The sequence below is a fragment of the Flavobacterium sp. N2270 genome (genome assembly GCF_025947225.1).
In the GTDB taxonomy this organism is placed as follows: domain Bacteria; phylum Bacteroidota; class Bacteroidia; order Flavobacteriales; family Flavobacteriaceae; genus Flavobacterium.
The window spans coordinates 1268771-1384113 of record NZ_CP110005.1 but is presented as its reverse complement, the minus strand read 5'-3'; the positions used below and the strand labels follow the sequence as shown (position 1 = coordinate 1384113).

Here is a 115343-nt window from a genome sequence, read left to right as displayed (position 1 = left end):
AACTGCTGGTGACGAAGTGTTGATTTTAGACCCAAGTTACGACAGTTATGAACCTTCTGTTTTAGTCGCTGGCGGAAAACCTGTTCGAGTTTCATTAAATCATGATTATTCGCCCAATTTTAATACTATTGAAGATGCAATTACTTTAAAAACAAAGCTGATTGTAATTAATAATCCGCACAATCCAACTGGTAGAATTTGGACAGAAAGCGAAATTGAAAATTTAGAAGCCATTTTAGAAAAGTATCTGCAAATTTTAATTTTAAGCGATGAAGTGTACGAATATATTTCGTTTTCACATCCACATATTTCATTTAATACACGACCAAAATTAATAGAGCGAACAATTGTAGCTTCTTCTTTTGGAAAATCGTTACACGTTACAGGCTGGAAAGTAGGCTACTTAATTGCTCCTGAAAAACTAATGTATGAAATGAAAAAAGTGCACCAATTTTTAGTATTTAGCGTGAATAGTTTTTCACAAAATGCAATTGCCGAATATTTAGATGTAGTTGATTTTAGTGAAGTTGCTAAAATGTATAAAGCAAAACGCGATTTGTTCCAAAGTTTATTAAAAAACAGTCGCTTTGAATTAATGCCTTGCGATGGAACGTACTTTCAAGTAGTAAATTACAATAAAATTTCAAATGCAAACGATGTTGATTTTGCCAAAGAATTGATTACAAAACACGGAGTAGCTTCGATACCAATTTCGGTGTTTTATAACGATGCTACTGACAGACAAATGTTGCGTTTTTGTTTTGCAAAAACAGATGAAACCTTAATTGCTGCAGCAGAAAAATTAAATCAAATTTAATTGTTTTATTTAAGCTATCTTTACTTAAAACATAGAAATTATGGCAAAAAGTCAAGACGCAAAGAAAACGGCTAAAAAAGAACCTTTAAAAACTGCTAAAGAAAAAAAAGCAGAAAAACGAGATAAGAAAAATTCGCCAAAGCGAGATTAAATAAAAAAACACGAAATCTATTCGTGTTTTTTTATTACTAGGTTTGTCTTGTAATAGAAGAACGTCTTTTTTAGCCCCGATAGAAGCAAGCTACCGTGTAGCGCGAATAGCGGGACAATTGTTGTTTTACTTATACTTTTGTGCTCCTAAAAAAACTAAACCGTTTCAATTGCTTGAATGGCAGGTAGAAAATTGATTTGTTTTACATGCTCGAAAAAATCGATTTCAGTTTCGTGCGGTAAAAAGTCAGAAATAATTCTAATAATAAAATCTTGAGGTCTTTTTAAGAACATGAACGTGTAATCTTCCATGTTTACAACGGTTTTAATTTTTAAATTGGTTGTTCTCACAAATTTGTCAGAAGTCAATGAAGAAAGTACTGGCAAATTAAGTTTCGCTTCTGTTTCAATTGGTTTTCCGTTTTCAAACAAACCACCTTCATAACCATACAAAGAAGCCGTTGTAATTTCTATTGGATTTCCAAATCCTAAATTCTTCGGCAATTCTACTTCTTTACCCACTATTGCAGCAAAACCAAGCAACACTACACAATCAGAATCTGGTAAATGCATCATGGTTTTAGCCATGCTTTCACGGCCAATTCCAGAAGTAAAAACTTGGTAATTATGTTTAGAATTTGATATTTTATTTATGGCAATTAACGCTTTTTGGCGTTCAATTTCCATTGGTGTTATGATTATAATATTCATTTCAAACGATTTGTTACAAAAGTACAATTCATAATTAAAATAATACGAATTAATGAAGATGTTCAAAAAAATCATATTTTGTTTTGTTAATAAATAAGACTTGAATAAACCATAAATAATTGTATTTTTACCATTCGAAAATTTAAAAAATCAAATGGGTAAAATTATAGCAATTGCGAATCAAAAAGGTGGTGTAGGAAAGACTACAACTTCTGTGAATCTTGCGGCATCACTAGGTGTATTAGAAAAAAAAGTGCTCTTAATTGATGCAGACCCTCAAGCAAATGCTAGTTCAGGTCTTGGTATAGATGTTGAAAGTGTAGAAATAGGAAGTTACCAAGTTTTGGAGCATAGTAATACCCAAAAGAAGCGGTTATGACTTGTTCGGCACCTAATGTTGATGTTATTCCAGCTCATATTGATTTAGTAGCCATTGAAATTGAACTTGTAGATAAAGAAAATCGTGAGTACATGCTGAAAAAGGCATTAGAATCAATTAAAGACGATTATGATTATATCATTATAGATTGTGCTCCATCATTAGGCTTACTAACACTAAATGCGCTTACTGCCGCTGATAGTGTTGTTATTCCTATTCAGTGTGAATACTTTGCATTGGAAGGTTTAGGAAAACTTTTAAATACTATTAAAAGTGTTCAAAAAATTCACAATCCAGAATTAGACATTGAAGGTTTATTACTAACTATGTATGATTCTCGTTTAAGATTATCCAACCAAGTTGTTGAAGAAGTTCAAAAGCATTTTAATGACATGGTTTTTGATACAGTAATTCAAAGAAATATTAAGTTAAGCGAAGCTCCAAGTTTTGGAGAAAGTATTATTAATTATGACGCAACTAGCAAAGGTGCATCTAATTATTTGAGTTTAGCAGAAGAAATCATCAATAAAAACAAATAATTTTTATGGCAAAAGCGGTAAAAAAACAAGCATTAGGAAGAGGATTATCGGCTTTATTAAAAGACCCTTCAAACGATATTAAATCAGTTGAAGATAAAGACGCTGATAAAGTTGTAGGAAGTATTATAGAGCTTGAATTAGATTCAATTGAATTAAACCCTTTTCAACCACGAAGCAACTTCAATGAAGAAGCTTTACAAGAATTAGCCACTTCTATTAAAGAACTAGGTGTAATTCAACCTATAACAGTTAGAAAATTAGATTTTAATAAATACCAATTAATTTCTGGAGAACGTCGTTTGCGTGCTTCAAAATTATTAGGACTTGAAACAGTTCCTGCTTATATTCGTTTAGCAAACGACAATGAATCTTTAGTAATGGCTTTAGTTGAAAACATTCAACGTCATGATTTAGATCCTATTGAAGTTGCTATTTCTTACCAAAGATTAATTGAAGAAATTAATCTTACCCAAGAAGAGTTAAGCGAACGTGTAGGAAAAAAACGTTCTACAATTACCAATTACTTGCGTTTATTAAAACTTGATCCAATTATTCAAACCGGAATGCGAGATGGTTTCATTTCTATGGGACATGGTAGAGCTTTAATTAATATTGATGACCAAGATATACAAAGCGATATATACCATAAAGTTGTAACTGAAAACTTATCGGTTAGAGATACTGAGGCATTGGTTAAAAAATACCAAGAAAGCTTAAAACCAAAAGCAGCTAAAGCTACAATTAAAGGGGCTTTTGAATTGAAAGAAGAAGATAAAAAAACTTTTGCAAATTATTTTGGGACTAAAGTAGATGTTAATGTTGCGAGTAATGGAAAAGGAAAAATTACAATTCCATTTCATTCAGAAGAAGATTTTAATAGAATTTTAAAACTAATCAATAGTTAGTGAAAAAGTATATTTTATTTATTGTACTAAGTTTTTTTACTCTTAACAGTTATGCTCAAAATGAGCTTTCGTTAAAAGTAAAAGACACTACAACTGTGCCAACAAGTATAAATCCTTTATCTCCTGCAAAAGCAGGATTTTATTCGGCAATTTTACCCGGTTTGGGACAAGCTTACAATAAAAAATATTGGAAAATACCTGTTATTTATGTTGGACTAGGTGCTGGAATATATTTTTACACTTGGAACAACAAAAAATACCACGATTTTAGAAATGAATACAAAAGAAGATTAGATGGAACATCTGACCCTAATCATCCTATTTATGGTGGATTAGACGACAGTCGCTTAATTAGTGGACAAAAATTTCATCAGAAAAACAGAGACTTATCGGCATTAATAACTGCAGCTATTTATATTTTAAATATTGTTGATGCTAATGTTGACGCACATTTAATGCAGTTTAATGTTAATGATAATCTTTCTATAACTCCTGAATTTAATCAAAATGAAATTGATTACAGATATAATACAGGAGTAAAGCTGACTCTAAATTTTTAACATTTCATTAGCTAACATAAAATCAAAAAATATACTAATTATTTATGAAAATTGCACTTTTAGGTTACGGAAAAATGGGGAAAGTTATTGAACAAATAGCTTTAGAAAGAGGTCATACAATTGTTCTTAAAAAAACAAGTGCAGATAGTTTCGAAGGACTTGAAAATGCAGATGTTGCAATAGATTTTAGCGTTCCAACTACCGCGGTAAATCACATTTCAGAATGTTTAAATAGAAACATTCCTGTCATTTCTGGAACAACAGGTTGGCTTGAAGATTATGAAAAAATGGTTGATTTATGTAATCAGAAAAATGGAAGTTTTATTTATGGTTCAAACTTTAGTTTAGGAGTAAATATTTTCTTCGAATTAAACAGACAGTTAGCCAAAATGATGCAAAACTTGAAACAATATAATGTTTCTATGGAAGAAATTCATCATACTCAAAAATTAGATGCACCAAGCGGAACTGCAATTTCATTAGCAAATGACATTATAAAAAATTCAGATTATATCAATTGGTCTTTAACAAAAGATGAAACTAGTATATATATTGACGCCAAACGAATTGAAAATGTCCCTGGAACACACAGCGTTTTTTACGATTCAAAAGTCGATCAAATAGAAATTAAACACACCGCACATTCAAGAGAAGGGTTTGCACTAGGTTCTGTTATAGCTGCAGAATGGATTATAGGTAAAAAAGGAGTTTTCACTATGAAAGATGTTTTAGGCATCTAATCATAGTATTAATATAAAGCATAAAAAAATAGAACATGTCAATAACAGGTTGGTTACTATTAATAGTATTAGTTCAAGTAATTCATTTTGCTGGAACTTGGAAATTATATGAAAAAGCAGGTAGAAAATCTTGGGAAGCTGCTATACCGGTTTACAATGCAATCGTTTTAATGAAAATCATTAATCGCCCTACTTGGTATACCGTATTACTTTTCATTCCAATTATTAACTTAATAATGTTTCCCGTGATTTGGGTTGAAACACTTCGTAGTTTTGGAAAAAACAGTACTCTTGACACAATTCTTGGCGTACTTACTTTAGGTTTTTATGTAGCCTATGTAAACTACACTCAAGATGTAACTTACATTAACAATAGAAATTTAACGCCTGTAAACAAAGGAGCAGAAACCGTAAGCTCTTTACTTTTTGCAATTGTCGTAGCAACTTTTGTACATACTTATTTTATTCAGCCTTATACAATTCCTTCTTCTTCATTAGAAAAATCATTATTAATTGGAGATTTCTTATTTGTAAGTAAATTTCATTACGGAGCCAGAACACCGATGACAACTGTTGCTGCACCAATGGTTCATGATACATTACCGATTATCAATAAAACATCATATCTATATAATGACAATGATGAAACATCTTGGAAAAACAAATTGCAATTGCCTTATTTTAGATTTCCAGGCTTTCAAAAAATAGAACGCAATGATATTGTAGTTTTCAATTGGCCTGCTGATACATTATACAACATGTATAAACCAGCAGATAGAAGATATAGTAAACCAATTGACAAAAAAACAAACTATGTAAAAAGATGTACTGCAATTGCTGGTGACACTTTAAGCATTGTTGATGGAATTGTATTTATTAATGGAAAAGAATCTATTTTACCAGAAAGAGCAAGACCACAGTATTCATACAAAGTAGCTTTAGATGGAAAAACAGCTATAAATTTTGAATATTTATTAGACGAATTAAACATTACGGATGGCGCCTACCAAATTGCACCAGACACTATTATATTTAGTGCACTTCCATTTGACAATGCAGAACGTTTAAAAAACATTCCTGGGATAACTCTTGTGAAAAGAATAATTAACAAAGGTTCTGAAGATGGAATTTTCCCTGATTTTGGTGATGGAAAGCCTTCAACAACAAGAAATTGGAACAAAGATAACATGGGACCGATTTATATTCCTGAAGCTGGAAAAACAGTTGCTTTAACCAAAGAAAATTTACCTTTTTACAACAAAATTATAGGTGAATATGAAGGTAATGATTTAGTAGTTTCTGATAATGAAATTAAAATTAACGGTCAAGTAGCCAATTCATATACTTTTAAACAAGATTACTATTGGATGATGGGGGATAATCGTCATAATTCATTAGACGCACGTTATTTTGGCTTCACTCCTGCCGATCATATTGTAGGTAAACCTATTTTTATTTGGATGAGTTGGAATTCAAGTGGAAAAGGAATTATGAACAAAATAAGATGGGAACGTTTATTTACAACAGTAAGTGGAGAAGGGCAACCTCAATCTTACTTTAAATATTTCTTAGGGTTATTAGCTTTGTATTTTGTTGGAGAATATTTTTGGAAAAAGAAGAAGAAAAGTGTTTAGTCGTTAATTTGGTTATTTGTTAATCTGATAAAATTATAGTTTACAAACATGTATACGTATTCATTTGAAAAACTAGAAGTTTGGCAAGAATCTAAAGATTTCTGTGTATTAATTTACAAAATAACTTCAAGTTTTCCAGATGATGAAAAATTTGGACTAACATCACAATTAAGAAGAGCTACTGTTTCAATAAGCTCTAACATTGCTGAAGGATCTGCCAGAAGTACTTATAAGGACAAAGCGCATTTTACAACTATTGCTTTTAGTTCTGCAATAGAAGTATTAAATCAGTTAATTATCGCTTTTGAATTAAATTATATTTCTGAAGAAACTTATCAAAACTTAAGAGGAAAAATAGAAAGTGTAACGAACAAATTAAATGCTTTGAGAAAATTCCAACAATCTAAAATTTAATTTTTTACAGTATTTATATTAACAAATAACCAAAGCAACAAATCAACCATTTAAAAGAATGAACATTCTAATACATCCAACCTACTTTCCATCAATTAGCCATTATGTGGCAATGATGAAAGCGGAAACGATTACTTTTGAAGTGGAAGATAACTTTCAAAAACAAAGCAATCGCAATAGGATGTATATTTATAGTCCTAATGGCTTACAATTATTAAATATTCCTATTGTTAATTCTTCCGAAAAACATCAAAAATATAAAGATGTGAAAATAGACAACAGCACTGATTGGCAAAAGAATCATTCTAAATCATTAGAAGCTGCTTATAGAAATTCGCCCTTTTATGAAATTTTAGAATATGATTTTCAACCAATTTTTGAAAAAAAACACAGCTTTTTATTAGACCTAAATTTTCAAATTTTTGAAATAATAAATGAATGTTTAAGAGTTGAATTGCCTTTTTCTAAAACTACCGAATATTTTCATGAAACTAATCAATTTACAGATTTTAGAAATTTAGTAAACGGAAAAAAAGACACTTTTACAAACGATCGTTACACACAAGTTTTTGAGGAAAAAGAAGGATTTCTAACAAACTTAAGTATTTTAGATTTACTTTTTAATGAAGGAAGATGCGCTAAAGATTATTTGAAAAATCAACTTATTTAAGATTTTTAACATCTAAATTTAATCGTGTAAATACAGGGAAATGATCACTTAACTGAACCGTATTATCGGTTTTAAATTCTTTTACTTCAATTCCTTCTTCTACAAAAACATAATCAATTCGAGCGGGATAATATTTAAAATTATAAGAAGCACCAAAGCCCGAACCTGCTTTTTCAAAAGCATCTGCCATATTTCCTTTTATATTTCTATAAACGTAAGAAAAAGCGCTATTATTCATATCTCCACAAACAATTTTAGGGAAATGACATTCTTCATAGTGTTTTTGAATTAATTCCGATTGTAATTGTTGTTCTTTAAAAGCACTACTTATTCTTTTAAAAATAAATCTAGACTTATTTTCATCAATATTTTCATGAATATCTGTACTAATTTTAATAGATTGCAAATGCATGCTATAAACCCTTACTGTATCAATATTTTTAATTATATCTACATAAATAACATTATTACTTGAGTTTGGAAAATTAATTTCACCTTTATTAACAATCTCAAATTTAGAAAAAATAGCTTGTCCGTATTTGTTCTTACCTCCTTCAACTTTAATGTATTTATAACCAAAATTTCTAACTCTCACTTTATCATTTGGAGAATATTCTTGTAAACATAAAATATCTGGATTATAACTTTGAATAACTTCTGTAATTTGCTCAGGAACTTCTTTATTGGGTAACCATTCATATAAATTAAACAAACGTACATTAAAACTCATTAAGGTAAAATCTGTAGTTTCATCTTGAATATTAGTTTCTGAAAATTTATAAAATTTATTAATAAAAGTAAAACCAATTAAAAGCACAAAAGCTGAAAGAAATATTTTACGTTTTAACTGAAGCAACCATATAACGAAAAAAAGAAAGTTTAAAAAAAGAAAAAAAGGTAATGATAAAGTTAAAACGCTTAAAAAAGGAAATAGTTTAGGTGACAAAAAAGGTAGTATATAAGCAAGTAACGTTAACAAAGCTAATACTTTATTTAAGAAAAAGGCTATTTTACTTATCCACGATTCTTGTTGCATCATTTACCTGCTTTAAATAGAAATTCTTTTTCTTCTTTTGTTAAACTATCATAACCCGATTGTGAAATTCTATCCAAAATATCATCAATCTTTTTCTGGTCCATTGTCTTTTCTTTTTTTGTGAAAGATGTAGAACTTGGATTCGATTTATTTTTATGAACTTTTTTAAAAGTCGTTTTTTTCTTAGGTTTTAAACAATTTTCAAAAAATTCTTGGATCGAAGATATCAATTTAGAAACATCTGTACCAGAATTTAACATTTTAATATATAAAAAGCCAAATAAAGCTCCAGCTAAATGTGCTAAATGTCCTCCACTATTATCTAAAGGCAATTGAATTAAATCTAATAAAACAATCACAAAAGCAACTTGCCAAAGTTTTACAACTCCTATAAGCATTAATCTAATTTGCATAAAAGGTGCGTAAGTTGCAGTTGCAATTAACAAAGCCATTATGGCGCCACTTGCTCCAACTAATACAGAAGATTTTCCAATAAGTAAAAATGATACTAAGAAAACTATTCCAGAGAAAATTCCACCAAGAACATATAAACCAAATAATTGTTTTTGGGTAAAATACGTTTCAAACAATCGACCTGAAAAATGCAAAACCATCATGTTAAAAAGCAAATGCAAAAAACCTGCATGCAAAAACATATAACTAAACAATGTCCAAGGCGAAAAAATAAAATCATCAGAATTAGAATACAATGCTAACCAAGACGGAAAATTAAAATTACCAAATGAAAAATTATAGAAGAAAAGTAAAGACAATAAATAAAGTCCAATATTCCAAAATATTAGTTTTTGAACAATTCCTCCTGTTCTATATTGACTTTTTATATCTTCAATTATGCTCATTTTTTCAATAAATTAGTTCCAACGATTATTATTAAACTGATTTTTTTTCCAGTACCACATCATTAAAAATCCGCATAAAGCACCACCAAGATGTGCAAAATGTGCTACTCCAGTTCCACCACTTCCAAATAATGAATTTCCTTTTAAACCAAGAAATAAATCAATTGCTAAAATAACAGGAACAAAATATTTTGCTTTTACCGGAACAGGAATAAACATTAAAGCCAACTCAGCATTTGGAAACATAAAGGCAAAAGCAACTAATAATCCATAAATAGCTCCAGAAGCTCCAACTGCAGGCGCTAAGTAAGCACTAGCCATATTATCCATTGTAGTTTGCGAAATAATTTCAAGCCACTGTGTATTGTATTTTCCTTCGTTTAAAACTTGAAAAATTTCAGCTTGATTGATTCCGTTTTCTACCAAAATACCTAAACCATGATGAAATAAATAATAATTAACTCCTGTATGCAACAACATTGCACCCATTCCGCATGACAAATAGAAAAACAAGAATTTTTTACCTCCCCAAAATTGCTCTAAAGTACTTCCAAAAGAAACCAAAGCAAACATATTAAAGAAAATATGCATTAAACCACCATGCATAAACATGTGTGTTATAGGCTGCCAAATTCTAAATTTATCTCCTTCAAAATAATGCAAGGCCAATAGTTCCGATGAATTAGGAACTAAATAACTCCCTACAAAAAAAATAATATTAATGATTAGCAATTGCTTAACCATTTCAGTCATGTTCATCATAAAGCAAATTTTTTATCTAAATCTTCAACACTTAACGTGATGAATGTTGGTTTATTAAAAGGCGAAACACTTGCGTCTTTACACGCAAATAATCCGTTTACTAAATTTTCTTGTTCTTTTTCGGTTAAATATGCTCCATTTTTTACAGCAATACTTTTTGCCATTGATTTTGCAATTCCATCGTTTAATGAAAAGGAATTTTCCGGAATTTCTTCTTGTAAAGTAGTTATCAACTCTTCAATTACAATAGGGATTTCACTTTCTTGAACATTTACTGGTATTCCAGAAATTAAGACTTTATCCTTTTCTATAGAATCAAAAATAAAACCGGTATTTTCTAACGAAGGCTTTAATTCTAAAATAAACTGAACTTCATCATTTGAAAAATATAATTCTAATGGAAATAACAATTGCTGACTTGAAGCTTTATTTACGGTAATATTCGTTAAAAATTGCTCGTACAAAATGCGCTGATGTGCTCTACTTTGATTAATTACAAGCATTCCTGATTTTATTGAACTTACTATGTATTTTTTATGAATTTGATACGTTCTAGAAGGTGAATCTTCAATTTCTCTATCGTTAAACAAAGAACCTGTTATTTCATGATTTTCAAAAGAATGAGAATGAATCTCTTGTGTGTCATGTTTTAATCCAACGTATAAATTATCCCACTGAAGATCTTTTGTTTTTGATTTATAAGTTACACTTGACGAACTTGAATGCTCTTTTTTAGTTCCCTCACTCGATTCGAAAGGATTAAAAGTGGTATCGATTTGAATGGTTGGAAATTCTCCTTCTTTATTCTTATAATCGTATGGTGTATCTAAATTAGCATCTCTTTCAAAGTCTAAAACTGGCGCAACATTAAATTGGCCCAAACTATGTTTCACAGCCGAACGCAAAATAGCATATAAAGCATGTTCATCGTCAAACTTAATTTCAGTTTTCGTTGGATGAATATTAATATCTATAGTATTTGGCGGAACATTTAAATACAAAAAGTAACTTGGTTGATTTCCTTCACGCAATAAACCTTCATAAGCATTCATAATTGCATGATGTAAATATCCGCTTTTAATGAAACGATCATTAACAAAGAAAAATTGCTCTCCTCTACTCTTTTTTGCATGTTCTGGCTTACCTACAAAACCACCAATAGAAACAATCTCAGTATCTTCGGTAACAGGTACTAATTTTTCATTAGTCTTGCCTCCAAACACATTTACAATTCGCTGTCTGTAGTTTGAATTTGGCAAATTAAACGTTTCACTTCCGTTATGAATTAAGGTAAAATAGATTGAAGGATGTGCCAAAGCAACACGTTGAAATTCATCTACAATATGCCTAAATTCAACTGTATCTGATTTTAAGAAATTTCTACGAGCCGGAATATTAAAAAATAAATTTTTAACCGCAAAAGAAGTTCCTTTAGGCAACACAGCAACATCTTGAGAAACAAATTTACTTCCTTCAATGATAATATGCGTTCCTAATTCTTCTTGTTCTTGTTTGGTTTTTAACTCAACATGTGCAATAGCAGCAATGGAAGCCAAAGCTTCACCACGAAAACCTTTAGTATTTAAAGCAAATAAATCTTCTGCATTACGGATTTTCGATGTTGCATGTCTTTCAAAACACAAACGAGCATCGGTAACATTCATACCTGAACCATTATCAATAACTTGCACTAGTGTTTTACCAGCATCTTTAACAATTAATTTAATATCTGTTGCCTTTGCGTCTATAGCATTTTCAATTAATTCTTTAACTACAGAAGCAGGTCGCTGAACGACTTCCCCTGCTGCAATTTGATTGGCAACATGATCTGGTAATAGTTGAATTATACTTGACATTTATTGTTTTCTAAAAATAGATAAATCAAAATCGATGATGTACATAAAGAGCAAAAGCAATACTAAAACTATAATCATAATTCTAATATTAAAATTTCTATTTCCTCTGTGACGACTGTTTTGACGTGCTTCACTCCAATGTGCTCTCAAATCATTATAACTTACGGCGTCTCTATCTTTTTTAATAATAGAGTCAAAATCATAAGGATTGTCAATCACTTTTCCTTCATAGTGACGCGGAGTATAATTAAATTTTTTATTTTTTGGCAACTTCATTGAGCCACGACCGAATTTAAACATATCAATCTATTTTTTTCAAATTTAAGAATTTCTAATCTTTTTTATCTGAATTATTTGTTAACAAAAATCCCGCCAATAGCGGGATTTTAATTTTATAAGTAATAAAAAATTAAGCTTTTTTATTTAAATCTACCATTTTAATTGCGGCAATTGCAGCTTCAGTACCTTTATTTCCGTGTTTCCCACCACTTCTATCAATTGACTGTTGCATTGAATTATCGGTTAATAAACAAAAAATTGTAGGAACATCGTATTTCAAATTTAAATCTTTAACACCTTGAGTAACCCCTTCGCATACAAACTCAAAATGCATAGTTTCTCCTTTAATTACACATCCAATTGCAATGACGCAATCTACTTTTTGAGTTTCAATCATTCTCTTAGAACCATAAATCAACTCAAAACTTCCAGGAACATCCCAACGGATTATATTTTCTGACAAAGCACCACAATCTAACAATGCAGCTTTTGCTCCGTTGAATAAACCATTAGTTATCTCGTCATTCCATTCTGAAACAACAATCCCAAACCGAAAGTCTTTCGCGTTTGGGATTGTGTTTTTATCGTATTGTGATAAGTTTTTATTTTCTGTAGCCATATTATTCTGTCATCGCAATATAAGCGTCAATATTTAATCCTTCTTTTGAAGTTTCGTATTTTTCTTTAATTTGAGTAAACAATTTATTTGCTTCTTCTTTTTTATTTGCTATTAATGCTAATTGTGCAGCTTTAAATAAAAATCTTGGTGTAGTAAAATCATTTTCATTAGTTTCTGCAGCTTTTTTGTAATAAGAAATAGCGTCATCAACTTTATTCGTTTCAGAATAAGCGTCACCTAAACCACCTAATGCCAATGCATTTAACATCATATCTTTTGAAGAAAATTCTAATAAATACTTTTCAGCATTTTTAAAATCTTTAATATTCAAATAAGACATTCCTGCATAATAATTAGCTAAATTTCCTGCTTTTGTTCCAGAATATTGATCTGCAACACCTGTAAAACCAAGTTTTCCTTCACCGCCTTTTAATGCAAGATTAAATAATGAATCTGGATTTTCAGTATTAGATAAAGCTTGATTAAAATATTCTTGAGCTTGAAAAATTTCACTAAATGCTTTATCTTCTTTTGGTTGAGCAACAAATTTATCAAATAATAAATAACCAATTGTTACTAATGCAATTGCACCTACAACTCCTAATACTAATTTTTGATTTTTAGCAACCCAGTCTTCAGTTTTAGAAGCAGTTTCATCTAAAGTATTAAAAACTTCTTCAGTTGTACTTTCTCCTGAAGTTTCAATTACTTCTTCAAATTCATTTGCATTAGTATCTAATTCTTCTGGTTTTGAAGCTTTATAGCCTCTTTTGTTATATGTTGCCATTTATTTTAAATTTATTGAGGTGCAAAAATATAATTTTTATTGAAAATTAAAAGCCCTTTTTATGGTTATTTTTCTATTTTGCAACTACTTTTGCAATATTGCTACAAATAAAGGAAAATAAACTGTGTATTTAAAACAATTGTCATTATTAAATTATAAAAACATTTCAGATAAGTCTTTTGATTTTGATGAAAAGGTAAATTGTTTTGTAGGAAAAAATGGCAAAGGAAAAACTAATATTTTAGACGCTATTTTTCATTTATCTTATGGTAAAAGTTATTTTAATCCGCTTGCCGTTCAAAACATTAAACATGAGGAAGAGTTTTTTTTAATTGACGGAACCTTTTCTAAATATGACAAAGAAGAAAAAATTGCTTGTAGTTTAAAAAGAGGTCAGAAAAAAGTTTTAAAACGAAATAATAAAATTTACGATAAACTTTCAGATCATGTTGGTTTTATTCCTCTTGTAATCATTTCTCCTTCTGATACAAATTTAATTTCTGAAGGAAGCGATGTAAGACGTAAATTTATTGATAGTGTAATTTCTACTTTAGACAATTCATACCTTAATGAATTAATTCAATATAATAAATTAATTGCTCAACGAAATGCGTTACTAAAATATTTCGCATTAAATCAGTCTTTTGACATTGATACTTTAAGTATATATAATGAGCAAATTATTCCTATTGGGACTAATATTTTTGAAAAGAGAAAAGAATTCCTAGAAAGTTTTATTCCTATTTTTCAAAAGTATTACCAATTAATAACAGATAATGCCGAAAATGTACAATTAGTATATTCGAGTAATTTATTTGAAAACACTTTAGCTGAACTTTTATCAAATAACATCAATAAAGATAGAGCTTTACAATATACAAGTGTAGGGATCCATAAAGATGATTTATCTTTTGAAATTGACAACTTTCCTATTAAAAAATTTGGTTCGCAGGGACAACAAAAATCGTTTTTAATTGCCTTGAAATTAGCTCAATTTGACTTTATAAAACAACAAAGTGGCGTTTTACCTATTTTATTGTTTGATGATATTTTTGACAAACTAGACGAATCCAGAGTTCAAAAAATTGTAACAATGGTAAATGACGAAGTTTTTGGGCAAATATTTATTTCCGACACTCATGTTGAAAGAACTGAAGCTATAATTAAAAGCACACATCAATCTTACGCTATATTTCAGTTATAACTGAAATTATTCTTACTTTTACACTGATTTTTTTACACAACTTATGAATATTCAATCTGATTTTTCGTTAAAAACATATAATACCTTTGGAATTGAAGCTAAAGCTAAAGAATTTACTTCTGTACAAAACATTAAAGAACTTATTGACGTTTTAAAACTGAATAAAGATATTTTTGTTTTAGGCGGCGGAAGCAACATGTTACTTACACAGAACATTAACAAACTGGTTGTACATGTAGATTTAAAAGGAATTTCTATTGTTAAAGAAAGTGAAGATTATGTTTGGATAAAAGCAAATGCTGGAGAAAATTGGCATGAATTTATTTTATGGTGCATTGAGCATAATTATGGAGGAATTGAAAACTTATCACTTATTCCAGGAAATGTAGGAACTACTCCAATTCAAAATATTGGCGCTTATGGCGTTGAAATAAAAGATGTTTTTTCTTCGTGCGAAGCCATTTCTATAAACAACCAAAGTATTACAACTTTTGAAAAAGAAGATTGTAATTTTGGATACAGAGAAAGTGTTTTTAAAAACGAATTAAAAAATCAATACATTATAACAAGTGTTGTTTTTAAACTTACCAAAAAAAATCACAAAACCAATAGTTCTTATGGCGCTATTGAAGCTGAATTAGCACAAAACAATATTACAAATCCTTCTATAAAAGATATAAGTAATGCTGTAATTGCTATTAGAAAAAGTAAACTTCCAGATCCAAAAGTTTTAGGAAACAGTGGCAGTTTTTTTAAAAACCCAATTGTACCAATAGAAACATACAAAAAAGCAGTTCTTCAATATCCAGAAATGCCCCATTATGTTGTTTCTAACACAGAAGTAAAAGTCCCAGCAGGCTGGTTAATTGAACAAGCTGGATTTAAAGGTAAAAGATTTGGTGACGCAGGAATTCATGAAAAACAAGCATTAGTACTTGTTAATTATGGAAATGCAACTGGCCAAGAGATTGTTGAACTTTCAAAACACATTCAAAAAACTATTTTAGACAAGTATGGCATTGCTATTGAAGCAGAAGTTAATATTATTTAACCTTTTTTTGCACTTCTTTACTGTTTGTTTTGTAAATTTGCAGACTCTAAAAATTAAAAAATGAAACTTGTTTTATTAACTATCGGGTTACTTGCAATTGCATTTGCTGGAATTGCAATTAAAATATGGGCAAAAAAAGATGGGAAATTTTCTGGAACTTGTGCAAGCCAAAGTCCGTTTTTAAATAAAGATGGAGAAAACTGTAGTTTTTGTGGAAAAACTCCTGAACAAATGCAAGATTGCACTAACGATTCTGCAAAATAATTACCTTAAAAACATATGGTTTTAAATATACTTTTAGTAAGTTTTATAGTAATCATTTCTATACAAATAATTTACTATTTATTCATTTTTGGTAATTTTTCATTTGGGAAAATAAAGAACGGTAGTTCTCAAAGATTTCCTGTTTCAGTTATTGTTTGTGCTAAAAACGAAGCAGAAAACGTTAAAGCATATTTTCCACTTTTAATCAATCAAAATTACCCTGAATTTGAAATCGTTCTTATCGATGATGCTTCTAGTGACGAAACTTTAGATTTATTTGAAGAATATGAAAAACAATATTCTAATGTTAAGTTGGTTAAAGTTCAAAATAATGAAACCTTTTGGGGAAACAAAAAATATGCGCTAACACTTGGAATTAAAGTTGCAAAATACAAACATTTATTATTTATTGATGCTGATTGCAAACCTGCTTCAACTGAATGGATAAGTAATATGAGTATGAACTTCACTCCTAAAAAAACTATTGTTTTAGGTTATGGCGCATACAATAAAGTTAAAGGTTCATTTTTAAACAAAATCATCCGTTTTGAAACTTTAATGACTGCCGTACAGTATTTTTCTTGGGCTAAAATGGGAGCTCCATATATGGGAGTTGGTCGAAATTTGGCTTACAAAAGCGATGAATTTTACAAAGTAAATGGTTTTATAGATCATATGAAAATTCGCTCTGGAGATGATGATCTATTCATTAATCAAGCCAGTACAAAAGAAAATACAACTATATGTATTGAACCAAATAGTTTTACTTATTCTGATGCTAAAACAACTTTTAGCGATTGGTTTAATCAAAAAAGAAGACATATTTCAACCGCTAAATATTATAAAGCGTTTGATCAATTTCAATTGGGTTTGTTTTACTCTACGCAATTATTCACTTTAATTCTAGGAATACTTTTACTAGCATTCAATCATCAACTTATAATTGTTGCAGCATTACTAGGCTCTAGATATATTATAGCATGGATCTCTTTAGGCTTTAGCGCTTCTAAATTAAAAGAAAGGGATATTATGTATTTTTACCCTTTTATTGAAATAATACTTATATTCACACAATTGTATTTATTTATCTTAAACCTATTCTCAAAACCTAAGCATTGGAAATAACTTCAGAAATAATTCAAAAAAACATTGAAAAAGCTAAAAATGGCGACCAAGTTGCGTTTACTTTTTTATTAGATTTCTTTTGGAATGAAGTTTTTGGATACATGCTTAAGAGGACTGAAAATGAAGCCGATACTGATGATATTGTAATTGAAACTTTTGCAAAAGCATTTGATAAAATTGCAACCTATAATCCCGAATTTGGCTTTAACACTTGGTTAATTGCAATTGCGAAAAACGTTCACATTGACATGTTACGAAAAAAGAAAACCTCTTTATTTTTAGACATGAACAATAACGAGAACAATCAGGCTTATCAAATTATTGATGAAACTCCAAGTGCTGAAGACGACATTATTACAGAACAAAATCTTTCGCAATTATTAGGCTATATTAAAGAATTAAAACCCGCTTATCAAGAAGTAATTCAATTGCGTTATTTTCAGGAAATGAGCTACATTGATATTTCGGAAACTCTTGAAGAACCTTTAAATAATATTAAAGTAAAACTACTTAGAGCTAAGAAACTACTAGCTGAAATTATTTCTAAAAGAAATTAATTTTACTAGAAGTCATAAAGAATAGATAAAAACTTCTTAATTCCAACTTCTTAATTCCAACTTCTTGTTATCTTTGTGTTTTAAACCACATTTGAAAAAGATAAAATGGCAACAGAAAATGTTTTTCCACCTAGAGAACCAAAACCAAAATGGCTTCGTGTAAAATTACCAACCGGTAAAAAATATACTGAATTAAGAGGTTTAGTAGATAAATACAAGTTAAATACTATTTGCACATCTGGTAGTTGCCCTAATATGGGAGAGTGCTGGGGAGAAGGAACTGCTACATTTATGATTCTTGGAAATATTTGTACGCGTTCGTGTGGTTTTTGCGGTGTAAAAACTGGAAGACCAGAAACGGTTGACTGGGACGAACCCGAAAAAGTAGCGCGTTCTATTAAATTAATGGGAATTAAACACGCTGTTATTACAAGTGTTGATAGAGATGATTTAAAAGACATGGGATCAATCATTTGGGCTGAAACTGTAAAAGCCATCAGACGAATGAACCCAACCACAACTCTTGAAACTTTAATCCCTGACTTTCAAGGAAACACAAGAAATTTAGATCGAATTATTGAAGTTGCTCCAGAAGTAGTTTCTCATAATATGGAAACCGTAAAACGTTTAACTAGAGAAGTTAGAATTCAGGCTAAATATGAAAAAAGCTTAGAAGTTTTACGTTATTTAAAAGAACAAGGTATTAAAAGAACTAAATCGGGAATTATGCTTGGTTTAGGAGAAACTGAAGAAGAAGTAATACAAGTGCTTCATGATTTAGCAGATGCTAAAGTAGACATTGTAACCATTGGTCAATATTTACAACCTTCAAAAAAACATTTACCAGTTAAAGAATTTATTCGTCCTGAACAATTTGAGAAGTACGAAAAAATAGGAAAAGAACTTGGTTTTAGACATGTAGAAAGTGGCGCATTAGTTCGTTCTTCTTATCATGCAGAAAAACACATCCATTAAAAATGAGTAAAATAAGAATTGCTATTAACGGCTATGGAAGAATAGGTCGAAATTTATTTCGTTTATTGCTTAATCATCCTACCATTGAAGTAATAGCCATAAATGACATTGCTGACAACAAAACAATGAGTCATTTAACAAAATATGATAGTATTCACGGAGTTTTACCTTATGAAGTAGGTTTTACAAACTCATCTATTATTGTTGACAAAAAAGAATATTTATTTTTTCACGAAAAAGAAATTTCTAATTTAGATTGGAAAACATTAAATATTGACATTGTCATTGAAGCTACAGGAAAATTCAAAACATATGAATTAGCCAACCAACATATTACTGCGGGTGCTAAAAAAGTAATACTTTCCGCTCCTGCTGAAGACGAAACTATTAAAACAGTCGTTATGGGAATTAACGAAAGTATTTTAGACGGTTCTGAAGTTATTGTTTCCAATGCCAGTTGTACTACTAATAATGCAGCACCAATGATAAAAGTAATGCAATCATTGGGCGAAATACAGCAAGCTTACATTACAACTATTCATTCTTACACTACAGATCAAAGTTTACACGATCAACCACATAAAGATTTAAGAAGAGCTCGTGGAGCATCGCAATCTATTGTACCTACAACAACTGGAGCTGCAAAAGCAATAACTAAGATTTTTCCTGATTTAGATGGAAAAATTGGTGGTTGCGGAATTCGAGTTCCTGTACCAGATGGTTCTTTAACCGATATTACTTTCAATTTAAAAGAAAAAGTAACCATTGAAGAAATCAATAACGCATTTAAAAAAGCTTCTGAAACAGAATTATCAGGAATATTAGCTTATACAGAAGATCCAATAGTTTCAGTAGATATTATTGGAAACCCAAATTCTTGTTTATTTGATTCGCAATTAACAAGTGTAATTGATAATATGGTAAAAGTTGTAGGCTGGTATGATAATGAAATTGGTTATTCTTCGAGATTAATTGACTTAATTAGCTTTATCTCCAAAAAATAATTTTTATATTTATAAAAAATATTTCACTAAAGTTTTAAGCATTGCAAATTAAAAGATACTTATTCTCTCTTTTATTCTTAACTTCATTAAGTTATTCACAATCGCTATATAAAGAAACTACTAAAATAAATGATAGTGTAGATTACTTTTTAGAAGTCGCTGTTTTTAATAAAGATGATAAAAAATCATTTAATAAGGCAATTATTTATACTGAAAAAGCAATTGAATATGCTAAAGAAAACAATCTAAATGAAAAATTAGCAGATTGTTATTTAGTTCTTGGAAGTATTCATTTTGATTTAAACAAGATGGATAGTGCCATTGAAAACTTTATAAGAAGCATCAATTATTACAACAAAAAAGAAAAAAGCACCAACTTAGCTTTAGCCTATTATAATTTAGGTAATTGTTATTTAGAAAAAAACAAAACAGATCTTTCTGAAATTTACTTTAACAAATCTGCCCAACTTTACAATCAACTTAATTTTCCAGATGCAATTGATTTGATAAATCTTCAAAAAGGTATTATTCAAAAAAACAAACATAATTATTCTGAAGCAGAAATTATTTTTCAAAACATAATTACAGATGTTACAAATGAAGATTTTATTGATACTAAAGTAGAAGCTTTATTTCAATTAGGCCAAATTTATTTCATTAAAAAAAACAACGTTAGATCTATTCAATATTTTGAAAAATCGCTGAAAACAAATAAATCAGGAAATAAAAACATTCAATTAGAAATAAAAATACTTAAAGAACTAAGCAAACTATATCAATCAACACAGCAGTTTGAAAAATCAAATTTTTACTTAGAAAAATATGCTGAAATATTAGATTCTATAGGTAGTGATTTTAATAATTTAATTTCAGAAAACACATTCAATGAAATTAAATTTGACAAACAACTTCAAACTATTGAACAATTAGACAAGGAGAAAAAAAGCCAACAAAGAACCTTACGATTTTCAAAATTAATAAGTATATTGAGTATTGCCTTAATTTCAATTTTGTCTTTATTGAGTTTATCTTTATATAAAAATAATAAGATTAGAATAAGCACAAATAAGTTGTTAAAAACAAAAAACAAAGAGTTAATTGCTCAGAAAGAAAAAGTTGAACTAGCCTCAAAAGCACGTTCAAAATTTTTAGCAACAGTTAGTCATGAATTAAGAACACCTTTAAATGCAATTAATGGTATAACTTACTTATTACTACAAGAAAACCCTAAACCAAGTCAGCTTGAATATTTAAAATCGTTAGAGTTTTCAGGTAATTACTTATTAAATTTCATTAACGATATATTAGAAATTAATCGTTTAGAATCAAATAAAGTTTCTAATGAAAAAATAAATTTTAATATTGTTGAATTAGCCGAAAATATTAAAACATCGTTTAACGAATTTATTTCTGAAAACAATATTGATTTTCGCACCAACATTGACAGTTCAATTAACTACAACCTTATTGGTGATCAAACAAAATTATCTCAAGTATTAATTAACTTATTGAACAATGCTATTAAATTTAGTAAAAATGGTATTGTTTGGTTAACTATTAAAAAATCTTTTGAAACAAAAGATGAAGTAGTATTATTTTTTGAAATTAAAGATAACGGAATTGGAATTCCATTAGATAAACAAGATTCCATTTTTGATAGTTTCAGTCAAGGTTCTGTTGAAATAAATAGGACTTTTGGAGGAACAGGACTTGGGTTATCTATTGTAAAGAAAATTTTAGAAATAATGGGTTCTCAAATTACATTATCAAGTGATGGAAAATCTGGAAGTACATTTAGTTTCTCTATTAATTTTAAAAAATCAAATACAATTACTAACACCGATAACTCTGAACCAGTACTAGAAATTGATACTTCAAACAAAAAAATATTATTAGTAGAAGACAATAAAATCAATCAAATGATTACACAAAAAATGTTAGACCGTAAAAACATTGCTTGTGTAATTATTGATAATGGAGAAGATGCTATAGAACATATGAAAACTAATTCATATGATTTAATTTTAATGGATGTACATTTACCCGGAATAAACGGTACTGAAGCAACTGCCGAAATTAGAAAGTTTAATTCAACAATACCCATTATTGCTTTAACAGCAATTTCGTTAAACGAAAACAGAGAAATGTTACTTTCTTTTGGCATGAATGATGTAATAACAAAACCATTCTTACCAGAGAAATTCTATGAAATTGTAATTCAGTATTTAACTAATAAGTAAGAATAAATTCTTTAATTAGTTTTCTTACTATTGGTTCCGCTTTTTTTGCAGCTTCTAAAACTTCTTGATGATTTACTTCTTCAATATTTTCTTCATCTCCCATATCTGTAATAATAGAAACACCAATACAATCCATGTTCATGTGTTTTGCAACAATTACTTCTGGAACAGTAGACATTCCTACACAATCAGCACCAACAGCTTTAACCATTCTATATTCGGCTAAAGTTTCAAAAGTTGGCCCTTGTAAAGCCAAATAAACACCTTCCTTAAGGTCAATTTTATTTTCTTTAGCAATTGCTCTAACCTTAGCATTCATGCTTTTAGAATAAGGCTCACTCATATTCACAAAACGAGGCCCAAAACGAACATCATTACTTCCTCTTAGTGGATGTTCTGGCATCATATTTACGTGATCAGTTATTAACATGACATCGCCAACTTTAAAAGAAGGATTTACGCCACCTGAAGCATTTGAAACAACCAATTTATTAATCCCTAATTGTTTCATAACTCTTACCGGAAAAGTAACTTGCTTCATATCATAACCTTCATAATAATGAAAACGTCCTTGCATAGCCATCACTTTTTTATTTCCAATTGATCCAAAAAGCAAAGCTCCTTCGTGACCTTCAACTGTAGATATGGGAAAATTTGGAATGTCTTTATAAGCTAATTTATATTCGACTTCTATATCATTTACAAATCCGCCTAATCCAGAACCTAAAATTACGCCATAATCTGGTGTGCAATTAACTGTTTTTTGAATAAATTCAACTGTTTCTGCTACTTTTTCCCACATAATCTAAAATAATTTTATCTAAAACATCAGCCTCATTAAGAAATGCACTTTTAATAGGTAAATAGAAAAGTTGCTCTTTAGACAAACTTCCTTTTAATCGCATAAAGTCTTTTTCTGTTGTTATGATGGTTTTGTTATTTGCTAATTCTTTAATATTATCAATTTCTTTTTTAGTGAAATTATGATGATCTGAAAATTCTAAAACCAAATCATTCTCTTTTTTTAAATGACTTATAAAAGGAAATGGTTTTGCAATACCTGTAATAATTGTTTTCTCAGTTAGCTTTATCTCAGCTGTCTTAATTGGTTTAACTTCTGAATAAACTAATTCATCATACACAATTTTACTAAAAAAAACAGGAACATCAACATCTAACTTCTTCTTAATTTCACTCATTGCAAGTTCTGAAATATCTGAAGGACATTTAGTGACAATTATCATATTTGCTCTTTTTTTACCCGAACTTGGTTCTCGAAGGTTTCCAAAAGGTAAAATAAAATCGTCACAAAACAATTCTGAATAAGTCGTGAGTAAAATATAAAAGCCTGCTTTTACTTTTCGGTGTTGAAAAGCATCATCTAGCAAAATTATTTCTGGTTTATTTTCTAATTTTAAAAGCTGTGTAATTCCATTAATTCTGTTTGCATCAACAGCCACTTTTATTTTTGGAAATTTAGTAAAAAACTGAAAAGGCTCATCTCCTATTTCTTTAACCGTTGTAGAATTATTTGCTAAAACAAACCCATTCGTTTCTCTTTTATAACCACGACTTAAAGTCGCTACTTTAAAATTATCTTGTAATAAACGAATTAAATACTCAATTTGAGGCGTTTTTCCTGTTCCACCAACACTTAAATTACCTACAGCAATTATTGGCAAATCAAACGATTTACTTTTAAAAATTTGCTTATCATAAAAATAATTACGCATCCAAGTAACTATCCAATATACAAAAGCAACCGGAAAAAGTATTTTTCTTAAGAAATTCATAGTACGAAAGTAGCGATTTTTTATCTTTGAATAAAATAAAACCTTTTGGGTTAAATCAATTCGATATGAAATTACAAGAAATCATTTCCGTTTTAGAAGAACTTGCTCCGCTTGCTTATGCCGAAGACTTTGACAATGTAGGCTTATTAGTAGGTAACAGTAACGCAGATATTAACGGAATTCTTGTTTGTCATGATGCTTTAGAAAATGTAATTGACGAAGCTATAGCTAAAAATTGCAATTTAGTAGTTTGCTTCCACCCTATTTTATTTTCGGGGTTAAAGAAAATTACCGGAAAAAATTATGTTGAAAGAGCTATTATCAAAGCTATTAAAAATGACATTGCAATTTATGCACTTCATACTGCTTTAGACAACCATAAAAACGGAGTAAACAAGATATTTTGTGATGCACTTGGCTTAATAAATACGAAAACTTTAATTCCAAAAGAAAACTTTATTCGAAAACTAGTTACTTACACCATTCCAGAAAACGAAACTCATTTAAGAAATGCTCTTTTTGATGCTGGAGCAGGACAAGTTGGTAATTATGAAAACTGCAGTTTTAATTCGGAAGGAATTGGAACCTATTCTGGAGGCGAAGACAGTAATCCTGTAATAGGCTCAAGATTTGAATTTGTTCAAGCAAAAGAGATTAAAATAGAAGTTATTTTTGAAAAATATTTAGAAAACAAAATCTTAAAAGCATTATTTACTAATCACGAATATGAAGAAGTTGCTTATGAAATTTATGAAACCAAAAACAAGCATCAAAATATTGGATTAGGCATGATAGGCGAACTTGAAAATGCATTATCAGAAAATGAATTCTTATCGTTAGTAAAAACTAAAATGCAATGTGGAGGAATAAGACATAGTGCCTTATTAGATAAAAAAATCAAAAAAATAGCCGTTTTAGGCGGTTCGGGCAGCTACGCCATTAAAAACGCAATACAAGCTGGAGCTGATGCTTATTTAACTGCAGATTTAAAATACCACCAATTCTATGAAGCTGAAAATCAACTACTTTTAGCAGATATTGGTCATTTTGAAAGTGAAAGATATACAAAAAATTATATTTTAGATTATCTTAAAGAAAAAATCACTAATTTTGCAATCATTTTATCAGAAGAAAACACTAATCCTGTTCAATATTTTTAATATGGCAAAGACAAAAGAACTAAGCGTAGAAGATAAGTTAAGAGCACTTTATTCATTACAATTAATCGATTCTAAAATTGATGAAATTCGTAATGTAAGAGGTGAATTACCTTTAGAAGTAGATGATTTAGAAGATGAAGTAGCTGGCTTAACTATCCGTTTAGACAAACTTAAAGGAGATTTAGATATTATAGATACTCAAATTAAGGAAAAGAAAAATGCGATTGATGAGCATAAAGCTGCTATCAAAAAATATTTAGAACAACAAAAAAATGTTCGTAACAACAGAGAATTTAACTCTTTAACAAAAGAAGTTGAATTCCAAGAGTTAGAAATTCAATTAGCTGAAAAGCACATTAAAGAAATGAAAGCTTCTATCGAACATAAAAAAGAAGTTTTAAATCAATCTAAAGAGAAACTTGAATCTAAACAACAGCATTTAAAACATAAAAAAGCTGAATTAAGCGACATTATGGCTGAAACTGAAAAAGAAGAAGATTTCTTAAACAAGAAATCAGAAGAATATCAAGGAAAAATTGAAGAACGTTTATTAGCAGCATACAAAAGAATTAGAGGAAGCGTAAGAAACGGTTTAGCTGTTGTATCTATCGAAAGAGGAGCTTCTGCAGGTTCATTCTTTACTATTCCACCTCAAACTCAAATGGAAATTGCTGGTCGTAAGAAAGTATTAACTGATGAGCACAGTGGACGTATTTTAGTAGACAACGTTCTTGCTGAGGAAGAAAGAGAAAAAATGGAAAAACTTTTTGCTAAAATGTAATTCCAATTTTTATATAAAATAAAAAATCCCGCAATAGCGGGATTTTTTATGCTTCATTTTTTTTCTAAATCTCAAGCTGCTATTTACTAATCACTAGTAACTAATTACTACTATACATTCACTAAAAAGATTATCTTTGCATTATGGAAAACAATTTAGTTCGCATCAATAAATTTTTATCAGAAAGTGGTTATTGCTCACGTCGTGAGGCTGATAGACTTATCGACCAAGGAAGAGTAACCATAAACGGAGTTGTGCCAGAAATGGGCACAAAAATTAGCCCGACTGATGAAGTTCGTGTGAATGGCGAATTGATAAAAGAGAAAAAAGACGAACATATTTATTTAGCATACAACAAACCTGAAGGAATTGAATGCACTACCAACTTAGATGTTCGCGATAATATTATTGAAGCAATTAATTACCCTGAACGTATTTTCCCTATTGGTCGTTTAGACAAAGGAAGTGAAGGATTAATTTTCATGACTAATGACGGAGATATTGTAAACAAAATTCTTCGCGCAAGAAACAATCACGAAAAAGAATACATCGTAACCGTAAACAGAACTATTACCGACCGTTTTATTGATCAAATGGCAAATGGAATTCCTATTTTAGATACCATTACGCGTAAATGTAAAGTAGAACGCATTAGCAATAATGTATTTAGAATTGTTTTAACACAAGGTTTAAACCGTCAAATTCGTAGAATGTGCGAATATTTAGATTATGATGTTGTTGCCTTAAAAAGAACTCGTATTATAAACATTAAGTTAGATTTACCTGTTGGAAAATACAGAAATCTAACACCAAAAGAATTAGAAGAGTTAAATTCTTTAATTTCTGATTCTAGTAAAACCGAAGAAGCGAGTTTACCTAGCAACAAAGCCAAATTTACAGGAAGTAGGAATTACGGGAAAAGAAATCGTTAAATTTCAACTTCCATTACATAATCATCCATAATGTAATTATTTCCAATATCAATTACTTCTTCTTTTGTAATTGTAAAGCCTAATTTTTCATAAAATTGTTTGGCGTTATTGTACTTGTTTACATTTAAGAAAACAGCTTTTTGGTTATTTTCTTTTGCTTTTTCTACTACTAAGTTGAAAAATAATTTTCCAACTCCTGTTCCTTGTGTTTCGGGCAACACGTATATTTTATGAATTTTTGTTTTGTGAGGTTCACAATTTATTTCATAAGCTACAAAACCTACAAATTTTTCAGCATCATTCTTTACTAAGTAAAAAACATGTTTCTTTTCCTCCATTTGCTGTTTTAAAGCGGTTTCAGAGTAAAACATGCTCAACATATAAGTCAATTGCTCAGGCGAAAGAATTTCTCCATAAGCAGATGGCCAAATAGCGTATGCCAAATCTTTAATAATACTAAGGTGTGATGAATTTGCTAAAACTGCTTCCATATTGTAGAATTTATACAAAAATAAAAAAGTCCCGCTAATTGTGCGAGACTTTATTTTATTAAGCTTGACCTGTAGGTCCAAAATTAAGTGGCATGTGAGGTTGATCACCTTCTTTAATTTCTCCATGAGCAGCTTCAAATCGTTGAATATTTTCAGCTAATGCTTTTAATAATCTTTTAGCATGTTGAGGCGTTAAAATAATTCTCGATTTTACTTTTGCCTTTGGGGCTCCTGGCATAACCGAAACATAATCCAATACAAACTCGCTATTTGAATGATTAATAATAGCTAAATTAGAATAAATTCCTTCAGCTATTTTCTCATCTAACTCAATGTTAATTTGTCCTTGTGGGTTGTTATTTTCCATAATTAGTTGTTTTAAAAAAAGCCTAACAGAAACATCTGTTAGGCTTTTAAGTTATTTTGAAAGCTTAAAGATGAATATTAGTAATTAAATTCTTCTTTAGCAGCCATTAATTCATTGAATTCTTCTTTAGAACCTACAATTATATCATCATAATCTCTCATACCTGTTCCGGCTGGGATTCTATGTCCTACAATTACATTTTCTTTCAATCCTTCTAATGTATCAATTTTACCTGCAACAGCAGCTTCATTTAATACTTTAGTAGTTTCCTGGAACGACGCAGCAGAAATGAAAGATTTAGTTTGTAAAGAAGCTCTTGTAATACCTTGTAATACAGGTGTTGCAGTTGCTTGAATAACATCTCTAGCTACAACCAAGTTTTGATCATTACGTTTTAAGATAGAATTTTCATCTCTTAATTGACGTGGTGAAATAATTTGACCTGCTTTAAGTGTTTCAGAGTCTCCTGCATCTTCAACAACCTTCATTCCGTATAACTTATCATTTTCAACGATAAAATCTCTTGTATGAGCTAATTGATCTTCTAATAATAAAGTATCACCTGGATCAACAATTCTTACTTTACGCATCATTTGACGTATTACTACTTCAAAGTGCTTATCGTTAATTTTTACTCCTTGTAAACGGTACACTTCTTGAATTTCATTTACAAGATATTGTTGTACAGCTGAAGGTCCTTTAATATTTAAGATATCAACTGGAGTAATTGCACCGTCTGATAATGGAGTACCTGCTTTAACAAAGTCATTTTCTTGAACAAGAATTTGATTTGATAATTTAACTAGGTATTTCTTAACATCTCCAAATTTAGATTCAATTGCAATTTCTCTATTTCCTCTTTTAATTTTACCAAAAGTAACAACACCGTCAATTTCAGAAACTACAGCCGGATTTGAAGGATTACGAGCTTCTAATAACTCAGTAATTCTTGGTAAACCTCCTGTAATATCACTTGATTTAGAAGAACGACGAGGAATTTTAACAAGAATTTTCCCTGCTTTAATTTTCTCTCCGTCATCTACCATCATGTGAGCACCTACTGGTAAGTTGTATGAACGAATTAATTCACCGTCTTTACCATAAATGTGCAATGTTGGGATTAATTTTTTGTTACGAGCTTCAGAAACAACTTTTTCTTGGAAACCTGTTTGTTCATCAATCTCAACAGCAAAAGTTTCACCTTGCTTAAGATCTTCATATTCTACTTTACCTGTAAACTCAGAAATAATAACTCCGTTATATGGATCCCATTTACAAATAGTTGTTCCTTTTTCAACAGTATCACCATCTTTAACAAAGATACTTGAACCGTAAGGTATATTATGTGTATTTAAAACAATTCCTGTTTTAATATCTACTAATTTTAACTCTGTTGAACGAGAAATAACAGTATTAACAGTATTACCTTCAGCATCTTCACTTTTAACTGTTTTTAAATCTTCTATTTCAAGTTTACCTGCAAAACGAGTTACAATACTTGATTCTTCAGAAATACCTCCAGCAACCCCTCCAACGTGGAATGTACGTAGTGTTAACTGAGTACCTGGCTCACCAATAGATTGAGCAGCAATAACTCCTACTGCTTCACCTCTTTGAGTCATTTTACCTGTTGCAAGGTTACGTCCATAACATTTAGCACAAATTCCTTTTTCTGCCTCACACGTTAATGGAGAACGAACTTCGATTTGCTCTAATGGAGACTCGTTTATTGCTTGCAAAGCATGTTCTTTAATTTCTTCACCAGCCTTAACAATAACTTCAGAAGTTAATGGATTAATGATATCATTTAAAGTAACACGTCCTAAAATTCTCTCACCTAAAGTTTCAACAATTTCTTCATTTTTCTTTAAGGCAGAAACTTCTACACCTCTAAGAGTACCACAATCTACAGAGTTTACAATAACATCTTGAGACACATCATGTAACCTTCTTGTTAAGTAACCTGCATCGGCCGTTTTAAGAGCTGTATCGGCAAGACCTTTACGAGCACCGTGAGTAGAAATAAAGTATTCAAGAATTGAAAGTCCTTCTTTAAAGTTAGAAAGAATTGGATTCTCAATAATTTCACCACCACCAGCAGTAGATTTTTTAGGCTTAGCCATTAATCCACGCATACCAGTTAACTGACGAATTTGTTCTTTAGAACCCCTTGCTCCAGAATCAAGCATCATATATACAGAGTTAAAACCTTGTTGGTCTTCTCTAATATTTTTCATTGCTAGTTCTGTTAACTGAGCATTAGCAGAAGTCCATATATCAATAACTTGGTTATAACGTTCGTTATTAGTAATAAGACCCATGTTATAATTCAAAGAAATTCCTTCAACCTGAGTACGAGCATCAGCAATTAACTGAGGTTTTTGATCTGGAATTCTAATATCTCCTAATGAGAATGATAAACCACCTTGGAAGGCAAATTTATATCCCATATTTTTAATATTATCTAAGAATTCTGCAGTTACAGGAACACTAGTTACACCTAGAATTTTACCAATAATATCACGTAATGATTTTTTAGTTAAAACTTCATTGATATAACCTGCTTCTTCAGGAACAACTTCATTAAATAAAACTCTACCAGCAGTTGTTTTAATAATTTGGTTTACTAACTCACCTTTTTCATTAAAATCTTTTGCTCTTACTTTTATACTAGCATTAAGTTCTAATCTTCCTTCATTTAAAGCGATATTTACCTCTTCAGCAGAATAGAAAGTTAAACCTTGTCCTTTAATTGTTCTTGTTTCGTCAGACAAACGTTCTTTAGTCATATAATAAAGACCAAGTACCATGTCTTGAGAAGGTACTGTAATTGGAGCACCATTTGCAGGATTCAAGATATTATGAGAAGCCAACATTAATAATTGACATTCTAAAATAGCTTCTGGTCCTAATGGTAAGTGAACAGCCATCTGGTCACCATCGAAATCGGCATTGAATGCTGTACATACTAATGGGTGTAACTGGATTGCTTTCCCTTCAATTAATTTTGGCTGGAAAGCCTGAATACCTAATCTGTGTAACGTAGGAGCACGGTTAAGCATAACTGGGTGTCCTTTAATTACATTTTCAAGGATATCCCAAACTACTGGCTCTTTTTTGTCTATAATTTTCTTTGCAGATTTAACTGTTTTTACAATTCCTCTTTCTATTAATTTACGAATAACAAAAGGTTTGTATAATTCTGCTGCCATGTCTTTTGGCAATCCACATTCATACAATTTTAATTCTGGACCAACAACAATTACCGAACGAGCTGAATAATCAACACGCTTACCAAGTAAGTTTTGACGGAAACGACCTTGTTTACCTTTTAACGAATCAGATAAAGATTTTAACGGTCTGTTAGATTCAGTTTTAACAGCTGAAGCTTTTCTTGTGTTATCGAATAACGAATCTACAGATTCTTGTAGCATACGTTTTTCGTTTCTTAAGATAACTTCTGGCGCTTTAATTTCAACTAATCTTTTTAAACGATTATTACGGATAATAACTCTTCTGTATAAGTCATTTAAATCTGAAGTAGCAAAACGACCACCGTCAAGAGGCACAAGAGGACGTAATTCTGGTGGTATAACCGGAATTGCTTTTAAAATCATCCATTCAGGATTATTTTCTCTGTTTTTGTTAGCTTCACGAAAAGATTCAACAACGTTTAATCTTTTTAATGCTTCCGTTTTTCTTTGTTTAGATGTTTCTGTATTAGCTGCATGACGTAACTCATATGAAAGTTCATCTAAGTTAATACGAGCTAATAAATCCATAATACATTCAGCACCCATTTTGGCGATGAATTTATTAGGATCGTTGTCATCTAAATATTGGTTTTCCATAGGAATAGTATCTAAAATATTTAAATACTCTTCTTCTGTTAAGAAATCTAGTCTTTTTAAATCCTCACCTTCTGGTCCTTTAGCAATACCAGCTTGAATAACTACATATCTTTCGTAGTAGATAATCATGTCTAATTTCTTAGAAGGTAAACCTAATAAATAACCTATTTTATTTGGTAAAGAACGGAAATACCAGATATGTGCAATTGGTACAACTAAATTAATGTGACCAACTCTATCTCTACGTACTTTTTTCTCTGTAACTTCAACTCCACATCGATCACAAACGATTCCTTTATAACGAATCCTCTTGTATTTTCCACATGCACATTCATAATCTTTTACTGGACCGAAAATACGCTCACAGAAAAGACCGTCTCTTTCTGGTTTATGCGTACGATAGTTTATAGTTTCAGGCTTTAAAACCTCACCTCTTGACTCAGATAAAATTGATTCAGGAGATGCTAATCCAATCGTAATTTTGTTAAATCTCTTTACAGGATTTTTATCTTTATTATTTCTATTATTCATCATAGCTTTTACTATTGATTTATGTACAACTAAAAAATTGATTTTGTTTTATGTTTAAAATTCATAAAACCATTAACCTCGAATTACTTCTCTAAACTTCTAACCGCTGTTATGAAGTGCTAATTATAATAAAAATTATAAAAAATCGGAACGGTTTACGGGTATAAATCCTAAAAACTTATAAAATGAGTAATCAGCCCCAAAAAAATGAGACTGACTACTAAAAAAATATTTATTCTTCTAATCTGATATCTAAACCAAGACCTTTTAATTCATGCATTAATACATTAAATGATTCTGGCAATCCTGGTTCTGGCATAGATTCACCTTTAACGATTGCTTCGTAAGATTTAGCTCTACCAATAACATCATCAGATTTAACTGTCAAGATTTCTCTTAAAGTACTAGAAGCTCCATAAGCCTCTAGAGCCCAAACCTCCATTTCTCCAAAACGCTGACCTCCAAACTGTGCTTTACCACCTAATGGTTGTTGAGTAATTAAAGAGTACGGTCCGATAGAACGAGCATGCATCTTATCATCAACCATATGTCCTAATTTAAGCATGTAAATTACACCTACAGTTGCTGGTTGATGGAAACGTTCTCCTGTTCCTCCATCATATAAATAGGTATGACCGAATCTTGGGATTCCTGCTTCATCAGTAAACTCGTTAATTTGATCTAAAGTAGCACCATCAAAAATAGGAGTAGCAAACTTTCTTCCTAAATTCATTCCAGCCCAACCTAGAACAGTTTCATAAATCTGACCAATGTTCATACGAGAAGGTACTCCAAGTGGATTTAAAACAATATCAACTGGTGTTCCATCTTCTAAGAAAGGCATATCTTCATGACGAACGATTCTTGCAACAATACCTTTGTTACCGTGACGTCCTGCCATTTTATCACCAACTTTAAGCTTACGTTTTTTAGCAATATAAACTTTTGCAAGTTTTAATATTCCAGCCGGAAGTTCATCTCCAACAGTGATTGTAAACTTCTCTCTTCTTAACCAACCTTGTAAATCATTTAATTTGATTTTATAGTTGTGAATTAAGTCATTTACTAACTTGTTTGTAGCATCATCAGTTGCCCATTGTCCTTTTGTAAGGTGTGCAAAATCTTCTACTGAGTTAAGCATTTTTTGAGTATATTTTTTACCTTTTGGTAATACTTCTTCACCCAAATCATTCATAACACCTTGAGATGTTTTACCATTTACAATAGCAAATAATTTTTCTACAAGAACGTCTTTTAAGTCGTTATATTTTACTTGATATTCTGTTTCAAGATTATCAATATCTTCTTTATCTTTAGAACGCTTACGCTTATCTTTTACAGCTTTAGCAAATAATTTTTTATCTAAAACTACACCATGTAATGATGGAGAAGCTTTTAATGAAGCATCCTTAACATCTCCTGCTTTATCACCGAAGATTGCACGTAATAATTTTTCTTCTGGAGTTGGATCAGATTCACCTTTTGGAGTAATCTTTCCAATTAGAATATCGCCAGGCTTAACCTCTGCACCAATTCTAATCATTCCATTTTCATCTAAATCTTTTGTTGCTTCCTCAGAAACATTAGGAATATCATTAGTTAACTCTTCGTTACCTAATTTAGTATCTCTAACCTCTAATGAATAGTCATCAATGTGGATAGATGTGAAAATATCATCACGAACTACTTTTTCAGAAATTACGATTGCATCCTCAAAATTATATCCTTTCCATGGCATAAAGGCAACCTTCAAGTTTCTTCCTAAAGCCAATTCTCCTTTTTGAGTTGCATATCCTTCACAAAGTACTTGACCTTTAGAAACTCTATCACCTTTTCTTACGATAGGTTTTAAGTTAATACTTGTACTTTGATTCGTTTTTCTAAACTTTATTAATTTATATGTCTTATCATCAGCATCAAAACTAACTAAACGCTCAGCATCAGTTCTATCATATTTGATAGTAATTTCGTTTGCATCAACATAAGTAACAGTACCGTCACCCTCAGCGTTAATTAAAACTCTTGAATCTGAAGCTACTTGTCTCTCTAAACCAGTACCAACAATAGGAGCTTCTGGACGTAATAAAGGAACTGCTTGACGCATCATATTAGATCCCATCAAAGCACGGTTGGCATCATCATGTTCCAAGAATGGAATTAAAGATGCAGAAATAGATGCAATTTGATTTGGAGCAACATCTGTATAATGAACCTGTGATGGATCAACAACAGGAAAATCACCTTCTTCTCTAGCAATTACTTTGTCAGCTAATATTTTACCGTTAGCATCCATTTCAATATTAGCTTGAGCAATCATTTTACCTTCTTCTTCTTCAGCGCTTAAGTAAATAGGTGTGCTCTCAATATCGATAACACCATCTGTTACTTTACGATAAGGAGTTTCAATGAATCCCATTGCATTAACTTTTGCATAAACACCTAAAGATGAAATCAAACCAATGTTTGGTCCCTCAGGAGTTTCAATAGGACATAAACGACCATAATGAGTATAGTGAACATCTCGAACCTCGAAACCAGCTCTTTCTCTAGATAAACCTCCAGGTCCAAGTGCAGATAAACGACGTTTGTGAGTAATCTCAGCTAATGGATTCGTTTGATCCATAAATTGAGATAACTGATTTGTTCCAAAGAATGAGTTAATTACAGAAGACAAAGTCTTAGCATTAATCAAATCAATAGGAGTAAACACTTCATTATCTCTAACGTTCATTCTTTCACGAATAGTTCTAGCCATACGAGCTAAACCAACACCAAATTGTGAAGAAAGTTGTTCACCAACTGTTCTTACACGACGGTTTGATAAGTGATCAATATCATCAATCTCAGCTTTCGAGTTGATTAATTCAATTAAGTACTTAACTATTGTAATAATATCTTCTTTAGTTAAGACTTGCTTATCCATAGCAATATCTAAACCAAGTTTTTTGTTCATTCTATAACGACCTACTTCACCTAAGTTGTAACGTTGGTCAGAGAAGAATAATTTATCAATAATACCTCTTGCAGTTTCCTCATCTGGCGGTTCTGCATTACGTAATTGTCTATAAATATGTTCAACAGCTTCTTTTTCAGAATTTGTTGGATCTTTTTGAAGTGTATTGTGGATAATAGTATAATCTGCCGCGTTATTATCCTCTTTGTGTAAAAGGATAGTTTTAACGTCAGCATCTAAAATTTCTTCAACATTGTCTTTATCTAAAACCGTATCACGATCTAAAATAATTTCATTTCTTTCAATAGAAACTACTTCTCCAGTATCTTCATCAACGAAATCTTCATGCCATGTATTTAAAACACGAGCAGCAAGTCTTCGTCCAATATATTTTTTTAAACCTGTTTTAGAAACTTTAACTTCTTCAGCAAGATCAAATATTTCAAGAATATCTTTATCTCTTTCGAAACCAATAGCTCTAAATAAAGTTGTTACAGGTAATTTTTTCTTTCTATCAATATAAGCGTACATAACACTATTGATATCTGTAGCAAATTCAATCCAAGAACCTTTAAAAGGTATAACTCTTGCAGAATATAGCTTTGTTCCATTTGCATGGAAAGATTGTCCAAAGAATACACCTGGAGATCTATGTAATTGAGATACAACTACACGTTCTGCACCATTAATTACAAAAGTTCCACTTGGCGCCATATAAGGTATAGTCCCTAAATAAACATCTTGAACAATAGTTTCAAAATCTTCATGTTCTGGGTCAGTACAATATAATTTAAGCCTAGCTTTTAATGGTACACTATAAGTCAACCCTCTGTCTATACACTCTTGTATTGAATAACGTGGTGGATCGACAAAGTAATCAAGGAATTCCAATACAAAGTTATTTCTTGTATCTGTAATTGGGAAATTTTCCATGAAGGTATTATAGAGACCTTCGTTGCCTCTTTCATCAGATTTGGTTTCTAGTTGGAAAAAATCTTGAAAAGATTTTACCTGAATATCTAGAAAATCCGGATAATCTGGGATGTTTTTTGTTGAAGCAAAATTTAATCTTTCAGTCTGATTAGCAATCATCTATGGACAAATTTTTATTAAGAAAATAATTTAAAACGTATATTAACATAATATACGCAAAATGGTTTAGGCCTTTGAGAGTCAATCTCAAGGCCTAAACCTGGTTTTTTAAACTAAGTTTAGCTTATTTAAGCTCAACAACAGCTCCTGCCTCTTCTAAAGATTTTTTAAGACCTTCAGCCTCATCTTTAGAAACCCCTTCTTTTACATTAGTTGGAGCAGAATCTACGATATCTTTAGCTTCTTTAAGACCTAAACCTGTTAATTCTTTAACAGCTTTTACTACAGCTAATTTAGAAGCACCAGCTTCTTTTAATACTACTGTAAATTCAGTTTGTGCTTCTGCACCAGCATCACCACCACCAGCAGCAACTACTACAGCTGCAGCAGCTGGTTCGATACCATACTCATCTTTTAATATTGTAGCTAATTCATTAACTTCTTTAACTGTTAAGTTAACTAATTGCTCTGCGAATTGTTTTAAATCTGCCATTTTTTCTATCTTTAATGATTTTGTAAAATATAATTTTTATTAAGTGCGTTCTTTTATTATTCAGCAACCTCTTCTTTACCTTCTTGGTTTTGAAGAGCAGCAATAACTCTTTGTGCTGGAGATTGAAGTAATCCGATGATTTCACCAATAACTTCAGCTCTAGATTTGATTGCTGCAAGGTTATCAAGATTTTCATCTCCGATATAAATATCTTCAGTTATGAAAGCTCCTTTTAAAAGAGGTTTTTTACCTTTTTTACGGAATTCTTTAATAATTTTTGCAGGTCCATTAGCTGTCTCAGCAATCATCATTGAAGTATTACCTTTTAATACGCTTGCTAAATCTCCGAAGTTAAGATCAGAAGCCTCCATAGCTTTAGCTAATAAAGTATTCTTAACAACTTCTAATTTTATATTTGCTTTAAAACAAGCTCTTCTTAAGCTTGAAGTAGTAGCTGCATCTAAACCAGATGTATCCGCTAAATAAATAACATTAACACCAGCTAACTTTGCAGTTAAATCTTCAATCGCGATTGATTTTTCTTCTCTAGTCATACTAAAAATTTTTAACTACCAATTATACTGCCTTAGGATCTAAAGCAATAGCAGGACTCATTGTACTTGTAAGATATATAGACTTAATATAAGTACCCTTTGCTGCAGTTGGTTTTAATTTGATTAATGTTTGAATTATTTCGTGTGCATTATCATAGATCTTGTTAGCATCGAAAGAAACTCTTCCAATACCAGCATGCACTATACCTGTTTTATCAACTTTAAAGTCAATTTTACCAGACTTAACTTCTTCAACAGCTTTAGCTACATCCATAGTTACAGTTCCAGTTTTAGGGTTTGGCATTAAACCTCTAGGTCCTAAAATACGACCTAATGGCCCTAATTTACCCATAACAGCTGGCATAGTGATGATAACATCAACATCCGTCCAACCATCTTTAATTTTTTGAAGATAATCATCTAAACCTACATAGTCTGCACCTGCAGCTTTAGCTTCAGCTTCTTTATCTGGAGTAACTAATGCTAATACTCTAACATCTTTTCCAGTACCATGAGGAAGTGTAACAACACCTCTAACCATTTGGTTTGCTTTTCTAGGATCAACTCCTAAACGAACAGCAATATCTACAGACTCATCAAATTTTGCAGAAGCAACTTCTTTAAGTAATGCAGAAGCATCTTTTAAAGAATATAATTTGTTCTTATCAATTTTTAATGCAGCCTCTTTTTGTTTCTTTGTTAATTTTGCCATGTCTAATTCTTTTAACTATTAAAAGGAGCATCTCCTGTTACTGTTATACCCATAGATCTAGCTGTACCAGCTAACATACTCATTGCCGATTCCATTGTAAATGCATTTAAATCTGGCATTTTGTCCTCTGCAATAGTTCTAATTTGATCCCAAGTAACACTAGCTACTTTTTTACGGTTAGGCTCTCCTGAACCAGACTTTACTTTAGCCGCTTCTAAAATTTGAATCGCTGCTGGTGGTGTTTTTACAATAAAATCGAAAGATTTATCTTTGTACACAGTAATTTGTACTGGTAACACTTTGCCGGGTTTATCTTGTGTTCTAGCATTAAATTGCTTACAGAACTCCATGATGTTAACTCCAGCAGCACCCAAAGCAGGTCCAACCGGTGGCGATGGATTCGCTGCACCTCCCTTAACTTGTAGTTTAACTACTTTACTAACTTCTTTTGCCATTTTTTAAATTTTAGCACATTTTCATTGGAAGCGAAAATGTGGTTTATATATGTAACAAATATTATACTTTTTCAACTTGCATAAAACTTAACTCTAATGGTGTTTTTCTTCCAAAAATTTTAACCATTACCTCAAGTTTACGCTTTTCTTCATTAACTTTTTCAATAGTTCCATTGAAACCATTAAAAGGCCCATCAACAACCTTTACTGTTTCACCAACAGAATAAGGTATAGCAACATTGTCAATTTTAACAGACAACTCATCAACTTTACCTAACATTCTATTAACTTCCGACATTCTTAAAGGAACAGGCTCTCCACCTTTTGTTTCTCCAAGAAAACCGATTACACCAGGAATAGATTTAATAATATGAGGAACCTCACCAGTAAGATTAGCTTCAACCATTATATAACCCGGAAAATATACCTTTTCCTTAGCTATTTTTTTACCATCTCTAACCTGAACAACTTTCTCAGTAGGAACAAGTACCTGAGAAACATAATCCTCCATACCCAAACGCACTGTTTCAGTTTCAATATAAGCTTTTACTTTATTTTCTTGCCCACTTACAGCTCTTACTACATACCACTTTTTAACACTGTTCTCAGCCATAAATAAATTATTTTATTAAATTAAAAAACCCTTCAAGAGCCTTTACAAATAACTCATCAACACCGAAAGTTAAAAGAGCAAATAATATCGAAAAAACAGCTACAACAATAGTTAAACGTTGAACTTCAGCCCATTCAGGCCAAGTTACATTTGTTTTCAACTCGTGAAAAGCTTCAGATATATAATTAACTAATTTTGTCATTATCTTTATAATTTGCACGGGCGGAGGGATTCGAACCCCCATCAACGGTTTTGGAGACCGCTATTCTACCCTTGAACTACGCCCGTTTATTGAAGCCAGTTGATGAATTCACATCAACTGGCTTTAAAAATATCTATAAACTAATTAATTAGTCTAAAATTTCAGTAACCTGACCTGCACCTACAGTTCTACCTCCTTCACGGACAGCAAAACGTAAACCTACAGATAATGCGATTGGACTTAATAAATTAACTTCAATAGTCAAGTTATCTCCAGGCATAACCATCTCTACACCAGCTGGTAAAGTAATAGTTCCTGTAACATCAGTAGTACGTACATAAAACTGAGGACGGTAATTATTATGGAATGGAGTATGACGTCCACCTTCTTCTTTTTTCAAGATATAAACCTCTGCTTTGAAATGAGCGTGTGGCTTAACAGAACCTGGCTTAACAATAACCATTCCTCTTTTAATATCTTCTTTAGCAATACCTCTTAATAAGATACCTGCATTATCTCCTGCCTCACCTCTATCAAGGATTTGACGGAACATCTCAATACCAGTAATAGTAGAAGTTAACTTATCAGCACCCATACCAATAATCTCAACTGCATCACCCGTATTAGCAATACCAGTTTCGATACGACCTGTAGCAACAGTTCCACGACCTGTAATTGTAAATACATCCTCAACAGGCATCAAGAAAGGCTTATCAATATCACGAGCAGGTAATTCAATCCAGTTATCAACCGCATCCATTAACTCCATGATAGTAGCAACCCATTTAGCATCACCATTTAACCCTCCTAAAGCAGAACCTTGAATAACAGGACCATTATCACCATCATATTGATAGAAAGATAATAAATCTCTAATCTCCATTTCTACTAATTCAAGTAACTCAGCATCATCAACCATATCCACTTTATTCATGAATACAACCATACGAGGAATACCTACCTGACGACCTAAAAGGATATGCTCTCTTGTTTGAGGCATAGGTCCATCTGTAGCAGCAACTACTAAGATAGCTCCATCCATTTGAGCAGCACCAGTAACCATGTTCTTTACATAATCCGCGTGACCTGGACAGTCAACGTGAGCGTAATGACGATTAGCTGTTGAATACTCAACATGAGATGTATTAATTGTAATACCTCTTTCTTTTTCTTCTGGAGCATTATCAATTTGGTCAAATGATTTTGCCTCAGACAAACCTGCATCAGACAATACTTTTGTAATTGCAGCTGTTAATGTAGTTTTTCCGTGATCTACGTGCCCGATTGTACCAATATTTAAGTGCGGTTTCGAACGATCAAAATTTCCTTTTGCCATGACTTAATGATTTTTAATCTTAGTGTTATATAATATATTAGTGTTCAAATTTAAACAACTTATGAGCCAATGACGGGATTTGAACCCGTGACCTCTTCCTTACCAAGGAAGCACTCTACCCCTGAGCTACACCGGCTAAAATTCCTCAGGTCTATAACTATAAAGTTATTATTTTTCAACTTATTAAATACAAAAAAATGTGGGGAGAGCAGGATTCGAACCTGCGAAGATGTAATCAGCGGATTTACAGTCCGCCCTCGTTGGCCGCTTGAGTATCTCCCCATTTAAACATTTAATTTTCAGTATCTTAAGAACTTGAGCCGATAGAGGGACTCGAACCCACGACCTGCTGATTACAAATCAGCTGCTCTAGCCAGCTGAGCTACATCGGCATATTTTATTAAAAAAGCCCGCTATTTCTAACGGACTGCAAATGTATATAATTTATTTTTTAATCAAAACTTTTTTTGCTTTTTTTTTACATTTAAGAAAACATTCTAATTTTCTCTTTCCTTTTCACTAACATTCTTTCAGCAGAACTTGCTGCAGAATCAATAGCCTCCTCAAATGATTTACTTGTTTTCTTTACAAGAATTTCATCACCAGGTACATGTATTTTAATCTCTACGGTTTTATTCTCTTTATCACTAGTGTTCTCTAATTTTAAATAAACATCAGAAGCAACAACCTTATCATAATACTTTTCTAGCTTATCTAATTTTTCTTGAATAAAATCAACAAGTTTTCTGTCGATATTAAAATTTACTGCGTGAATATCTACCTTCATATTATATTTAATTTAGGTTAAGTTAAACATTTGAATTATTTTTTGTTTCTAGGATGCGCGTTCTTATATACATTTTGAATCTCAGACAAACTGCTATGAGTATAAATTTGCGTTGAAGACAAACTTGAATGACCCAACAATTCTTTTACTGAATTTAAATCAGCTCCATTATTTAGCAAATGAGTTGCAAATGAATGCCTAAGAACGTGCGGACTCTTTTTTATTTTTTGAGACACAGTACTAAAGTAATCATTTATTAATCTATAAACAAACGATTCGCTTATTTTATGACCTTTTTTTGATAAAATTAACACGTCATTCTCAATAGCTTTATCTATACCTTTTTTTTCTAATAAATACTTTTTAATTAAATCTATAGTACAATCTAGAAGCGGAATAATTCTTTCCTTATTTCTTTTTCCCAAAACCTTAATTGTTTTATTTAAAAGATCTACATTACTTAATTTCAATCCTATTAATTCAGCTCTCCTTATTCCTGTAGTGTAAAAAAGCTCTATAATTAAATAATTTCGTATTCCCTCAAAATCAGAATTATAAATATTTAAATTAAAAACATCATTTAATTCATTTTCAGAAAATGGAATTTGAACTTTTTTTGCCGTTTTCAATGATTTATGTTTTAAAAGCGGATTTTGTTGAATTGCTTTTATTTTTAGCAAAAACCTATAGAATGATTTTAACGAGGAAATTTTTCTGTTTACAGATATATTTGAATTATCACTTTCAACTAAAAAAACAATCCAATTTCTGATTAAAGAATAATTGACATTTTCCAACTGAACATTATCGTGATTATTCACCAAGTATTGTTTAAAAGAACTAACATCTCTTAAATAAGCTTTTATTGTATGAACTGAGTAGTTCTTTTCTTTTAATAAGTAATTCTGGTATGCATTTAAATTTGAATCCATAAAAAAACCGCTAGACACAAAGTTACACTTTATTATCTAACGGTTATATTATTTAGTAATCTATAATTACTATCCTTCTAAAGCGTCATTCATTCGTTGAATATAATATGCTTTTTGGATTTTAGCTCTGTTTGTAACAGACGGTTTAATGAATTGTTGACGTGCACGTAACTGACGAACAGTTCCTGTTTTATCAAATTTTCTCTTATAGCGTTTTAGCGCTTTGTCGATATTTTCTCCGTCTTTAATTGGTATAATTAACATAATCTTGACACCTCCTCTCGTTAAGAGTGCAAAACTATAAAATAATTATGAATTATAAGTTATGATTTCTTAATTATTTTAATAGATTTTATTTTTGAACTAAAACTGACGCCTCTAGCTCAAATGGAAACAACGTCCTTTATATTTTAATAAAAGACATGGACGACAACTGCATCGGCTTAAAAAAAGTCAAGATATAATTACCTATATCTTGACTTTTTTATTTATTATATGCTTTTTAAATTATTAACTACTTTACAGCAGGTTTATAATCTTGATTATCTATTATCATTTTTGATAAAATTTCCTTTAAAATTTCTGATGTCCCTCCTCCAATTGGTCCTAAGCGGCTATCTCTAGACAATCGTGCTAATGGATATTCTTCCATATAACCATAACCTCCTAAAAACTGCAAACAACTATAAATGGTTTCATCAGCAACTTTAGTTGATTTCAGTTTAGCCATAGTTGCTTCCTTAACAACATATTCTCCTTTATCTAAACGAGCTACTGCAGCATAGTTAAAAACTTTACAATGCTCTACGTCTGTTGCATGTTCAACCATTTTATGTCTTAAAGCTTGAAACTTATTAATTGTTTTACCAAAAGCTTCTCTTTGCGACATATAATCTATAGTATAATTTATAGCATATTCTGCTCTTGCATGAGCATTAATAGCCATTATTAATCTTTCTAAAGCGAAATGCTGCATTATATAAGGAAAGCCTTTCCCTTCTTCACCCATAAGATTTTCAACCGGGATTTCAACATTATCAAAAGCTATTTCCGCAGTATCAGAAGCTCTCCATCCTAACTTATCTAACTTAGTAGCAGAAACACCTTTAAGATTTGTATCTATTAAAAAAATACTTATTCCTTTATTACCAAGTTCTACATTTGTTTTTGCAGCAACCACATAATAATCAGCATATACACCATTAGTTATAAATGTTTTAGAACCATTAATAATGTATTTATCACCTTTTTTTTCTGCTATTGTTCGCATGCCAGCAACATCGCTTCCTCCAAAAGGCTCAGTAATACAAAGAGCTCCTATTTTATCACCCGAAATACTTGGCGCTAAATAATCTTGTTTAATTCTATCATCACCTTCAGCATTTAAATGCGTCATAGCTAAATAAGAGTGTGCCCACATTGCAGCTGCAAAACCAGCAGAATTAATTTTTTGAAGTTCTTCTAAAAAAATAACGGTATAAAACAAATCTAAATTCATTCCTCCATAAGCTTCTGGATAACGAATCCCAAAAAAACCCATTTCACCAAATTTTTTCCAAATAAAACGTTCTATAGTTCCTGTTTTTTCCCATTTTTCAATGTGAGGTACAACTTCTTTTTGTAAAAAATCGCGAAAACTTGCTCTAAACATTTCATGTTCTTCAGTGAAATATATACTCATGTGTAACTTACTTTTGTGTTAATTTTTTAGAATTCCAAATATAAGGCTATTATTTTTAATTTTTCATTAGGCATTCCTTTAATTTTTGTTAAATCATCAATACTTTTAAAATCTCCATTCATACTTCTGTAAGTAACAATTTCTTTTGCAAGCGTGTATTTAAAATAAGGAAATTTAGCCAGCTCTTTTATTGATTGATTGTTAATATTTACTTTTTTAATTTGAATATTTGGCTTAACAAAAAACCTCTTTTTTATATCGACTAAAGCTTCTGGAGAAACTCCCCACACAAATTCTAATTGATCAATTGATGCGAAAGCACCGAACTTTTCTTTTTCCTGTAAAATAATATCTGAAATTTTATCTCCAATTCCATAAACCTCCATAATTTCTTCTTTAGTAGCAATATTAATATCTTTTTGAGTTATTACTTTTTCAGTTTTATTATAAAACTTATGAGAAGAGTTATTTTGATATTTATTTTTTTTCGTAACCCAATCTGGAAATTTAAAATTTGGAGAAATTATTTTTAATAAAGAATCTGAAACTTTAGTCACATCCTGAAATTCTTTAGCAGAATTAACAAACTTATTATTTTCTCTATATTTATGCAACCTATCAATTTCATTAACCGACATACCTAACAAATACCCTTTATAATCGGATATGAAATTTGGATTAAAAGGTAAAATTGTAAACTTTTTTACTTTAGAAATTGCATTTAAACTATCTATTTCAGATTGAACCAAAAGCCAATCTTTGTTAATATTTTTTTCTTTTGATGAAGTTTCAAATTTAGAAAAATCGATAAAAAAATACATTAATTGAACCAATACAATTAAAACAATAAGCAAAAAAATCCCACCTCTATGTTCTTTAGAAAATAGGAAATGGGATTTTATATTATGAAACATAACTGAATTATTTTTTTTCAGGCTGTCTAACTAATTCATCATCATTTTCTGAAAACGAATCAGGTTCTTGTTTTGGCGGTATCGTTAAAACCTTATAGAAAAAATATGATGCAAAAGAAATTACAATTCCTTGCGTCAATATCATTGTTACTAGTGCTTCTGTATTCATAATGAATTATTTTTAAATATTATAATGTAGCTCTTCCTTCTTTACGTCTCTTTTGAAAAGCCATGTAAACTAACAAACTGATAAACATAAACAAACCAACTAATAAAAGCCTAGCAAAATTTAAATAGAAAATTTTATCTTGCAACTGTTCAATAATAACAGGATCAGTAGCAATAGTTATTTGTTCTTTAATTCCAGAGTGCATTATTGTTTTAATTATAGAACCGTTATCTAAAGCCCATCCATTTCCTGAGAATAAACTAGAAACATTTCCTGACCAATCATTATCTAAAGGCTTAAATAATGAACCTAAGAAAATAATTATTAACATAACCGGAGTTACATATTTGATTATAAATTTATAAATATTTGGAACTTTAATATCAGCACCACTTGTTATTTCTCTCCAACCTTTATCCATTCCAAAAATCCAAGAGAACAAAATTGTTTCTAACATTGCAAAAACAACCAAACTAACCGTACCAGCCCAATAATCATACTCATCAAAAACTCCTTCTTGGTAAAATATAACAGTTGGCAAACCTAAAACTAAAATCATTGCTCCAAAAGACCAAGCTCCTTTATTTTTAGACCAACCAAATTCATCTCTCATAAACCCCATCCATGGCGTACCCATTGCTAATGAAGAAGTAATTCCAGCAAAGAACAAAAGCCCAAACCAACAAACTCCAGCTACTACAGCTAATGTAGAACCCCATTGTTGAAACAGATAAGGCATTGTTTGAAAAGCCATACCAAAACCAGCGTTTTGAATAACCCAATCCAGCCCTAAATATCCAGCAGCAATAGGAATTACAATTAAACTACCTAAAACCACTTCTACAAATTCGTTCATAAAACCAGCAGAAACAGCATTTAAAGCAATATCATCTTTAGATTCAATATAAGCTGCATAACAATGAATAGTTCCCATACCAACTGACAATGTGAAAAAGATTTGACCTGCTGCGGCCATCCAAACCTTTAAATCAAGAATTGATTCATACTGCGGTGTCCAAAGAAAATTTAAACCATCCCACGCGTTTGCATCTGGAAAAATTTCAGAAGCTCCAGATGTTCCTAGAGTTAATCCTCGAACTGCTAATATAACTCCAAAAAGAATTAATAAAGGCATCCCAACTTTTGCAACTTTTTCAATCCCTCCAATACCTTTAGATAGAATAAAAGTATTTAAGACTAAACAAATTACATAAAAAACAACAGCCTCATAAGGAATTCCTGTTGTTGAATGAGCTACATCTACATATGAATTAAAAAAACCAGCAACATTTGCTTGACTCATTCCATCAAAAGTTCCTATTAGGGTATGATATACATAAGACATAGTCCATGATTCAATATAACAGTAATATGCAGCTACTGCAATATTTGTAAAAATACCAAAAACACCAATGTATTTAAGTATTCTTCCTTTAACCATTGAATCTAAAATATAAGGAGTACTATGATTTCCAGATCTACCTCCAAATCTACCTGAAGACCACTCTATAAATAATAATGGTATACCCATTACTAAAAAACATACTAAATAAGGAATAATAAATGCTCCTCCTCCATTTTGAACTGCTTGCACTGGAAATCTTAAAAAATTTCCAAGACCAACAGCATTTCCTGCCATTGCTAATATAAGACCAACACGTGATCCCCAAGAATCTGCTTTTGTAGACATATAATTTTTTTGGTTGATAATTTCTCAAAGGTAACAAAACTATCCAAAAAACAAAAAATTTATTAAATCGCTTAAAAAAATTAATTATAAATCAAAAACTGAACTTCTTTTTGTGTAAATCATATCTTTTAGCTTTAATAAAAAAGCAATTGTTAAATAAAAACCAAATCCTAAACCGACAGTAACAAAGGAAATGTAAACAAAAAAAAGTCTTACATTAGATGCTCGCATTCCTAACCTTTCAGCAAGTCTTGATGCTACAAAAAAGCCATGTTTTTCAAAAAAATGAAGAATTTTATGCATTTTAATTGTTTATTTAAGCAAAGATAATCCAATATCACAATTTAAGCATTTTTTAGGATTACAATATTCATTTTTTAAATGAATTAATGTTTGAGAATCAAATGCAGAATTGGATTTTAATTTATGATAATTAAATTTATCAATGATAGTATTTTTCTCGGAAGGAATTTCAATTAATAGATCAATTAAATCATCAATAATAATCTCACCTCTTTGTTTCACAAACAAAAACCTAATAGGCAACACCGCATTGATAACAAGTAAGTTAACAAATGACTTTGACAACTTTTTATTTTTGAACTTACTTTCTTTATCAAAAACATAATGTGTTTTCCAATATTCTGAAACTTCTGAATTAAACAACTTGTAAAAATCATTTAGATTATTCAGATCAATTACTTTAGAAAATAAATTAGTATTTAAATGGTACAAAACAGCTAATTGAGACAATCTAATTGTAGGAAAATTATCAGGTCTTAATTTAAAAAAATGAAGATTTACAAAACCGTCATTAGTAAGTTTATATTTTATTTGTAAATACTTCCATCGTTCTTTTAAATTTTGATAATAAACATCTTCATTTTCATCATTCAACAAATTAGCGAAACCAAACAATAGCGCTTCTAAACTTAATAAATTAGTCTGTTCCTTTCTAATTATTGCAAAAGGAATGCTTTTTGCAATTTTAAAAAAAGATTCTCCATTTACATTTAATCCAAAATATTTTGCCAAAAAAACAAAAAAAGTTGCTTCCCAATCATTCTCGTTTTCATTTAAAAAAGTCTGAATTGATTCTGTTTTTATTTCTAAACGCTCTAAAAACAAACGTTCTTTCCATTTTTTTAGCGTAAATGAATCGACATTATGAATGTCGTTTTCACAGTTAATCCAAGTTTTACTTTTAAATAAATAGTTGTGTTTTTCTAATTCGACATTAGACACATATTTTTTAAGCTCTAAAACAGGAATATTAGTGTTGTTTTTACGAAAAACGTCGACATCGTGTTCCCAAACGACATGCAAAATGACATTATCATAATTAATATCTACTTCATGATGATGCACATACCAATCTGAAGATTTAAGATGGATTTCTACATTTCCGGCCCATTTTTGGTTGGCAATGATAAGTTGTGCATTAAAAAAATCTGGTCCTTGTTCTTTTAAATAAGCACCTGAATTAAGTATTACAACTTCTTCACCACAAACGGTTTGTAAATTTGAAATGTCAAATTTCTTATTTTTCCACAAATAATGTAAAAAATCTTCCTTCATAAAATATTGAAACAATTATCAAATATAAATATTATTCCAAAAAAAATACCACGCATAAACGTGGTATTGATTAAATTATTTAAAACTAATTATTTGATAGCTCCTATGATGTCGTATTTTGTAATAATATGGTGTTTATTATCTCCTAAATCGATCAAAACCGCTTGATTTTCTTTATTTATTAATTTAGAAACTTCTTCAATACTAGTTCCTTTTTTAATAATTGGATAAGGTTTTCCCATAACCTCTTTTATAGGTTTATCACCAATATTATTATCGTTTAAATAACTTTCAAACAAATCAGATTCGTCAATAGAACCTACAAAACCATTAACATCAATTACCGGAATTTGAGAAATTTTATATTTTCTCATTCTTTCGATTGCATGAGAAACCAATTCCTCTGTACGAACAATTACTAAAGGTTTTTCAATATGCCCTTTAATTAAATCTTCTGCTTTTATAATTTCATCTTCCAAGAAACCTCTTTCGCGCATCCAATCATCGTTAAACATTTTACCTACATATCTACTTCCACTGTCATGAAATAAAACCACAACAACATCATTAGGTTTAAAATGCTCTTTTAATTGCAAAAGACCTTTTACCGCAGAACCAGCTGAATTTCCAACAAAAATTCCTTCTTCTAAAGCGATTTTACGCGTATAAACGGCTGCATCTTTATCGGTTACTTTTGTAAAGCCATCAATAAGAGAAAAATCTACATTTTTAGGTAAAATATCTTCCCCAATTCCTTCTGTGATGTAAGAGTAAATTTCATTTTCATCGAAAATACCTGTTTCGTGGTATTTTTTAAAAACAGAACCATATGTATCAATTCCCCAAATTTTAATATTTGGATTTTTTTCTTTTAAGTATTTACCAACTCCAGAAATAGTTCCACCAGTTCCTACACCAACAACAAAATGTGTAATTTTACCTTCGGTTTGTTCCCAAATTTCTGGTCCGGTTTGTTCATAATGTGCAATTGCATTTGAAGGATTATCGTATTGATTTACATACCAAGAATTCTCAGTTTCTTCAGCTAAACGCTTTGATACAGAATAATAAGAACGAGGATCTGTTGGCTCAACATCAGTAGGACAAACAACAACTTTAGCACCAACAGCTCTAAGGATATCCATTTTTTCTTTAGATTGTTTATCTGAAATTACAAAAATACATTTGTAACCTTTTACAATTGCTGCTAAAGCTAAGCCCATTCCTGTATTTCCAGAAGTTCCTTCAATAATTGTTCCTCCTGGTTTTAAAAGACCATTGGCTTCAGCATCTTCAATCATTTTAACCGCCATTCTATCCTTTACAGAATTTCCTGGGTTAAAAGTTTCTACTTTTGCTAATACCAAAGCATCCACTTCTTGTGTTATTTTATTTAATTGTACTAATGGTGTGTTACCAATAGTTTCTAATATATTTTTTGCGTATTTCATTCAATTTTTAAATTAATTCATCAGTAAAACTGATTATTGGTTTGCAAAGGTATTTTATAAATTAATGGTTTCCAAATCGTCCAATAAATTACTAACTAACCCTGATAGAGCGATTAGCTTGCGAAGCATGAGCAACTAAAAGCGAAAGCAGGAATATGGTTTTGTAAAAAGCTCAAAAAATCGTTTCTATTGAAAGAAATTCCATACTATTCCAAAACGAACTAAAAAATCACGGTAAGGATAATTAGGCGAAGAATAAAAGTTATAACCTGTCCATGCGGAATTAAAATGTTCTGCTTTTAAAAATAAACGAGCTTGTTTAACTTTTGCATTGATGAAGAAATCTATCATTGGAAAATTTCCAATTTTAGTTTCATTTTGTACATAAAACTCACCTAATAATGGATTATAATCGTTTGCGTAATATTTTGAAAAATACTGAAATGTAAACCCTGTTTGAATTTGCATTGCATTTTTAAACACATAATCTGTGTAGTATAATGTGTTTCTAGTTACTATTTGAGGTACATTTATAATGTCATTAGATTGATCTACATTTTGATATAAAACCGTATTATCTAATGCAAAACGACCTAATTTAAATTCTTTACTTGCTTTAACAGATGTATAATTAATTGTATTAGCATACTGAAAAGGTTTAACTGTAAGCTGAGTAATATCGTTAGTAACATTATCAAAATATAAATAATCGTTTAAAACAGCATATTGAACCTCTAAATTAATCCATTTACTTTTAAAAATTGCATCAAATTGATTGCGCTTTTCATTTTTGAAGCTATTAGACCAATTGTAATCAATGTAATCACTTTGGTAAAGTGTATAGTTCAAACTTGGTAAAGAGTTCTTCTTTGTGTATTTAAATTCGATTGAAGCAATGCTATCTAGTTTGTATTTTCCAAACAATTCAATATTTGAGATATTTTGATTTGAAATTGAATTTTTTATACTGGTACCAAAATTTATTCCTTTATAATTAAAAGCATAATCAACACCTAAGCTGTGAATTTTATCATTGATAGCATTTGGCACTTCAATATTTCCAAAATTATCATAAACAACACTATTGTAATAATAATTATAGGTATTAGTGTCAATATAAGCAGAAATTTTACCTAACTTTTTAGAATCTAAATCAACACCTATTTTATTATATAGTTGATTGAAACGAGTTTTATTACTAATTGAAGAAGAATAAGCGTCGCCAAATCTTGAACTTACAGTAGGTTGAGTATATTCAAAAAATTTATATTCCTGATTAAACTGATGAAAAACGTTTAATGAAAATGCATCATTAGATTTAATTTTATAGTTGTGATCTATAAAAAAACGATTTCCTTTTAAAAAAGAAGTAGCATCTTTAAAATAAACGTCTAAACGATCTCTTTGATTATAAGGAGATTCACTAGATTCAAAAAGAGAAACATCAATAATTCCTCCATTTTCTTGATTTGAAATATCTTGGCCTGTGAAATGCGCATTTAAAAAGTATTTTTTGTTTGGACTAGAATAACTACTTGTAAATCTAAAATTACCAGAACTGACTAAGTTATTAATATATTTTCCATTTGAACGCAAACCTCTATAAGCGATAGAAAAATTAAGATTTGGTTTTGTATTAATGGTTAAAAAAGCGTCTACTGACTGACCTTGTTCCATAACAGTTTTAAAATACAAATCAGTTAATGGTGTGGGTACATTATAATATTTAATATCGGAAACCTCTAAATAATTAAAATGCTTTCCTTTAAATCCAAAATTTGGTGTAATAGAATTTTCATTTAAAGAAAAATGAAGGGTATTGTATTGCTGGCCTTCATTTGAAAATGGCATTAATCCAAAGATATCTTTACGAAGTAAATTATATTTATATTCTTTTTGAATTGACAAAGTGGTATCTATATAAGTAGTATCCTTTTTAATAGTATATATTTTATACAAATTAAAAGGAGCTTTAGCACTTAAACCAGTAATTATTTCTTGACCTTTAAATAACCTTACAGTATCATTAACAGTGTTCTCTTGAAGTGCATTTGCCTCCAAAGCATTTTTTTTCTCTTGAGAAAATAAACTTAAAGAAATAAAAGTAAAAAAAAGTAAAAAAAAATTTCTCATTACAAACCAAATATTGGCAAATGTAATGAGAAATTTAGGAATAAAAAAAGCCTCAGCAAGCTGAGGCTTAAATTATGTATTAAAATCTACTTGGTCTAGAAGTTCTAGATTTAGAAGGATTTACATAACTACGTGAAGCCATTCTTCCTGAAGCTTGGTAATTTCCATTCTTTGAGAATGTATAAATACCATTTTCAACAGTTAAGGTAGCAACATAAATGTTAATTGTATCATAATTTGGAGTGTTTCCAAAATCTGAATCAATAACATCAGCAGCATCTTGTACAAATGAACCAGCGAATGGTGAATTAGCACGAGAATAAGAAACTGTCATAGGAATATCGAATGCAGGAGTAATTCCAGCAGAAGCTAAAGTAGCATCATCATAAACATTGAACACAATAGTATATTCACCATCTACAAGACCATCAGCAGCAACTTCAGAAATACTTAACGTCATAGTTTCAGGGCAATCCCCAGTAGCTGCAGTCCAAACTTGACTTTCAGCTTGGTCACCATTACTGTCTAAAAGAAGTACATCAACGTCATATCCGATATCACATAAAGTGAATGGGTAACCTGGGATAGTTCTATCCCATGCAAAAGTAACATCTAAATCACCATAATCAGTAATCTCAAAAGTAACAGTAGTATCTGCTAAATCAATATTAGCATCATACATACTTCCAATTTTTAAAGTAAAAGTCTCCATAGATTCTACTTCAGAGTCACCTAAGATAGTAATAGTCCCTTCTCCTGAAAGTGACCATGCAGGAATAACTACTTCATGATCATATTCAAAATCTTCATCTTCAGTTGCTGTTCCTGAAACAAAAGAAACACGAACATGCACATCTACAGGTTGAACTTCCTGCAATGTAACTGCATATGTCAACGTCTTATCAAAACCACCTTCATTAACGTAGTTAATTGAATTCATGGTCACATGTTGAGAAACCGGAACTACAACAGCAGCTCCATCATTAACTTCAATTACTGAATCACCAGTAGCATCATCTGTACTACAAGAAGTTACAGATAAACTAGCAACTAACAATGATAAGAACAAATAATTTAATTTTATTTTTTTCATATTTAATGATATTTAAAATAAACTCAGCAAATAAAACACAAATGCTGAGTTTAAATATTATTTAGTTAGGGTAAATAGTCCAAGATCTATCAACGTACCAAGAAACTCCAGCAACGTTAACACCTGTAAAAGTAATACTTCCATCAGTATTAACAACACCATGAGGCATTGGTGAAGATGTACCTGAAATAGCATTTCCACTTTGATATTGCCAGTCAGTAATTGTTAAATCACCACAAACATCACTAAATTCCCACCAGTATGCATTTGTAAAAGTAGGAAAATAGTCTACATAATACAAACCACCACCTAAAGCTGAAACAACAATTGGCTGAGGTCCAGTAGTATAATTAATAACGTAGTTACCAGCTAAGAACGAACCACAAGAAACAGTTACCTTAGTAGTTTTAGCATTTGTATGAGCTGTAGTACCATCAGTTAAATTTGCAACATAAGTAAGTATCCAATAATCACCAATAGTTAAAGTAGAATCATCACTAGATAAAGCAGTACCATTTAAAGTTAAACCTGCTATTAAGTCAGCATAAGTAAATCCAACTTGGTAAGATTCATGTTGATCAACAACAGGAAAAGAAAACGAAGTTAAAACGGCACTTTCAGAGCTTGAAACCACTCCAGTTGCAGCATCAGTATGGTAAAACTTTTTATAAACATCAACAGATTCTACCATATCTCTTCCTTGAAAAACAGAAAGATCAGCAGTATATACATCAGAAGCAGGAGCTCCTTGTATATAAGCAATTGCATTTGTCTCAACATTTAAAAGACCACCGGTAGTATTACTACCCGTTAATGTATCGTTATCATCATCTGTACAAGAAACAAATCCAAGTACAAAAAGGAAAGCGAAAGATAAATTTAATACTTTTTTCATAATTTTTATTTTTTTAAAATTAATTCATCCACCAAACTTTAGACTCCATACTATCACCATTATCTAATGAAGCTGCAGCAGCAGCATAATTAGCTTGATTGTAGTTTTGAGAATCAGTAGAGTAATAGAATCTTTTTGGAATTACTGGAATTGCAGCATCAACTACAGGAGATAAAGCTGGATAACCTGTTCTTCTCCATTCTGTCCAAGCTTCAATACCTTGACCATAAAGAGCTAACCAACGTTGAGTTCCAATTTGAGTTCTACCAGCAGCTTGAGTTGTAAAATCAACAGTAGCTAAATAACCAGCTGAAGGAGTACCTAAACCATTAAAAGCAAAACTAGCAGTAATACCATTTATATAATGAATTTTAGCTTGAGTAACTGCTCCAGGAATAATTAATTCATTAGCCGCTTCAGCAAGCAAAAACTCAACTTGTGCATAAGACAATAAGACTCCTGGCAATGTAGGTTGTAAATAGAATGTTCCAGGAGAAGAAAATGCATTGTAAGAACCAGGGTTTTCAACACCAGGAGTATTTCCAACATAAGCACTAGCATTATTTGGCTGCGCATAAACAGGAAGTCTTGGATCTGAAATTGAATTTAAAGTATTTACTAAAACAGAACTCACTTTATATTCAGCTCGTGGAGCAAAAACAATAGTTTCATAAATTGGATTTGCATCTGGTTGAGCTGCAGTATAAGCTAATTCAGCTGAATCTGCATTAGATGAGAATAATAAACCTGAAGAGACTAATGCTTGAACATCAGAATCAACAGTTCTTCTCGCAGAAATTCTCATTAAAGCTTTTAATTTTAATGAAGCTGCAAATTTTCTCCATTTTGAAGCATCACCACCATAAATCAAATCTGCAGATGGAGTAATAGTACCTGTACCAGAAGCAAGTAATGTTTCTGCTTGATCTAATAATCCCAAAATACCATCATATACAGTCTCTTGATCATCAAAAGCAGGTTTTACATTTCCAGGCACATTTGCTTCAGTAAATGGAACTGGACCATAAACATCAGTTAAAATTTGAAAAGCATTAGCTTTCATAATCAAAGCTGCAGCTTGTAAGTTCGTGTTACCATCTTCTCCAGCTAAAGCAAAAGCAGCATCAGCTTCAGAGATAACAGAAGTGTACATAACAGTCCACAAAGAGTTCATTAAAGCTCTTCTAGGAATATATTTCTCTTCATCATTGTACTGAACTTTAGACATATGTTGTGCCCAACATAATCCCATATCTCCACCAATCTGCATATTATAAATTGTATTCTGAGTTGCAGTAATAGTTGAAGATAACAAAAGATTTGGATCTGTTACTTGTGAACTATTTGGAGAGATATTAATCTCTTCAAAATCTTTATCACAACTAACAGCAGTAACTGCGATAGAAGCAATAAATAAATAAAATAGTTTTTTCATAGTTTTTTAATTAAAATTTAACATTAATATTAAATCCGTATGTTCTTGCAGATGGTAATTGACCAAACTCTTGACCTTGCTCACCATTTGAGTTACTGAATCCAGTCTCTGGATCAATATGTGGAGCTTTCTTATAAAGAATAGCTAAGTTTCTACCTACAACTGACACTTTGAAGTCTTGTATAAAAGTACCTTGTAACCATTTTTTAGGTAAAGAGTACCCAAGAACAACTTGTCTTAATTTTACGTAAGAAGCATCAAAGATTCCGCTTTCTGTAAAGTTAGAATAATTATATGCATATTGGTTGAAAGATTTAGCAGAAACTACAGTAGTATTAGGAACATAACCTCCACTACCATCAGAAACAACACCGTCACCAACAACACCAGTTTCACGACCAATAAGAGTTTCGTCTAATGTACCAGCATATCTACCCCACATATATGACATAGAGAAAATTTCTCCACCCATTTTAGCATCAACTAAAGTGCTTAAATCAAATCCTTTATATTTGAAAGTAAAATTAGCTCCTCCTGTCCAGTCTGGAGTAATATTACCTAAAACAACTAATTCAGAGTTATTTACTTTAGGTAAACCATTTTCATAAATAATTTGTCCTTCTGAAGTTCTAGAATATGGAAAACCAACGATAGCTCCATAGGCTTCACCTGGTCTTGCTTGTAATTCCATTCCCCATTGACCACCTAAAGTATAAGCATCAGCTCCTCCTAAATCAGTAACCTCATTTGTATTCTTAGCGAAGTTTAAATCAACATCGAAAGAGAAATTATCATTTTTAACAATTGTACCTCCTAATTGAAGTTCAATACCTTTGTTAACCATTTCTCCTGCATTTTCCCAAGATGATGTAAACCCTGAAGCCGCCTCAACTTGTAATGGTAAAATCAAATCAGTACTTGTTTGATTATAGTAAGTAGCAGAAAAACGTAATCTATTACTAAATCCAGTAATATCTAATCCAAATTCAGTACCAGTTACAGATTCTGGTTTAATATTTGGATTCCATTGCGTATTTGGAACAGCAGATTGAGTTCCGAAGTTATTATTCCCTAAAGAATAAGTTCTATTTAAACTATAAGCGTTCAAAGCACCTGTACTACCTACTTTAGACCAACCAGCTCTTAATTTAACGTAATTTAATTTTGAATCATTAAATCCTAACATATCAGATAAAACTACCGATGCAGAAACTGCAGGGTAAAAGAATGAATTGTTTTGAGATGGTAAAATAGAAGCCCAGTCATTTCTAGCTGAGAAATCTAAGAAAGCATAACTTTTATAAGACAATTGACCAAAACCGAAAACAGAGTTTATTCTTTGCTCAGTATAATTACTAGAAATATTTGGAGTTGTTCCAGACTTAACGTTACCTAAAGTAAATAAACCTGGCAACTCTAAACCACCTGTTAATTCACCCACTTGAGCAGTATAAATTCTTTTTAAAGAGTTCATACCTCCGTTTAAACTAAATCCAAAATTATCAGATAAATCTTTTTTATAAGTTAAAATTGCTTCAGCATTAATTTCAGAATATCTTCTTGAAACTTCAGCATAATAACCATCAGCATTCTCATTAGTACCAACCTCATTTCTTAAAGTTTCTAATTGAGAATAATGATCAATACTAATTTTTCCATTTGCAGATAACGCATCAGTAAACTTATAGTTTAAGTATGTTGCACCAGTAACTCTGTCTTGATCAAATGTATTTCTATTAATTTCTAGAGCCCAATAAGGGTTATTTTGATAAATAGTATTCCAGTTTAAAGGAGTACCTTCAGCAGCAGTACCTTCAGCAGCTAATGGTAAGTTTCTCCAATCTCTTAAATCAGAAAAATTAACATTACGAGCTGACCAGATAAATTGTTGAACAACGTTTCCAGCAGAATAACCAACAGTAGGCAAGTTACTACTCTTATTATTAAAGTAAGTTACATTTACCCCAGCAGTTAATTTTTCACCTAATTTCATTGTTCCGTTAAGACCAACATTAAATTTCTTAAAGTCAGTAAAAGGAATCATACCTTTTTCATCAGAATTACCGATAGATAATCTGAAATTAGAGTTTTCTCCACCAGATCTTAAAGTAATACTATTAGATTGAGAAACTCCAGTATCGTAAAAGTCTTTTACGTTGTCTGGGTGTGAAACCCAAGGAGTTGGTTGACCACCATTTTTATAAGAATCCCATTGAATAAAAGAAAGACCTCTATCTAAAGCAGGACCCCAACTTTCATCAACACCATCATTATAACCACCACCAGCACCATCTACGAACTCAAAATAGTCACTAGTAGCACCTTGTCCATAAGAATTTTGGTAATTTGGCAATAATAAAGGATTTGAAAAAGTAATATTTGAGTTAAAAGAAACCTCAAATTTATCTTTATTTTTTCCAGATTTAGTAGTAATTAAAATTACACCATTACTTGCACGAAGACCATATAATGCAGCAGCAGTAGGCCCTTTTAATACCGTAATAGACTCAATATCGTCTGGGTTAATACTTGCAGCACCATTAGGTAAATCTCTACCACCACTAGAACCAGCATTTCCATAGTTACTATTATCGAAAGGAACCCCATCAATAACAAATAACGCTTGGTTGTTACCTGTAATAGAAGCATTACCTCTCAATACTACTCTTGAAGACGAACCAACTGCTCCAGAAGAATTTGTAACTTGCACACCAGCAATTTTACCTGATAACGCATTAACAATATTTGATTCTCTAGCTTCAGTCATAGACTCACCTTGAATAGATTGTGCAGCATATGTAACTGCTTTTTCAGAACGCTTAATACCTAAAGCCCCTGTTACTACAACTTCACCACCCGTTAAGATATCTTCAGCCATAATCATATTGACTACACTAGAAGCACCAACAGTAGCAGTTCCTTTTTTCATACCAGTGTATGTAAACACTAATACATCACCTTGTTTTGCTTTGATAGAGTAATTTCCATCAAAATCTGTAGTTGTTCCATTAGTTGTTCCTTGAACAACAACATTAGCCCCACCTAAAGGTCCTAATGCATCAGACACAACACCTGTTACAGTTTTCTCTTGCGCGAACGAAAACTGCATTGAAAACGCCATTATAAGCGTAAAAATCCATTTAAACTTCGATCTCATATTAAATTTATTTGAGTTAGTTATTTCGCAAACTTCTTAATTATTTCTTAAATAACCAAATAAAACTACGGAATATTCGTAATTAATTTTGTTAAATTTTTTAGCGCTAAACTTATAATTTACGAAACAATCTTACTTATTAGATGCATTATTCGCAGAAAGGTTGCGTGAAAAATTATATTTTTGACAAAAAATTGATATGTTAAGCAAATGTTATAAAGACAATATTATTGAATGTGGAACTGACGAAGCTGGAAGAGGTTGTCTCGCGGGGCCTGTAACAGCAGCAGCCGTAATACTTCCTGAAGATTTTGATTTACCCTTATTAAATGACTCAAAAAAAATCTCAGAAAAAATTAGAGACAATTTAAAACCTTTAATTATTTCACAAGCTATTTCTTTTGGAGTAACCCATATTGAACCAATAATTATAGATGAAATTAATATTTTAAATGCTTCTATTTTAGCAATGCAACATTCAATTCTTAAATTAAATCCAAAACCCGAGCATATTATTGTTGATGGAAACAGATTTAAACCTTTAAAAAACATTCCATACACTACAATAATCAAAGGAGATAGTAAATTTATAAGTATTGCAGCTGCTTCTGTTTTAGCTAAAACCTATAGAGATGCTTATATGGATAAAATTCATGAAGAATATCCAATGTATAATTGGAAACAAAACAAAGGCTACCCTACCAAGGAACACAGGGAAGCTATAAGAAAGTATGGAACAACTAAATACCACAGAATGACATTTAAATTATTGCCAGAGCAGCTTAAGTTAGAAATTTGATTTTAGTACATTAAAAACTTGAATTTTTATTTTCTTACTGGAGAAATCAAATTATAAAATCACTAAAGACTACACGGGGTATGTACGAGGTATGTATGGAGTATCTACGAGATATCTATAACTGATTAGTCAACCATTTTCGCTTCAAAAAGAACTGCAAAATGATTCAGTATTTTTTCTTTAACTTCTTGTTCGTTTACTTTTTCTACACCAAGCTCTACGTTTAACGAAGTAACCGCTTTTCCTTTTATACCACATGGAATAATATTATCAAAGTAACCTAAATCGGCATTTACATTTAATGCAAAGCCATGCATAGTTACCCAACGTGAAGCTCTAACTCCCATTGCACATATTTTTCTTGGAAATGGAGTTCCTACACCTAACCATACTCCGGTTTCACCATCACTTCTTGTAGCGGGAATTCCGTATTCTGCTAAAGTTAAAATGATAGCTTCTTCTAAAAATCGTAAATATTTATGAATATCGGTAAAGAAATTTTCTAAATCAAGAATTGGATAACCCACAATTTGTCCTGGTCCGTGATAGGTAATATCTCCTCCTCTATTGATTTTATAAAAAGTTGCTCCTTTATCTGCTAATTGTTTTTCTGAAAGTAATAAATTAGAAAAATCACCACTTTTACCCAATGTATAAACATGCGGATGCTCTACATACAAAAAATAATTTGGCGTTTGAAGTTGTAGTTCTTCTCTTCTGTTTCTGATTTTTAAATCGACAATTTCTTTAAAAAGCTCTTCTTGGTAATCCCAAGTTTCCTTATAGTCTTTATTACCTAAATCTTGAAGCTTTATTTTTTTATTTTGAAGCACGGAATTGTATTGAAAATTAATTTTACAAATATACAAATGATTTATCTAATAGCCCTGACAGAAATGGCATCCTTTTTTGTCCTTCGGCAAAAGCTCAGGATGACAAAAAAGATAGAATGAATGGCAGGAATTACAAATCCAAAAAAGCCTAAAATTTACGCTTCCTAAAAAAGTATTCAGTGTTCAGTTGAAAGTTGGCAGTTTTTTAATTTATACCTATCTTTGCACACTTAAAAATCAAAATTATGCAACTTTCGGAACAAGAAATTATCAGAAGAGAAAAGTTAAACAGTTTGCGTCAATTAGGTATTAATCCTTATCCTGCAGACTTATTTCCCGTTAATCATACCTCAAAACAGGTTAAAGATAATTTTGAAGAAGGCAAACAGGTTATTTTGGCTGGAAGAATTATGAGCGACAGAGACATGGGAAAAGCTTCTTTTGTTGAGTTACAAGATAGTGAAGGAAGAATTCAATTGTACTTTAACAGAGATGTAATTTGTCCTGGCGAAGATAAAACAATGTATAATCAGGTTTTTAGAAAATTAACCGATTTAGGTGATTTTATAGGAATTGAAGGAGAGTTATTTTTAACGAAAGTTGGAGAGAAATCGGTACGAGTAGACAAATTTACATTTTTAAGTAAAACTTTGCGACCGTTACCATTACCAAAGAGAGACGAAGAAGGAAATACACATGATGCATTTGTTGATCCTGAATTAAGATACAGAATGCGTTATGTAGATTTAGTTGTAAACCCTCAAGTTAAAGAGGTTTTTGTAAAAAGAACTAAATTATTTACGGCTATGAGAACTTTCTTTAACCAAGCTGGTTACATGGAAGTAGAAACTCCAGTCTTACAAGCAATTCCTGGTGGTGCAGCTGCTCGTCCTTTTATTACACATCATAACAGTTTAGACATTCCATTATATATGCGAATTGCCAACGAATTATACTTAAAGAGATTAATCGTAGGTGGTTTTGACGGTGTTTATGAATTTTCTAAGAACTTCCGTAACGAAGGAATGGACAGAACACATAATCCGGAATTTACAGCAATGGAAATTTATGTAGCCTACAAAGACTACAATTGGATGATGGAAATGACCGAAAACTTATTAGAACATTGCGCTAATGAAGTGAATGGAACTACTGACGCTACTTTTGGAGCACATAAAGTAAGTTTCAAAGCTCCATACGCAAGAGTTACAATGACCGATGCTATTAAAAACTTTACAGGTTTTGACATTACAGGAAAAACAGAAGCTGAATTATTTGAAGCTGCAAAAGGAATGGGAATTGCTGTTGATGAAACCATGGGTAAAGGAAAATTAATTGATGAGATTTTTGGTGAAAAATGTGAAGGAAACTTTATTCAACCCACTTTTATTACTGATTATCCAAAGGAAATGTCGCCTTTATGTAAAGCACATAGAGATAATCCTGAATTAACAGAGCGTTTTGAATTGATGGTTTGTGGCAAAGAAATTGCCAATGCCTATTCAGAATTAAACGACCCAATAGACCAAAGAGAGCGTTTTGAAGCTCAAATGGCATTATCTGCAAAAGGAGATGACGAAGCAAATGGCATTATTGATGAAGATTTTTTAAGAGCTTTAGAATATGGTATGCCTCCAACTTCAGGGTTAGGAATAGGAATGGACCGATTAATAATGTTCTTAACAAACAATCCTTCTATTCAAGAAGTATTATTCTTCCCTCAAATGCGTCCTGAGAAAAAAGGTCCAGAATTAACAGAAGACGAAAAACATATTATTGAAATTTTAAAAGCAAATGAAGGAATTTCGATTGGTGATTTAAAAATAAAAGCCGAATTAAGCGGAAAAAAATGGGATGCTGCAAGTAAAGGAATTAGCAAACATGGCTTAATGAAGATAAAAGTAGATGGCGAAAATAAAATTGCCGAGTATTTAGGAAAATAGCTTCCGATAAAAGACAATAGACCGCTTCACTGAAAGATAAAAGACTTGAAGTAAGTCAAAAAAAAGAGCATTCATTAACTTGAATGCTCTTTTTTTCATAAAGTTTTCTTAATAATTAAACCTTTATAAATTTTGACTGTCTTAATCATATAACAATTAAAAAATATAAACTTATGAAAAAATTATTTTTAGCAGCTTTATTATCAGTTTCGATGATTGCTGTATCGCAAAAGAGAGAACAAAAAGGAGACGATCAATTAACTATTGAGCAAAGAACTGAATTAAAAGTTAAAAAAATGACTTTAGAATTAGATCTAAATGCTAAACAACAAAAAGAACTAACCGCTTTATATCTTGAAGAAGGAAAGAAAATGGAAGGAAAGAGAGCTGAAATGAAATCTAAGAAGGAAAAAGAAGAAAAACCTTCAAAAGAAGAACGATTTGAAATGAAAAACAAAAGATTGGACAATCAAATTGAAATGAAGGCTAAGTTGAAAAAAATTCTTACTCCTGAGCAAATGGAAAAATTTGAAAAAATGAAAGAAGACAAGCCAAATAGAATGCAAAAAAGAGAAAGAAAATCGGAACCTAAAAAGTAATTAATATCTTTATTTGGTTGCAAAACAATTTTAGTTTATTTTTGTTTTGACTTATAACTATAAAAAAATCAAAATGAAAAAAATTATTTCTTTATTTATTTTATTATTTGCTTTTAGCTTTTCAGTTAATGCACAAGAAACAAGCAGAGAAGATGTGAAAACTTTAGCTAAAAAAGATCTTACACTTTTGTCTGATAATATAAAAATTGACGACCAAAAAACAAAAGAGCTTTATAATGTATTTATACAAAAGCATTCTTCACTTACAGAAAAAAATGATGAAGAATCAAGAATTATGTTATCAAGAAAGATATCTTCTAAACTAGAGTCTATTTTAGGAAAAGAAGAATTTGCTAAGATTTCAAATAATAAAGAGTTATTAAAAAAATTAACTTATTAATAAAAAATCCCAATCAATTGATTGGGATTTTTTTATTAAAATTCTTTTGTAACTTCATCCACACATTTAATAGTATAGTCTAAATCTTCATAACTTAGAGCATCTGTAATAAACCAAGTTTCATAAGCCGAAGGAGCAATGTAAATACCTTTTGAAAGCAACCCATGGAAGAATTTTTTAAATAAATCATTATCCCCATTTTTAGCCGTTTCAAAATCATACACTTTATTCTTATCAAAATGTACCGATATCATTGAACCCACTCTGTTAATCGTAAAATCAACCTTATTATTAATTAGTTTTTCTCTAATTCCTTCTTCTAAGTATTTTGTTTTTTCTTCTAATCGAATAAATAATTCTTTATCTTGATTAATGCTTTTCAACATTTCAAGTCCGGCAGCCATAGCTAAAGGATTACCTGACAAGGTTCCTGCTTGATAAACTGGACCAATTGGAGATAAGTAATTCATTATCTCATTACGAGCTGCAAAAGCACCCACTGGAAGGCCTCCACCAATAACTTTACCAAAACAAACAATATCAGCATTAACTCCATACAGTTCTTGCGCACCACCTTTTGACAACCTGAATCCTGTCATCACTTCATCAAAAATAAGCAATGCATCATTATCATTACAAACTGTTCTTAAATCGTTTAAAAAACCTTCCATTGGAGGTATACAACCCATATTTCCTGCAACAGGTTCAATTATAATGGCAGCAATTTCATTTTTATTGGCTTCAAATAAAGCTTTTACATTTTCAATATCATTATAATTTGCTAATAATGTGTCTTTTGCTGTTCCTTCAGTAACTCCTGGGCTATTTGGAACTCCAAAAGTACTTAAACCACTACCGGCAGCAATTAAAAATGAATCGGAATGACCATGATAGCAACCTGAAAATTTAATGATTTTATCCTTTTTTGTATACCCACGAGCTAATCTTACAGCACTCATACACGCTTCTGTACCTGAATTGACAAATCTAATTTTATCGATATTTGGAACCATAGAAACCGCTAATTCAGCGATTTTTGTTTCCAATTCAGTAGGAGTTCCAAAAGAAGTTCCTTTTTTAGCTCTTTCAATAACCGCATTTACAACTGGCTCAAAAGCGTGACCTAAAAGCATTGGTCCCCAAGAATTAATATAGTCTATAAACTTATTCCCATCTTCATCATATAAATAAGCTCCTTTTGCCTCTTTGATAAAAATAGGTGTTCCTCCCACTCCTTTAAACGCTCTAACTGGAGAATTTACACCACCAGGTATAACCTTATTTGCTTCAACAAATAATTCGCTACTTCTTTTATATAACATTATTTTATTTTTATTTTTTGATCGATTGACAATGAGTTATCGTTCATGTTATTCATTTTCTTTAAATCTTCTACAGTTAAGTTATATTTTTTTGACAAAGAATACAACGTATCGCCTTTTTGAATAATATGATAATTTTCTGCGTTTTCAACAACAACTGCAATATTTGCTTTATAATTTCTATCTAAAACTTCATTGTCGTATTCATATAACTGATACCTTTCAATAATTCCAATTAATTTGTCTGGATATTTCGGATCGGTTGCATAACCCGCTGCTTTTAATCCTTTGGCCCAAGATTTATAATCGCCTTTATCTAATTTAAACAAACCATCGTACCTACTTCTTGAAGTTAAAAACAATGAATGATCTCTATACGATTCTGAAGGATCTTGGTATTTTCTAAAACATTCTTGAGCTGCATCATCATCGTGTGAAACCGACTCTCCTGTCCAACCTGTATGGCACTTTATTCCGAAATGATTATTTGCAATAGTGCTTAACCTTCCTTTACCTGCACCAGATTCTAAAACGCCTTGCGCAAGCGTAATACTTGCAGGGATTCCATGGTTTTTCATATTGTACTTAGCAACGTCTTTAAAACTATCAATATACAATCTTACATCATCTGTTGTTGTAGATACTTTTGACGTGGCTACTAACTCTTCTGAAGAATTATTTTCTTCTGATTGAACCGTTTTTATTTCAGTCTTAGGCTTAGAACTTTCTTTTGTAATTGGTTTTGTTTTTGTTGTACGATTTGTGCTTGTAGGGTTTTTATTCACAGTTCTTACCACTGGTTTTTTTGAACTACAACTTACTAGTAAAATAGTAAAAACTAAAAAAAGTATCTTTTTAAACATCATAATTTATTATTTCTTTATTTTTCTTTCTCAACAAATCATTCATCCCTTTAATTCCTTGTAAACCACCAGTATGAATCATTAATATCTTAGCGTTTTCCGGAAAATAATTTTTCCTTATTAAATCATGAACCCCATAAACCATTTTACCTGTATAAATAGGGTCTAATGGAATTTTTGTTTCAATATAAAATGAATTCATAAAAGATATTAATTCATCATTAACCTTACCATATCCACCAAAATGATATTCAGTATTAATTTTCCAATTCTTCTTGGTTACAAAATTACTAATTTGTTCAGAAAGAAAATCACCTTTTAGAGAAGAAAAACCAAGTATTTTTTGAGAATCATGTGAAGAATTAATTATTCCAGAAATAGTTCCTCCTGTACCAACCGAGCAACAAACATGTGTAAAATTATGTAAATCATCTGTAATAATTTCTTCACAACCTTTTATTGCTAATTCATTTGTGCCACCTTCCGGAATAACATAAAACTTACCTTCTATTAAATTTAAATCTTCTAAAAAACCTTCATTACCTTTGTTCCTATATTCTTCTCGAGAAACAAAAACAAACTTCATTCCTAAATCTTGTGCGGACTTAAGAGTTGGGTTATCCTTAATTTTATCGAATAACTCCTCGCCTCTTATAATACCAATGGTACAGAAACCATACTCTTTACCAGCAGCCGCGACCGCCAAAATATGATTTGAAAAAGCACCACCAAAAGTGACTAAAGTTTCTGCTTCTAAAGATCTAGCTTCAGCTAAATTATATTTTAATTTTCTAAACTTGTTACCCGAAATTAGAGGATGTAATAAATCTTCACGTTTAATATATAACGAAATTTTTCTATTATTTGTATCTAAAATTTTTTCAATCATCATTCTAAAACAAAAAAAGCAGCTTATCGCTAAGCTGCTTTTTAAAATTAAATTTTATTTTATTTTCTATAAATAGAAACTTTCTTATCAATTGATAAATTATCTCTTGTGCTTAATTTAACAATATAAATACCATCGCTTAAGCCAGAAGTAGAAATCTCATATTGATCTGATTTCCCTAAGTTTAATTTAGAAACAACAATTTTACCTGTTACATCATATAAACTTACAGAAGTTACATCTTTCTTAAGTGTATTAAAAATGGTTAACACCGAATTATCATTGTTTTGAAAAACTTGAAAAGATTCAAGGTCATTACTATTGTCGTTTAATACATCAGTATAGTTTTTGAACGTAATTTCAAAACGAGTTTTATTATCTCCAATAGGTAAATTCATATCAAAAACACCATTTTTAATATCATAATAAATTCCTGTTTCTTTATCATGCATATATACATTTTGAGAATCATCAAAATCATAAGCATCGATAACTGTCACTTTAAAGTTGGCTTGTTGATTTGTTCTAAAACCAACAGGAATTCTTTTATCAACATCAAAATTAGTTGCTATTGCCGTAAAACCTTCGCTTTCTCCATCAATTACATAGTAAAACTCCATAGGAGTTGTACTTGATGCAGAATGTGCGTCAAAACCAAAATCAAAACCATCAGTAGCCCTATCGTCTAAAGCTAAAGTTGTTGGCGCAGTTGGTCCGTTGTTATACACTGCATTAATTTTTAAATGAGGAGAAGAACCTTTTTTAATTTGTGTATAATCTATACCTGCAACATTAGGAATCTCAGGATAATATTCTGGATCTATCAATCTCTCTTGATTAGAATTTCTTTCAAATTCAGATTCATTAACTGCTCCTTCTTTAACAAAAACTCTATAATAATTTCTCATCGTTACATTACCTGCAACAGCACCTCTAACCATAAAACCTTGACCTATAGGTGAAAATTTTCTTTGATAAATAGTTCCAGGGTCAGCAATATTCACTTCCTGATTACCTGAACCATCATAGTTCCAAAAAGCAGCTGGAGTATAAATATTAGTTGCTGGAGTATATATTCCATAACCTCCATTATAATCTGTAATAAAATGAGTTGAACCAGCTTGTTCCCAAAAATAAGCTACTCCAGTTGTATTAGTGTTTCCTAAAATTGCTGGAAAACCATCAGATGCTCCACCAATTAAAAAATGCTTAAGATTTATAGCACTAGGGTAAGGATTCCCTACCAAAGTGAAATTTCCTACAGAAACCGCATTAGTCATCGATCCATCATTTGGCAATCCTCTAAAATCATATCGTTGTCTGCCTCCAGTATTATTTGCAACTCCATCTCCAAATGATCCTGAAACTGGGTGTGCAACTGTTGCATCTGTTCCGTTAACACCTTTCATTGTAAATCCTAAACCAGGTCCTATCGAAGAAGCAGATCCAACTAAACCCCATTGTGCATATGTGCTTGAGGTTGTAAACGTATAAATCCATCTAGGAGCAATTGACAAAGGGTTAGATATACCATCAAGCGCTGTTGCAGATAATATCGTTGCAGCAGTACTTGCTGTTACAGTTGTAGGACGAAATAACCTTGTTATCCCAAAATTCTTATTTCCCGCAGCTGCACCTGGAACACCAACTGGAGAACACCAATAGTTATACTTAGTACTTCCTGACGAACCTTCTTGATAAACAGACAAATTTCCTAAACCTCTATTTGCACCAGCACCCGCAGTACCTTGCAATAATTGAGAATTTTTTCTTAAATAAAAATTACTTGTGGCCGCATTTAAATTTACGTCTTGTGTAACGTAAACAAATTGATCATTTACAAACACGTAACTATTTGGACTAACGTACATTTGCGAAAAAGCAAGAGTACAAAACCCTACAGTTAACACTAAAGTGAGTAGTAATTTTTTCATATTCAATTATTTAGAATTAATACAATAACAAATGTATGATTTTTTTTTATTTTAATGCTGCTTTTTTTAAAAAAAATGCAAAACACAATTATCACAAAAAATGTTTTTTTTGTGATAATTGTGTTTTGGGATATATTTTATGTATCATATTAAAATTATGTTAAAATAATATATATATTTACTACATTAAATCTTAAGGTCAAGAAAATCGCTATATCTATGATAATAAATTACTCAAAATCAGCATCTAAAAATCTTTTAACCTATTTTATTAAAAGATGTTTACCAAAACAAAGCGTAAGCCTATCAATTTTATTCCTTCTTTTTGGAATTCAAATAGGATTTTCCCAATCACCTGCCACATACACTACTTCTGGCACTTTTACAGTTCCATTAGGTGTTACAAGCATTACTATTGATTGTATTGGAGCCGGTGGTTCTGGAGGAACAGGAAGAGGAAATAATGATCAAGGGGCCGGTGGTGGGGCCGGTGGTCAATATGCGAGATCTACTATAGCAGTTTCATCTGGACAGGTTTACACTGTTACCGTAGCTGGAATAACAGTTGCGCCAAGTGGAACAAATTACCAAGACGGTAATGCTGGAAGCTTTTCAGAGGTAACTCGTTTAGCAGTTACACATGCAAGAGCTAATGGAGGAAATGGTGGTATTGCCGCTAATGCTTCTCGAGCTGGAGGAATTGGAAACACAACTGGAGCAATAGGAAATATTTTTGTAAGAAGAGGTGGTAATGGTGGTAATGGTACCGCAAGCGCTAGTGGCGCAGGTGGTGGTGGTGCAGGAACTACAGCTAACGGTGGTGATGCAACAGGAACTACAGCAGGAACTGGAGCCACATTATTAGGAGGAAATGGTGCGCCAGGATATGCTGTTAATAATCCAGGGACTTCAGGATTTGATTATGGTGGTGGAGGCTCTGGAGGAAGAAGAAACAATACTGGCGGAGATGGCGCTCAAGGTTTTGTACAAATAACATACACTTGCCCTGCATTAGTTTCAAACGCAGGACCTAACCAAACATTAGCGGCATGTGCTACAACAGCTACTTTAGCTGCAAACACACCGGTAAATTCAACTGGATTATGGACAGTAGTTTCTGGCTCAGGAACAGTTACAACACCAACTTCTCCTACTTCAGGAGTTACCGGCATAGTACCTGGAACACCTTTGGTTTTAAGATGGACCGTAACGAATGGATCATGTGGCTCTACTAATACAACTGTAACTATCACTTCGCCTGCAGGTCCTGGATGTATAAGTTATTGTGCTTCAAACGCAACAAGTACAATTGACTCAATGATAAGCAATGTTACTTTTAACACTATAAACAATACAACTTCAGCTTGTGCTGCATATACAGATTTTACATCTATTTCAACAACTGTTACAAAACTATCAAGTTACAATTTAACAATTGCTAAAAATGATTGTGATGGAGGAACTAACTTTTCTGGTAGATTTGCAGCTTGGATCGATTGGAATCAAAATGGAACTTTTGAAGCTGGTGAGCAAGTTTTAGCTGATGCAGCTGCATCAGTTGGACCTATAACTGTTTCTGTAACAGTTCCTGCTGGAGCATTAACAGGAACAACACGCATGCGTTGTATTTTTAATGAATCTGCAGCACCATCAGCATGTGGAACATATAATTGGGGTGAAACCGAAGACTATACCGTTAACATAATACCAGCTCCTGCATGTGTTGCGCCAACAGCTCAACCTACTGCTTTAGCACTAACGCCAGGTGGAACAACTATAAATGGTTCTTTTGTTGCATCCGTACCTACCTCTGATAATTATTTAGTAGTTATGAATACTACAGGTACACCTCCTACTAATCCAGTAAATGGAACTTCATATGTTATAGGAGGAACTTTAGGAGCAGGAAATATAATTGTTGACAATGATACCAACACAACATTTACAGCTACAGGATTAACCGCTACAACAACCTATTACTTTTTTATCTATTCATTTAATTCAGCTTGTACTGGAGGCCCTTTATATTTAACAACTGGCCCTTTAACAGGAAATACAACAACCGTTTTATCTTATTGTACAGCAGGAGGAAACAGCACTGCAAGTTCATGGATATCTAATGTTACATTAAACACAATAGACAAAAACACAGCAGCTTGGGCAGGATACACAGATTACTATCCTACAACAGGAACTGATGTTACCAGAACTATAACCTATACTGTTAGTGTTACTATATACAATGCAACGACTTCTCAAAAAAACATTTCTGCTTGGGTTGATTGGAATAAAAATGGTGTTTTCGATGTAGCTACTGAAACTATTTTATCTACCACTTCAACAGTTGCTTCGGCACAATTTGTAACATTAACTAATACTTTTACAGTACCGGCAGGAGCAGTTGTTAGCGACACAAGAATGAGGGTAGAGTTAGCTTTTAACAGCGAAGGAGCAGCTACTCCATGTAACACAAATACTTTAACAGATGTTCAAGATTACAAAGTAAATGTAAAAGCTATTTTTGCTTGTACAACACCAACTACTCAGCCAACAGGTTTAATGTTAACTCCAAGTGGAACTACTATAGGAGGTTCATTTGCACCAGCAGTTCCTAACCCTACTAATTATTTGGTTGTAATGAATACTACAGGCATAGCTCCTATACCAGCTCCAGCCAATGGAACAACATATACTATTGGAGGAACTCTTGGCATAGGAAATACAATAATTGACACAGACAACAATACAAGTTTTGTAGCTACAGGGTTAACTACTACTACTACATACTATTTCTTTATTTATTCATATAATAGTCTTTGTACTGGAGGACCATTATACAACACAACTTCTCCACTAACTGGTACTACAACAACTACATCTGCGGATCCAATTTATTGTACTCCAAGTGTAGGAGCTGGATTTGAAAGTTTAGTATACTTTAACAATATTAGCTTTGTAGGGACACTTAACGACATATCAAACACTTCTTCTTATTCTTCTGCACCTAGAGGATATCAAGATTTCTCTGCAATTGCCAATAGATCAAGACAAGCTCAAGGACAAGGAGTTAATATTGCTATGCAAATGAGTAGTCGTGGCTATGTTAAAGCTTGGGTTGACTGGAATAGAGATGGCGATTTTATAGATGCTGGTGAAACAGTTTATGATACTGGTGGAATTGCAACCTATTCTACGACTTTTGGATTTATTATTCCTGCTGCACAGCCATTAGGAAACTATAGAGTTCGAATTAGAATTAATAAAGATGATAATGTTGCTCCGTATGATGCAAATGCAATTTCAACTTTTGGATCGTGTGGTAACATAGACTACTATGGAGAAACTGAAGACTACACTTTTACAGTAGTTGCAAGTTGTTCTGCCATAATTACAGGAGTAACAGACGGTGTAACGTGTGGACCTGGAACTGTTAATTTAGCTGCTACATCTTCAGGTGGAGCAACTCAATACAGATGGTACACCACAGAACTTGGAGGAACACCTTTAGCTACTACAGCAACTGGTACATGGACAACACCTTCAATATCAACAACAACAACTTATTGGGTAACTTCATTTAACGGTTGTGAATCATTAGTAAGAACAAAGGTAACCGCAAGAGTAAACCCATTAGCTACTATTAGCTTCACCCCTTCAGTACCCGAAATTTGCGGAGAAAACCAGGTATTATCTTTGACAGCTTCTGGAGATGTTCAACAAACATATCTTGTTGACGAAAAATTTGACAGCGGACTTGGAGTATGTTCTAACGTTAATATTGTTTCAAATGGAGCAGCTACTGACGCAATTTCACAATGGCAAAGAAGAACAAGTACATTTGTACCTGCGCAGCAAGTATGGTTTCCAGCAATAGCGTCTGGACTTAACGGTAACGGATATGCAATGGCAACTTCAGACGTAGGTTCAGTAGTAACACATAATGCTATTTTAACACCAACTGTCAATACAAATACATATTTAGATTTGACATTATCTTTTGATATTTTTTACTCAAGATATTATGTAGACAATTCCAACCCTACATTAGACTATGTAACAGTAGACATTTCTACAGATGGAGGAACGGCATGGACCGAAATTGATAGATATATTGCAGATATAGGCTATGGAACTCGTTTTGTAAATAAAAATTACAATTTTAATGCCTACATAAATCAACCAAACTTTAGAGTTAGAGTTCGTTACTATGGAGAATGGTGTGATGGTTTAGCTATAGACAATTTACAACTATACGGTAACGTACCTTTAAACACTTCATTCAATTGGACAAGCGGATCACCTGTTGCAGCATACACAGATGCAGCATGTACCATTCCATATGTTACGGGTACACCAATTACAACCGTTTTTGTAAAACCTACTTTAGCACAATTAGAAACACCAACATATAGTTTTACCGCTACAGCTACTTTATCTAACGGATGTTCGGTTAGTCAAAACGTATCTATTAACAATAAAACAAGTGTTTGGAAAGGAACATCGAGTAATGACTGGAACAACCCAAACAACTGGCTACCGGTAGGAGTTCCAACAATTAACACATGTGTAATTATTCCTGATGTAACTTCTACAAACCCATCAAAAGTTTTAGGTGCAAGTTACAATGCCTTTGGTAGAACATTACAAGTTAAAAACTTAGGTAATTTACAAATACAACCTACAAACACATTAACTATACAAGATTATGTTGACGTAACAACAGGAGGAACATTTGATATCGAAAATTCAGCAAGTTTAATCCAAATTAACAATGTTGCAAATACTGGTATTATTAACATGAAAAGAAACGCCGTGACTAATAATACACTGGACTACGTATATTGGTCAACACCAGTTGCTGCTTTTAGCCTAAACAACATTACACCCGCTAGTGTTTTTAGATATCTATGGAACCCTACAACAGTAACAGGTTACGCAAGTAATTTTGGAAACTGGGCTGGAGCTTCAGGTGCTATGACAACTGGTAGAGGATACATAATAAGAGGCTCTTCTGGAACAAGTACATTTATAGGTACACCAAATAATGGTAACATTACTACACCTATAACAAGAAGCACTTATACTGGTGCAACTTATACCGGCCCAACATCAACACAAGTTACTAGTGATGATGACAACTGGAACTTATTAGGAAATCCTTATCCGTCAGCAATTAGTGCAGATGATTTCTTAGCAGCAAATAGCGCTAACTTAAATCAGTTTGTTAAAATTTGGACTCACGGAATTGATCCATCAGCTGCAATTGCAGATCCATTTTACCAAGATTATCTTTTAAATTACTCAACGGCTGACTATATTACTTATAATGCTTTAGGTGGTACACAGTTTGGATATGACGGAAAAATTGGTGCTGGTCAAGGATTTTTTGTTTTAATGAATGATGCAAATTCTACTTCAGAAAATGCAATATTCAATAACACTATGAGAAGTAATGCACATAGAAATGATCAATTCTATAGAACTGAAAACGAAGTTGAGAAGCATAGAATTTGGTTAACTATTGGTTCACCTACAAATGCAAGCATCTCTACTTTAGTTGGATATACAACTGAAGCTAGCAACAATTTAGACAATAAGTATGATGCTATTGCACAAGGAGTAAAAACTAACTTTGAATTGTACTCTATTGCTGAAAGTCAAGAATTAATAATTCAAGGAAGAAGTTTACCTTTCAACCAAAATGATGAAGTTATTCTTGGAGTAGCAATTCCTCAAAACGGTATTTACACTATTGCAATTTCAAACGTAGATGGATTATTTAGCGACACCGCTCAAAACATTTATCTTGAAGACAAACAATTAGGTATATTCCATGATTTAAGAACTGCTCCTTATACATTTACTGGAACTGTTGGTAGAGATGAAAATAGATTTGTACTTTTATACAATTCTTCAAGACTATCTCAAGATGATGTAACTTTAGAAAACAATTTAACAGTGGTTACAAATGATAATGTAACGCTTTATTCTTCAAATGAGAATATCAACTCAATTGAAGTATATGACTTATTAGGAAAAGTTGTTCAAAAATACAACAATATTAATTCTAAGGAATTTATGTTATCAAGCTTAACAAAAAACAACACTACTCTACTTTTAAAAGTTAAATTGAATAATGGAGTAATAGTTAACAAAAAGATTATTTTCTAATACAAAAAAACAATTAATTACTAAGAGGCTTGTGAAATTCACAAGCCTCTTTTTTGTTTACTATATTATTTAACATTTTAGATAAAAAAAATACAACAAATGCTTTTTATCGGTTTTTTTTGCATTATATCTATAAAACATCTTTTTTTAATAAATTAATAACAAAAAATCAATATAAAGTGATAAAAAAAAATATATTTGTAAATTAGAAATAAATAAATCTGCCAAACTATAATAATATAAAATGAAAACTTTTCTATTAAACAAGCACCAAAACCTACTAGTAAAAAAAATTACAACATTACTGTTAATTCTCTTTACTTCTACTCTATTTTCACAAGGTAATACTTGTGCTACAGCAACTCCACTAACAATTAATGGAACTTGTGGTTCAGGAACAATTAATGGAACTACAGAATTTCCACCTACTTGTAGTGGTTGGCAAAGATCAGAATACTATTCTTTTACGGTTAGCTCTGGCCCACAAACTATAACAATTACAGCAGTATCCGGAGCAAGGAACTTGGCACTTGGCTTATTTTCTGGAACATGTGGTTCATTAACAAATATTGCATGTGAAGATTCAGATAACACAAATGGAGTACAAACAGAGACTATTACCGCAACAAATCTAGCTAACGGAACATATTATATTGCGGTAGGAAACACTAGAAACAGTAATCTTGCATTAACAAGTATTTGTGTAACTGCTGCAGCACCTCCAGTAACAAATGACGATTGTACAGGAGCTATTCCGTTAACAATAAACACAAGTTGTTCATATTCAACTTATACAAATGTAGGTGCAACAGCAACTACTTTACCCTCTACTCCACCAGCACCAGGTTGTGCAAGCTATTCAGGTGGTGACGTATGGTTTTCATTTTTAGTTCCTGCAAACGGACAAGTTACAGTAGATACTCAAACCGGAGGAATGACAGATTCTGGAATGGCATGGTATACAGGAGCTTGCGGCTCTTTAGCATTATTAGAATGTGATGATGATGATAGTGCAAATGGATTAATGTCTTCTATAACAAGAACTGGCCTTACACCTGGAACAACAATATATGTTCGTATTTGGGAATTTAGCAATGATAATCAGGGAACTTTTGGAATTTGCGCAACATCACCAGGACCTTGTACAACACCAGCTGCACAAGCAAATGGCTTTACTCCTGGAACAATCACATCAACAGCATTTCCTGCAACTTTTTCAGGAACTGCAGATTCATATTTAGTAATACGCTCTACTTCAGCAACACCTCCAACTCAACCAGTTAATGGAGTTGTATATACAGCAGCTAATATTGGAACCTTAGGAGCTGGATTAACTTTTGTGCAAAACGGAACTGCTACAACAATTGCTGGAACTGGTCTAAATGGCAATACTAGATATTATTATTATATTTATGCATACAACAACACAAACTGTTCTGGAGGACCTTTATATAATGCTTCAGGAGCATTAACTGGCAATGCAGTTACTTGTCCTGCCACTCCTTCTCCTGTAACTACAAGTGCCACTTTAAATTCAATAAATTTTTCATGGCCCTCTTCAATTGGAGGTGGAATAAATGCAGTTTCTTATCAATTACAAGTAACCACTGACGCTGGATACACAATAAACGTTCTTGGATCACCTTTTACAATAAACGATCCAACTATAACTTATAATTTAACTGGACTAACAGCAAATACAACTTATTATTACAGAATAAGAGCTAATAATGGATGTTGGAGTCCATATACGACTGGAACCGCTACAACTGGTTACTGCACAGCAAATAATTCAACTAATACAACTTATTATATTAGCGGAATAACTACAGCAGGTGGTGTTACAAATATAAACAATACACCGACAGGGTTTACTGCTGGTGGATATGCAAACTACACAGCAATGGTAGTTTCTCAAAATGCTGGATTAGGTTTTAACATTACTGCTACACATCCTTCTAGCACATACGGCTATACAGTTTGGGTAGACTGGAATAACGACCTTGATTTTAATGATGTTGGAGAAACAGTTCTCTCTACAGGTTATGTAGCTACACCAGCAACATTAGGAACTGTTACAATACCAGGTGGGACAGCTCCAGGAAATTACAGAATGAGAATTAGAAATGCATATTTAAGTAATCCAGCTCCTTCTTGTGGAGATTTTGCATATGGAGAAGCAGAAGATTATACAATAACAGTATTGGTTCCCGCGCCTTGTAGTGGAACACCAACTGGAGGAACAGTATCAACTTCGCCTAACACAGGTTGGCCAGGCAGTACTTATACTGTATCTGCAAGTGGATATACTTATGCATCCAATATGACCTATCAATGGCAATACAGTACAGATGCAGGGGCAACATGGACAAACGCAGGTGCAGCAACTACATCCTATTCCAATTATACTGCAACAGCTCCAGCAAGTGGAGATGTACACTGGCAACTTATTGTAACTTGTACTAATAGTTCTCAAAGTGCAACCTCTTCAACAGCTGTTTTTGTAACTATGACTGTAAGTGTTGTAGAAACCGGTTGTCCAAATGTAGTGTCAGGTGGTTTAGGATTAAGTGGATCTGATCCTGCACCAATTACTTGTATTTCTCCATCAGGTTGTGTGGATTTAGAAGCTACTTATTTAGATTTAGGAGAAACTACTAGTTATATAGTAGAACCAATAGCATACAACCCTCCATTTAGCTTTAGTGGACTAGCAAATCCGGTAAGTGTTAATACGGATGATGTTTGGTCTCCTGTGGTTAACTTGCCTTTTGATTTTTGTTTTTACGGAAACACTTATAACCAATGTGTTATTGGTTCTAATGGAATATTGACTTTTAATACAGCTTTAGCAGGTGGTTCGTCAGGATATAGTTTTGCAAATAACATTCCTATCAGTGGAGATCCAAGATTAATAGAGAATTCCATTTTTGGAGTATTCCACGATATTAACCCAGGAGTTGGTGGAGAAGTTGGTTGGGAACTAATAACACTACCATCAGGATGTAGAGCATTAGTTGCTTCTTGGTCTGATGTACCTATGTTTGATGAAAATTCGATCTTATATACTGGTATGATGGTACTTTATGAAAATTCAAACATCATTGAAGTCTATATACAAGAAAAAAATATTGACAATTTTGGAGCTGGAACTTGGAATGACGGAAATGCAGTAGTTGGAATCCAAAATTCAACAGGTACTTTAGCTTCTGTACCACCAGGAAGAAATGGACTAGACGCTAACTGGGCCGCTACTAACGAAGCTTGGCGTTTTGTTCCAAATGGTAATTCAATAGCATCTATAACATGGTATGAAGGGTCAGGAGTTTCAGGAACTGTAGTAGGAACAACAGATGTGATTAATGTTTGTCCGGCTTCTACAACTATATATACTGCTGAAATCACCTATACATTATGTGATGGAAGAACCATTACTGAATTAGATGAGACTACCGTAACTGTTAATAAAGATAAAACATGGAATGGATCTACAAGTACAAATTGGAATACTGCTAGTAACTGGACTCCTGCTGGAGTACCTGTTATAACTGAATCAGTATTTATACCAAATGTTGCAAACGATCCAATTATTGGAGCTGGAGCTGACGCATTAGCTTGTAGCTTGAATGTAGAAACTGGAGCTGTTTTAACTATAAACTCTGGCAGAAACTTGGTTGTAACTAATGGAATAACGGTAGCTACAGGAGGAACACTAAATATTCAGAACACTGCAAACCTTGTTCAAGTGAATGATGCCGCAATCAATTCTGGAAATATTAACATGGAACGTATCACTAATGTTAGGCTACAAGATTATTCTTATTGGTCGTCTCCAGTTGAAAGTTTCCCTGTACAAAATGTTTCTCCTCTTACACCAGCTGCTAATATTTTTGAATGGGGTACAACTGCACCAAATGCAAATGGAGGTGAAGGTACTTGGTTAAATACTAGCGAAAGTATGATTCCTGCTAAAGGATATATACTAAGAGCACCTGCAGGCTTTACTAATGCATCAACAAGTCCTTTAACAGCTAATTTTGTAGGAGTTCCTAATAATGGAGTATTTACTCCTACTATTTTTAGAGGAACAGACTATATAACTGTAGGTACACAAGGCATGCTAAGAACAATTACAGATGATAACTGGAATCTTATAGGAAACCCATACCCTTCTGCATTAGGAGTAAATGAATTTTTAACATTCCCTTCAAACAACACTATAGTTGGTGGAATTAGAATATGGACCCATGGGCAATTACCTACAAATGCAGTAGATCCTTTTTACCAAGATTTTATTACAAACTACTACCCTTCTGACTATATCACTATTAATTTAACTGGAGCAACAAGTGGGCCTGGTGATTATAAAATTGGTTCTGGTCAAGGATTTATGGTTCTTATGAATCCTGGGACACCTGGATCTAGCTCAGTTACATTTAACAACTCTATGAGAAGTGCTAGTTTTGCAAATAATCAATTCTATAGAAATAGTACTATTGAAAATAACGCAGACACAATAGAGCAAAATAGAATTTGGTTGGATTTAGTTGGATCTACAGGAGCAGTAAATAGAATGCTAGTTGGATATGTTACTAATGCTACACAAGATGAAGATGCTTTATATGATTCATTTACAGACTATAAACCAAGTCAAAACTTTTATTCTTTAATTGGAAATGACCCTATGTCAATACAAGGAAGAGCTTTACCTTTTAATGTAAACGACAGGGTTAATTTAGGTGTTACAATTCCTCAAGAAGGAACATATAATATTGCAATTAGTGCGTTAGACGGATTATTTGAAACTACAAATCAAAATATTTATATTGAGGACTTAGAAAATAATATAATTCATAACCTAAAAGATTCTCCATATACTTTTTCAGCATCTGAAGGTAATATAACAGATAGATTTGTTTTACGCTATACAGAGAATAGATTAAGTAATGACGATTTAGAAGATTCGAATAATAATATTTTTGTTATTACAAATGATCATTTAACTGTAAAATCAACAAGTCTTAAAATTAAGTCAATTATAATTCATGACATATTAGGAAGAATAATTAGTAACAAGAAAAACGTTAACTCAAATGAAATTTCTTTTGGCAATATTCAAAAAAGTAATACAACTCTACTGCTAAGAATTGAATTAGACAATGGTTCATTTGTAACGAAAAAAGTAATTTTTTAACAAAAATAAAATTATATTAAAAGCCAGCTTAAAGCTGGCTTTTTTATTTTCACCGAAATAAAAACACACTTAATCGATTATAAATCAAATCATTATTAAAACAACTTTTATTTTCTAAATTTAACATAAATTACATTTTTAACGTAAAACATGCTAAATATGAAAAAAAAATTACTATTAACAACCCTACTACTATCAATTGGGACATTTGCCCAAGTTGGTATTGGTACAACTACTCCAAGTGCAGCACTTGATGTTGCATCAACAAATGATGGTTTATTAATTCCTCGAGTTGCATTAACAGCTACAAACATAGCAACTGTGTTAACCCCAACCACTTCTGAATTAGTTTACAATACATTTACTTCTGCAGTTGGTCCAAATCAAGTTACGCCAGGCTATTATTATTGGGACGGGGCATTGTGGATTAGAATAGCTACTGGAAACTCATCTGGATGGAGTTTAACTGGTAACACAGGAACAACACCAGGAACAAATTATTTAGGGACTACAGACGCTCAAAACTTACAATTAAGAACAAATGGCACCGAAAGACTTACCATTGGATCTACAAACGGAAACGTTGCTATTGGAACTTCAACAATTCCTGTAAACACCCGACTTGAAGTAGATGGCGGAGCGACTGGTGATGGAATCTATGGACATACAGGGAATGTAGGAGGAATATTGGGCCGTGAAGCGAATATAACTTTAGGAAACCCAGTACAAACACTTTCTGGAGCAGGTGTATATGCCAACAACCCTTCGGCAGGATACACTAGTATCTATGCGCAATCAACAGGCGCTGCATCAGTGGCAGCAAACATTGCTTATTCAGATGTTTGGATGGCATCTTATAATTATGTACAAAATGGATCAGGAGCTTTTAACCCGTCGGCAAGTTACAATCAATTAAACATAACAAATAACGGATTAGGAGGTACTCAAATTGCTTTACGAGGGTTAGCTAATAGAACAGCTACCGGAAATCCAGGATACACAGTAGGAATGCAAGGATTAGTATTGCCTACAAATCAAGACTCATATGGTGTACAAGGAATTGCATATAGCAGTACAACAACCAGAGCAGGTGGATATTTTGAAGCACTAAACTACACTGGCACATCTCAAGCTTTCGCATATGTTGCAACATCAGTAGGTGGAGTAAACAGAAAAATCACTGGTACAAATTCAGTATCTGAAATCGTACCTACTGAAAATCACGGACGTATAACATTAACTTGCTCTGAATCTCCAGAATATTGGTACCAAGATTATGGAACAGTACAAATGATAAATGGTAAAGCAACTATTATACTTGACGAAATATTAGCAGATATAATTATTGTTGATGAAGAAAACCCAATTAGAGTGATATGTACTCCAGTAGGAATGCCCTATTTTAATGGTATAACCATTATGGAGCAAACTACAAAATCTGTAGATATTTTAGAACTTAATGGAGGTAAACACTCAGGTAAACTACAGTACCAAATAGTTGTTAAACCAAAAACTAACTATGGTGAAGGTAGGTTTCCACAAGCACCAGGTCCAGCATATTTAAAAGCAGACAAAGAACCGTTAGCTGCTAAAGCAAAAAACCAGCCAAACGATGGACGCAATATCTTTCAATGGCCTGCAGATCATATTGTTTATAAATATAACCCAGAAGATCATGTTACAGTTGGAGATGTAATACCTGCTGGCCCAAACGCAGGTAAAATACTTCTAGAAAAAGGAAAATATTCAAACGGAATGCCGGCAGAAAATCCATTGAAAAAGAAAGAATAAAGTGTTTTTTTAGAATTAAAAAACATTAAAAATGTAGCAATTGTTAAAAAAATATATTAAATTTAACAATTGCTACATTTTTAATATAAAAAACACTAATTATGAAGAAAAAGCTACTATTAACCACATTATTCTTATCTTTTAGTCTATTTGCTCAGGTTGGAGTTGGAACAACTACACCAAGAGGAGCATTAGACATAAATTCTAGCACTTCTGGAATGATTCCTCCAAGAGTTGCTTTAACTGCTACAAATGTTGCAGCACCTGTTGTAAACCCGCAAGGTGGTGCTTTAATTGCAGGTACTTTGGTATGGAATACTAATACAGCAGGTACTATACCAACCAATGTTGCTCCTGGTATGTATTATTGGGATGGAACTAGATGGATTTCACTAGCAGGGTCTCCAGGTGGACTAGATTGGTCTATCATCGGAAATGGAGGTATAGACGGAGGTGTTACTGGAGTTACCGGAACCCCTGCTACAACTGGAACTCACTTTGTTGGAACATATGATACAACCAACTTTGACGTTAGAACTTCAGGATTACCTGCTGCTCGTTTCTCTTCATTAGGCGAATTCTTTATTGGAGATATTGAAACTGTATTACCTGGTGATTTAATGAATGCAGTTAGTGAAGGAAACGCTTTATTTCCTTGGGCAGTAAACGGTTATACAGATCAAAATGGATCAGGAATATACGGCTTAATTACTGGAGGAAATACTAATTTTGGTGCGGTACAGGGAGAATATGACGGAACCAGCAATATTGGCGCAGGTGTTAGAGGTATGATTAGCAATACAACACCAGGAACGGGTTTTAACACACCAATTGCTGGTGTAAAAGGAGATGGTGCAATTACAGGAGGAACCACTGGAGCCTACAAGTTCGGAGTTGCTGGACGAGGAGGTGCTACAAGAAGAAGTGGTGCGATTTTTGGTGATGATTTTGGATTTGGGAGAGCCTCATTAGGATATTTTGACAGTGTAGGAAACGACTATGGTGTATATGCTTTTGGAACAACAAGAGCAAATGGTGTTGCTGGTGGAAGATCTAGTAATTCAAATTCATCTTTAGATACTTCAATTGGAATAGGAGTTTATGGAGGTGTTGTTGGAGGATGGATAAAAGGGCACGAATACGGAATGATTACTAAAGGGGATAGATATGCAAACTACTCCCATGGTAAAAATATTACAAATGAATCATTCATAGTACTTGATAAAAAAATAGATGGCTCAAAATCTATTTCTTACGCTTCAACTTCTATGAATTTAGATATCCAAGATAAAGGAGTTGGTTCGTTGTCAAATGGAACTTCATACGTATCGTTTGATAAAAATTATTCTGAAATCATTGATTCATCTAAACCAATAATTGTTACAATAACGCCTTTAGGAGAAAACAATGGAGTTCACATTGTATCAGTTGACAAAAATGGCTTTACAATAAAAGAAAATAATAGTGGAAAATCAAATGTAAAGTTTAATTGGATTGTAATTGCAGAGAAAAAATCTAAATTTGAACCAGTTTCTTTGGAAATACTAGACAAAAACTATGATAAAAATTTAGAAAAACTAATGCATAATGACGAACTTGATGGTGGATATGGTATTTGGAGTGAAAATGAACAAATAAATTTTGGAGCAGATGTCCCTTCTAATCCTTTAAAATTACAAAGAATGAATGAAATTATTGAAGTAAAGAGAAAAGGTGAAAGAACTCCTAAAAAAGAAAATCTAAGAGCATCTCAAATAAAAGAGCTTACAAAGAAATAAAACTTCATATATAATTAAAAAGCCTTGAAAAACTTCAAGGCTTTTTAATTTAACAAAAAATACAGAAATGCTGTAACAAAAAAAAGACTCATAAAAGTATATTTACTTAATAAACCAGTAAACCTATAATTATGAGAAAAAAATATTTTTTAACAGTATTAATCACTTTATCGATCTGCTCAATAACGTTTGCTCAGGTTGGCTTAGGGACAACAACTCCACAAGGAGCACTTGACATCAACTCAACAACTACAGGTTTAATTCCACCAAGAGTTGCTCTAACTTCTACAATTGTTGAGGCTCCGGTTATTAACCCTCAAGGAGGTTCAATCGTAGCAGGAACAACTGTCTGGAATACTGCTACAACCGGAACTTCACCTAACAATGTTGCTCCCGGTTTATATTTTTGGAACGGTACACGATGGGTCGCTTTTGCAGGATCTCCAGGTGGATTAGATTGGTCACTAGCCGGAAATAGCGGCACTGTTTATGGTACAGACTTCCTAGGAACAACTGATAATGTTGGAATAGCTTTTAAAACGAACGATATAATTCGTGCAAGAATAGACAATACTGGTCATGTTGGATTTAATCTTAATCCACAAACTTGGGCTCAGACATTTTCTTATACTACAGACAATACTGTCACTGCAGTTGTAGGTTATTCAGCAGTAAATGGCGGAACGGGGGTTAATGCAAGGTCACAAGGAACAGGTGGAACAGGGTTATATGCATCAAATGATAACACTGGCGGATGGGGAGCATATGGATACAACAGTAATACAACTTCTGGAACCGGAACAGTTGGGCACTCAATTGGAACTACAGGTACCGGAGTAGTAGGTTTAGCTAACGGGACTACTTATTCAACATTAGTAGGACAAGCACAAGGAGTTGCAGGAACCGGTACTGTAGGTGTTTACGGAATGTCTACCGGTACAATTGGATCTCAAAGATATGGAGGTTATTTCTCATACGATATGGACAACAACCTAGCAACAAGTGATACCAATAGCCCGCTAGCTATTTTAGCAGGTAGAGATGACAACTATGTAGGCACAAATATCTATTTTGGAGGTTACTTTTCTGGAGGACAAGACACTACAGCGAATGCTCCAAGCTCAACCGCAACAACAAACTCTGGAGGAAACACAGGTGACTATGCTTATGTAGGCGCACAATGGTCAGGAACAAATTATAAGATTTTAGGTACTGGTGTAGTTTCAACCATAGTTGATGGTGAAAATAACAACACACATGTCATGTTTGCACCTGAAGCACCAGAAATTTTATTTCAAGATTACGGAATTGGAAAGCTAACAAATGGTGAAGCTAAAATAACCATAGACCCTATTCTTGCTAAAAACATAGTCGTAAATGAAAAACACCCGTTAAAAGTTTTCATACAATTAGAGGGAGACTGTAATGGCGTATACGTAACAAACAAAACACAAGAAAGTTTTACTGTAAAAGAACTACAAAACGGAAACAGCAACATAAGTTTTAGTTATCAAATAATAGCTTCGAGGGTAGATAGAAAAGATAGCAATGGAAACGTATTGTCTAAAAATACAGATGTTCGATTTCCAATAGCTCCTAAAGCAATAGAAAGAATTAAAGCTACCACTATGGAAGCTAAAAAAACAGAAGTCAAAAAAATAGAAACAGAAAAATAACAAATTACTTCTTTGAAACATAAAAAAAACTTCTTGAAACTCAAGAAGTTTTTTTTATGTTTCAAATTGTTTTATTAACATTTTTTACATAATTAATGTAATTAATGTTAAAATATATTCATATATTCGCAAGTAAATTAGAGATATATGAAGACAAATAAGACAATTTTAATGCTACTTATTGGTATTTTTACCAATATAGTTTCTGGACAAGTTGGGGTTGGAACAACAACACCAGCTGGAGCACTTGATATTACATCAACAACTACTGGATTTGTCCCGCCTAGAGTTGCTTTAACAGCTTTAAATGCTCAAGCTCCAATTGTTAATCCACAAACAGGAGTTATACCTAACGGGACTATTGTTTACAATACAGCTACAGCTGGAACTGCTCCAAATATTGTCACTCCAGGACTATACTATTGGTTAACAAACAGATGGATTGCTTTCGCTGGTGCATCAGGAGGACTTGATTGGTCTTTAATAGGAAATACCGCAACTACAGCAGGTACAAATTTTTTAGGAACTACTGATGCTCAAGGCTTACATTTTAAAACTAATAACGTAGAAAGAGGTCGTTTTGGTGCAACTGGAAGATATGGTCTTAACTTAAATGACCAAACTTGGGCACAATTTTTCTCATATTCAAATGACAACACAATTGATGCAGCTGTAGGTTATTCAGATGCAGATGGAGGTAGAGGCTTATACGGAAGATCTACTGGCGCAAGCAGTTTAGGAATCTTAGGCACCAATGACAATGATGGAATCGGTATTCAAGGACAAGCTTCAGGTACTAATGGAGTTGGAACAGTTGGTTTTGCAGGCGGAAATAATGCCATGGGAATTTTTGGTGTAGCAAATGGCACAAATGGTCGAGGAGTTAACGGGCAAAGCTCAGGTGCAGACGCTTTGGGTGTCGCTGGTTTTGTTTCTGCTGCAGGAACTGCTACGACAACACCAATTGCAATTTATGGTAGCGCAACAGGCGTTAGTAGTATAGGTGTTTTTGGTACAGCAAATGGTGCAAATGCTACAAACTCAGCTTTTGGTATTTATGGGTCAGTTAACAATGCAACTACTAATGGAAACACAGATGCTGCCGCAATTAGCGGAATAAACTCTAACGCTACACAAGGACTTGGTTATGCTGGTCCAAACGTATTAGCTACTCCTTCAGCAATTGTTGGTATTTCTGGATCAGTGTCATCTAAAAGAACAAATACTACTGGTGCTGGCTCTAGAAGTTATAATTTCGGTGTAATGGGAGAATTATTAGTAGACACAACTGTCCCTGGTGCTACAATACAAAGACAATCTGGTGGAGTTATAGGTATTGGAGTGAGTGGAGTATGGGGAAGTGCTGGATACAAAGACAGTGGAAACAATAACTACGGTATTTATTCAACATCTGCATTTGTAAGTGGAACTGGTAGAAATTCAAACAACACTTCTAACAGTATTGGACTTGGTGTAAATGGAGGTGTAATAGGTGGATATGTAAAAGGAGAACAATATGGTTTTATTTCTAAAGGAAATCAATTTGGAGCTTATATAATGGGAAACACTATTACAAACAGACCAATCACACAAATTGAAACGGTAAACAACAATAAAATTGTTAGCTATGCAACAACTTCAACAACTGTTGATGTTACAACTAGAGGAAAAGGACAATTAACAAATGGTGCTGGTTTTGTTTCTTTTGATACTGCTTTTACGCAAATTGCTGAATTAAACGATGATAATTTAAACATTACTATAACGGCAAAAGGAAATACAAATGGTATTTATATTGAGAAAGTTACTAGTACTGGATTTTATGTAAAAGAAAACATGAATGGAAATCATTCAGTTGAGTTTAATTGGACTGCTACTTCAGTTCGTAAAGGATATGAAAATGGAGTCTCTATTTCTAGAGAAATCTTAGATACTAATTGGGAAAACAACATGAGTAAAGTAATGCATAATGAAAATGACACTACTAATGAAGCTCTACCAATATCTTTTGACGGTACAAATGTTAAATTTGAAGAATTGCCAAAACAATTTCAACCTGAAGAAAGAAAAGCAGATAACTCAAAAAACATTAACCGTACTCCAAAAAGTGATGTTAAAGAAATTGAAGTAGAGAAAAAAGAAATTACAACTGACGAAACTATAGAAGAGTCAAAAGAAAAATAATTTCTACAAAAAATTATAAAATTTCCAAAAAGACCTTTTCTTTAAATAGTTAAGGTCTTTTTCGTTTGCATACGCTTCTCGTTCAAAGGAAATATTCTTGTAAGCCAATGTCCAATTTTTATATTGAAAAAAGCGCACTAAAAACTCTATCCCATACCAAATATAAAAAGGGATAACTAACATTTCTAATTGTTGTTTGATGTGTATTTTTTCATGATTCAGTAAAACCAAATTATGCTTAGAATTTTTATCTGAAAAAATAATAAACGGAAATAAAGAAATTCCTCTATACCCTTTCGGTAAAAAATATTTTAAAACGAGTACAATCATGAGTACAAAGTTGCTAAATTTCTTCTTAACTTCAACATTTAACCAAAGTAAAGAAGTAATCTTGATTAAAATAATTATTTTTGAAGGAAATATAAAAAATACTTATTTTTAAGTCGATTTGTAACTATGAACGAACAATTAAATCCAAATAATTTAAAAGAAGGTGAAGATTTCTATTTTACGCCTGAAGGATATAAATGTTTTACTGAAAAATACCACCTAAAAAGAGGCTATTGTTGTAAAAGTGGTTGTCGTCATTGTCCTTATGGATACAACAAAAAAACAGGTACTTTAAAAAAATAAAATGGACATACAGTCGTTAAAATACAGAGTTAAAATTCACAAGTCCTACCATAGGGCAGATATTCGTTATCCCTAGTTTGTAATAGGGTGTTCCCTCCTTTTCAATACGGTCGGGCTGTTCACTATATCTTTTATTACGCTATCGCTTCATAAAAGGATGTCGTTTCCATCCCTAACACAAAACAAATTAAAAAGACGAATTTTCAAAAAAATAAAAAATGACTTTCAAAGAACAAATACAACAAGGTATACCTAATGTTTTACCTCAAGTTAAGCCATACGAGTTAGCTATTAATCACGCACCAAAGCGTAAAGAAATACTAACCGAAGAAGAAAAAGTTTTAGCTTTAAAAAATGCGCTTCGTTATTTTGAAGCTAAACATCATGCAGAGTTAATTCCAGAATTTAAAGAAGAATTAGAAAAATACGGTCGTATCTACATGTATCGCTTTCGTCCAGATTACGAAATGAAAGCACGACCTATTTCAGAATATCCTGGAAAAAGCGAACAAGCAAAAGCTATTATGCTCATGATACAAAATAATTTGGATTATGCAGTAGCACAACATCCGCATGAGTTGATTACCTATGGTGGTAACGGAGCTGTTTTCCAAAACTGGGCACAATATTTACTAACCATGCAATATTTGTCTGAAATGACAGACGAGCAAACGCTGACCATGTATTCAGGGCACCCTATGGGATTATTCCCATCGCATAAAGATGCACCAAGAGTTGTAGTTACAAACGGTATGGTTATTCCTAATTATTCGAAACCTGATGACTGGGAAAAAATGAATGCTTTAGGTGTTTCTCAATACGGACAAATGACTGCAGGAAGTTATATGTACATTGGTCCACAAGGGATTGTTCATGGTACCACAATTACCGTTTTAAACGGATTTAGAAAAATTAAAAAATCCCCTTCAGGAGGTTTATTTGTAACTTCAGGACTTGGCGGAATGAGTGGTGCTCAACCAAAAGCAGGTAACATTGCGGGGTGCGTTACCGTTTGTGCTGAAGTAAATCCTAAAATCACAAAAATTCGCCATGAACAAGGCTGGATTAATGAAATTGTAGAAGACATTAATTTATTAGTTGCTCGTGTTCGTAAAGCATTAAAAAACAAAGAAGTTATTTCTATCGCTTATTTAGGAAATGTGGTTGATGTTTGGGAAAGATTCGATGCTGAAAACTTACATATCGATTTAGGTTCAGACCAAACTTCACTTCATAATCCATGGGCTGGTGGCTACTACCCTACTCAATTATCGTTTGAAGAAGCCAATGAAATGATGGCAAATAACCCTGAACAATTTAAAAAAGAAGTTCAAAGAACACTACGTCAGCATGCAGCAGCTATAAATAAACATACAGAAAGAGGAACTTATTTCTTCGATTACGGAAATGCATTCTTACTAGAAGCTTCTCGTGCAGGAGCAGATGTAATGGCTGAAAACCCAACATTAGGAAGAGAGTTTAAATATCCGAGTTATGTACAAGACATTATGGGCCCTATGTGTTTCGATTATGGATTTGGACCATTCCGTTGGGTTTGTGCTTCAGGAAAAACAGAAGATTTAGCGAAAACAGATCAAATTGCTTGTGATGTTTTAGAAGAAATGAAAAGAAATTCTCCAGAAGAAATTCAGCAACAAATGGCCGATAATATTCAATGGATTAAAGGCGCACAAGAGAATAAATTGGTTGTAGGTTCTCAAGCTCGAATTTTATATGCTGATGCAGAAGGAAGAGTTAAAATTGCAGAAGCTTTTAACAAAGCAATTGCAAATGGAGAAATTGGTTATGTAGTTTTAGGAAGGGATCATCATGATGTTTCTGGAACCGATTCGCCATATAGAGAAACTTCAAACATTTATGATGGATCTCGCTTTACGGCAGACATGGCAATTCATAATGTTATAGGAGATAGTTTTAGAGGAGCTACCTGGGTTTCAATACATAACGGCGGTGGAGTTGGCTGGGGCGAAGTTATAAACGGTGGATTTGGTATGGTTCTTGATGGTAGTAAAGAAGCATCAAAACGCTTATCGTCAATGCTTTTTTGGGATGTAAACAACGGAATATCAAGAAGAAGTTGGGCTAGAAATGAAGGAGCGGTTTTTGCTATAAAAAGAGCAATGGAAACGCAACCTTTATTAAAAGTTACCATCCCTAATATAGTAGACGAATCATTATTATAGTTTAATAAATTAGTTTTAATTTATTAAACACTAACCTTAATAAAATAAATACTATGAAAACAATTAAACTATTACCCTTACTAGCCTTATTTATTTTGGCTTCTTGTAGTTCTGTACGAGTGAATTCTGATTATGATAAAAAAGTAAACTTTGAAAATTACAAAACTTATGCTTTTTTAAAAAGCGGAGTAGATAAAGTAGAAATTTCAGACTTAGATAAAAAAAGGATTTTACGTTCTATTGATGAAGTTATGAGTACAAAAGGATTTACAAAAGACTCTAACCCAGATTTATTGATTAGTATTTTTACAAAAGAAAAAGAGCGTGTAGATATTTATAATTCATATGGTTTTGGATGGGGATGGAATCCTTATTGGGGCATGAATTACACAAACGTTTCAACAACTCCAGAAGGTGTTTTGTACATTGATTTAATTGACGCTAAAACAAAAGAATTAGTTTGGCAAGGTGAAGGTAGTGGTAATTTAACCAAAGACACAAACAAAAAAGACGAACGCATTTATACTTTTGTAAGTAAGATATTAGAACAATATCCTCCAGAAATTAAATAGAATGATTCAAATACAAACCGTAACACACCGTTACGGTTTTTTTATTCCACAAAACAATGCATCATAAAATAATAAAGTACAATTAAAAAATTTGTATTTTTACAACATTAAGCAATACATTTTATACTATGAATTCTGCAATTGAAAGCAATCCATTAATAGAAAGACTTCCTAGTCACCTAAAACAGTTTATTAAGCCGCAAGATTATAGCGATTACACACCTATTAATCAAGCAGTTTGGCGATATGTAATGCGTAAAAATGTAGATTATCTTTCAAAAGTTGCACATAGTTCTTATTTAGAAGGATTGCAAAAAACCGGATTAGAGATTGATAACATTCCTAATATGTATGGAATGAATCGAATTCTAAAAGAAATTGGTTGGGCAGCAGTAGCCGTAGACGGTTTTATTCCGCCTAATGCATTTATGGAATTTCAAGCCTATAATGTTTTAGTTATAGCTTCCGATATTCGTCAATTAGAACACATAGAATATACTCCCGCTCCAGATATCATTCATGAAGGTGCTGGTCACGCTCCTATTATTGCCAATCCTGAATATGCTGAATATTTGCGAAGATTTGGAGAAATTGGATGTAAAGCCATTTCGTCATCACATGATTATGAAATGTATGAAGCCATTCGATTATTATCCATTTTAAAAGAAGCCGAAGGAACTCCACAAGAAGAAATTGACAAAGCAGAAGCTCAAGTTGAATTTCTTCAAAATAATATGGGAGAATTATCTGAAATGGCTCAAATAAGAAATCTTCATTGGTGGACCGTAGAATATGGTTTAATAGGTACAGTTGAAAACCCTAAAATTTATGGTGCTGGGTTACTTTCTTCAATTGGAGAAAGCGAATGGTGCATGACTGACAATGTAAAAAAATTACCTTATGACATTTCAGCTGCACAACAAAGTTTTGACATTACTAAACCTCAACCACAACTATATGTTACCTCTAACTTTGCTCACTTAAGCTCTGTTCTTGAAGAGTTTGCAAATAAAATGGCTATTAGAAAGGGAGGTTTATCAGCTGTTAAAAAATTAGTCGACTCTAAAAGTCTAGGAACAATAGAATTAAGCACAGGCCTACAAATATCAGGTAACTTTACAAATGTTATTGAATTTGAAGGAAAACCAGTATATGTTCAAACTACAGGCAAAACTGCATTAGCTTACAGAGAAAAAGAATTAGTAAGTCACGGTACAGAATATCATGCTGAAGGTTTTGGCTCTCCAATTGGAAAATTAAAAGGAATAAATATTGCAATAGAAGACATGAGTCCTAGAGACTTGGAAGCATACAATATTTATGAAGAAAGAGTAGTTACACTAGAATTTGAAGGTAATATAAAAGTAAGTGGAGAAATTGTAACTGGAACAAGAAATTTACATGGAAAAATTTTATTAATCAAATTTAAAAATTGTACCGTTACCCAAGGAGAAACTGTATTATTTGCTCCAGAATGGGGAATTTATGATATGGCTGTTGGTAAAGAAGTAATTTCTGCTTATTCTGGACCAGCCGATGTTAATAGTTTTGATTTAATAACTCATGTACCTTCATCAACTACAATTAAACCTAATTTTTCTGATGCAAGAAATGAACTAGAAGGTTTATATAAAACGGTTAGGGAAATAAGAGAGAATAAAATTTCAAATTTAACATTAAACTCCATTTTTGATAAAGTAAAAGTAAATCATCCAAATGATTGGTTGCTATCAGTAGAAATTGCTGAATTATGTAAAAAAGCCAATAACAATTCTTTATTAGATGATGTTATTGCTCATTTAAATAATTTAAAATCCAGCAGACCAGAGGTTAAAAAACTCATTACCAATGGTTTAGAGTTAATTTTAGAAGCTGAAAAAGTTTAGTGTAACTTTTGTTACTAATTGAAACCTTACATCGCTTTATCTTTGTTAAAAATTAAAACATCATGGGAATTTTAGATTTATTAGGTTTTGGGAACAAAGCAAATGATATTCAAGAATATGTTCAAAAGGGAGCTATTATTTTAGACGTTAGAACTACAGAAGAATACAAAGAAGGTCATATAAAAGGCTCTAAAAACATTGCATTACAAGTTTTAAATGGTAAAATCTCAGAAATTAAAAAATGGAACAAGCCTGTAATTGCTTGTTGCCGTTCTGGTATGAGAAGTGCTCAAGCTACTTCAATTCTAAAACAAAATGGAATTGACTGTGTAAACGGTGGTGGCTGGACAAGCTTACAAAATAAATTATAAAAAAAGCCCTGCATGTGCAGGGCTTTTTTTATAATTTAAATTTATTTTTATCATTTATAGTTTCGCCATTATATATTAATGTCCAACCTAAAGTATTAGTTACTATAAGCATTTTTGATAATTCCGACATCAATCTATTTTTTGCATTTGATTTTAAAGATGATTTTTCAATTTTCTTAGTTAAATTTATCTTTGCTATTTTACTAATTTTATTATAATCTGAAGGAGAGAATTCATTAAAACTGCTAGATTCTATGTCATAATACTTAATGTCTGGACTAATTTTAATTTCTTCTTTTGGAATACTTAATATAGTAACTGTTTTCTTTTCTTCATCTACATCATATTGAACTAAGCTTAAATCAAAACCTACAGTAACATCTGCATTGATAATCACAATTGCTTTTTTATCAAATGAAAGCCCAGGAATATATGTCTCTCTTTTATCTTTATAAGTCATTACTTCAGCAAAATGACCTTCCGTTACAACTAATTTTCCAACATTTTTGATTTCTTGTTGAATTAGAAGTGTATCATACTCTATACTTGAGCTATTTTTATTGGAAGTAAAATATCTATATCCAAAGAAGAATACTAAACCAATTAGGATTATAACTATCCATTTTCTTATCTCAGAAATGTTATTAAAAAAATTCATTTAAACAATTTATTTACAGCGAAGATACTAAACATATATTTCTCCTTTTAAAAATAGATAACAAAAAAACCACCCGAAGGTGGTTTAAAAACATACTATGTCAAACATTATTTTTTAATAATCTTATATGTTTTTGGATTGTTATCATTAAATACCCTTATTAAATAAGTTCCAGTTGCATAATTTGAAAAATCTATTCTAACTTCCTCATTATTATACTTCGAATTAAAAATAATTTGACCTAATAGGTTATGAATTTCAACTCTTTCAATTGCTACTGATGATTTAATATTTAAAATATCTTGCACAGGGTTTGGATACATGCTTATCAAAGCTTGAACAAAGTCATCATTAGATAAGCAACCACCAGTACTCATCGTAATAGCTAATCTAGTTGCGCTTTCACATCCACTAATGGTTTGTGAAGCATAGTAAATTCCATCTGCTATTAAATCAGTTCCTAAAACTATATTTCCACCTGTTGAGGCATCGTACCAAATAATATTAGTTCCTGAAACCAAAATATTAGCTACGGTTTCGCCTGCACAATAGGTCTGATTAGCATTTCCAGTAGGCGCACTTGTATTAGTAACACTTGCAGTAACTGCAGTTCTAGTAGAATTACAAGTTGTATTTGCACTTTCTACATAATATGTAGTTGAAGTACTTAATACTGGGGTTGTAAAACTCGTTCCTGTTCCTAATGCACTTCCGCCAGAAGCTGCTGCATACCAACTGATAGTTCCTGTACTTGCCGTAGCTTGTAAAGTTACCGTTCCAGAATTACAAACACTACTTGGTGTAGTACTAGTAATTGTTGGTACTTCATTAATAGTAGCAATTACTTCTGTTCTTGAAGAAGTACAACCATTCTGACTTACTTGAACATAATAACTAGTTGTGGTACCTAAACTAGGAGTTGTATAATTTGCTCCCGTAAACAATACTGTTCCACCTGTAGAAGCTGCAAACCATTGAATGGTTCCTGCACTAGCTGTTGCTTGTAAAGTTACCGTTCCACTTCCGCATCTATTCGCAGGTGTGGTTCCTGTAATAGTAGGAGTAGTATTTATAGTTGCAATTACTGCTGTTCTTGAAGAAGTACATCCATTATTAGTAACTTCTACATAATAAGTTGTAGTTGTACTTAAACTTGGAGTTGTAAAACTTGTTCCAGTTCCTAAAGCAGTTCCACCGGTAGCATTTGCAAACCAACTAATAGTCCCTGTACTTGCCGTAGCTTGTAATGTTACTGTTCCAGCATCACAAACACTACTTGGTGTAGTTGATGTAATAGATGGTGTTGCATTTACAGTTGCTGTAACCGCTGTTCTAGTAGAATTACAAGTTGCAGTTGCACTTTCTACATAATAAGTTGTAGTTGTGCTTAAACTTGGAGTTGTAAAACTCGTTCCTGTTCCTAATGCTGTTCCGCCACTTGATGCTGTATACCAACTAATAGTTCCTATACTTGCCGTAGCTTGTAATGTTACTGTACCAGAATCACATCTGCTTGCAGGAGTTGTACCTGTAATTGTTGGAATTTCATTAATAGTAGCAATAACTTCTGTTCTAGGAGAAGTACATCCGTTTTGACTTACTTGAACATAATAACTAGTCGTAGTAGTTAAACTAGGAGTTGTATAATTTGCCCCAGTAAACAATACTGTTCCACCTGTAGAAGCCGTAAACCATTGAATGGTTCCTGCACTAGCTGTTGCTTGTAAAGTTACCGTTCCACTTCCACACCTACTTGCTGGAGTAGTTCCTGAAATAGTAGGAGTAGTGTTTATAGTTGCAATTACTGCTGTTCTTCCAGAGATACATCCATTATTAGCGACTTCTACATAATATGTTGTAGTTGTGCTTAAACTTGGAGTTGTAAAACTAGTTCCAGTTCCTAAAGCAGTTCCTCCAGTAGCATTTGCAAACCAACTAATAGTTCCTGTACTTGCCGTTGCCTGTAAAGTTACTGTTCCAGCATCACATCGTGCAGCAGGAGTTGTTCCAGTAATTGTTGGATAAGCACTAACCGTTATAAAAGCTGTTTTAGTTTCGGTATCACTACCGTTAAAATTAGTTGCAACTAATTCAACTTCATAAGTTCCTGCTGTATTATATGTAATTACAGGATTTTGATCAGTTGAACTACTAGGTGTTCCTCCAGTAAATGTCCAGCTCCATACAAACGGCAAGTTTGTTGAAGTATCGGTAAATGTGATAGATTCTCCTACACAAATTGTTGTTGCCGAAGCAGTAAAATCTGCAACTGGTGGATCAGTAGGACAAACAGGTGCTGTGTTTCCAACAGAAAAACCATCGTCTATTCCGCCAAAATAAGCGTAAAACTGAGGAGGAATTGCACAAGTAACCTGATCAACTGTTTCTGCACTAAACCCATCTGCATCACCTCCAAAGTAGGCATAAAATTGCGCAGGCTCTGGACAAGAAATAGCATCTATACCACTTACTGAAAATCCATCAGCATTTCCGCCAAAATAAGCGTAAAACTGATCTGGATATCCGCACGTAATTGCATTTATTGTTTCACTTGCAGCACCATCAGCATTACCACCAAAATAGGCGTAAAAATTATCTGGATTTCCACAAGCTACTGCATTTATTGTCTCACTTGCAGCACCGTCAGCATTACCACCATTATAGGCATAAAACTGATCTGGTATACTACATGTCGTATTACTTAGACCATTTGATGTTGTTAAACTTCCGCTACCGCCATTATAGGCATAAAACTGATCGGGTAGGGAACAACTGGTATTATTTAAACTCTCAAAGGCTTGTCCATCGGCATCGCCTCCATTATATTGAGCATATATAAACCCATTTAACAATAGTAACAGTATGAATACAACTTTATTTATTTTTGTTGTTTTCATCGTTATTTGATTTTAATTAATAAAAGTTTAAAACATATAATTATGTTTTGCATCAAATAAACGATTAACGAACACCTCTACCACCTACCGTGTAAGTTCTAGATGATGGTGCTGAAGAAATACTTGTTCTGTCTGAAGTTCTCGAAGCATTTGCATTAGTATTATAATATCCATTACCTCTAGAACCTGCACCTATTGCAGTTGCTGGATTTGGCCAGTTTGCTACATCTGCATCTCCTAATAAGGTTAAAGTACCGTCTCCTAAAGCTCCTGTAAAAGCTACACCACTTGCGTTACTAGTATTTACAACTCTTTCCCAAACATTTCCTGACATTTCCATAACACCATAGTAAGATGCTCCTGAAGATGCTCTACCAGTAGAACCTGTTGCAAATATACCTACTCTAGATGGCCCATAATTTGTTCCAGCAATTACCGCACTATTCGAATAAATATTTCTACCGTTTACCACAGTAGTTATTGTTTCGTTAGCTTGTAATGGATTAGTAACTAGACCTGAATGATAAGAATTAAAATCTGTTGTTCCCCATGGGTATTCTCCTGCTACTCTAGGAAGTGGTCCACGGCAAATTTTTTCAAATTCCATTTCAGTCATTGGTCGTAATGCTGCCCAATCTAAATAAGCAGTTAAGTCTGCCCAAGAAATCCAGTTCATAGCTACATTTTGCCCATCGTTTGTATCGTTTACAGAATTATTTGTTGCATCACAAACAAAAACTGCTGGTAATGTATTATTATTACCTGGTGTTAGTATTTCAATTCCATTTCTATAAGCACCTCCAGTTGTAAAAGCACCAGTTCCAGCAGCTGAAATTGGGTCTATACCTGTTCTTTCTTTTTGTTGATCGTATGTTAATGTATTTAAAAACTCTACATATTGCTCTTGTGTCATTTCATATTTCATAGAGTAAAATGCATTATATCCCATAGGAAAAGTAGCAGGTACAGCTGCAGAAGAACCACCAAGAGTTGCAGTAGATAATCCACTAGACTGAGCAGCTGCATTAATTGTAATACTATTATATGTTGCAACACTAGTACCATCTCCAACTTGGAAATCTCCTTGAGGAATATGTACCATCTCTACACCATATACTTTATAGTTATACGTTCCTGCTGGAATATTTAAGGCTAAAGTTACAGCTGTTGAAGGAATGTTTCCTCCACCTACAGCACTTCTTCTTAAAAAAACTCCTTTAGCATCAGAAACTAAATCTACTTGTAATGGTGAAGCTGTAGAGTTACCAGTTGTTGCAATTGCTGCATGATACCATTGACGAGTTGCACAATCTTGGTATTTTACAAATATCCAAACTGCATCCCAATTTGATGGGGCTAAACTAGCATTCCAACTGTTATCCCAGCTTACATTGAAGCTAATATTTGAACCAGAAACTGCTGTTCCTGAAATTTGAAGGTTATTTGCGTTTGAAGTTATTCCAAAACCAAATAATAAAAGAGCAATTGCCCATTTCGAAAATAATTTTTTAGTATCCATGATTCTAGGTTTAAAAGTTATTGTCCAAAATTACCTTACTATTGGTCACAAAAAAATAGGGCAATTGCCCTATTTTTGAAATTTATATTTTTAAAGGAATTACATTTCTAAAATCAAAAACTCTACCCTTCTGTTTTGTTGTTTCCCTTCTTCCGTATCGTTTGTTGTTATAAATTTAGTTTCTCCGTATCCTTTTGCAGTTAATCTTTCTTTAGAAATTCCATTAGAAATAAGAAAATTCATCACTGCATTTGCCCTATTATTTGAAAGAACCAAATTGTTATTATCTGCACCAACAGCGTCTGTATGACCTGCAATTTCAATCGTTAACTGCTTATTATCTTTTAATACTTTCAATAATTTTTCTAATTCTGCATTTGATTCAGAAAGCAAATCGTATTTACCAGAATCGAAGAAAATATTATTTAAACGAATAGTTTGACCTTTTTCAATAGGATTCAAGTACAAATCAACTGTAATTTCTTTATACTCATTTAGATTAGATAAATCTACATTCTCTGTTACTGCATAATAACCTTCTTTTTCAGCCATAAAACTATAACGTTGTCCGTATGGCAAAACAATACTGTATGAGCCTGTTGATGGGTCTGAAATTGCTTTTCCAAGTTCTTTATTTGACTTTAAATCGTTATAAAAAATAGAAGTATATAATATGCTTTTGGTTTTGTTGTCAAACACTCTTCCTTTAATTAAAGCAACAGGATCTTGTTTAACAGTATTACTTATTTCCCAAATGTCTGAACTTTTTCCTACATATGCTTTATCTCCTTTGGCAGACAAGAAAATACTCAACTCTGTACTCGAAGAATTGATTACTTTACCTAAATTTTTTGGTTTTGACCAATTTGTCCATGAATCGTCTAAACGCTTTGAAACAAATAAATCGTACCCTCCATAACCTGGATGACCATTTGAAGAAAAATACATTGTTTTACCATCTGCAGCTAAAAACGGATTAGCTTCATCTTCTTTAGTATTTATTTGATTTCCCATATGAACTGGTTTAGACCAAGTACCATTGTCTTCAATAAAACTCACAAAGAAATCACTTAAACCTAAACCTTCATCTCTTTCAACTGCCATTAATAAATGCTTGTTGTCGCTTGATAAAAAATACCCCACATACTTGCTCTTATTAATGTAATCTTTAATTTCAAGAGCTTTAGGAATTTCCCAACCGTCTATCGTTTTGCTTGAAATTGAAACACCACTACCGTTAGTATTAATTCCATCAGCAGCGTATTTATTTCCTACCAACAATGTATTATTATCTGGTGAACTTGAAATCACAAAATTATTCCCTTTATTATTTAAAGGTCGTCCCATATTCTTTAAATCAGACCATTTGCCTTGATTGTCTTTTGTAGCAAACCAAATATCATCATTTTCGCTATCAATATTGAATTTACAATCTTTTCTTGTAATGTATATCGTTTTACCGTCGGCAGATATTATTGGATTTGTTTCTTCAAATTCTGTTGAAGAAATGCTTACTGGCAATTTTTCCATTTTCATATTTGGATCAAATGTTTCTACAACATCAATTGAAAGTGGATACTCGGTAATTTTTAATTTTGTAACCTTCATTGTAGTTCCTGCATCTACAATAAAACCGAATTTACTTCCGTAATAAGACACATTGTCTGATTTTACCACTAATTCATCGTTGATGTATATGTAAACAAACTGAGCCCTTCTGCTTACTTTAATTTTATTTTCTTTTTTGTTCTTAATGTTTTTGTTTTCGGTCCACTTTAAATCATATGTGAATTTTTCATTGTAATACCAATATAATTTATTTTGTTTATTTGCATTTAAATTAACCACATGATAATTTGAATTGTCTTTATAGCAAGCCCAAACTAATCCATATCCAGCTTCATCTGACTTCGATTTTATTAATGTGACTGATGCTTCTATATCAAAATCAATTTCATCATAATCGCTGTCTGTATTAATTAGTGTCCATTTTGTATTTTCTTTGTGCTTATTTTCTAAAATCATTCCTTCTTTATCGAAATAAATTTTAAAATCTTCTTTATCGAAAGTTAAATTACGGTTGTCTTTTTTAAAATCGTCATCTAAAGAGATGTGTTGGCTTATTGCTTTTGTTGACAAAACAAGAAACAATATTAAAATGTAGTTATATTTCATTTTTTTTTAGTTTAAATTAAATTATTGCGTTTTGCTTTTTGAACGGCTTCCAATTTTGAATGCACTTGTAATTTTGAGTAAATATTTTCTATATGTTTTCTAACTGTTGATGGAGAAAGAAATAAATTTTCTGCGATAACTGTATAGCTTAAACCTTGAGCCAACTGTTCTAAAACGTCAATTTCTCTAGCGGTTAAGTTAATTTCTTCCTTAGCAACGTCTTCAAAACTAACAGGATTGCGTAGTAATTTCAATGTTTTTAACGCTATGGAAGGATTCATTGCTGCTCCTCCATTTAGAGTTTCAACTATACCGCCAAATAAAGCATGAGGATTTACGTCTTTTAACAAATACCCGTCAGCACCAGCCTTAATTGCATTGAAAATGTTTTCATCGTTATCGAAAACAGTGAGCATTATAATTTTTATTTGAGGATATTTTTGTTTTGTTGCTAAAGTTGCTTCAATACCATTCATTATTGGCATTTCAATATCCATTAAAATTGCATCAATATTACTGTTTTTTTCAAGTTTTTCGATTAATTCAGATCCATTTGAAGCAGTAAATTTTACTTGAATTTCTTCAAAAAAAGACAACTTTTCTTTAATAGAAGAAATTAAAAAACTATTATCGTCTACGATTGCTATTTTCATTTAATTTTCGATTTGATTTGAAATTGCCGCTAACAACTCAACTTGTTGTTTTATAATAGATAATTTAAAATCGATTTTATTTCTATGGTTAACTTTATCTTTATTTTGAATATTAGTTTGTTTAATTAACTCAAATTGAAATTTATTTTCTAACTCTTCAACAACAACCGAATGAAGAAAAGTCTCTTTTTTAATCAAATTAAGATGCCAAAAAATGGAAACAGGTATCATTAAAATTAAGAAAAGTAATAAGAAATTCATAATAATTATTTTAAATTTGATTATTCTTCAAAAAAGACTTTTAAAGATTGTTCTATATCAGATAATTCTTCAGGTTTGTTTTTACTAATTATGCGTTTAGCTAGTTTATTTATTTTATCTGGGTTTTTAGCAATTGCAGCTAGATAAAAGTCTAAAATGGTTCGCATTATTATTAACAAAACAGCGGCTAAAACACTAACAGAATCCATGAAAATTAAAAAAAAGAAAGGTATAATTGCTAAAAATTGCTGTATAAAAATACGCAAATATGGTTTAACCATATAAGCTCCTAAATTTTCATTTTTATATTTTTTTTCTTTTAGAAAATAAAAATAGAAGGAAAACAAATGGCTTACAATTATTGAAAAAACAACCATATTAAAACCTTCTAAGTTAAGTATATCAATAAAATTAGAAAAACTTAATGAAGTAGAAAAGCGATCGTCATTTATGGCAAAACCAGTATATATAATTATACTTTGAATTCCTACAAATGCTCCATAATGGATTAAGAAAAAAGGAATTGAGCAATAATCTATAATTTTAGATTTTCCTTTTTCAGGATCATTATAGGCAACTACATAAAACAATTTAACAACATGAATAAGACCTATTATAACCGTTTCAAAAATATATGCAAAAACAATTGCCATAGGATCAGCCTTTCCCAATACCAAAAGTGCTATTAAGAAAACAGACTGTAAAAAAACAGAATTACTAATAATAGGCTGATTTTGAAACAACGTTTTAAACATTACTAATTTATATTAAAATTTTGCTATTTCTTCGTTATCTTTAAACATATATCCGTTGTATTTAAGATCTTTTGATCTAATGATTGCCTGACCTTGTTTTTGTGGAGAAAAAGTATACATACTTACGGTTCCATTAAAATCTAAAACAATTGTAACACCATCAAAAACACCATTCTTCATTTCGCAATAAATAATTTTCTGTTCTTGAGTTCTATACAGCATCGCAACTCCTTCTAGTTTTCCATTTACAAAATTTCCAGCAAAGAAGTTATTGTCTTTATTAATTACTCCATAACCGTTCATACAATCTCCTTGAATGCAACCTACATCAACTCCGTTTGCAGGAATTGGAGATCTATTTACAAAAACACCTTTGTCATTATAGTTTCTGTAATCATAACCGGTTTCAATTCGCACTACGTGTAATCCTACTGGTACATTGTTTTTAAAATTTCCATAAGACATTTCTCCGTTAATTTTATAATAAAACAAACCATTTTTTTGTCCGTTTTTGTAAGAACCAAAGTACTCCTTACCTTCTTCAACTTGTACACCAAACCCTTCAAGCTTCCCATTTGTGTAAAAACCAACTTGATAACCATCTGTTACTTGTTGAAAACTAAAATTATCTTTGCAATTTCCTCTTATACATTTTTCTTGTGCATGCGAATAAGCAAAGCCAAAAAATAGAACCAGAATTAGAATTGTTTTTTTCATTTTTTATTGTTTTTAAAACTATAATTCAAAGTTGCTTAAAAAAGTAAAAAAAGTAAATAGGGCAATTGCCTTATATTTAAAATTTAATCCACTGAATTTATTTCGAAAAATGCCTTTAAAAGTAGAAAAGGTGTAATTGAAATAATACCTATAAACTCCATTGAAACATGAAGCTTTTTAGTAAGTAAAAACCAAGAAAAAATACCTAAAATTATAGAAATATGAAGTATAATAATTCCGTTTGAAACAGAATAATTATCGTCATTACTTTTTAATGTATTGATATACAAATAAAACTCCCTTAAAATAAAAGTAATTATACTGAAGTTGAAAAAAATATTTTGAAAAGCTAAAACAGTTAAATTTATACCTATTAAATCAAAATCATTTCTATCGATAACTAAACCAAAAATAATTACAATAAATATGAAATACACAAAAAGCATGAAGAATTTATTTTTTACATTTTGAAGAAATTGTATCGGATTTTCAATTTTTTCTTTTTTAAACATATATGTAATTCTTTCAAAAACAGTTTTAATAAGCTCATCAAACCAAAATAAATACAAAATATAAAATATTGATGTTTGCTTATAATACACTTCTATAAGTGTAAAGACAAAAAAGAGAAAAAGAGAAGTATATTTAGCCGCTTTATTGTTTGTAAATGTATTCATAGTTAAAGCGCTTAATAATAAGTAATAACACGGATTTGTTGTTGGTTTTTAATCCAATTTTCATTGTGATCTAATTGAAAATTACTAACAATTTCATCTACTTGTTCGCTTGTTAAATAATCACCTTCATATAAATCTCCATATATAAAAGTTCCATTATAATCGACGTATATGCAAGTAATTGCAGTGTAACCTGATTCTTTAAAATTAGAAACTTGCTTAATTTTCACATAATTTGAAAAGAATTCATAACTGAAATTTGTAGTTTCAGAAACTTCATTGTTTTTATAGATAAGTACTTTAATGAGTTTTATGTCGTTTTCATAAACGTTCTCCTGAAGTATACTGTTTTCTTCTTTATGAATTTGTTTTGTCCAAACTCCTTTTTTATTATATTCATTCAAAAGAGTTGAAATTCCTCGCTCTTCATTATTAATTATTAATTTAACAATATTTCCGTTATCATCTAGCCCGACTTCAATATCGCGTTTGATTTTAGAATTAGTTGTAAATGAAATTAGCTTTCCTTCTGAATTATAATTGAATTTTTTTGATACAATTCCATAAGAATTAACCACTTGTATTAAATTTCCATTGGTATCAAACTCATAAATCACTTTTAAATCATGATCATTATTTAAAGTGCTAGATTCATAAAATGATTTTACATTTCCTTTTAAATCAAAGTGCTCTAACTTATACTTTACTGGAACATCATGGAATTTTTTATAAAAAGTAAGACTGTCTTTTGATTGTGCGAATGTAAACATTGCAAAAAAACAAGAAATATAAATAGCGAATGCCTTTTTCATTTTTAGAATAATAGTTAATTATACAAGGTAAATTTGCAAATAAGCTTCTATAAATGAAATAAGACAATTGCCCTATTTTTATTCTAAGTTAAATTTTAAACACACTTTTGTTCCTTGTTCAAGAGGTTCAATTGATAAGTTTGCATTAATTTCTTGAGCTCTTTTTTTCATTGAGGCTAATCCATTTCCAGCTTCTATTGTTTCTTTATCAAAACCTTTTCCGTTATCGGAAATAGAAACTTCTAAAGTGTTTTTAATTAGTTCAAAATTGACAATAATTTTTGTTGCTTCTGCATGTTTTACTGCATTATTTACCGCTTCTTGAATAATGCGATACACGTCGATTCCTTGTAAAGAATTCAATGTAACTTCATCTGTGTTTTTTGGATAATTGAATTCAAAAGTAATTCCTAATAATGAAGTTTTTGCAGCTTCAATAAAATTAGTTGTTCTTGTTTTTAAATCTTCAAACGTAATTGCTTCTTTGTTCATTGCCCATATGGTATCGCGCAAATCGGTAATTGTTGAACGCGTAAATGTTCCTATAGAATCGAATTTTGTGTATAATTTATCTTTAGTAAACTCAAAGTATTTTAAATTATCTAAAGATGAAATTATAAAGGTAAGTTGTGAACCAATATTATCATGTAAATCTTTTGAAATTGCTAATCGTTGTTCTTGTAAATTATTTTGATTTTCAATTTTAATGAGTGCTTGTCTCAATTCATTTTCTTTAACTAATTGTTTGTTTTTTAATCGTTGTTGTTTGTACACTAAAAAACCTATTAATCCTAATAAAAAGGCCAATGCTAATGCGGAAATTAAAAAAGTTGTTCTTTTTTTAATTTTAGCTTCTTTTGCCAACAAATCTACTTTTGCTTCAGCTAAAAGTTTTTCTTTTTTTTCAGTTTCAAATTCAATTTGAAGTTCTTCTACTTTAGCATTAGTAATTATATTATCAGCACTATCTTTTACTATTTGAAACTTTTCTTTATAATCAAATGCATTTTTATAATCTTTTAATTCTACATAACATTTAGATAAGTTTTGATAACAATATTGTTCTAAATGTTTGTATTTATATTTTTGTGACAAACGAGCACAAGTTTTAAAATCCTCAATGGCTTCATTATACTTTTTTTCTAATACAAAAATTTCTGCTTTTTGAACATAATTTACTGTAATACCATAGTTATCTGCAATTTTATTTCTAATTATTGATGAACTATCTACATATTTTTTTGCTAATATAAAATTCCTTTTTTCAGCAAATGTATTTGCAATATTTGCATAACCATAACCTAAGCCAACACTGTCTTTCAGTTGTTTTTTTATTGATAAGGATTTTTTTTGATAATACAAAGCACTGTCATTATTATTTGACATACTCAGTAATACACCGTAGTTATCATAAACAGGGTTGATTCTTTCTAAATCATTAGTATCCTCAAGAAGTTTAATGCCTTTTCGCATGTAATAAAGAGCTTTCTCTAAATTTTTAGCTTTTAAATTATAGCCTAAACCACCATAAACCATTCCTGCTTTTGAGAAATTTTTATTGTTTTCAAAAATAGTAATGGCCTTGAGAGAGTATGCTAAGCTTTCGTCTAATTTATTTTGATATACTTTGAGTTGACCTAGCTTATAAAACAAATCACCTAAAGATGTGCTATCTTTTAATTGTATAGCCAGTTTTTCACCTTTTTTAAATAACCTTTCAGCCTTTTCAACTTCAGCTACAAAGTCTCCATAAGGAATTTCATTAATTGCTTTTAATTTTTGTTTTGCAGAAAATTTTGTAATTGCCTGCTCTAAACTATCAATATATGTTGGCTTTGTTTGAGCTACTGAAAATGCTATCCATCCCAAAAAAAATAAACTAAAGGTGTGTTTCATATGTATAAAACTTATCGTTTGTACTTTTTATAAACAAATCTAAAAATAACAAAAAGAAGTAAACCAATTAAAATAACAGGTAAATAAATTACTGCCAAAGTTAAAATCATAGGCAAATAAGCTAATGCATCTGTTTTAATTTCATATGGATTATTACTCGTGAATTTTTCTAGATTAAAAGGTAAAACAGTTTTTGACAATATATCTATTGAATGATATAATGTTACCTCGTTTTGTAAAACAGTTTCAAAATTGAAATTTTCAACAGTTTCACTGTACGTTATGATTAAATTATCTTCAGGTTTAGGTGAAAAATTAATTTTACTTCCCGCAAGGATTTCTTTATTTGGCACTCTTTTAAAACCAAAATGATCGGAAATTCCTTGGATATTTTCTAACTTTAAATCATCTTTTAATTCAACTATAAAATTTCCACTTTCTATAGGTTGTTTCCATACTTTCCCTGATTCTAAAAGGTAAGTAAAAACATTAAAATTAGCGCTTGAATAACCTTTTGTTATTTGAGCATTATTAGTATTTACAATAAAATAAACCTCAACAATATTAATGCTTTTAGGCAGGAAATTCATTTTCCAAAGCAACCAATTGTCATTATTAAAAGTCATGACTTCATTTGTATCTTCAAATTTAGATTTTAAAATTTCAACATTTTGATGATTCGATTTTACTTTAAACTTATAAATTGAATCTAACGACACCTGGTTTAAATGATGATCACCTCCATTATAAATTCCATTAATAGGATAACCCATTCTAAAAGACAATTTTTCTGAAGAAGTATTTACCATTTTGTATGTTCCTTTTACAACAGCATAACCTTTATAAAGCTGAATGTAAATAGATTCTTCTTGCATTTGGACTTTTTTGTAAGCCAAAGAATCTTCGGGAAAAAGCATAGAAAACGCAGTACCTCCACTGTTGTATATTCCTGGTTGAGAAACATTGGAACAACAAAAAACAATAATTAAAAATAAACCAAAGAAGCTAACTATTTTTTTCATTATTTAAACATTGCTTTTAATTCATTTATTGTAAATATATTAAAATCTGTTGATCCGCTTTCTGTTCCGTCTGCGTAAGTAATTTTTCTAAAAGTATAATATTTACGTTCTTCTTTAAACATTTTATCAATACCCATTTTTGCAATCCAGTCGTTGTTTTCATTGTTTTTACAATGTTCATTAACTATAACTTTTACATATGCGGAATTTGATTTGTTTAATAAGTATTCTTTAAACTTAGCAAAACTCATGTTTTCATTGATGATTTTTGATTCAATTTTATTTATTTCTAGAAGTGGTTTAGCATGATTTAATTGCAATAACATTTCGCTTTTTTCTTCTTTCAAATAAGCTTTTGAAAATTTATCATTTCCATCATATTCTACTACCACTTTATCGTCAATATAAAGTTTCATGTTTTGAGAAGAAATAGTATCGTTATTAAAGTACTGAATAACTGTTTTATACAATTTTTCTTGATTATAATAGTACTTTTCAATAGAATAATTAGAATTATATACTCCTTTTATTTCTATTAATTTATTGTCTTTATCATAAGAAAACAAGAACTCGTTTTTATAATATTTGGCTTGATAAGTTTTTTGTTTTAAATTATCGTTTTCATATTTAAAAGTCATAACAGAGTTAAAATTTGGTCGATTTTTAACCTTTACTTCTCGCTGAATTATTTTATCATTTTCATATTTAGAAATCTCAGAAGTTGAACTTGCATAATCTCCATATATATTAAATTCATGAAGTAGAATAGATCCATTTTCGTTAAATGTATATAAATCACTTGCATTGTCAGTTACAAACTTATCTTCCATTGAGTAAGTCATAGACTCTATTTTAACTGGCTTTTTTTGTATTCCCAAATCTTTATAAGAAATGTTATCTGTTTGAGAAAAAGTAAAAGCAAAAATACTTAAGAATAATATTGTGATTTTTAGTTTCATGTTTATTTATTTTAATAATGCATTAAATTCGTTTACTGCAGCTATATTAAAATCTATAGAGCCACTTTCTGTTCCGTCTGCGTAAGTGATTTTTCTAAAATAGAATTGTTTTGCCTCTGGACTTGAAGTATCAAAACTGCATTTAACAATCCAATCGTTGTTTTCGTTTAATTTATAGTAATCTTGAGTAATAATTTTAGCGTCTTTAATGCTTAAAATTAAGTTTCTAAATTCTTCTTGAGTCATTCTCTTATCGTTAACTAAATCGCATAAATTTAAAAATTCATTTGCTAAACGATTTGGCTTTAAAGGCAATTCTATTATTTCACTTGAATTTTGAGAAGTTGTGTAAAACATAATTTTATCTTCCGTTGAGCTATAATTTGCCACCATTTTATCTTTTATGTACAATTCGCCAGAAACTATTGAAACTGTATCGGCTGTATAATATGACGATTCTGTTTTCCAAAGCTCATCTTCATTAGCATACATGTATTTTTCATACTGATAGTTACTAGAAAACTTCCCAAAAATTTGTTCAATATTGTTCTGCTTATTATAACTTATATTATATGAACTGTTGTATCCTTTTGTATCAATATTAATTGTTGAAAATTTATTGTCTGATGTGTAAGTATATTTGTTTTTTGAAGTAAAATCCTTACGTTTAGAATTAAGATAAACTGTTTCAATTAAAAGATTATTTTTATAAATATAGTTTTTTTTGGTTACCAAATTATCTGAGTAATAAGTAGTTTTTATATAAGCTATTTTTCCAGCATCGTTAAAAAATTGCTCTTCTATTCTATTATCAATAACCACTTTATCTTCTAAGTTAAAAAGTATAGTTTCTGTTTTTGAAACTTGTTTTTTGAAATCAAAATCTTGATATGTAATCTTAGGAATTTGTGCAAAAACAAATCCTTGAAAAAGTAAAAATAGTATTAAAAATATTTTTTTCATTCTGTTTAAATTTACATTCAAAATTCCCCTTTTTTATAACCAAAAAAAATAGGGCAATTGCCCTATTTTCAAACAAGTAAATCAAAACAAAACTATTTGAAATTGCTCTCAAATTCATTTAAATGAAAATCTAAAAATGCTTTACCTGCTTTAATAACACCTTCATTATACTTTTTTGTATCTACTGGAATAATTGTTGTTTTAGAAGAAGATTTATTTTCTGCCTCATAGTATTTCCCAAAATAGGTATCTGTACCTACAAAATCTACTGCTCCTTTTGAATAACTTTGAATCACTTTTTCATCGATGACATTTTCAATTGTAAAGTCTTTCTTTAATCCACCTGTATAGACCGATTCTGCACTTCCTCCAATTTTATATTTTCCGCAAACAAAATTTATAGTATTTGCACCCGTAACATATTCAACTTGTTTTCTAAAAGCAATACTATTATCATCACTTTTTGCAGAAATAGTTTCATTTGATACTAAGCTTAATTGCGTTTTTATTTTAATATTTGCAGCACTTCCTTGGAAAGCATAAACATCTTTCATAAAAAACACATACAAATCTACCGACACAACGACTGCATCATCTAAATCTTTAGATAAATTTTGAGGCGTTTTATCTAAAGTTGCAAATTTAGCTGCAATAGCTTTTCCTACTTTCGATCTATCCAAATAGTAAAAATCAAATCCTTCTGGAACAGCTGTAATTATTCCTGGCTTATCAGATGTAATTACAAATGGACCGCTTGCTTTTGTAAAACCATCATAAGTTTCTGTTTTTCCGGCTACATCTGCTGATATTATTTCAAAACCTTTAGCTTTTAATTGAATAACAAAATCTTGATACAATGTGTTTGTAATAGTTTGGAAGTCATTTTCTGTTAAACTTCCTAATCCTACCATTAACTCAGCAGTTGCATCTCCACGAACGCCTTTATCTCTAAATAATGCGCCTCCTTTTTTTGTTTTTTCTTTTTCATTAAATAATTGATAATTTATTGAAAAATTAGAAATATAAATTTTCTTAGGCTTTGATTTTAATTTTCCTAATCCAAATGTGTCATCTTTAGGCTTAAATTCGCCTAGCTCTTGAGCTCTTGAAGTTGTTGCTATTCCAAGAAAAGCAACTAACATTACTAATCTAAAAAATATTTTCATTTTAACTGTTATTACTTAATTAAGCCTTCAGTATCCTTATCTAAGCTTAACGTAAGAGCTGTTTTGTATAATTTTAAAGCACCAATAAGTGATTTTTTAGTAAATCCTCCCTCAGTAAAAAAATAATAATAGTATCCAAAGTTATTTGACTTCTCTGAATATACCGTTTTCACTAGTGCAACTTCTCCGTTAATTTTATTCATCAAATCCATAATCTTATCTTTTCTTGCTCCATCTACAATTCTGTAAATACCTGAAAAAGTAACATATCGTTTATTTGGATCAATATCTATAAAAACACTATACGTGTCTTTAACTTTGATATAAGTATCACCTACTTCTTCAATATCAATATAAGCATCTTGAAAAGTTTGTTTTAAAAATTGAACAGAGATTTCTTCGGGCTGAACTAATTGTTGAGCACTTGAAAAAGATGTAGCAAATAAGATTGTACAAACTAATAACGATTTAAATAATTTTGCGATTTTCATAATGTGAGTTTTTAAAGTTTTATATAATTCAAAATTCACAAAAAAGGGCTTTATAAGAAATAGGGCATTTGCCTTATTTTAAGAAAAATTCACAAAAGGCAATTGATTTTGAAGAGTTTGTATTTTTTGATTAAGAGTTTTTAAAAATTTATGATGATTCTCTGAATCAGGATTAAATGGTCGATGCAATAGTGATTTCTGAATAGAATCGACTTCTTCCATTATTTTTTGACTTTCATCTGAAATTGAGCTTTCTGAAAAACGTTCCCAAATATAATCAACAGCAACCTGATTAGGATGCAACATGTCCGCAGCATAAAAACGATAATCGCGCAATTCATCCATCATAATTTCATAACTAAGAAAATAATTGATAGTTGATGATTGACAATTGATAATGTTATGAATTGCAGAAATTAAATGTGCTTTACTTAATGTGTTTTCTACAAAACCGTCTTTTATGTGACGAACAGGTGAAACGGTAAAAATGAAATTGCAGTTTGAATTTACTTTTTGAATTAATTCAATTGTATTTTGAATAGATTTTTCCGTAGTTTCAATAGAAAGTAATTCTTTAGTAAACTGTTTTTGCGGCACTTTATGACAATTGGCAACAATTTCGTTGTTTTCTATATTTCGATAGATCCAAGAAGTTCCAAGTGTAATGATAAAGTGAGTTGAATCTTTTATTTGGTTATGAATTGATTCAACCAATTGATTCAAAATAATTAAAAAATCTTCTTTATTAGGGTTTGAAAGCTCCGAATGCACTTCATAACAATGCCATAAATTATTATGAAAAAAAATATCTTTTTCTGTGAATTCTATTTTGTTTACAATTCGGTTTACCAATTTCTCTATTGAAACCGGATTGAAAATTATCCCGAAAGGATTAACTATATTCTGAAATTTAAAATAATTAAACTTCTCACTCATGTTTTCAGCAAAACACGAACCCAATGATATAATTTTAGAATTATAATCTATTGGAGCATTACTTTTAGAAATGGGAATTTGAGTTCTGAAATGCATAAAACTATTTTTATCAAAAGTAATCATAAAAAAGAAACCCAAAACGAGTTGTTTTGGGTTTTCTTTAATATTTTTACCCAAATTTTAGTTATAAAAAAAAGCATAACTAAAAGCAAAGCCTTCACTAAAACTTTCAACCATTGATGTTGGGAAACCAGAAGAAGAATATTGGTAAACAGAAGAAACCGAACTAGTTGGTGAACCAGTATAATTCCATTCTGAAGTTAAAACATTAGAAAATTTTGCTTGTGTATAACGATTAAATAATTTATTATATCCTAATATATTTTTATAGGGAGAATTAAGTACATCATGAGTTATATTTATTTCCGCAAGCAAATCACCATTATCATTATACTCCTCAACTTTTATTATTTCATTATTTGCGCCAAAAAAATATTTTCCTGACTTAAAAAAAATATTTTGAATAAATAAATCCCCAGAATACGCATCAAAAGAAATAGTCCCATCATTATTATATGTGTAAATAGTTTTTATTCCTGAAGGCGAACTTGTATGAAATAAGTCAATCGTACTCAATACTTCTTCACTGCCATTATATTCAATAATATATTCTGAATAATTACTAGTTCCATTTTGTGTATATTCAATTCTTGATATCAAATCACCAGTATAAGTATATCGTTCAAACTCTCCGCTTGATTTTACAATGCTGTCTAACTTTGTATCTGTATAAAAATAATCAGATTCCAACACACTTCCATCATCATATGTCAAAATCATTTTTTTTAACAAAGTTGGAATAGCAACTGATGAAGGAGAATCTTCACCTGTACATGACGTTAAAAAAAGTGCAATAGCACTAAAAAGACAAAGTATTTTATTCATGATATTTAATTCTAATAAATTTTCATAAAGAAAAAAAAAAAAAAAACGGTTTTGCAACTTTTAAGTATAAAAAAATCCCAATAACTTTAAACTATTGGGATTTCTTAAATTATTATGTGAAAATTGAAAGCTACTTCACAAAATCAACTGCTTTTTCCAGAGCTTCCTTAATTCCAGCAGCATTTTTTCCACCAGCAGTTGCGAAAAACGGTTGTCCTCCACCTCCCCCTTGGATGTATTTTCCAAGTTCTCGAACTACTTGTCCAGCATTTAAACCTTTTGCGTCTACTAATTCTTTAGAAATATAGCAAGTCAGCATTGGTTTGTCATCTGTTGCAGTTGCTAAAACTAAGAACAAGTTCGTTTCGTTATTTCCTAATTCGTAAGCCAAGTCTTTAGCACCATTCGCATCTAAATCAACTTGCGTAGCTAAGAATTTCACTCCATTTATTTCTTTAATTTGAGATGCTAAATCTCCTTTTAATCCTTTTGCTTTATCTTTCAATAGTTGTTCCACTTGTTTTTTCAGTTTTGCATTTTCATCTTGTAATGAAATAACTGCTTTAATAGTATCTTGAGGATTTTTCAACGTTTCCTTGATTTCGGCTAAAGTGTTTTCTTGATTTGCAAAATAAGCTCTAACTCCATCACCCGTAATCGCTTCAATACGTCGAATTCCTGCTGCAACAGCACCTTCAGAAGTGATTTTAAACGACCAAATATTTGCTGTGTTTGCAACGTGAATTCCACCACAAAGCTCCATAGAATCGCCAAACTTAATAGCACGAACGTTATCACCATATTTTTCCCCAAATAAAGCCATTGCTCCTTCATCTAATGCTTGTTGAATTGGAATACTTCTTCTTTCGATTAAAGGGATTTGTTCTTGAATTCGTTGGTTTACAAAATCTTCCACTTGTTTGATTTCTTCATCTGTTACTTTAGAAAAATGAGAAAAGTCAAAACGCAAGTAATTTGGGTTAACCAACGAACCTTTTTGCTCTACATGAGTTCCTAAAATCGTTCTCAAAGCCAAATGCATCAAATGCGTAGCCGAATGATTTTTAGAAGAAGCTGTTCTTAAATCGGTATTTACTTTAGCCACAAAACTTGCTGAAACATTTTCAGGTAATTTTTTAGCAATATGCAATATTAAATTGTTTTCTTTTTTAGTGTCTATAATTTCGATTGATTCGTTAGCAGAAACTAAAGTTCCTTTATCTCCAACTTGTCCTCCACCCTCTGGATAAAACGGAGTTGCATCTAAAACGATTTGGTATAAAATTCCGTCTTTCTTAGAATCTACTTTACGAATTCTTGTGATTTTCACATCATTTTCCGTTTGGTCATAACCAACAAAAGTTTCTGTATTTCCTTCCACTAAAATTTTCCAATCATCTGTTGAAACTTCCGAAGCTGCACGAGAACGGTTTTTTTGTTCTTGCATGGCTTTTTCAAATCCAGCTTCGTCTAATTCAAAACCTCTTTCTCTTAAAATTAAGGCAGTTAAATCAATTGGAAACCCAAAAGTATCATATAATTCAAATGCTTTTGCACCATCCACTTGTTTTCCTTTTGTATCAGCAATTACATTATCTAACAGTTGTAAACCTTGATCTAAAGTTCTTAAAAAAGAAGCTTCTTCTTCACGAATTACATTGGTCACTAAAGCTTGTTGTTTTCTGATTTCTGGGAAAAATTCACCCATTTGATTGGCTAAAACCTCAACCAATTGATAAATGAAAGGCTCTTTCGTTCCTAAAAACGTAAATCCGTAACGAATTGCACGACGCAAAATTCTACGAATTACATAACCTGCACCAGTGTTAGAAGGTAATTGTCCGTCTGCAATAGCAAAAGCCACAGCACGAACGTGATCTACAATAACACGAATAGCGATATTGGTTTTATTTTGCTCTTCTGATATGTTTTTTACTTCGTTTGAAGTGTATTTTAAGCCTGTAATTTGTTCCACTTTCTCAATTAGTGGTGTAAAAACATCTGTATCGTAATTAGAAGTCACGTTTTGCATTGCCATACACAAACGCTCAAATCCCATTCCGGTATCTACGTGTTGTGCTGGCAATTTTTCTAATGAACCATCTGCTTTACGGTTGAATTCCATAAATACATTGTTCCAAATTTCCACTACTTGAGGGTGATCTGCATTTACTAATGAAAAACCTGACACTTTAGCTCTTTCTTCATCGGAACGTAAATCGATATGGATTTCAGAACAAGGACCACAAGGGCCTTGATCGCCCATTTCCCAGAAATTATCTTTCTTATTTCCTTTGATGATTCGGTCTTCACTAACAAATTGTTTCCACAAGTCAAATGCTTCTTGATCAAAAGGTACATTTTCTGCTTCATTTCCTTCAAAAACAGAAACATATAAACGGTCTTTGTCTAATTTCAACACTTCAGTTAAAAATTCCCAAGCCCAGTCGATAGCTTCTTTTTTGAAATAATCCCCAAAAGACCAGTTTCCAAGCATTTCGAACATCGTATGATGATAAGTATCAAAACCTACATCTTCTAAATCATTATGTTTTCCTGAAACACGAAGGCATTTTTGCGTATCGGCAATTCTATTACTTTTTGGCGTGGCGTTTCCTAAAAAATATTCTTTAAACTGAGCCATCCCAGAATTATTAAACATTAAAGTTGGATCGTCTTTTAAAACGATTGGCGCAGAAGGAACGATTAAATGCCCTTTGCTTTCAAAGAATTGTAGAAACTGCTTACGAATGTCTTGTGATTTCATCTTTACTTTTTAAATTTCATTTTTGATAACTCTTTATTGTCATCAAGTTTATATTTACAAGGGGGTTATTAGAAACAAAAAGTTTCGCATTAAATAATAGTATAAAACGTAACATTTATTAAATTTGTTCGTATAACCATTGTAAACCAAATTAAACTGGTGCAAAAATAGTAATTTTAGAACATGTCTAAGGTAAAATATTATTACGATTCCGAAAATTTAGCATATAAACGTATAAAACCTCAAAAACGTAAAAAATTTGCATACATTTTCTTATTTTTATTATCATCGCTACTATTTGGTTTTTTATGTTTAGTTCTATTGATAAATACACCTTATTTTGAAACACCAAAAGACAAATTACTTACTGGTGAATTAGAAACAATGAAGTTAAATTATAAGTTAATGAATCGAAAGGTAGATTTAATGACTGATGTTTTAACAGCTATTGAAGAAAGAGATAATAATATTTATAGAATTTACTTTAATACTTCTCCCATTCCTAATGAGGAACGTAAAGCAGGTTTTGGAGGAACAAATAGATATAAGGATTTAGAAGGATTTAATAATTCAGAATTAGTTATAAATACCAATAAAAAAGTAGACATGCTTACAAAAGAGCTTGTCATACAATCAAAATCATTAGATGAGATTGTAGCTTTA

Annotated in this window: 94 protein-coding genes, 4 tRNA genes and 1 pseudogene (2 of these 99 running past the window's edge); 35 read left to right on the top strand and 64 right to left on the bottom strand. The window is 31.5% G+C overall.

What is annotated here, in order from left to right; translation table 11 throughout:
- On the top strand, positions 1-817 hold the 3' portion of the coding sequence (locus OLM55_RS06345; protein WP_264560565.1) for a methionine aminotransferase. Its footprint begins 311 nt before the window's first position; the window shows 817 of its 1128 coding nt (coding positions 312-1128); its start codon lies beyond the left edge, outside the window; it ends in the stop codon at positions 815-817.
- Positions 818-1123: 306 nt separating this feature from the next.
- Here the strand turns inward: OLM55_RS06345 and OLM55_RS06340 are convergent, their stop codons facing one another.
- On the bottom strand, positions 1124-1678 hold the full coding sequence (locus OLM55_RS06340; protein ID WP_264560564.1) for a hypothetical protein: 555 nt from the start codon (positions 1676-1678) through the stop codon (positions 1124-1126).
- Positions 1679-1832: 154 nt separating this feature from the next.
- Here OLM55_RS06340 and OLM55_RS06335 point away from each other — a divergent pair.
- The 7 genes and pseudogenes from OLM55_RS06335 (at position 1833) to OLM55_RS06305 (ending at position 7519) form a co-directional block, all read left to right on the top strand.
- Positions 1833-2596, top strand: a pseudogene (locus OLM55_RS06335) (ParA family protein).
- A gap of 5 nt (positions 2597-2601) precedes the next feature.
- Positions 2602-3501 carry a ParB/RepB/Spo0J family partition protein gene (locus OLM55_RS06330; protein ID WP_264560563.1) on the top strand — a complete coding sequence of 300 codons (900 nt, stop codon included), beginning with the start codon at positions 2602-2604 and terminating at the stop codon, positions 3499-3501.
- Positions 3501-4061: a DUF5683 domain-containing protein gene (locus OLM55_RS06325; RefSeq protein WP_319800107.1), complete on the top strand. Its 561-nt coding sequence runs from the start codon at positions 3501-3503 to the stop codon at positions 4059-4061. The genes OLM55_RS06330 and OLM55_RS06325 overlap by 1 nt, the downstream gene beginning before the upstream one ends.
- 44 nt (positions 4062-4105) lie before the next feature.
- A complete protein-coding gene (dapB, locus tag OLM55_RS06320) occupies positions 4106-4801 on the top strand; it encodes a 4-hydroxy-tetrahydrodipicolinate reductase (protein WP_264560562.1) in 696 nt (231 codons plus the stop codon).
- A gap of 35 nt (positions 4802-4836) precedes the next feature.
- Positions 4837-6435, top strand: coding sequence for a signal peptidase I (gene lepB / locus OLM55_RS06315; RefSeq protein WP_264560561.1), 1599 nt, complete (start codon positions 4837-4839; stop codon positions 6433-6435).
- Positions 6436-6483: 48 nt separating this feature from the next.
- Positions 6484-6849 (top strand): four helix bundle protein, encoded by a 366-nt coding sequence (locus OLM55_RS06310; RefSeq protein WP_264560560.1) that lies wholly within the window; start codon positions 6484-6486, stop codon positions 6847-6849.
- 58 nt (positions 6850-6907) lie between these two features.
- On the top strand, positions 6908-7519 hold the full coding sequence (locus OLM55_RS06305) for a WbqC family protein (RefSeq protein ID WP_264560559.1): 612 nt from the start codon (positions 6908-6910) through the stop codon (positions 7517-7519).
- On the opposite strand, the gene OLM55_RS06300 is transcribed toward OLM55_RS06305, so the two are convergent.
- The 7 genes from OLM55_RS06300 to OLM55_RS06270 all read right to left on the bottom strand — a co-directional run bounded on the left by OLM55_RS06300 (position 7512) and on the right by OLM55_RS06270 (position 13718).
- Positions 7512-8555 (bottom strand): endonuclease/exonuclease/phosphatase family protein, encoded by a 1044-nt coding sequence (locus tag OLM55_RS06300; RefSeq protein ID WP_264560602.1) that lies wholly within the window; start codon positions 8553-8555, stop codon positions 7512-7514. The genes OLM55_RS06305 and OLM55_RS06300 overlap by 8 nt on opposite strands.
- A complete protein-coding gene (locus OLM55_RS06295) occupies positions 8555-9415 on the bottom strand; it encodes a rhomboid family protein (RefSeq protein ID WP_264560558.1) in 861 nt (286 codons plus the stop codon). The genes OLM55_RS06300 and OLM55_RS06295 overlap by 1 nt, the downstream gene beginning before the upstream one ends.
- Before the next feature lie 12 nt (positions 9416-9427).
- Positions 9428-10177, bottom strand: a complete 750-nt coding sequence (locus OLM55_RS06290; protein WP_264560557.1) for a rhomboid family intramembrane serine protease — start codon at positions 10175-10177, stop codon at positions 9428-9430.
- Positions 10174-12033, bottom strand: coding sequence for a DNA mismatch repair endonuclease MutL (gene mutL, locus OLM55_RS06285; RefSeq protein ID WP_264560556.1), 1860 nt, complete (start codon positions 12031-12033; stop codon positions 10174-10176). Before mutL ends, OLM55_RS06290 begins: the two co-directional genes overlap by 4 nt.
- Positions 12034-12333, bottom strand: coding sequence for a hypothetical protein (locus tag OLM55_RS06280; RefSeq protein ID WP_264560555.1), 300 nt, complete (start codon positions 12331-12333; stop codon positions 12034-12036). It abuts the gene before it with no gap.
- Positions 12334-12442: 109 nt separating this feature from the next.
- A complete protein-coding gene (gene ribH / locus OLM55_RS06275; protein ID WP_264560554.1) occupies positions 12443-12931 on the bottom strand; it encodes a 6,7-dimethyl-8-ribityllumazine synthase in 489 nt (162 codons plus the stop codon).
- Position 12932: 1 nt separating this feature from the next.
- Positions 12933-13718, bottom strand: coding sequence for a tetratricopeptide repeat protein (locus tag OLM55_RS06270; protein ID WP_264560553.1), 786 nt, complete (start codon positions 13716-13718; stop codon positions 12933-12935).
- 124 nt (positions 13719-13842) lie between these two features.
- Here OLM55_RS06270 and recF point away from each other — a divergent pair, with 124 nt between their 5' ends.
- The 8 genes from recF (at position 13843) to OLM55_RS06230 (ending at position 22138) form a co-directional block, all read left to right on the top strand.
- Entirely contained in the window at positions 13843-14922 is a 1080-nt protein-coding gene (recF, locus tag OLM55_RS06265; RefSeq protein WP_264560552.1) for a DNA replication/repair protein RecF, read from the top strand.
- Between the two features lie 43 nt (positions 14923-14965).
- On the top strand, positions 14966-15973 hold the full coding sequence (murB, locus tag OLM55_RS06260; protein ID WP_264560551.1) for a UDP-N-acetylmuramate dehydrogenase: 1008 nt from the start codon (positions 14966-14968) through the stop codon (positions 15971-15973).
- A gap of 60 nt (positions 15974-16033) precedes the next feature.
- Positions 16034-16237 (top strand): membrane or secreted protein, encoded by a 204-nt coding sequence (locus OLM55_RS06255; RefSeq protein ID WP_264560550.1) that lies wholly within the window; start codon positions 16034-16036, stop codon positions 16235-16237.
- Positions 16238-16252: 15 nt separating this feature from the next.
- A complete protein-coding gene (locus OLM55_RS06250) occupies positions 16253-17362 on the top strand; it encodes a glycosyltransferase (RefSeq protein ID WP_264560549.1) in 1110 nt (369 codons plus the stop codon).
- Complete coding sequence (locus OLM55_RS06245) at positions 17353-17919, top strand: RNA polymerase sigma factor (RefSeq protein ID WP_264560548.1); 567 nt, start codon at positions 17353-17355, stop codon at positions 17917-17919. Before OLM55_RS06250 ends, OLM55_RS06245 begins: the two co-directional genes overlap by 10 nt.
- Before the next feature lie 105 nt (positions 17920-18024).
- Positions 18025-18894 (top strand): lipoyl synthase, encoded by an 870-nt coding sequence (lipA, locus tag OLM55_RS06240; RefSeq protein ID WP_264560547.1) that lies wholly within the window; start codon positions 18025-18027, stop codon positions 18892-18894.
- A 2-nt stretch (positions 18895-18896) separates the two neighbouring features.
- Complete coding sequence (gap, locus tag OLM55_RS06235) at positions 18897-19898, top strand: type I glyceraldehyde-3-phosphate dehydrogenase (RefSeq protein ID WP_264560546.1); 1002 nt, start codon at positions 18897-18899, stop codon at positions 19896-19898.
- Positions 19899-19939: 41 nt separating this feature from the next.
- Entirely contained in the window at positions 19940-22138 is a 2199-nt protein-coding gene (locus tag OLM55_RS06230) for an ATP-binding protein (protein WP_264560545.1), read from the top strand.
- Here the strand turns inward: OLM55_RS06230 and OLM55_RS06225 are convergent.
- Both OLM55_RS06225 and lpxK read right to left on the bottom strand, forming a co-directional pair.
- On the bottom strand, positions 22128-22940 hold the full coding sequence (locus OLM55_RS06225) for a purine-nucleoside phosphorylase (RefSeq protein ID WP_264560544.1): 813 nt from the start codon (positions 22938-22940) through the stop codon (positions 22128-22130). The genes OLM55_RS06230 and OLM55_RS06225 overlap by 11 nt on opposite strands.
- Positions 22912-23931, bottom strand: coding sequence for a tetraacyldisaccharide 4'-kinase (lpxK, locus tag OLM55_RS06220; RefSeq protein ID WP_264560543.1), 1020 nt, complete (start codon positions 23929-23931; stop codon positions 22912-22914). Before lpxK ends, OLM55_RS06225 begins: the two co-directional genes overlap by 29 nt.
- A gap of 65 nt (positions 23932-23996) precedes the next feature.
- Here lpxK and OLM55_RS06215 point away from each other — a divergent pair, with 65 nt between their 5' ends.
- From OLM55_RS06215 to rluF, 3 genes are all read left to right on the top strand, one after another.
- Entirely contained in the window at positions 23997-25091 is a 1095-nt protein-coding gene (locus OLM55_RS06215; RefSeq protein WP_264560542.1) for a Nif3-like dinuclear metal center hexameric protein, read from the top strand.
- Between the two features lies 1 nt (position 25092).
- Entirely contained in the window at positions 25093-25872 is a 780-nt protein-coding gene (locus OLM55_RS06210; RefSeq protein ID WP_264560541.1) for a zinc ribbon domain-containing protein, read from the top strand.
- Positions 25873-26015: 143 nt separating this feature from the next.
- Positions 26016-26804 (top strand): 23S rRNA pseudouridine(2604) synthase RluF, encoded by a 789-nt coding sequence (rluF, locus tag OLM55_RS06205; protein ID WP_264560540.1) that lies wholly within the window; start codon positions 26016-26018, stop codon positions 26802-26804.
- Here the strand turns inward: rluF and OLM55_RS06200 are convergent.
- From OLM55_RS06200 to OLM55_RS06055, 30 genes are all read right to left on the bottom strand, one after another.
- Positions 26801-27295, bottom strand: coding sequence for a GNAT family N-acetyltransferase (locus OLM55_RS06200; RefSeq protein WP_264560539.1), 495 nt, complete (start codon positions 27293-27295; stop codon positions 26801-26803). The genes rluF and OLM55_RS06200 overlap by 4 nt on opposite strands.
- A gap of 58 nt (positions 27296-27353) precedes the next feature.
- Entirely contained in the window at positions 27354-27662 is a 309-nt protein-coding gene (locus OLM55_RS06195) for a DUF3467 domain-containing protein (protein ID WP_264560538.1), read from the bottom strand.
- 77 nt (positions 27663-27739) lie between these two features.
- Positions 27740-32047, bottom strand: coding sequence for a DNA-directed RNA polymerase subunit beta' (gene rpoC, locus OLM55_RS06190; RefSeq protein ID WP_264560537.1), 4308 nt, complete (start codon positions 32045-32047; stop codon positions 27740-27742).
- A gap of 229 nt (positions 32048-32276) precedes the next feature.
- Positions 32277-36089, bottom strand: a complete 3813-nt coding sequence (gene rpoB / locus OLM55_RS06185; protein ID WP_264560536.1) for a DNA-directed RNA polymerase subunit beta — start codon at positions 36087-36089, stop codon at positions 32277-32279.
- A gap of 124 nt (positions 36090-36213) precedes the next feature.
- Positions 36214-36582, bottom strand: a complete 369-nt coding sequence (rplL, locus tag OLM55_RS06180; protein ID WP_264560535.1) for a 50S ribosomal protein L7/L12 — start codon at positions 36580-36582, stop codon at positions 36214-36216.
- Between the two features lie 56 nt (positions 36583-36638).
- A complete protein-coding gene (gene rplJ, locus OLM55_RS06175) occupies positions 36639-37136 on the bottom strand; it encodes a 50S ribosomal protein L10 (protein ID WP_264560534.1) in 498 nt (165 codons plus the stop codon).
- 22 nt (positions 37137-37158) lie between these two features.
- Positions 37159-37848, bottom strand: coding sequence for a 50S ribosomal protein L1 (rplA, locus tag OLM55_RS06170; protein ID WP_264560533.1), 690 nt, complete (start codon positions 37846-37848; stop codon positions 37159-37161).
- A gap of 11 nt (positions 37849-37859) precedes the next feature.
- Positions 37860-38303 carry a 50S ribosomal protein L11 gene (gene rplK, locus OLM55_RS06165; protein ID WP_264560532.1) on the bottom strand — a complete coding sequence of 148 codons (444 nt, stop codon included), beginning with the start codon at positions 38301-38303 and terminating at the stop codon, positions 37860-37862.
- A 61-nt stretch (positions 38304-38364) separates the two neighbouring features.
- Positions 38365-38916, bottom strand: coding sequence for a transcription termination/antitermination protein NusG (gene nusG / locus OLM55_RS06160; protein ID WP_264560531.1), 552 nt, complete (start codon positions 38914-38916; stop codon positions 38365-38367).
- 7 nt (positions 38917-38923) lie between these two features.
- Positions 38924-39118 carry a preprotein translocase subunit SecE gene (secE, locus tag OLM55_RS06155; RefSeq protein ID WP_264560530.1) on the bottom strand — a complete coding sequence of 65 codons (195 nt, stop codon included), beginning with the start codon at positions 39116-39118 and terminating at the stop codon, positions 38924-38926.
- 15 nt (positions 39119-39133) lie between these two features.
- Positions 39134-39204, bottom strand: a tRNA-Trp gene (locus OLM55_RS06150).
- A gap of 62 nt (positions 39205-39266) precedes the next feature.
- Positions 39267-40454: an elongation factor Tu gene (tuf, locus tag OLM55_RS06145; protein WP_264560529.1), complete on the bottom strand. Its 1188-nt coding sequence runs from the start codon at positions 40452-40454 to the stop codon at positions 39267-39269.
- A gap of 64 nt (positions 40455-40518) precedes the next feature.
- A tRNA-Thr gene (locus tag OLM55_RS06140) sits at positions 40519-40590 on the bottom strand.
- Between the two features lie 64 nt (positions 40591-40654).
- Positions 40655-40736: transfer RNA gene (locus OLM55_RS06135), tRNA-Tyr, on the bottom strand.
- A gap of 36 nt (positions 40737-40772) precedes the next feature.
- Positions 40773-40846: transfer RNA gene (locus tag OLM55_RS06130), tRNA-Thr, on the bottom strand.
- Positions 40847-40938: 92 nt separating this feature from the next.
- Positions 40939-41241, bottom strand: coding sequence for a ribosome hibernation-promoting factor, HPF/YfiA family (gene hpf / locus OLM55_RS06125; RefSeq protein WP_264560528.1), 303 nt, complete (start codon positions 41239-41241; stop codon positions 40939-40941).
- Between the two features lie 35 nt (positions 41242-41276).
- Positions 41277-42173 (bottom strand): tyrosine-type recombinase/integrase, encoded by an 897-nt coding sequence (locus OLM55_RS06120; protein WP_264560527.1) that lies wholly within the window; start codon positions 42171-42173, stop codon positions 41277-41279.
- 69 nt (positions 42174-42242) lie between these two features.
- A complete protein-coding gene (gene rpsU / locus OLM55_RS06115; protein ID WP_264560526.1) occupies positions 42243-42437 on the bottom strand; it encodes a 30S ribosomal protein S21 in 195 nt (64 codons plus the stop codon).
- A 250-nt stretch (positions 42438-42687) separates the two neighbouring features.
- The gene (locus OLM55_RS06110) at positions 42688-43854 is read right to left on the bottom strand and encodes an acyl-CoA dehydrogenase family protein (protein ID WP_264560525.1); all 1167 of its coding nucleotides are present in this window, start codon (positions 43852-43854) and stop codon (positions 42688-42690) included.
- A 26-nt stretch (positions 43855-43880) separates the two neighbouring features.
- Positions 43881-44768: a ComEA family DNA-binding protein gene (locus OLM55_RS06105; RefSeq protein WP_264560524.1), complete on the bottom strand. Its 888-nt coding sequence runs from the start codon at positions 44766-44768 to the stop codon at positions 43881-43883.
- 7 nt (positions 44769-44775) lie between these two features.
- Positions 44776-44937, bottom strand: a complete 162-nt coding sequence (locus OLM55_RS06100) for a hypothetical protein (protein WP_264560523.1) — start codon at positions 44935-44937, stop codon at positions 44776-44778.
- Between the two features lie 19 nt (positions 44938-44956).
- Positions 44957-46627 carry a sodium-dependent transporter gene (locus OLM55_RS06095; RefSeq protein WP_264560522.1) on the bottom strand — a complete coding sequence of 557 codons (1671 nt, stop codon included), beginning with the start codon at positions 46625-46627 and terminating at the stop codon, positions 44957-44959.
- A gap of 84 nt (positions 46628-46711) precedes the next feature.
- Positions 46712-46930, bottom strand: coding sequence for a PspC domain-containing protein (locus OLM55_RS06090; protein WP_264560521.1), 219 nt, complete (start codon positions 46928-46930; stop codon positions 46712-46714).
- 9 nt (positions 46931-46939) lie between these two features.
- On the bottom strand, positions 46940-48205 hold the full coding sequence (locus OLM55_RS06085) for a DUF2851 family protein (protein ID WP_264560520.1): 1266 nt from the start codon (positions 48203-48205) through the stop codon (positions 46940-46942).
- 89 nt (positions 48206-48294) lie between these two features.
- Complete coding sequence (locus OLM55_RS06080) at positions 48295-49656, bottom strand: pyridoxal-phosphate dependent enzyme (RefSeq protein ID WP_264560519.1); 1362 nt, start codon at positions 49654-49656, stop codon at positions 48295-48297.
- A gap of 186 nt (positions 49657-49842) precedes the next feature.
- Complete coding sequence (locus OLM55_RS06075; protein WP_264560518.1) at positions 49843-51789, bottom strand: putative porin; 1947 nt, start codon at positions 51787-51789, stop codon at positions 49843-49845.
- A gap of 79 nt (positions 51790-51868) precedes the next feature.
- Complete coding sequence (locus OLM55_RS06070; protein ID WP_264560517.1) at positions 51869-52882, bottom strand: hypothetical protein; 1014 nt, start codon at positions 52880-52882, stop codon at positions 51869-51871.
- Between the two features lie 61 nt (positions 52883-52943).
- Positions 52944-53777 (bottom strand): hypothetical protein, encoded by an 834-nt coding sequence (locus OLM55_RS06065; protein WP_264560516.1) that lies wholly within the window; start codon positions 53775-53777, stop codon positions 52944-52946.
- A 19-nt stretch (positions 53778-53796) separates the two neighbouring features.
- Positions 53797-55212, bottom strand: a complete 1416-nt coding sequence (locus tag OLM55_RS06060; protein WP_264560515.1) for a SusD/RagB family nutrient-binding outer membrane lipoprotein — start codon at positions 55210-55212, stop codon at positions 53797-53799.
- A gap of 10 nt (positions 55213-55222) precedes the next feature.
- Complete coding sequence (locus OLM55_RS06055) at positions 55223-58369, bottom strand: SusC/RagA family TonB-linked outer membrane protein (RefSeq protein WP_264560514.1); 3147 nt, start codon at positions 58367-58369, stop codon at positions 55223-55225.
- Between the two features lie 199 nt (positions 58370-58568).
- Here OLM55_RS06055 and OLM55_RS06050 point away from each other — a divergent pair, with 199 nt between their 5' ends.
- Complete coding sequence (locus tag OLM55_RS06050) at positions 58569-59168, top strand: ribonuclease HII (RefSeq protein ID WP_264560513.1); 600 nt, start codon at positions 58569-58571, stop codon at positions 59166-59168.
- A gap of 125 nt (positions 59169-59293) precedes the next feature.
- On the opposite strand, the gene lipB is transcribed toward OLM55_RS06050, so the two are convergent.
- On the bottom strand, positions 59294-60001 hold the full coding sequence (gene lipB / locus OLM55_RS06045; protein ID WP_264560512.1) for a lipoyl(octanoyl) transferase LipB: 708 nt from the start codon (positions 59999-60001) through the stop codon (positions 59294-59296).
- A 245-nt stretch (positions 60002-60246) separates the two neighbouring features.
- On the opposite strand from lipB, the gene lysS reads away from it, so the two are divergent.
- From lysS to OLM55_RS06030, 3 genes are all read left to right on the top strand, one after another.
- Entirely contained in the window at positions 60247-61944 is a 1698-nt protein-coding gene (lysS, locus tag OLM55_RS06040; RefSeq protein WP_264560511.1) for a lysine--tRNA ligase, read from the top strand.
- Positions 61945-62117: 173 nt separating this feature from the next.
- Positions 62118-62543, top strand: coding sequence for a Spy/CpxP family protein refolding chaperone (locus OLM55_RS06035; protein WP_264560510.1), 426 nt, complete (start codon positions 62118-62120; stop codon positions 62541-62543).
- A gap of 73 nt (positions 62544-62616) precedes the next feature.
- Complete coding sequence (locus tag OLM55_RS06030; RefSeq protein ID WP_264560509.1) at positions 62617-62943, top strand: hypothetical protein; 327 nt, start codon at positions 62617-62619, stop codon at positions 62941-62943.
- Positions 62944-62978: 35 nt separating this feature from the next.
- Here OLM55_RS06030 and hemL read toward each other — a convergent pair whose 3' ends face one another.
- The 4 genes from hemL to OLM55_RS06010 are packed head-to-tail and all read right to left on the bottom strand — an operon-like array spanning position 62979 to position 67951.
- Positions 62979-64265, bottom strand: coding sequence for a glutamate-1-semialdehyde 2,1-aminomutase (hemL, locus tag OLM55_RS06025; RefSeq protein WP_264560508.1), 1287 nt, complete (start codon positions 64263-64265; stop codon positions 62979-62981).
- On the bottom strand, positions 64265-65131 hold the full coding sequence (locus OLM55_RS06020; protein WP_319800106.1) for a glucosaminidase domain-containing protein: 867 nt from the start codon (positions 65129-65131) through the stop codon (positions 64265-64267). The genes hemL and OLM55_RS06020 overlap by 1 nt, the downstream gene beginning before the upstream one ends.
- Entirely contained in the window at positions 65121-66020 is a 900-nt protein-coding gene (locus tag OLM55_RS06015) for a 1-aminocyclopropane-1-carboxylate deaminase/D-cysteine desulfhydrase (protein WP_264560507.1), read from the bottom strand. Before OLM55_RS06015 ends, OLM55_RS06020 begins: the two co-directional genes overlap by 11 nt.
- Before the next feature lie 56 nt (positions 66021-66076).
- Entirely contained in the window at positions 66077-67951 is a 1875-nt protein-coding gene (locus OLM55_RS06010; protein ID WP_264560506.1) for a T9SS type A sorting domain-containing protein, read from the bottom strand.
- Between the two features lie 219 nt (positions 67952-68170).
- Here OLM55_RS06010 and OLM55_RS06005 point away from each other — a divergent pair, with 219 nt between their 5' ends.
- From OLM55_RS06005 to OLM55_RS05950, 11 genes are all read left to right on the top strand, one after another.
- A complete protein-coding gene (locus tag OLM55_RS06005) occupies positions 68171-74122 on the top strand; it encodes a GEVED domain-containing protein (RefSeq protein ID WP_264560505.1) in 5952 nt (1983 codons plus the stop codon).
- Positions 74123-74366: 244 nt separating this feature from the next.
- Complete coding sequence (locus OLM55_RS06000) at positions 74367-79316, top strand: GEVED domain-containing protein (RefSeq protein ID WP_264560504.1); 4950 nt, start codon at positions 74367-74369, stop codon at positions 79314-79316.
- A 159-nt stretch (positions 79317-79475) separates the two neighbouring features.
- The gene (locus OLM55_RS05995) at positions 79476-81107 is read left to right on the top strand and encodes a hypothetical protein (protein WP_264560503.1); all 1632 of its coding nucleotides are present in this window, start codon (positions 79476-79478) and stop codon (positions 81105-81107) included.
- A gap of 101 nt (positions 81108-81208) precedes the next feature.
- Positions 81209-82885, top strand: a complete 1677-nt coding sequence (locus OLM55_RS05990; protein WP_264560502.1) for a hypothetical protein — start codon at positions 81209-81211, stop codon at positions 82883-82885.
- 131 nt (positions 82886-83016) lie between these two features.
- Entirely contained in the window at positions 83017-84561 is a 1545-nt protein-coding gene (locus OLM55_RS05985; protein WP_264560501.1) for a hypothetical protein, read from the top strand.
- 147 nt (positions 84562-84708) lie between these two features.
- A complete protein-coding gene (locus OLM55_RS05980; RefSeq protein WP_264560500.1) occupies positions 84709-86745 on the top strand; it encodes a beta strand repeat-containing protein in 2037 nt (678 codons plus the stop codon).
- A gap of 456 nt (positions 86746-87201) precedes the next feature.
- Positions 87202-87378: a DUF5522 domain-containing protein gene (locus OLM55_RS05970; protein WP_264560498.1), complete on the top strand. Its 177-nt coding sequence runs from the start codon at positions 87202-87204 to the stop codon at positions 87376-87378.
- A gap of 218 nt (positions 87379-87596) precedes the next feature.
- On the top strand, positions 87597-89582 hold the full coding sequence (locus tag OLM55_RS05965) for a urocanate hydratase (protein ID WP_264560497.1): 1986 nt from the start codon (positions 87597-87599) through the stop codon (positions 89580-89582).
- Positions 89583-89635: 53 nt separating this feature from the next.
- On the top strand, positions 89636-90154 hold the full coding sequence (locus OLM55_RS05960) for a DUF4136 domain-containing protein (protein WP_264560496.1): 519 nt from the start codon (positions 89636-89638) through the stop codon (positions 90152-90154).
- A 128-nt stretch (positions 90155-90282) separates the two neighbouring features.
- Positions 90283-92040: an aromatic amino acid hydroxylase gene (locus OLM55_RS05955; RefSeq protein ID WP_264560495.1), complete on the top strand. Its 1758-nt coding sequence runs from the start codon at positions 90283-90285 to the stop codon at positions 92038-92040.
- Between the two features lie 62 nt (positions 92041-92102).
- Positions 92103-92411 (top strand): rhodanese-like domain-containing protein, encoded by a 309-nt coding sequence (locus tag OLM55_RS05950; protein ID WP_264560494.1) that lies wholly within the window; start codon positions 92103-92105, stop codon positions 92409-92411.
- 28 nt (positions 92412-92439) lie between these two features.
- Here the strand turns inward: OLM55_RS05950 and OLM55_RS05945 are convergent, their stop codons facing one another.
- The 19 genes from OLM55_RS05945 to alaS form a co-directional block, all read right to left on the bottom strand.
- A complete protein-coding gene (locus tag OLM55_RS05945; RefSeq protein WP_264560493.1) occupies positions 92440-93069 on the bottom strand; it encodes a DUF4230 domain-containing protein in 630 nt (209 codons plus the stop codon).
- A gap of 107 nt (positions 93070-93176) precedes the next feature.
- Positions 93177-95966: a T9SS type A sorting domain-containing protein gene (locus OLM55_RS05940; protein ID WP_264560492.1), complete on the bottom strand. Its 2790-nt coding sequence runs from the start codon at positions 95964-95966 to the stop codon at positions 93177-93179.
- Between the two features lie 64 nt (positions 95967-96030).
- Positions 96031-97485, bottom strand: a complete 1455-nt coding sequence (locus OLM55_RS05935; RefSeq protein WP_264560491.1) for an SUMF1/EgtB/PvdO family nonheme iron enzyme — start codon at positions 97483-97485, stop codon at positions 96031-96033.
- 99 nt (positions 97486-97584) lie between these two features.
- Positions 97585-99660 (bottom strand): OmpA family protein, encoded by a 2076-nt coding sequence (locus OLM55_RS05930; RefSeq protein WP_264560490.1) that lies wholly within the window; start codon positions 99658-99660, stop codon positions 97585-97587.
- Positions 99661-99671: 11 nt separating this feature from the next.
- Entirely contained in the window at positions 99672-100313 is a 642-nt protein-coding gene (locus OLM55_RS05925) for a response regulator (protein WP_264560489.1), read from the bottom strand.
- A complete protein-coding gene (locus OLM55_RS05920; RefSeq protein WP_264560488.1) occupies positions 100314-100574 on the bottom strand; it encodes a hypothetical protein in 261 nt (86 codons plus the stop codon).
- 20 nt (positions 100575-100594) lie between these two features.
- Positions 100595-101329 carry a DUF6498-containing protein gene (locus OLM55_RS05915; protein WP_264560487.1) on the bottom strand — a complete coding sequence of 245 codons (735 nt, stop codon included), beginning with the start codon at positions 101327-101329 and terminating at the stop codon, positions 100595-100597.
- A 12-nt stretch (positions 101330-101341) separates the two neighbouring features.
- Positions 101342-102046, bottom strand: a complete 705-nt coding sequence (locus OLM55_RS05910) for a hypothetical protein (RefSeq protein ID WP_264560486.1) — start codon at positions 102044-102046, stop codon at positions 101342-101344.
- An 83-nt stretch (positions 102047-102129) separates the two neighbouring features.
- Positions 102130-102723 carry a hypothetical protein gene (locus OLM55_RS05905; protein ID WP_264560485.1) on the bottom strand — a complete coding sequence of 198 codons (594 nt, stop codon included), beginning with the start codon at positions 102721-102723 and terminating at the stop codon, positions 102130-102132.
- Positions 102724-102734: 11 nt separating this feature from the next.
- The gene (locus OLM55_RS05900) at positions 102735-103535 is read right to left on the bottom strand and encodes a hypothetical protein (protein WP_264560484.1); all 801 of its coding nucleotides are present in this window, start codon (positions 103533-103535) and stop codon (positions 102735-102737) included.
- A gap of 78 nt (positions 103536-103613) precedes the next feature.
- Positions 103614-105431 (bottom strand): ATP-binding protein, encoded by a 1818-nt coding sequence (locus OLM55_RS05895; protein ID WP_264560483.1) that lies wholly within the window; start codon positions 105429-105431, stop codon positions 103614-103616.
- Positions 105432-105442: 11 nt separating this feature from the next.
- A complete protein-coding gene (locus tag OLM55_RS05890) occupies positions 105443-106453 on the bottom strand; it encodes a hypothetical protein (protein WP_264560482.1) in 1011 nt (336 codons plus the stop codon).
- Positions 106453-107412, bottom strand: coding sequence for a hypothetical protein (locus tag OLM55_RS05885; RefSeq protein WP_264560481.1), 960 nt, complete (start codon positions 107410-107412; stop codon positions 106453-106455). Before OLM55_RS05885 ends, OLM55_RS05890 begins: the two co-directional genes overlap by 1 nt.
- 6 nt (positions 107413-107418) lie before the next feature.
- Positions 107419-108375 carry a hypothetical protein gene (locus OLM55_RS05880; RefSeq protein ID WP_264560480.1) on the bottom strand — a complete coding sequence of 319 codons (957 nt, stop codon included), beginning with the start codon at positions 108373-108375 and terminating at the stop codon, positions 107419-107421.
- Positions 108376-108467: 92 nt separating this feature from the next.
- Complete coding sequence (locus OLM55_RS05875) at positions 108468-109541, bottom strand: hypothetical protein (protein ID WP_264560479.1); 1074 nt, start codon at positions 109539-109541, stop codon at positions 108468-108470.
- A gap of 11 nt (positions 109542-109552) precedes the next feature.
- Positions 109553-110032 carry a hypothetical protein gene (locus tag OLM55_RS05870; protein ID WP_264560478.1) on the bottom strand — a complete coding sequence of 160 codons (480 nt, stop codon included), beginning with the start codon at positions 110030-110032 and terminating at the stop codon, positions 109553-109555.
- Between the two features lie 78 nt (positions 110033-110110).
- On the bottom strand, positions 110111-111064 hold the full coding sequence (locus OLM55_RS05865; protein ID WP_264560600.1) for a GSCFA domain-containing protein: 954 nt from the start codon (positions 111062-111064) through the stop codon (positions 110111-110113).
- Positions 111065-111148: 84 nt separating this feature from the next.
- The gene (locus tag OLM55_RS05860) at positions 111149-111913 is read right to left on the bottom strand and encodes a hypothetical protein (RefSeq protein ID WP_264560477.1); all 765 of its coding nucleotides are present in this window, start codon (positions 111911-111913) and stop codon (positions 111149-111151) included.
- 130 nt (positions 111914-112043) lie between these two features.
- Entirely contained in the window at positions 112044-114680 is a 2637-nt protein-coding gene (gene alaS, locus OLM55_RS05855) for an alanine--tRNA ligase (protein WP_264560476.1), read from the bottom strand.
- Between the two features lie 183 nt (positions 114681-114863).
- Between alaS and OLM55_RS05850 the strand changes: the two genes are divergently transcribed.
- Positions 114864-115343: the 5' end (the start) of a M23 family metallopeptidase gene (locus tag OLM55_RS05850; protein WP_264560475.1), read on the top strand. It continues 498 nt past the right edge of the window; the window shows 480 of its 978 coding nt (coding positions 1-480); the start codon lies at positions 114864-114866; the stop codon falls past the right edge of the window.

Bases quoted from the DNA above. Each gene is read 5' to 3' on its own strand.
- dapB (WP_264560562.1), top strand. From the start codon at position 4,106: ATGAAAATTGCACTTTTAGGTTACGGAAAAATGGGGAAAGTTATTGAA.
- OLM55_RS06030 (WP_264560509.1), top strand. From the start codon at position 62,617: ATGAAAAAAATTATTTCTTTATTTATTTTATTATTTGCTTTTAGCTTT.
- OLM55_RS05985 (WP_264560501.1), top strand. From the start codon at position 83,017: ATGAGAAAAAAATATTTTTTAACAGTATTAATCACTTTATCGATCTGC.
- OLM55_RS05895 (WP_264560483.1), bottom strand. From the start codon at position 105,431: ATGAAACACACCTTTAGTTTATTTTTTTTGGGATGGATAGCATTTTCA.
- OLM55_RS06200 (WP_264560539.1), bottom strand. From the start codon at position 27,295: ATGGAAGCAGTTTTAGCAAATTCATCACACCTTAGTATTATTAAAGAT.
- OLM55_RS05890 (WP_264560482.1), bottom strand. From the start codon at position 106,453: ATGAAAAAAATAGTTAGCTTCTTTGGTTTATTTTTAATTATTGTTTTT.
- lpxK (WP_264560543.1), bottom strand. From the start codon at position 23,931: ATGAATTTCTTAAGAAAAATACTTTTTCCGGTTGCTTTTGTATATTGG.
- mutL (WP_264560556.1), bottom strand. From the start codon at position 12,033: ATGTCAAGTATAATTCAACTATTACCAGATCATGTTGCCAATCAAATT.
- OLM55_RS06100 (WP_264560523.1), bottom strand. From the start codon at position 44,937: ATGAATACAGAAGCACTAGTAACAATGATATTGACGCAAGGAATTGTA.
- OLM55_RS06065 (WP_264560516.1), bottom strand. From the start codon at position 53,777: ATGAAAAAAGTATTAAATTTATCTTTCGCTTTCCTTTTTGTACTTGGA.
- OLM55_RS05880 (WP_264560480.1), bottom strand. From the start codon at position 108,375: ATGAAAAAAATATTTTTAATACTATTTTTACTTTTTCAAGGATTTGTT.
- rpoC (WP_264560537.1), bottom strand. From the start codon at position 32,047: ATGATGAATAATAGAAATAATAAAGATAAAAATCCTGTAAAGAGATTT.
- secE (WP_264560530.1), bottom strand. From the start codon at position 39,118: ATGACAAAATTAGTTAATTATATATCTGAAGCTTTTCACGAGTTGAAA.
- lepB (WP_264560561.1), top strand. From the start codon at position 4,837: ATGTCAATAACAGGTTGGTTACTATTAATAGTATTAGTTCAAGTAATT.
- OLM55_RS05995 (WP_264560503.1), top strand. From the start codon at position 79,476: ATGAAAAAAAAATTACTATTAACAACCCTACTACTATCAATTGGGACA.
- OLM55_RS05980 (WP_264560500.1), top strand. From the start codon at position 84,709: ATGAAGACAAATAAGACAATTTTAATGCTACTTATTGGTATTTTTACC.
- murB (WP_264560551.1), top strand. From the start codon at position 14,966: ATGAATATTCAATCTGATTTTTCGTTAAAAACATATAATACCTTTGGA.
- tuf (WP_264560529.1), bottom strand. From the start codon at position 40,454: ATGGCAAAAGGAAATTTTGATCGTTCGAAACCGCACTTAAATATTGGT.
- OLM55_RS06110 (WP_264560525.1), bottom strand. From the start codon at position 43,854: ATGAGTATATATTTCACTGAAGAACATGAAATGTTTAGAGCAAGTTTT.
- OLM55_RS06225 (WP_264560544.1), bottom strand. From the start codon at position 22,940: ATGTGGGAAAAAGTAGCAGAAACAGTTGAATTTATTCAAAAAACAGTT.
- OLM55_RS05950 (WP_264560494.1), top strand. From the start codon at position 92,103: ATGGGAATTTTAGATTTATTAGGTTTTGGGAACAAAGCAAATGATATT.
- OLM55_RS06020 (WP_319800106.1), bottom strand. From the start codon at position 65,131: ATGATGTTTAAAAAGATACTTTTTTTAGTTTTTACTATTTTACTAGTA.
- OLM55_RS05885 (WP_264560481.1), bottom strand. From the start codon at position 107,412: ATGAAACTAAAAATCACAATATTATTCTTAAGTATTTTTGCTTTTACT.
- OLM55_RS06270 (WP_264560553.1), bottom strand. From the start codon at position 13,718: ATGGCAACATATAACAAAAGAGGCTATAAAGCTTCAAAACCAGAAGAA.
- OLM55_RS05955 (WP_264560495.1), top strand. From the start codon at position 90,283: ATGAATTCTGCAATTGAAAGCAATCCATTAATAGAAAGACTTCCTAGT.
- rplA (WP_264560533.1), bottom strand. From the start codon at position 37,848: ATGGCAAAATTAACAAAGAAACAAAAAGAGGCTGCATTAAAAATTGAT.
- OLM55_RS06120 (WP_264560527.1), bottom strand. From the start codon at position 42,173: ATGGATTCAAATTTAAATGCATACCAGAATTACTTATTAAAAGAAAAG.
- OLM55_RS05870 (WP_264560478.1), bottom strand. From the start codon at position 110,032: ATGAAAATCGCAAAATTATTTAAATCGTTATTAGTTTGTACAATCTTA.
- rplJ (WP_264560534.1), bottom strand. From the start codon at position 37,136: ATGACTAGAGAAGAAAAATCAATCGCGATTGAAGATTTAACTGCAAAG.
- OLM55_RS06015 (WP_264560507.1), bottom strand. From the start codon at position 66,020: ATGATGATTGAAAAAATTTTAGATACAAATAATAGAAAAATTTCGTTA.
- OLM55_RS06010 (WP_264560506.1), bottom strand. From the start codon at position 67,951: ATGAAAAAATTACTACTCACTTTAGTGTTAACTGTAGGGTTTTGTACT.
- OLM55_RS05990 (WP_264560502.1), top strand. From the start codon at position 81,209: ATGAAGAAAAAGCTACTATTAACCACATTATTCTTATCTTTTAGTCTA.
- rpoB (WP_264560536.1), bottom strand. From the start codon at position 36,089: ATGATTGCTAATCAGACTGAAAGATTAAATTTTGCTTCAACAAAAAAC.
- OLM55_RS06005 (WP_264560505.1), top strand. From the start codon at position 68,171: ATGATAATAAATTACTCAAAATCAGCATCTAAAAATCTTTTAACCTAT.
- OLM55_RS06300 (WP_264560602.1), bottom strand. From the start codon at position 8,555: ATGCAACAAGAATCGTGGATAAGTAAAATAGCCTTTTTCTTAAATAAA.
- OLM55_RS06085 (WP_264560520.1), bottom strand. From the start codon at position 48,205: ATGAAGGAAGATTTTTTACATTATTTGTGGAAAAATAAGAAATTTGAC.
- nusG (WP_264560531.1), bottom strand. From the start codon at position 38,916: ATGGCTGAGAACAGTGTTAAAAAGTGGTATGTAGTAAGAGCTGTAAGT.
- ribH (WP_264560554.1), bottom strand. From the start codon at position 12,931: ATGGCTACAGAAAATAAAAACTTATCACAATACGATAAAAACACAATC.
- OLM55_RS06295 (WP_264560558.1), bottom strand. From the start codon at position 9,415: ATGAGCATAATTGAAGATATAAAAAGTCAATATAGAACAGGAGGAATT.
- lipA (WP_264560547.1), top strand. From the start codon at position 18,025: ATGGCAACAGAAAATGTTTTTCCACCTAGAGAACCAAAACCAAAATGG.
- hemL (WP_264560508.1), bottom strand. From the start codon at position 64,265: ATGTTATATAAAAGAAGTAGCGAATTATTTGTTGAAGCAAATAAGGTT.
- OLM55_RS06215 (WP_264560542.1), top strand. From the start codon at position 23,997: ATGAAATTACAAGAAATCATTTCCGTTTTAGAAGAACTTGCTCCGCTT.
- OLM55_RS06330 (WP_264560563.1), top strand. From the start codon at position 2,602: ATGGCAAAAGCGGTAAAAAAACAAGCATTAGGAAGAGGATTATCGGCT.
- OLM55_RS05865 (WP_264560600.1), bottom strand. From the start codon at position 111,064: ATGCATTTCAGAACTCAAATTCCCATTTCTAAAAGTAATGCTCCAATA.
- OLM55_RS05900 (WP_264560484.1), bottom strand. From the start codon at position 103,535: ATGAAAAAGGCATTCGCTATTTATATTTCTTGTTTTTTTGCAATGTTT.
- OLM55_RS06070 (WP_264560517.1), bottom strand. From the start codon at position 52,882: ATGAAAAAAATAAAATTAAATTATTTGTTCTTATCATTGTTAGTTGCT.
- OLM55_RS06305 (WP_264560559.1), top strand. From the start codon at position 6,908: ATGAACATTCTAATACATCCAACCTACTTTCCATCAATTAGCCATTAT.
- OLM55_RS06255 (WP_264560550.1), top strand. From the start codon at position 16,034: ATGAAACTTGTTTTATTAACTATCGGGTTACTTGCAATTGCATTTGCT.
- OLM55_RS06080 (WP_264560519.1), bottom strand. From the start codon at position 49,656: ATGAAATACGCAAAAAATATATTAGAAACTATTGGTAACACACCATTA.
- OLM55_RS06340 (WP_264560564.1), bottom strand. From the start codon at position 1,678: ATGAATATTATAATCATAACACCAATGGAAATTGAACGCCAAAAAGCG.
- OLM55_RS06050 (WP_264560513.1), top strand. From the start codon at position 58,569: ATGTTAAGCAAATGTTATAAAGACAATATTATTGAATGTGGAACTGAC.
- OLM55_RS06095 (WP_264560522.1), bottom strand. From the start codon at position 46,627: ATGTCTACAAAAGCAGATTCTTGGGGATCACGTGTTGGTCTTATATTA.
- OLM55_RS06310 (WP_264560560.1), top strand. From the start codon at position 6,484: ATGTATACGTATTCATTTGAAAAACTAGAAGTTTGGCAAGAATCTAAA.
- OLM55_RS05945 (WP_264560493.1), bottom strand. From the start codon at position 93,069: ATGAATTTTTTTAATAACATTTCTGAGATAAGAAAATGGATAGTTATA.
- OLM55_RS06035 (WP_264560510.1), top strand. From the start codon at position 62,118: ATGAAAAAATTATTTTTAGCAGCTTTATTATCAGTTTCGATGATTGCT.
- OLM55_RS06075 (WP_264560518.1), bottom strand. From the start codon at position 51,789: ATGAGAAATTTTTTTTTACTTTTTTTTACTTTTATTTCTTTAAGTTTA.
- alaS (WP_264560476.1), bottom strand. From the start codon at position 114,680: ATGAAATCACAAGACATTCGTAAGCAGTTTCTACAATTCTTTGAAAGC.
- lysS (WP_264560511.1), top strand. From the start codon at position 60,247: ATGCAACTTTCGGAACAAGAAATTATCAGAAGAGAAAAGTTAAACAGT.
- OLM55_RS05940 (WP_264560492.1), bottom strand. From the start codon at position 95,966: ATGAAAACAACAAAAATAAATAAAGTTGTATTCATACTGTTACTATTG.
- OLM55_RS05960 (WP_264560496.1), top strand. From the start codon at position 89,636: ATGAAAACAATTAAACTATTACCCTTACTAGCCTTATTTATTTTGGCT.
- OLM55_RS06250 (WP_264560549.1), top strand. From the start codon at position 16,253: ATGGTTTTAAATATACTTTTAGTAAGTTTTATAGTAATCATTTCTATA.
- OLM55_RS05905 (WP_264560485.1), bottom strand. From the start codon at position 102,723: ATGAATACATTTACAAACAATAAAGCGGCTAAATATACTTCTCTTTTT.
- rplL (WP_264560535.1), bottom strand. From the start codon at position 36,582: ATGGCAGATTTAAAACAATTCGCAGAGCAATTAGTTAACTTAACAGTT.
- OLM55_RS06210 (WP_264560541.1), top strand. From the start codon at position 25,093: ATGGCAAAGACAAAAGAACTAAGCGTAGAAGATAAGTTAAGAGCACTT.
- OLM55_RS05925 (WP_264560489.1), bottom strand. From the start codon at position 100,313: ATGAAAATAGCAATCGTAGACGATAATAGTTTTTTAATTTCTTCTATT.
- OLM55_RS06290 (WP_264560557.1), bottom strand. From the start codon at position 10,177: ATGATGAACATGACTGAAATGGTTAAGCAATTGCTAATCATTAATATT.
- OLM55_RS05910 (WP_264560486.1), bottom strand. From the start codon at position 102,046: ATGAAAAAAACAATTCTAATTCTGGTTCTATTTTTTGGCTTTGCTTAT.
- OLM55_RS06195 (WP_264560538.1), bottom strand. From the start codon at position 27,662: ATGGAAAATAACAACCCACAAGGACAAATTAACATTGAGTTAGATGAG.
- OLM55_RS06090 (WP_264560521.1), bottom strand. From the start codon at position 46,930: ATGCATAAAATTCTTCATTTTTTTGAAAAACATGGCTTTTTTGTAGCA.
- OLM55_RS06060 (WP_264560515.1), bottom strand. From the start codon at position 55,212: ATGAAAAAACTATTTTATTTATTTATTGCTTCTATCGCAGTTACTGCT.
- OLM55_RS05875 (WP_264560479.1), bottom strand. From the start codon at position 109,541: ATGAAAATATTTTTTAGATTAGTAATGTTAGTTGCTTTTCTTGGAATA.
- OLM55_RS06280 (WP_264560555.1), bottom strand. From the start codon at position 12,333: ATGTTTAAATTCGGTCGTGGCTCAATGAAGTTGCCAAAAAATAAAAAA.
- rplK (WP_264560532.1), bottom strand. From the start codon at position 38,303: ATGGCAAAAGAAGTTAGTAAAGTAGTTAAACTACAAGTTAAGGGAGGT.
- OLM55_RS05930 (WP_264560490.1), bottom strand. From the start codon at position 99,660: ATGAAATATAACTACATTTTAATATTGTTTCTTGTTTTGTCAACAAAA.
- OLM55_RS05935 (WP_264560491.1), bottom strand. From the start codon at position 97,485: ATGGATACTAAAAAATTATTTTCGAAATGGGCAATTGCTCTTTTATTA.
- OLM55_RS05965 (WP_264560497.1), top strand. From the start codon at position 87,597: ATGACTTTCAAAGAACAAATACAACAAGGTATACCTAATGTTTTACCT.
- rpsU (WP_264560526.1), bottom strand. From the start codon at position 42,437: ATGTTAATTATACCAATTAAAGACGGAGAAAATATCGACAAAGCGCTA.
- OLM55_RS06105 (WP_264560524.1), bottom strand. From the start codon at position 44,768: ATGTTTCATAATATAAAATCCCATTTCCTATTTTCTAAAGAACATAGA.
- OLM55_RS05920 (WP_264560488.1), bottom strand. From the start codon at position 100,574: ATGAATTTCTTATTACTTTTCTTAATTTTAATGATACCTGTTTCCATT.
- OLM55_RS05915 (WP_264560487.1), bottom strand. From the start codon at position 101,329: ATGTTTAAAACGTTGTTTCAAAATCAGCCTATTATTAGTAATTCTGTT.
- hpf (WP_264560528.1), bottom strand. From the start codon at position 41,241: ATGAAGGTAGATATTCACGCAGTAAATTTTAATATCGACAGAAAACTT.
- OLM55_RS06055 (WP_264560514.1), bottom strand. From the start codon at position 58,369: ATGAGATCGAAGTTTAAATGGATTTTTACGCTTATAATGGCGTTTTCA.
- OLM55_RS05970 (WP_264560498.1), top strand. From the start codon at position 87,202: ATGAACGAACAATTAAATCCAAATAATTTAAAAGAAGGTGAAGATTTC.
- gap (WP_264560546.1), top strand. From the start codon at position 18,897: ATGAGTAAAATAAGAATTGCTATTAACGGCTATGGAAGAATAGGTCGA.
- OLM55_RS05860 (WP_264560477.1), bottom strand. From the start codon at position 111,913: ATGAATAAAATACTTTGTCTTTTTAGTGCTATTGCACTTTTTTTAACG.
- rluF (WP_264560540.1), top strand. From the start codon at position 26,016: ATGGAAAACAATTTAGTTCGCATCAATAAATTTTTATCAGAAAGTGGT.
- OLM55_RS06000 (WP_264560504.1), top strand. From the start codon at position 74,367: ATGAAAACTTTTCTATTAAACAAGCACCAAAACCTACTAGTAAAAAAA.